Source organism: Elusimicrobiota bacterium (genome assembly GCA_041660925.1).
GTDB lineage: Bacteria > Elusimicrobiota > Elusimicrobia > UBA1565 > UBA1565 > JBAZUV01.
Window position 1 is genome coordinate 56,078 of sequence record JBAZVI010000005.1, and the last position, 114,293, is coordinate 170,370.

Annotated in this window: 96 protein-coding genes and 1 tRNA gene (2 of these 97 running past the window's edge); 49 read left to right on the plus strand and 48 right to left on the minus strand. The window is 70.3% G+C overall.

The features are described 5' to 3' along the window. The 3 genes in view from WC969_08310 to WC969_08320 are tightly spaced (each overlapping or abutting the next) and all read left to right on the plus strand, a layout consistent with a single transcriptional unit that may run on beyond the window. A protein-coding gene (locus tag WC969_08310; protein ID MFA6029841.1) for a type I restriction-modification system subunit M crosses the window boundary here: on the plus strand, positions 1-798 show its 3' portion. The gene continues 771 nt to the left of window position 1, outside the view; the window shows 798 of its 1,569 coding nt (coding positions 772-1,569); its start codon lies beyond the left edge, outside the window; its stop codon occupies positions 796-798. Further along, a complete protein-coding gene (locus WC969_08315) occupies positions 795-2,054 on the plus strand; it encodes a restriction endonuclease subunit S (GenBank protein MFA6029842.1) in 1,260 nt (419 codons plus the stop codon). Before WC969_08310 ends, WC969_08315 begins: the two co-directional genes overlap by 4 nt. Further along, a complete protein-coding gene (locus tag WC969_08320; GenBank protein ID MFA6029843.1) occupies positions 2,051-5,029 on the plus strand; it encodes a type I restriction endonuclease subunit R in 2,979 nt (992 codons plus the stop codon). Before WC969_08315 ends, WC969_08320 begins: the two co-directional genes overlap by 4 nt. 32 nt (positions 5,030-5,061) lie before the next feature. Here WC969_08320 and WC969_08325 read toward each other — a convergent pair whose 3' ends face one another. Then, positions 5,062-5,613: a methyltransferase gene (locus WC969_08325; protein ID MFA6029844.1), complete on the minus strand. Its 552-nt coding sequence runs from the start codon at positions 5,611-5,613 to the stop codon at positions 5,062-5,064. A gap of 408 nt (positions 5,614-6,021) precedes the next feature. Between WC969_08325 and WC969_08330 the strand changes: the two genes are divergently transcribed. The 3 genes from WC969_08330 (at position 6,022) to WC969_08340 (ending at position 9,476) form a co-directional block, all read left to right on the plus strand. Beyond that, the gene (locus WC969_08330) at positions 6,022-7,035 is read left to right on the plus strand and encodes a hypothetical protein (GenBank protein ID MFA6029845.1); all 1,014 of its coding nucleotides are present in this window, start codon (positions 6,022-6,024) and stop codon (positions 7,033-7,035) included. A gap of 21 nt (positions 7,036-7,056) precedes the next feature. Further along, on the plus strand, positions 7,057-8,865 hold the full coding sequence (locus tag WC969_08335) for a hypothetical protein (protein ID MFA6029846.1): 1,809 nt from the start codon (positions 7,057-7,059) through the stop codon (positions 8,863-8,865). 80 nt (positions 8,866-8,945) lie between these two features. After that, on the plus strand, positions 8,946-9,476 hold the full coding sequence (locus tag WC969_08340; GenBank protein MFA6029847.1) for an ORF6N domain-containing protein: 531 nt from the start codon (positions 8,946-8,948) through the stop codon (positions 9,474-9,476). Between the two features lie 130 nt (positions 9,477-9,606). Here the strand turns inward: WC969_08340 and WC969_08345 are convergent, their stop codons facing one another. The 6 genes from WC969_08345 to WC969_08370 all read right to left on the minus strand — a co-directional run bounded on the left by WC969_08345 (position 9,607) and on the right by WC969_08370 (position 19,043). Beyond that, entirely contained in the window at positions 9,607-10,008 is a 402-nt protein-coding gene (locus tag WC969_08345; protein MFA6029848.1) for a rhodanese-like domain-containing protein, read from the minus strand. Beyond that, positions 10,005-11,051, minus strand: coding sequence for a tetratricopeptide repeat protein (locus tag WC969_08350; protein MFA6029849.1), 1,047 nt, complete (start codon positions 11,049-11,051; stop codon positions 10,005-10,007). The genes WC969_08345 and WC969_08350 overlap by 4 nt, the downstream gene beginning before the upstream one ends. Before the next feature lie 294 nt (positions 11,052-11,345). Next, positions 11,346-11,693 (minus strand): hypothetical protein, encoded by a 348-nt coding sequence (locus WC969_08355; protein MFA6029850.1) that lies wholly within the window; start codon positions 11,691-11,693, stop codon positions 11,346-11,348. Beyond that, entirely contained in the window at positions 11,635-11,931 is a 297-nt protein-coding gene (locus WC969_08360; protein ID MFA6029851.1) for a type II toxin-antitoxin system RelE/ParE family toxin, read from the minus strand. Before WC969_08360 ends, WC969_08355 begins: the two co-directional genes overlap by 59 nt. 369 nt (positions 11,932-12,300) lie before the next feature. After that, complete coding sequence (locus tag WC969_08365) at positions 12,301-15,687, minus strand: UvrD-helicase domain-containing protein (protein MFA6029852.1); 3,387 nt, start codon at positions 15,685-15,687, stop codon at positions 12,301-12,303. Continuing rightward, positions 15,684-19,043, minus strand: coding sequence for a PD-(D/E)XK nuclease family protein (locus WC969_08370; protein ID MFA6029853.1), 3,360 nt, complete (start codon positions 19,041-19,043; stop codon positions 15,684-15,686). The genes WC969_08365 and WC969_08370 overlap by 4 nt, the downstream gene beginning before the upstream one ends. A gap of 276 nt (positions 19,044-19,319) precedes the next feature. Between WC969_08370 and WC969_08375 the strand changes: the two genes are divergently transcribed. Next, the gene (locus WC969_08375; GenBank protein ID MFA6029854.1) at positions 19,320-19,844 is read left to right on the plus strand and encodes an ORF6N domain-containing protein; all 525 of its coding nucleotides are present in this window, start codon (positions 19,320-19,322) and stop codon (positions 19,842-19,844) included. Between the two features lie 74 nt (positions 19,845-19,918). Here the strand turns inward: WC969_08375 and WC969_08380 are convergent. The 5 genes from WC969_08380 to WC969_08400 all read right to left on the minus strand — a co-directional run bounded on the left by WC969_08380 (position 19,919) and on the right by WC969_08400 (position 22,912). Beyond that, positions 19,919-20,010, minus strand: a tRNA-Ser gene (locus WC969_08380). 10 nt (positions 20,011-20,020) lie between these two features. After that, the gene (locus tag WC969_08385) at positions 20,021-20,701 is read right to left on the minus strand and encodes a hypothetical protein (GenBank protein ID MFA6029855.1); all 681 of its coding nucleotides are present in this window, start codon (positions 20,699-20,701) and stop codon (positions 20,021-20,023) included. Beyond that, positions 20,698-21,294 carry a hypothetical protein gene (locus WC969_08390; GenBank protein MFA6029856.1) on the minus strand — a complete coding sequence of 199 codons (597 nt, stop codon included), beginning with the start codon at positions 21,292-21,294 and terminating at the stop codon, positions 20,698-20,700. The genes WC969_08385 and WC969_08390 overlap by 4 nt, the downstream gene beginning before the upstream one ends. Before the next feature lie 136 nt (positions 21,295-21,430). Continuing rightward, complete coding sequence (locus tag WC969_08395; protein ID MFA6029857.1) at positions 21,431-22,492, minus strand: HEAT repeat domain-containing protein; 1,062 nt, start codon at positions 22,490-22,492, stop codon at positions 21,431-21,433. A 3-nt stretch (positions 22,493-22,495) separates the two neighbouring features. Continuing rightward, positions 22,496-22,912 (minus strand): hypothetical protein, encoded by a 417-nt coding sequence (locus tag WC969_08400; GenBank protein MFA6029858.1) that lies wholly within the window; start codon positions 22,910-22,912, stop codon positions 22,496-22,498. 103 nt (positions 22,913-23,015) lie between these two features. Here WC969_08400 and WC969_08405 point away from each other — a divergent pair, with 103 nt between their 5' ends. The 8 genes from WC969_08405 to WC969_08440 all read left to right on the plus strand — a co-directional run bounded on the left by WC969_08405 (position 23,016) and on the right by WC969_08440 (position 30,918). Next, positions 23,016-24,584: an ATP-binding protein gene (locus tag WC969_08405; protein ID MFA6029859.1), complete on the plus strand. Its 1,569-nt coding sequence runs from the start codon at positions 23,016-23,018 to the stop codon at positions 24,582-24,584. Continuing rightward, entirely contained in the window at positions 24,581-25,975 is a 1,395-nt protein-coding gene (locus tag WC969_08410; protein ID MFA6029860.1) for a TldD/PmbA family protein, read from the plus strand. Before WC969_08405 ends, WC969_08410 begins: the two co-directional genes overlap by 4 nt. Beyond that, on the plus strand, positions 25,972-26,487 hold the full coding sequence (locus WC969_08415; GenBank protein MFA6029861.1) for a protease complex subunit PrcB family protein: 516 nt from the start codon (positions 25,972-25,974) through the stop codon (positions 26,485-26,487). The genes WC969_08410 and WC969_08415 overlap by 4 nt, the downstream gene beginning before the upstream one ends. Next, a complete protein-coding gene (locus tag WC969_08420) occupies positions 26,487-27,359 on the plus strand; it encodes a hypothetical protein (protein ID MFA6029862.1) in 873 nt (290 codons plus the stop codon). Before WC969_08415 ends, WC969_08420 begins: the two co-directional genes overlap by 1 nt. Next, positions 27,356-28,036: a hypothetical protein gene (locus WC969_08425; protein ID MFA6029863.1), complete on the plus strand. Its 681-nt coding sequence runs from the start codon at positions 27,356-27,358 to the stop codon at positions 28,034-28,036. Before WC969_08420 ends, WC969_08425 begins: the two co-directional genes overlap by 4 nt. Then, a complete protein-coding gene (locus tag WC969_08430; protein ID MFA6029864.1) occupies positions 28,033-29,583 on the plus strand; it encodes a hypothetical protein in 1,551 nt (516 codons plus the stop codon). The genes WC969_08425 and WC969_08430 overlap by 4 nt, the downstream gene beginning before the upstream one ends. Positions 29,584-29,700: 117 nt before the next feature. After that, on the plus strand, positions 29,701-30,339 hold the full coding sequence (locus WC969_08435) for a hypothetical protein (protein MFA6029865.1): 639 nt from the start codon (positions 29,701-29,703) through the stop codon (positions 30,337-30,339). A 426-nt stretch (positions 30,340-30,765) separates the two neighbouring features. Beyond that, a complete protein-coding gene (locus WC969_08440; GenBank protein ID MFA6029866.1) occupies positions 30,766-30,918 on the plus strand; it encodes a hypothetical protein in 153 nt (50 codons plus the stop codon). A gap of 30 nt (positions 30,919-30,948) precedes the next feature. On the opposite strand, the gene WC969_08445 is transcribed toward WC969_08440, so the two are convergent. Both WC969_08445 and WC969_08450 read right to left on the minus strand, forming a co-directional pair. Next, positions 30,949-33,009, minus strand: coding sequence for a patatin-like phospholipase family protein (locus WC969_08445; protein MFA6029867.1), 2,061 nt, complete (start codon positions 33,007-33,009; stop codon positions 30,949-30,951). 46 nt (positions 33,010-33,055) lie between these two features. Next, complete coding sequence (locus tag WC969_08450) at positions 33,056-33,643, minus strand: NUDIX hydrolase (GenBank protein ID MFA6029868.1); 588 nt, start codon at positions 33,641-33,643, stop codon at positions 33,056-33,058. A 42-nt stretch (positions 33,644-33,685) separates the two neighbouring features. Between WC969_08450 and dnaE the strand changes: the two genes are divergently transcribed. The 11 genes from dnaE to dapA are packed head-to-tail and all read left to right on the plus strand — an operon-like array spanning position 33,686 to position 45,983. Beyond that, positions 33,686-37,198, plus strand: coding sequence for a DNA polymerase III subunit alpha (gene dnaE / locus WC969_08455; GenBank protein ID MFA6029869.1), 3,513 nt, complete (start codon positions 33,686-33,688; stop codon positions 37,196-37,198). Next, positions 37,195-37,551, plus strand: coding sequence for a response regulator (locus WC969_08460; GenBank protein ID MFA6029870.1), 357 nt, complete (start codon positions 37,195-37,197; stop codon positions 37,549-37,551). Before dnaE ends, WC969_08460 begins: the two co-directional genes overlap by 4 nt. Before the next feature lie 16 nt (positions 37,552-37,567). Continuing rightward, positions 37,568-38,650: a HEAT repeat domain-containing protein gene (locus tag WC969_08465; GenBank protein ID MFA6029871.1), complete on the plus strand. Its 1,083-nt coding sequence runs from the start codon at positions 37,568-37,570 to the stop codon at positions 38,648-38,650. Then, positions 38,647-39,429, plus strand: a complete 783-nt coding sequence (locus tag WC969_08470) for a hypothetical protein (GenBank protein ID MFA6029872.1) — start codon at positions 38,647-38,649, stop codon at positions 39,427-39,429. Before WC969_08465 ends, WC969_08470 begins: the two co-directional genes overlap by 4 nt. 46 nt (positions 39,430-39,475) lie before the next feature. Next, positions 39,476-40,564, plus strand: a complete 1,089-nt coding sequence (locus WC969_08475; protein MFA6029873.1) for an ATP-dependent 6-phosphofructokinase — start codon at positions 39,476-39,478, stop codon at positions 40,562-40,564. Further along, positions 40,561-41,154, plus strand: coding sequence for a methyl-accepting chemotaxis protein (locus tag WC969_08480; GenBank protein ID MFA6029874.1), 594 nt, complete (start codon positions 40,561-40,563; stop codon positions 41,152-41,154). Before WC969_08475 ends, WC969_08480 begins: the two co-directional genes overlap by 4 nt. A gap of 4 nt (positions 41,155-41,158) precedes the next feature. After that, positions 41,159-42,412, plus strand: a complete 1,254-nt coding sequence (locus tag WC969_08485) for a TolC family protein (GenBank protein ID MFA6029875.1) — start codon at positions 41,159-41,161, stop codon at positions 42,410-42,412. Between the two features lie 4 nt (positions 42,413-42,416). Then, positions 42,417-43,394 carry a patatin-like phospholipase family protein gene (locus WC969_08490; GenBank protein MFA6029876.1) on the plus strand — a complete coding sequence of 326 codons (978 nt, stop codon included), beginning with the start codon at positions 42,417-42,419 and terminating at the stop codon, positions 43,392-43,394. Further along, a complete protein-coding gene (locus WC969_08495; GenBank protein MFA6029877.1) occupies positions 43,391-44,335 on the plus strand; it encodes a tetratricopeptide repeat protein in 945 nt (314 codons plus the stop codon). Before WC969_08490 ends, WC969_08495 begins: the two co-directional genes overlap by 4 nt. Then, positions 44,332-45,114, plus strand: coding sequence for a diaminopimelate epimerase (gene dapF / locus WC969_08500; GenBank protein MFA6029878.1), 783 nt, complete (start codon positions 44,332-44,334; stop codon positions 45,112-45,114). The genes WC969_08495 and dapF overlap by 4 nt, the downstream gene beginning before the upstream one ends. Next, complete coding sequence (dapA, locus tag WC969_08505; protein MFA6029879.1) at positions 45,111-45,983, plus strand: 4-hydroxy-tetrahydrodipicolinate synthase; 873 nt, start codon at positions 45,111-45,113, stop codon at positions 45,981-45,983. Before dapF ends, dapA begins: the two co-directional genes overlap by 4 nt. Before the next feature lie 7 nt (positions 45,984-45,990). Here dapA and WC969_08510 read toward each other — a convergent pair whose 3' ends face one another. Continuing rightward, the gene (locus tag WC969_08510; GenBank protein MFA6029880.1) at positions 45,991-46,152 is read right to left on the minus strand and encodes a hypothetical protein; all 162 of its coding nucleotides are present in this window, start codon (positions 46,150-46,152) and stop codon (positions 45,991-45,993) included. A gap of 92 nt (positions 46,153-46,244) precedes the next feature. On the opposite strand from WC969_08510, the gene WC969_08515 reads away from it, so the two are divergent. Continuing rightward, positions 46,245-46,574, plus strand: a complete 330-nt coding sequence (locus tag WC969_08515) for a hypothetical protein (protein MFA6029881.1) — start codon at positions 46,245-46,247, stop codon at positions 46,572-46,574. A 9-nt stretch (positions 46,575-46,583) separates the two neighbouring features. On the opposite strand, the gene udk is transcribed toward WC969_08515, so the two are convergent. The 6 genes from udk to WC969_08545 are packed head-to-tail and all read right to left on the minus strand — an operon-like array spanning position 46,584 to position 54,018. Beyond that, complete coding sequence (udk, locus tag WC969_08520) at positions 46,584-47,204, minus strand: uridine kinase (protein MFA6029882.1); 621 nt, start codon at positions 47,202-47,204, stop codon at positions 46,584-46,586. Continuing rightward, complete coding sequence (locus tag WC969_08525) at positions 47,201-48,559, minus strand: FAD-dependent oxidoreductase (protein MFA6029883.1); 1,359 nt, start codon at positions 48,557-48,559, stop codon at positions 47,201-47,203. Before WC969_08525 ends, udk begins: the two co-directional genes overlap by 4 nt. Beyond that, the gene (locus tag WC969_08530; protein ID MFA6029884.1) at positions 48,559-49,590 is read right to left on the minus strand and encodes an MraY family glycosyltransferase; all 1,032 of its coding nucleotides are present in this window, start codon (positions 49,588-49,590) and stop codon (positions 48,559-48,561) included. Before WC969_08530 ends, WC969_08525 begins: the two co-directional genes overlap by 1 nt. Then, positions 49,587-51,560 carry a phospholipid carrier-dependent glycosyltransferase gene (locus tag WC969_08535; protein ID MFA6029885.1) on the minus strand — a complete coding sequence of 658 codons (1,974 nt, stop codon included), beginning with the start codon at positions 51,558-51,560 and terminating at the stop codon, positions 49,587-49,589. Before WC969_08535 ends, WC969_08530 begins: the two co-directional genes overlap by 4 nt. After that, positions 51,557-52,309: a glycosyltransferase family 2 protein gene (locus WC969_08540; protein ID MFA6029886.1), complete on the minus strand. Its 753-nt coding sequence runs from the start codon at positions 52,307-52,309 to the stop codon at positions 51,557-51,559. The genes WC969_08535 and WC969_08540 overlap by 4 nt, the downstream gene beginning before the upstream one ends. Further along, complete coding sequence (locus WC969_08545; protein ID MFA6029887.1) at positions 52,306-54,018, minus strand: glycosyltransferase family 39 protein; 1,713 nt, start codon at positions 54,016-54,018, stop codon at positions 52,306-52,308. Before WC969_08545 ends, WC969_08540 begins: the two co-directional genes overlap by 4 nt. Positions 54,019-54,084: 66 nt before the next feature. On the opposite strand from WC969_08545, the gene WC969_08550 reads away from it, so the two are divergent. From WC969_08550 to WC969_08560, 3 genes are read left to right on the plus strand one after another with little or no spacing between them, the layout of a single operon-like run. Continuing rightward, positions 54,085-54,771, plus strand: coding sequence for a glycosyltransferase family 2 protein (locus tag WC969_08550; GenBank protein MFA6029888.1), 687 nt, complete (start codon positions 54,085-54,087; stop codon positions 54,769-54,771). Next, entirely contained in the window at positions 54,738-55,958 is a 1,221-nt protein-coding gene (locus WC969_08555) for a glycosyltransferase family 39 protein (GenBank protein ID MFA6029889.1), read from the plus strand. Before WC969_08550 ends, WC969_08555 begins: the two co-directional genes overlap by 34 nt. Then, the gene (locus WC969_08560; GenBank protein MFA6029890.1) at positions 55,955-56,953 is read left to right on the plus strand and encodes a glycosyltransferase family 2 protein; all 999 of its coding nucleotides are present in this window, start codon (positions 55,955-55,957) and stop codon (positions 56,951-56,953) included. The genes WC969_08555 and WC969_08560 overlap by 4 nt, the downstream gene beginning before the upstream one ends. On the opposite strand, the gene wecB (WC969_08565) is transcribed toward WC969_08560, so the two are convergent. Next, positions 56,950-58,026, minus strand: coding sequence for a UDP-N-acetylglucosamine 2-epimerase (non-hydrolyzing) (wecB, locus tag WC969_08565; protein MFA6029891.1), 1,077 nt, complete (start codon positions 58,024-58,026; stop codon positions 56,950-56,952). The genes WC969_08560 and wecB (WC969_08565) overlap by 4 nt on opposite strands. A 32-nt stretch (positions 58,027-58,058) precedes the next feature. Then, complete coding sequence (locus WC969_08570) at positions 58,059-58,670, minus strand: transposase (protein ID MFA6029892.1); 612 nt, start codon at positions 58,668-58,670, stop codon at positions 58,059-58,061. 120 nt (positions 58,671-58,790) lie between these two features. Here WC969_08570 and WC969_08575 point away from each other — a divergent pair, with 120 nt between their 5' ends. From WC969_08575 to WC969_08605, 7 genes are read left to right on the plus strand one after another with little or no spacing between them, the layout of a single operon-like run. Beyond that, positions 58,791-59,720, plus strand: a complete 930-nt coding sequence (locus WC969_08575) for an NAD-dependent epimerase/dehydratase family protein (protein ID MFA6029893.1) — start codon at positions 58,791-58,793, stop codon at positions 59,718-59,720. 1 nt (position 59,721) lies between these two features. After that, positions 59,722-60,840 carry a glycosyltransferase family 1 protein gene (locus WC969_08580; protein MFA6029894.1) on the plus strand — a complete coding sequence of 373 codons (1,119 nt, stop codon included), beginning with the start codon at positions 59,722-59,724 and terminating at the stop codon, positions 60,838-60,840. Then, complete coding sequence (locus WC969_08585) at positions 60,837-61,568, plus strand: dolichyl-phosphate beta-glucosyltransferase (protein MFA6029895.1); 732 nt, start codon at positions 60,837-60,839, stop codon at positions 61,566-61,568. The genes WC969_08580 and WC969_08585 overlap by 4 nt, the downstream gene beginning before the upstream one ends. After that, positions 61,565-62,446, plus strand: a complete 882-nt coding sequence (locus WC969_08590) for a class I SAM-dependent methyltransferase (protein MFA6029896.1) — start codon at positions 61,565-61,567, stop codon at positions 62,444-62,446. Before WC969_08585 ends, WC969_08590 begins: the two co-directional genes overlap by 4 nt. Continuing rightward, positions 62,443-64,194: a glycosyltransferase family 39 protein gene (locus WC969_08595; protein ID MFA6029897.1), complete on the plus strand. Its 1,752-nt coding sequence runs from the start codon at positions 62,443-62,445 to the stop codon at positions 64,192-64,194. The genes WC969_08590 and WC969_08595 overlap by 4 nt, the downstream gene beginning before the upstream one ends. Beyond that, on the plus strand, positions 64,191-64,964 hold the full coding sequence (locus WC969_08600; GenBank protein MFA6029898.1) for a methyltransferase domain-containing protein: 774 nt from the start codon (positions 64,191-64,193) through the stop codon (positions 64,962-64,964). The genes WC969_08595 and WC969_08600 overlap by 4 nt, the downstream gene beginning before the upstream one ends. Before the next feature lie 23 nt (positions 64,965-64,987). After that, positions 64,988-66,838 (plus strand): hypothetical protein, encoded by a 1,851-nt coding sequence (locus WC969_08605; protein MFA6029899.1) that lies wholly within the window; start codon positions 64,988-64,990, stop codon positions 66,836-66,838. Positions 66,839-66,976: 138 nt separating this feature from the next. Here the strand turns inward: WC969_08605 and WC969_08610 are convergent, their stop codons facing one another. The 10 genes from WC969_08610 to WC969_08655 all read right to left on the minus strand — a co-directional run bounded on the left by WC969_08610 (position 66,977) and on the right by WC969_08655 (position 78,776). Next, positions 66,977-68,632, minus strand: coding sequence for a metallopeptidase TldD-related protein (locus tag WC969_08610; protein ID MFA6029900.1), 1,656 nt, complete (start codon positions 68,630-68,632; stop codon positions 66,977-66,979). Continuing rightward, positions 68,629-70,191 (minus strand): TldD/PmbA family protein, encoded by a 1,563-nt coding sequence (locus WC969_08615; protein ID MFA6029901.1) that lies wholly within the window; start codon positions 70,189-70,191, stop codon positions 68,629-68,631. Before WC969_08615 ends, WC969_08610 begins: the two co-directional genes overlap by 4 nt. A gap of 80 nt (positions 70,192-70,271) precedes the next feature. After that, positions 70,272-70,961 carry a glycosyltransferase family 2 protein gene (locus WC969_08620; protein MFA6029902.1) on the minus strand — a complete coding sequence of 230 codons (690 nt, stop codon included), beginning with the start codon at positions 70,959-70,961 and terminating at the stop codon, positions 70,272-70,274. Next, positions 70,958-71,935, minus strand: a complete 978-nt coding sequence (locus WC969_08625; GenBank protein MFA6029903.1) for an NAD-dependent epimerase/dehydratase family protein — start codon at positions 71,933-71,935, stop codon at positions 70,958-70,960. The genes WC969_08620 and WC969_08625 overlap by 4 nt, the downstream gene beginning before the upstream one ends. Further along, positions 71,932-73,221, minus strand: a complete 1,290-nt coding sequence (locus tag WC969_08630; GenBank protein MFA6029904.1) for a glycosyltransferase family 39 protein — start codon at positions 73,219-73,221, stop codon at positions 71,932-71,934. The genes WC969_08625 and WC969_08630 overlap by 4 nt, the downstream gene beginning before the upstream one ends. Beyond that, complete coding sequence (locus WC969_08635; GenBank protein MFA6029905.1) at positions 73,218-74,453, minus strand: glycosyltransferase family 2 protein; 1,236 nt, start codon at positions 74,451-74,453, stop codon at positions 73,218-73,220. Before WC969_08635 ends, WC969_08630 begins: the two co-directional genes overlap by 4 nt. Next, the gene (locus tag WC969_08640; GenBank protein MFA6029906.1) at positions 74,450-75,472 is read right to left on the minus strand and encodes a GDP-mannose 4,6-dehydratase; all 1,023 of its coding nucleotides are present in this window, start codon (positions 75,470-75,472) and stop codon (positions 74,450-74,452) included. The genes WC969_08635 and WC969_08640 overlap by 4 nt, the downstream gene beginning before the upstream one ends. After that, positions 75,469-76,224 (minus strand): glycosyltransferase family 2 protein, encoded by a 756-nt coding sequence (locus tag WC969_08645; GenBank protein ID MFA6029907.1) that lies wholly within the window; start codon positions 76,222-76,224, stop codon positions 75,469-75,471. Before WC969_08645 ends, WC969_08640 begins: the two co-directional genes overlap by 4 nt. A 44-nt stretch (positions 76,225-76,268) precedes the next feature. After that, positions 76,269-77,198 carry an SDR family oxidoreductase gene (locus WC969_08650; protein ID MFA6029908.1) on the minus strand — a complete coding sequence of 310 codons (930 nt, stop codon included), beginning with the start codon at positions 77,196-77,198 and terminating at the stop codon, positions 76,269-76,271. 12 nt (positions 77,199-77,210) lie between these two features. Continuing rightward, positions 77,211-78,776, minus strand: a complete 1,566-nt coding sequence (locus WC969_08655; GenBank protein ID MFA6029909.1) for an oligosaccharide flippase family protein — start codon at positions 78,774-78,776, stop codon at positions 77,211-77,213. A 27-nt stretch (positions 78,777-78,803) separates the two neighbouring features. Between WC969_08655 and WC969_08660 the strand changes: the two genes are divergently transcribed. The 3 genes from WC969_08660 to wecB (WC969_08670) are packed head-to-tail and all read left to right on the plus strand — an operon-like array spanning position 78,804 to position 81,978. Further along, the gene (locus WC969_08660) at positions 78,804-79,778 is read left to right on the plus strand and encodes a glycosyltransferase family A protein (protein MFA6029910.1); all 975 of its coding nucleotides are present in this window, start codon (positions 78,804-78,806) and stop codon (positions 79,776-79,778) included. Continuing rightward, the gene (locus tag WC969_08665) at positions 79,775-80,752 is read left to right on the plus strand and encodes a class I SAM-dependent methyltransferase (GenBank protein ID MFA6029911.1); all 978 of its coding nucleotides are present in this window, start codon (positions 79,775-79,777) and stop codon (positions 80,750-80,752) included. The genes WC969_08660 and WC969_08665 overlap by 4 nt, the downstream gene beginning before the upstream one ends. Beyond that, positions 80,749-81,978, plus strand: coding sequence for a UDP-N-acetylglucosamine 2-epimerase (non-hydrolyzing) (wecB, locus tag WC969_08670; protein ID MFA6029912.1), 1,230 nt, complete (start codon positions 80,749-80,751; stop codon positions 81,976-81,978). The genes WC969_08665 and wecB (WC969_08670) overlap by 4 nt, the downstream gene beginning before the upstream one ends. Here wecB (WC969_08670) and aat read toward each other — a convergent pair. From aat to pilM, 15 genes are all read right to left on the minus strand, one after another. Further along, entirely contained in the window at positions 81,878-82,585 is a 708-nt protein-coding gene (gene aat, locus WC969_08675; protein MFA6029913.1) for a leucyl/phenylalanyl-tRNA--protein transferase, read from the minus strand. The two genes, wecB (WC969_08670) and aat, sit on opposite strands and share 101 nt — an antisense overlap. Then, a complete protein-coding gene (gene asnB, locus WC969_08680; GenBank protein MFA6029914.1) occupies positions 82,522-84,441 on the minus strand; it encodes an asparagine synthase (glutamine-hydrolyzing) in 1,920 nt (639 codons plus the stop codon). Before asnB ends, aat begins: the two co-directional genes overlap by 64 nt. Before the next feature lie 31 nt (positions 84,442-84,472). Beyond that, positions 84,473-85,624 (minus strand): PorV/PorQ family protein, encoded by a 1,152-nt coding sequence (locus WC969_08685; GenBank protein ID MFA6029915.1) that lies wholly within the window; start codon positions 85,622-85,624, stop codon positions 84,473-84,475. Positions 85,625-85,626: 2 nt separating this feature from the next. Then, entirely contained in the window at positions 85,627-90,339 is a 4,713-nt protein-coding gene (locus tag WC969_08690) for a kelch repeat-containing protein (GenBank protein ID MFA6029916.1), read from the minus strand. A gap of 84 nt (positions 90,340-90,423) precedes the next feature. Further along, the gene (locus WC969_08695; protein ID MFA6029917.1) at positions 90,424-91,548 is read right to left on the minus strand and encodes a glycosyltransferase family 4 protein; all 1,125 of its coding nucleotides are present in this window, start codon (positions 91,546-91,548) and stop codon (positions 90,424-90,426) included. Next, positions 91,545-92,573 carry a methyltransferase domain-containing protein gene (locus tag WC969_08700; protein MFA6029918.1) on the minus strand — a complete coding sequence of 343 codons (1,029 nt, stop codon included), beginning with the start codon at positions 92,571-92,573 and terminating at the stop codon, positions 91,545-91,547. Before WC969_08700 ends, WC969_08695 begins: the two co-directional genes overlap by 4 nt. Beyond that, positions 92,570-93,583: a lysylphosphatidylglycerol synthase transmembrane domain-containing protein gene (locus WC969_08705; GenBank protein ID MFA6029919.1), complete on the minus strand. Its 1,014-nt coding sequence runs from the start codon at positions 93,581-93,583 to the stop codon at positions 92,570-92,572. The genes WC969_08700 and WC969_08705 overlap by 4 nt, the downstream gene beginning before the upstream one ends. After that, positions 93,580-95,388: a hypothetical protein gene (locus WC969_08710; protein MFA6029920.1), complete on the minus strand. Its 1,809-nt coding sequence runs from the start codon at positions 95,386-95,388 to the stop codon at positions 93,580-93,582. Before WC969_08710 ends, WC969_08705 begins: the two co-directional genes overlap by 4 nt. Then, positions 95,385-97,346 carry a hypothetical protein gene (locus tag WC969_08715; protein MFA6029921.1) on the minus strand — a complete coding sequence of 654 codons (1,962 nt, stop codon included), beginning with the start codon at positions 97,344-97,346 and terminating at the stop codon, positions 95,385-95,387. The genes WC969_08710 and WC969_08715 overlap by 4 nt, the downstream gene beginning before the upstream one ends. Further along, a complete protein-coding gene (locus tag WC969_08720; GenBank protein ID MFA6029922.1) occupies positions 97,343-98,539 on the minus strand; it encodes a hypothetical protein in 1,197 nt (398 codons plus the stop codon). Before WC969_08720 ends, WC969_08715 begins: the two co-directional genes overlap by 4 nt. A 7-nt stretch (positions 98,540-98,546) precedes the next feature. Continuing rightward, positions 98,547-100,745 carry a type IV pilus secretin PilQ gene (gene pilQ / locus WC969_08725; protein MFA6029923.1) on the minus strand — a complete coding sequence of 733 codons (2,199 nt, stop codon included), beginning with the start codon at positions 100,743-100,745 and terminating at the stop codon, positions 98,547-98,549. A 16-nt stretch (positions 100,746-100,761) separates the two neighbouring features. After that, positions 100,762-101,277 carry a hypothetical protein gene (locus WC969_08730; GenBank protein ID MFA6029924.1) on the minus strand — a complete coding sequence of 172 codons (516 nt, stop codon included), beginning with the start codon at positions 101,275-101,277 and terminating at the stop codon, positions 100,762-100,764. Beyond that, positions 101,274-101,828, minus strand: a complete 555-nt coding sequence (gene pilO, locus WC969_08735; protein MFA6029925.1) for a type 4a pilus biogenesis protein PilO — start codon at positions 101,826-101,828, stop codon at positions 101,274-101,276. Before pilO ends, WC969_08730 begins: the two co-directional genes overlap by 4 nt. Continuing rightward, positions 101,828-102,388, minus strand: a complete 561-nt coding sequence (locus WC969_08740) for a PilN domain-containing protein (GenBank protein MFA6029926.1) — start codon at positions 102,386-102,388, stop codon at positions 101,828-101,830. The genes pilO and WC969_08740 overlap by 1 nt, the downstream gene beginning before the upstream one ends. Then, on the minus strand, positions 102,385-103,530 hold the full coding sequence (gene pilM / locus WC969_08745; GenBank protein ID MFA6029927.1) for a type IV pilus assembly protein PilM: 1,146 nt from the start codon (positions 103,528-103,530) through the stop codon (positions 102,385-102,387). Before pilM ends, WC969_08740 begins: the two co-directional genes overlap by 4 nt. Before the next feature lie 232 nt (positions 103,531-103,762). Between pilM and WC969_08750 the strand changes: the two genes are divergently transcribed. The 9 genes from WC969_08750 to bamA form a co-directional block, all read left to right on the plus strand. Further along, positions 103,763-104,440, plus strand: a complete 678-nt coding sequence (locus tag WC969_08750) for an HAD family hydrolase (protein ID MFA6029928.1) — start codon at positions 103,763-103,765, stop codon at positions 104,438-104,440. Then, positions 104,425-105,132: an NDP-sugar synthase gene (locus tag WC969_08755; GenBank protein ID MFA6029929.1), complete on the plus strand. Its 708-nt coding sequence runs from the start codon at positions 104,425-104,427 to the stop codon at positions 105,130-105,132. Before WC969_08750 ends, WC969_08755 begins: the two co-directional genes overlap by 16 nt. Beyond that, complete coding sequence (locus tag WC969_08760; protein ID MFA6029930.1) at positions 105,129-106,025, plus strand: hypothetical protein; 897 nt, start codon at positions 105,129-105,131, stop codon at positions 106,023-106,025. The genes WC969_08755 and WC969_08760 overlap by 4 nt, the downstream gene beginning before the upstream one ends. Next, positions 106,022-107,371, plus strand: coding sequence for an aspartate aminotransferase family protein (locus WC969_08765; protein MFA6029931.1), 1,350 nt, complete (start codon positions 106,022-106,024; stop codon positions 107,369-107,371). Before WC969_08760 ends, WC969_08765 begins: the two co-directional genes overlap by 4 nt. A 25-nt stretch (positions 107,372-107,396) precedes the next feature. After that, positions 107,397-108,401, plus strand: a complete 1,005-nt coding sequence (locus WC969_08770) for a Gfo/Idh/MocA family oxidoreductase (GenBank protein ID MFA6029932.1) — start codon at positions 107,397-107,399, stop codon at positions 108,399-108,401. Then, positions 108,398-109,588 carry a CDP-alcohol phosphatidyltransferase family protein gene (locus tag WC969_08775; GenBank protein ID MFA6029933.1) on the plus strand — a complete coding sequence of 397 codons (1,191 nt, stop codon included), beginning with the start codon at positions 108,398-108,400 and terminating at the stop codon, positions 109,586-109,588. The genes WC969_08770 and WC969_08775 overlap by 4 nt, the downstream gene beginning before the upstream one ends. Continuing rightward, positions 109,585-110,994, plus strand: coding sequence for an inositol-3-phosphate synthase (locus tag WC969_08780; protein ID MFA6029934.1), 1,410 nt, complete (start codon positions 109,585-109,587; stop codon positions 110,992-110,994). Before WC969_08775 ends, WC969_08780 begins: the two co-directional genes overlap by 4 nt. Before the next feature lie 2 nt (positions 110,995-110,996). Next, positions 110,997-111,512, plus strand: a complete 516-nt coding sequence (locus WC969_08785; GenBank protein ID MFA6029935.1) for an N-acetyltransferase — start codon at positions 110,997-110,999, stop codon at positions 111,510-111,512. Positions 111,513-111,608: 96 nt separating this feature from the next. Further along, positions 111,609-114,293 carry the 5' portion of an outer membrane protein assembly factor BamA gene (bamA, locus tag WC969_08790; GenBank protein MFA6029936.1) on the plus strand. Its footprint extends 84 nt past the window's final position, so the window shows 2,685 of its 2,769 coding nt (coding positions 1-2,685); the start codon lies at positions 111,609-111,611; its stop codon lies beyond the right edge, outside the window.

Genomic DNA, 114,293 nt, shown 5'->3' on the forward strand with positions numbered 1-114,293 from the left:
GAAGTCAACCTCACCACCTACAACCTCTGCCGCATCAACATGTTCCTGCACGACATCGGCTACGAGAAGTTCGACATCGCCCACGGCGACACGCTGACCGATCCTGCGCACATGGACGACGAGCCTTTCGAGGCCATCGTTTCAAACCCCCCATATTCAATCAAGTGGGCCGGCGACTCCAACCCAATCCTCATCAACGACTCGCGCTTCGCCCCCGCCGGCGTGCTGGCGCCCAAGAGCAGGGCCGACCTTGCCTTCACCATGCACATCTTGAGCTGGCTCGCCACGGATGGCACGGCGGCCATCGTCGAGTTCCCGGGCGTACTCTATCGCGGCGGCGCGGAGCAGAAAATCCGGCAATACCTCATCGACAACAACTACATCGACGCCGTTATCCAGCTCCCGCCCGACCTCTTCTTCGGCACCACTATCGCCACCTGCGTCATCGTGCTCAAGAAATCCAAGCGCGACAGCAAAATTCTTTTCATCGACGCCTCCGCCGAGCTCATCCGCGTCGGCAACAAGAATAAGCTGACCGACAAGAACCGCGAGAAGATCCTGGACGCCTTTATCTCGCGCAAGAATGCCGCCCACTTCGCCAAGCTGGTAAACAACAAGGCCATCGAGGAGAACGACTACAATATCTCTGTCTCTTCATACGTCGAGCAGAAGGACACGCGCGAAGCCGTTGACATCAAGGCGTTGAATGCCAGCATTGTGCACATCGTAAAGCGCCAGACCGAGCTCCGCACACAAATAGACGCCATTGTCGCCGATTTAGAAGGCGGTCGAGTGTGAGCCACATCGGCAAGCTCATCGCCAAGCTCTGCCCGAAGGGCATGAAATTCAAGGCCATCGGAGAGATTGCGGAGTGTTTCGCCGGTGCGACACCGGCATCTGGAGTGCTTACCTACTGGGAAAACGGAACTATCCCCTGGATGAGCTCGGGTGAAGTCAACAAGGGAACAGTTTATGACACCGACAAGAAAATAACTCAGGCCGCCTACGACTCCTGCAGCACAAAGATGGTGCCCCCCAATGCTGTCGTCATCGCCCTGGCGGGGCAAGGCAAGACTCGGGGGATGGTCGCCAGAACTCGCCTCGCGCTCTGCACAAATCAATCGCTATGCTCAATTATCTGCAGCGACTCAATGAGCAGCGATTTCCTTTACCATTACCTGCAGACCCAGTACCAGCAACTGCGCAGCGTGTCGTCTGGCGCTGGCGCACGCGGCGGTTTGAACCTGCAAATGATTCGCGTCTATCGCGTCCCCGTCCCTCCCCTTGAGATCCAGCATGAAATCGTGAGAGCTCTTAATATCTTTACGGAGCTGGAAGCGGAGCTGGAAGCGGAGCTGGAAGCGGAGCTGGAAGCGAGACGGCAGCAGTACAGACACTACCGCGATTCTCTCTTGACCTTCGACGCTATGAGAGAGAGAGAGAGAGAGAGAGAGACCGTAAGATGGGCGACGCTGGGTGAGGTTGGAGAATTCAGGCGAGGGCGACGATTCACGAACAAGGATTTCGTCGAGTCAGGAATTGGATGCATCCATTACGGAGAGATTTACACTCATTACGGCTTGTCTGCCCAGCGAACCAAATCATTTGTGCGCTCCGAATTAGGACCAACTCTTCGTATGGCTAAGACAGGTGATTTAGTGATTGCCGGAACAGGGGAAAACACCACGGACATCGGCAAGGCGGTCGCCTGGCTAGGCAAGAATGATGTCGCTGTTCACGATGATTGCTATATCTTCAGCCATTCGCTGAACCCAAAGTATATGGCTTATTTTTTCCAGTCAACTTCTTTCAGTAAGCAAAAGGTCAAATTTGCTGCGGGCGCGAAAATGATTCGCATCTCTAGCGAGGGGCTACAGAAGATTCACATCCCCGTTCCACCCCTTGCCGAGCAAGCTCGCATCGTGGCCATCCTCGACAAGTTCGACGCGCTCACCAATGACCTGGCCCATGGTCTGCACGCCGAGATCGCTACGCGACGCAAGCAGTACGAGCATTACCGCGACCGCCTGCTAACCTTCGAGGCTGCCGCGTGAGCGAACGAGCTCCCCGCTACAGCCCCATCGCGCTTTCCGATGAGAGCACCGTCGTCGCTGAATTCATCCCCGAATCCCAGGTCCGCGAGAAGGCTTACCAAGGCGAGGCCGCCTTGGAAGAGGATTTTATTGAACGCCTTGCGGCTCAAGGCTACGAATACTTACCCATCAAGAGCGAGAACGATCTGATCGCCAACCTGCGTGAACAGCTTGAGGAGCTCAACGACATCAAGTTCACCAGCAATGAATGGGAACGTTTCTTCAAGGAAAAGATCGCCGGGGCCAACGACGGCATCATCGAGAAGACCGCGCGTATCCAGGAAGACCACGTCCAAATCCTGAAGCGCGACGACAGCAGCGTCAAAAACATCTACCTACTCAACAAGGAACGCATCCACGAAAACCGCCTCCAAGTCATCAACCAGTACGGGGCGGAAGGCAAGCGCAAGAACCGCTACGACGCAACCATCTTGGTCAACGGCCTGCCGCTGGTCCATGTCGAGCTCAAGAGGAGGGGCGTAGATATCCGAGAAGCCTTCAATCAGATAGACCGCTACCAGCGCGACAGCTTCTGGTCGGGCTCCGGCCTCTTCGAGTATGTCCAACTCTTCGTCATCAGCAATGGAACGCTCACCAAGTATTACAGCAACACCGTGCGCGACGGCCACCTGGCAGAACTGCGCCGCTCGCGTTTTCGCAAAAAGACCTCAAACAGCTTCGCCTTCACGAGTTGGTGGGCCGACGCGCGTAACAAGCCGATAACGGAGTTGCCCCACTTCACCAAGACCTTCTTCGCCAAGCACGCCCTGCTCAATATCCTGACCAGGTATTGCGTCTTCGACTCTGAGCGCAAGCTCCTGGTCATGCGCCCCTACCAGATCGCCGCCACCGAGCGCATTTTACAACGCATCGCCATCTCCACAAATCACAAGAAGCTCGGCACGACGGACGCGGGCGGCTATGTGTGGCATACCACGGGCTCGGGCAAGACCTTGACGAGCTTCAAGACGGCGCGTCTTGCCAGCCGCCTGGAGGGCCTCGACAAGGTGCTCTTCGTGGTGGACCGCAAGGACCTGGACTACCAGACCATGAAGGAGTACGACCGTTTCGAGAAGGGCGCGGCCGACTCCAACGCCTCGACGGCTGTCTTACAGCGTCAGCTTGGGGACCCGAACGCCCGGATCATTATCACCACGATCCAGAAACTCAGCCGCTTCGTCTCCGGATATAAGAAACACCCGGTTTACGACGAGCACATAGTCATCATCTTTGACGAGTGCCACCGAAGCCAATTCGGCGACATGCACGCCGAGATCACCAAGGTCTTCAAGCGCTACCACCTCTTCGGGTTCACCGGCACGCCCATCTTTGCCGAGAACGCCCGTTCAGGGGGCAGCCAGCGCCTGCGCACCACCCAGCAGGCCTTCGGCGACGGTCTGCACACCTACACCATCGTCGACGCCATCAACGACAAGAATGTCCTACCCTTCCGCATTGATTTCATCAACACCATCAAGGCCGCCCCAGTCATCAAGGCCAAGAGGGTCCCGGCGATAGACACGGAGACGGCCCTGATCTCGCCCAAACGCGTGGAGCAGGTTGTGGCCTACATCCGCGAGCATTTCGAGCAGAAGACCAAGCGTGGGTTCAACTCTTTGTTTGCCACCGCGTCCATCGAGGCCGCAAAGCGCTACTACGCCGAGTTCAAGAAGCAGCAAGAGGCGTGCCCCAAGGGCCGGCGACTCAAGGTGGGCCTAATCTACAGTTTCGCCGCCAACGAGGAGACCCCCGACGGCCTGCTGGGCGAAGAAGAATTCGAAACTGCCGGCTTGGACAAAAGTTCCCGCGATTTCTTGGACGACGCAATCAAGGATTACAACGCACTGTTTAGCACGAACTTCGACACCGCCGAAAGGTTCCAGAACTACTACAAGGATCTCTCCCAGCGGCTTAAAAACCGCGATCTGGACATTGTCATCGTGGTCAACATGTTCCTGACAGGCTTTGACGCCACCACGCTCAACACCCTTTGGGCGGATAAGAACCTACGCGCGCACGGGTTGATCCAAGCCTACTCGCGCACCAATCGAATCTTAAACTCCGTCAAAACCTACGGTAACATCGTCACCTTCCGCGATTTGGAGCAGTCAACCAACGACGCCTTGGCCTTGTTTGGCAACAAGGACGCCACGGGCATCATTCTTCTTAAGCCCTACGCCGAGTATCACGCTGAATACGCGAAGCTCATCGCCGAGCTCGCCCAAAGCTTCCCCGTCGGCCAAGCCATTCCCGGCGAAACTGCCAAGAAGGACTTCGTCAAGCTCTTCGGCAAAATCCTTCGCGTGCGCAATATCCTCGTGGCCTTCGACGAGTTCGCGGGCGACGCTACGCTTTCCGAACGCGATTTACAGGACTACCAGAGCCTCTACTTGAACATACACGCGGAGCTGCGCGGCGCGGCCCAAGCCGACAAGGAACCCATCAATGACGACCTTGTCTTCGAACTCGAGCTCGTCAAGCAAGTCGAAGTTAACGTCGATTACATCCTAATGCTCGTCGAGAAGTACCTGAAGGCGAAGGGAGAAGACGCTAAGGCAGAAATCCGCGCCAGCATCGGGCGCTCCGTTGACTCAAGCCCCTCCCTGCGCGATAAGAAGGACCTCATCGAGCAGTTCGTGGACTCCGTCACCACGGCCAAGGCCATGGGCAATGCCTGGACCGCATTTATCGCCGCCAAAAGGGAGATGGAACTTGCGCGCATCATCTCTGAGGAAGGCCTGGACGCAAAGAAAACGAAAGCCTTCATCGAGGATGCCTTTCGCGACGGCGCCATCCCGACGACGGGCGTCGCCATCACAAAAATCCTTCCACCCGCTTCCCGCTTCTCACCTGACGACGCCCACGCGACCAAGAAACGAGCGGTTCTAAACCGCCTGCTCGTCTTCTTTACACGTTACTTCGGTCTCGGCACGTAAAGACCTAATAAGGGGCAGCTCGCCGGGAAACCTCAACTCCAGCCCCCCTTCGGAATCCATCGTGGCACCGCACCCTTAAAGGCTCGATAATCATCGCCAAAGCGCGCTTCGAGTCCCTTTTCTTCTATGAGCGGGATGTAGAAAAGGTTCATCACGATGAATGTCACCATCCACCCACCCACCACCCACGACCCCGCAAAAATCGCCTCCGCCAACTGCACCACAAACACGCTGATGATCATCGGATTCCTGACGTACCGATAAGGCCCTCTCACCACAAACTTCTTCGGCGGATCCCACGGCGCCGCCGTCCCTTCCCCAAACTTCACGAAGAGCCCGACGGTCCAGGCGGAGAGCGCCATGCCGAGGAGGGCGATGAGTGCCGCAAGGAAGAAGCGCGGCTCGCCCGGCCTCGCGAAGCTGTACGACCAGAAACTGGTAGCGAGGCCGTCGAGCCCCTCACCCCCCACCCCTCTCCCGACGTGGCGGGAGAGGGGTGAGAAGAGGAGGAGGCCGGGGACCAGGACGAGGACGTTGAAGGGGAGGATGAGGATGGCTAACAACCAACGAAGAATCAGGGGCATGGGCGGATTGTAGCACTCGTGATGGTGTGGGGTATCGGTCGGCCGGTTCGTCACAGGTCGAACACTAATAGTGACGAACCAGCCTCCGGAATACCCGGGCCCACCCACCCTCTGTCGCACCCCGCGCAACGGCGCGGGGCGGAAGCCCTCGCGAGTGAGGGAGTTTGCTCGCTCGGGTGCTCGCCATGGGGGGTTCCCCCCTCTGGCGCCTTCGGGCCGCGGTTCGCGGCCCAGGATGGCTGTCACCCTCCGCTAAGGTGCGGCGGGCCATGCCGCCGCAGACTTATAGTTACGGGAACCGGCGGCGGCTGAGGTTGCGGCTCCCAGAGGGGATAACAGCTGGGGGGGCCGTTGACAGGGCGGATTTTCGGGTCAATAATTCAATTTATGGGAGCGATAAACCTCGTTTTGGCGCTAGCGGTAGCGGCCTCGGCGCAGGGACCGACGGCCGATGAAGCGAAGAACATCCAGACCCAGGCGAAGGTGCGCACCGCGCTGATCGCCTGCATGAAAGTGGGCTCGATCCCGGAGGGGCGCAAGGACTGCGCGCGCACCCTCGAAGCGGTCAAGGCGCTGGCCAAGACCCGGGACCTGAGCGAGCAGGCGGCGGCACTCAAGAAGGTGAGCGGCTTCATCGCCTCCCTGAAGGATCCCCCCGAAGAGAAGGGCGCGGCCGAGCGCGAGAAGGCGTTCGACGCGCTCGCCGAGCTCCTGCCGGTGAAGGGCCTCAAGAGCGCGTACGCGAAGTACTTCCCCCCGCCGTCGGCCCCCGCCGGGAAGGACGGAGCCGCGGGCGCCGGCGCGTCCGCCGCGGCCGGCCCGCTGGGCCCTGAGAAGTCGAAGGCCATCGGCGAGAGGATGAACGCGATGGGCAAGGCGCTCTCTCCGGAGAGGAAGGACGAGGTCCTGCCCGGCGCGGCGCCGGCGTGGGCGGCGGCCGCGCGCGACATGCACAAGATCTGGACGGCGCGCAACCCGAAGACGGCGGACCCGGAGCTCAGCGCGTTCGCGGCCAAGAACCTCCACGAACACGGCATCCCCTGGCGGCTCGCGCTGGCCAACTGGGACTATGCGTCGAGCCTCAAGCCGTGGATGAAGCTCACGGTCGGCGACATGACGGCCGAGGGCCTCACTGACGCGAACTGGGGCTTCTGCCGTGACCATCCGGAGGCGGTGCGCGCGCTGCTCGGCCGCGAGCCCAAGCGCTCGGACATGATGAACCCGCGCGCGAGCATCCTCTGGTGGATCGCCGAGTACGAGGTCGAGAAGCGCAAGCTCGGCGGCGACGCCGACCCGTGGACCATCGTGGGCTCCATCTTCCTGCCCTCCGATCCGCACGGCAAGCGCGTCGCGCAGGAGCAGCGGCGCTGGAAGAAGGTCGCCGACCAGCACGCGCGCATCGTCCCCCCCGAAGGCTCCTAGCATGAACGCGGGCGGGCGGGCGTGACGCTCCGACTGACGCTCGCGTTCCTCATGCTCCTGCTCCCTCCGCTCACGCGCGGTGCGGGCGGGCTCGACGGTTACTCGGACGATCAGCTCCACGACCTGCTCAACGAGAACGCCGACCTCATCAGCCAGAACCGGGACATGCCGAAAGCGGAGCGCGAGAGCCGGCTCGCCCGGGTGAAGGACTGCCTGGCCGAACTCAAGGCCCGCGCGGGCGAGGAGGACGGCGGCGGCGAGACGCCCCCGGGCAAGCCGCCCGCGCATCCCGGCGAGGCGGCGAAAGTCGCGACGCTCTTCCCGGACTCGGTCGAAGCGCAGGTGACGGCGGCCCAGGAGGCGGCGCACTCCCAGGACCCGCAGTCCGCGGCACCCTACATCCAGCGCGCCCTGGCGCTCGACCCTAACAACCCTCAGGCCAACAAGCTGGCCGCCCAGAAGGCGCTGGCCGAAGGCGACAACGCGGCCGCGGCCAAGCACGCGAACGCGGCGCTCAAGTCCGACCCGAACGACGCGAAGGCGCTCTCGCTGAGCGCGCTGGCGAAGAACGCGGCCGGCGACAAAGCGGGCGCGCTCGCCGACGCGAAGCGGGCCCTCGGGGCCGACCCGAAGGACAAGACGGCCCTCGCGCTGGCGAACCTGCTCGACCCCCGGGGCGTCGCCAAGGGCGTTGGGAACATCAAAGCCCCGGACTTCGGCCGGACGCGGGAGCCGGGCGCGCTGCCCGGCGGCGCGGCGGAGCGGGGACGGCCGCCAGGCGCGAAGCCGTCGCCGGAGCGCGGACCGGCGGCCCCGCCTCCCCGCGAAGCGGTCCCCGCCCGCGACCCGGGACCGCCCATCGGACGCAGCGCCCCCGAGAAGGCGGCCTTCTTCCTCAACGACGCGCTCACGCGCCTGGGCATGAAGGACTACGCGGGCGCGGCGAGCGCGGCGGGCATGGCCATCGAGAACGGCGCGCCGGGAGCGGGGCCCTACGTCCTGCGCGGCAAGGCGAACGAGGCGATGGGCAAACACGAGGAGGCGGTCAAGGACGAGACCGCCGCGCTCGAGAAGGAGCTCGACGCCTCGCTCGAGGCGCTCGTCCAGCGCGCCTGGGCGCAGATCGGCCGCGAGGAGACGGGCGAGGCGCAGAAGGACGCCGCTTCCGCGCTCAAGATGAACCCGGGCTCGGAGCGGGCGCGGGCCGTGCAGGAGCGCGCGAACGCCACGCCGGGCCGGGGAGCCCCGGCGGACGCGAGCGCGACCGACCTGCCCGCGCTGCCCGCCTACACCGGAGGGATCGGGGCGGACTCGATCGCGTTCACGCGACGGGCCCAGGCGAAGCTCGCCGTGGGCGACGCCTCGGCCGCGCTCAAGCTCGCCGACCTCGCCCTGCAGGCCGACCAGAAGAACTACCTCGCCTACATCGTGCGCGCCGCCGCCCACCGGCTCGACGGACGCTTCGACCTGGCGGTGAAGGACTCGACGCGGGCGCTGTGGCTCCAGCCGCTGGCCACCGAGGCCCTGCTCACCCGCTCGCTCGCGCATCTCCAGCTCAAGGAGTGGAAGCAGGCGGAGGAGGACGCCTCCGCGGCCATCCGGCTCGACCCGAACCGGGCGGAGGCGTACAAGCAGCGCGCGCTCGCGCGCCGCGAGCTGGGCGACCTCAACGGGATGAAGGAGGATTTCGCCAGGGCCGCCGAGCTCGAGAAGGGCCCTCCCCCCGAGCGCTCGCTCTGGGGTTCGCGGCTCCTGCGCGTCGCGCTGGGCTTCGGCGGCGCCCTGCTCGCCTTCGGCGTGCTGAGCCTGCTGCTCAAGCTGAAGACCTAATCAAGGCGCGTGGCATATCCCGTGCCTGCGCATGGAACTTCCAGCGCCCACGACCCGTAATCCATGGTGAGGGGGGCGCCATGAACAAGGATATCGAAGCCGTCGAGCTCGGGCAGAAGATCTATCTCATCCGCGGGCAGAAGGTCATGTTGGACTATGACCTGGCCGAACTCTATGGTGTCAGCACATGGAATCTGACCCGGGCCGTGCAGCGCAACCCTCAGCGCTTCCCGGAGGACTTCTCATTTCAATTGAGGGCCGCTGAAACCCTGAACTTGACCCGCCAATTTGGCGGGTCAAGTTCCAAGTCTAGCGGCGGCTGGGGTGGACGACGGCGTCCCCCCTACGCCTTCACCGAGCAAGGCGTCGCCATGCTCTCCAGCGTGCTTCGCAGCGAGCGGGCAGTCTTGGTCAATGTCTCCATCATGAGGGCTTTCGTGCGTCTGCGCGACATTCTCTCGCTCCACAAGGAATTGGCCGCGCAGCTGCGCGAGCTCGAGCGCAAGGTCGTCGGGCACGACGCGCGCATCATGGAGATCTTCGCCGTCATCAAGCGGCTCATGGCGGAGCCCAGGAAGGCTGCGCCGAAGATAGGCTTCAAGCCGAATTGATGGTGTGGGGTCTGGCGGCAGCAGGTTCAGCTCAGGTTGAAGGCCAATAGAGCTGAACCTGCTGCCCAGCTCCACCACCCCCCCGCCCACCAGTGACGCAACCCGGTAGCCGCAGCGGTCCCGACTCCGACTACTTCGCTTTTACTACGGGATACCCTGCATCGGACCAGGCGCGGAGGCCGCCTCTGAGGTTGGAGACGTTCGTCCAGCCGGAGCGCTGGAGCAGCATGCTCGCGCTGGCGGAGCGGCCGCCGGAGGCGCAGTAGACGAGGAGCGGCGCGTCCTTCTTGTCGCCGAGCTGGCCGAGGCGGTTCTCGAGCTCGGGCAGGGGGATGAGCTTGGCGCCCTGGATGTAGCCATCGGCGAACTCGCCGGGGTTGCGCACGTCGAGGATGAGCGCGCCGGGGGTCTCGATGAGCTTCATGGCCGCGGCGGGGTCGACTTCCTTGAAGCCGCCGCTCTGGCGGAGGAAGATGAAGGCGGTGGCGGCGAGGAGGAGGACGACGGCGAGGATGTTGAGCTTGGCGTTCATCGTCTCTCCGCCAGCTCTTGCTCGACTTCGAACTCGAGGATCTTCTTGCGCACGGTCTCGGCGTCGGGCGAGTCGAGCGCGGCGGCGAGGTAGAGCTTGAGGCTCGCGATGGCGCCGGCGTAGTCACCGGTCTTGCCGAGCGCGAGGCCGAGGTTGAAGTAGCTGTCGGCCCACCAGGGCGCGAGCAGGATCGACGCGTTGAGCTCCGCGACGACAAGCTCGTAATCGCGGAACTCCTGGGCTTTCTTGAGGAAGATGAGGGCGCGGTCGAAGTGCCTGCGGGCCTCCTCGGAGAGCGCGGGCGCGGCGGGCAGGGTCCGGACGTAGGCGATGAGCGCGGCTTTGAGGTCGTAGTCCTTCCCCGTGCCGAGCGGACAGGTGGCGAGCGCGACGGAGTACTGCTTCAGGACCTCGTCGCTCTTGCCGGCGGCCTTGGCCTCGTCGGCGGCCTTGAGCGCGGCCTCGATGGCGGGCAGGCGGGCGGCGACGGCGGCCTCGGCCTCTCGCTGGGCGCGCTTGCGCTGCCAGCGGGCCTTGCGAAGCTCGGGCGGGACCTTGCCGGCCCGCTCGATGAGCTCCATGGTCGAGGCGTGTCCCCCCTGCTTGGCCCATCGCTCGGCGCTCCAGATCTTCTCCCCGTAGCCGAAGGTGCGGGTCACATCGAGACCGTGATCGATGAAGAGCTCGAGCACCTTGCGGTTGTCGACGTCCGCCGCGGAACCCGTCAGCGCCCCCCTCAGCACGTAGCCGCTATAGGGGTCGAAACCGGCGTCCAGCAGGGCCTCGAGGGTCTCCGCGATCGGGCAGTTCGCGCGCCGGAGGGCTTGGTCGACGTTGCCGTACCAGCTCGCCCAGAAGCCGCCGCACTCCCCGTTGTTGGGGTCCGCGCCCTGGGCGAGGAGCGCGCGGGTCTTCGCCGCGTTGCAGTTCCCGACGGCCGAACAAAGCGAGCTGTTGAGCGAGGCCTTGCTGGGCGCTCGCTGCTGGGCGGCGCAGGGGAGGGCGAGGGCGAGGGTCAGGGCGGCGCGGAAGAGGGTGGGCATGGGCGGATTGTAACACGATTGGAGGCGTGGGGTCTGGAACTTGGAGGTATGCGCGACGCGAGGCGCATACCTCCAAGTGGCGCCTCGACCCACCCGCCCACCATCTGTCGCACCCCGCGCAACGGCGCGGGGCTGAAGCCCTCGCGAGAGAGGGAGTTTGCTCGCTCGGGTCCTCCCCAAGGGGGCTGGCGCGGACCCCACCCGAGAGGCCACAGCACCGCAGTGGGAGGGGCCGCCGGCCCCTCCCCTACCCCTATGGCGCCGTCGGGACGCTCGCGCGTCCCAGGACGGCTGTTACCCCTTCGCGGCGACTTCGTGCGTGAGCAGGCGCATGAAGGCGGCGAGGGTGCGCAGGGACGGCGCGCTCGAGGAACGGAGCATCTTGTGGACGGCCTGGCGCGAGACGTGGAGCGTCTGCGCGGCTCGCGAGCGGTTGAGCACGCGCAGGTGGGCGCGATAGACGTCCAGGACGGCCTCGAGGTCCCCCTCGCGCAGGGCCTGGAGGATGGCCTTCTGGACGAAGGCGGGGTCGCTCAGGGTGCGGGCGGGGTCGTAGGGACGCGAGCGCGCCCCGGCCCCCAGCTTACGGAGCTTCCCGTTCGAGGATCCGGCGCGCGTGTGAGATGTCCCTGTCCTGTCCATTCTTACTGCCTCCCAGCAGCATGAGGGCCGCGGCCTCGTCGCCGCCATCGACCAGAGCGAAGTAGACCCTTCGTCCGTTGCGCCAGCGCAATTCGAGGAGGTCGTCCCCGAGCCGCTTCATGTCGCCGAAGTGGTCGGAGCTCTGGAGCCGGTCCAGCCGATCGTCCACCTGGGCCCGCTCGCGGGCATTCAGACCGTCGAGCCAGTCCTCGAATTCCGGCGTTATGCGGATATCCATAGTGTAAACTATAGTTTACATACTGTCAAGAGGCAGCGCGCGACTCGATCGGCCAAGCGAGGGCCTTGAATGGGTTACGGGCGGAGGGGGATGAAAGTTCCCTGGCGCGGTGCACTAGCAACCTGAGGTTCCAAATTGGCACCTCAAGTTCATGGCGTGGGGTCTGGAACTTGGAGGTATGCGCGAACGGATGCGCATACCTCCAAGTGGCGCCTCGACCCACCCGCCCACCTGTTACGGCAACCGGTAGCCGCTCAGGTACTGGAGATTGGCGGCGACGACGGGCGATTTCATGTTCGAACTGACCCGGCTGGAATCCCAAGGTTTGATGTTGCAATCTGCAACATCAAAAGCGGGCCGCGGCGGCTGCTAGTGGAACGGAAGCTCTACCACCTGGCCGGAGCGGAGGAAGACGAGTTCGACGGAGGGGAGCTCGCCGAGGGCTTGGTGGACGGCGGAGGCGTAGGCGCGGGCCTGGGGTTTGTAGCGCTCGGCATGCGCCGCGAGGGCCCCCCTGGACCCCGCGGCACTGGCCGAGCGGTGCACGTCCGCGGCCTGCGCTTTGTCGGCCGTGCCGGTCTTGTAGTCGGCGACGCGGAGCTTGCCGTCCTTGCGGTAGAGCAGGTCGATGCTGCCGCGCAGGACGGAGCCCTCGTGCGCCGCCACGAAGGGCAGCTCGCGCGCGAGGATCTCGACCTTTGCCAGCTCCTTGGCGAAAGCCGACGCCAGGAACTTCTCCAGAAGGGGTCGGCATTCGTCCGCCAGGGCTTTGGGGTCGGCGGCGGGATGGCGGGCGAGGATGAGCCGGACGGCCTCGGCCAGGGAGGGCTCGAGCTTCCCCCCTCCTTTATAATCCCAACCCTCGAGGAACTTGTGGCAGATGTCGCCCACCAGGGCGGCCTGGGCGCGTACGGCGCTCAGTTCGCGCTCCTCGGAGGCGGGCCGCTTGGGAAGCTCCTTTAATGCGTCCGTCGGCGTGATAAAAAGCTTCTTTGCGGAAAGCGCCCCGCATTCCTCGGCGCGCAGGGACCAGGCCTTCGCCAGGGCTTTGCCGTCGGGCTGGCGCTTCTTCCCCTCGGGGAGGGCGGGCTCTTCGGTGGACTTGTAGGCGGCCGTGAGATACTGGGGCTCGAGCTTGACCCCGTCCACCCCGAGCACGAGCGGCTGTTCCCCCTTGGCCGGCCAGAAGCCGGCCTCGCGCAGGATGCCGGCGAAGCTGCGGGTCTGTTTGGCCTGGGCGACGCCCATGAGCACGAGGTGCTCCTTCGCGCGGGTCATGGCGACGTAGAGCAGGCGCAGGGCCTCGCGCTCCTCGCGCTCCCGGCGGGAGGCGTCGATGCGGTGCCAGGCGAGGTCGGTGCGGCGGCCGAGCGCGAGGCCGACGGTGCCCTCGTACCAGTCGGACTGGCACTCGCTCTCGTCGCCGCCGCCGGAGGGCGGGTTGCGCGAGAGCTCGGGCAGGAGCACGACGGGGAATTCGAGGCCCTTGGCGCGGTGGATGGTGAGCACGCGCACGGCGTCGAGCCCGTCGTCGGCGAGCGGGCTCTCGCCCTCGCGGGCCGCGTCGCGCATCGAGCGTGCGACCGCGCCGATGAACTCGCGCAGGGTGAGACCCGAGTCCTCGCTGGCCTCGGCGGCCATGCGGCGGAACTTGAGGAGATTGGCGAGCGTCTGCTCGCGATGGTAGACGGCCGAGAGCGCTTCGAGCAGGAAGCTGCGCTCGAGTACGAGGCCGACGAAGTCGCCCAAGGGCTCGCGGCCGGCGCGCTCGCGCAGCTCGCGCAGGACCTTGAAGAAGGAGGCGAGCCGGCGCTTGGTCTGATTCGGGATCTCCGCCTTCACGGGGTCCTTGTCGTAGCGGAGTTCGCGGGCGCGGCTCAGGGCCAACAGTTCGTCGTCGTCGATGGCGGCGAGCGGCGAGCGCAGCAGGCCGGCGAGCGCGACGCGGTCCTCGGGGTCGTCTAAGACCCGCAGGAGGTTCACGAAGTCGACGACCTCCTGGGTGCCGAAGAAGTAGCCGTCGGCCTCGACGACGAAGGGGATACCGGCGTTCTTGAACGCGTCGAGGTAGGCGCCCATGGGCCGGGTCGTGCGCAGGAGCAGCGCGACATCGCGGAGATGGAACTTCCCCTCGTTCTTCCCGATGATGCAGTTCCTGAGGATCCAGTCGGCGCACCAGCGCGCCTGCGCCCAGCTCGCGGGCTCGGTCTTGGCCTCGTCCTTGCCCTCCTCGGGCAGGACGAGCGCCAGCTCGAGGCCGGGGGCGCGCGGCTCGTCGCCCGCGGGCCGCTCGTAGATCTCCTTGTAGGGCGGCTGGAGCCCGGGCTCGGCGACCAGCACGCGCGAGAACACCGCGTTGACCGGCGCGATGATGCCCTTGTGGCTGCGGAAGTTGGTCTGCAGGTCGCAGCGCTCGGCGCCCTGGTTGATGAGCGCGGCCGTGAAGCCCTCATAGGCGCGGATGTCGGCGCCGCGGAAGCGGTAGATGCTCTGCTTGGGGTCGCCGACCACGAAGAGCCGGCCGGGGCCGAAGTGGATGTGCCCCCAGTCTTTGGCGTGATGCTTCGGCTCCTCGCCGAGGAAGAGCAGGAGCTCGCCCTGGAGCGGGTCGGTGTCCTGGAACTCGTCGATGAGCAGGGCCGCGAAGCGCTCTTTTAAGGCCTCGCGCACCTCGCGATGGTCGCGCACGAGGTCGCGGGCCTTCACCAGCAGGCCGTCGTAGCCGATGTACCCGCGGCGCAGGTAGCCCTTGCGGAACTCGTCGGCGAAGGGCAGGACGAGCTCGAGGCCCTTTTTGACGAGCAGTTCGGCCTCGGGCGAGGCGTTCTCCGCGAGCGCCCAGCCCTCGGCATAGACCTTCTCGGCCTCGGGGTCCTCCCAGTTCGACGGCCACTTGCCGTGCTTGAAGGCGCGGTAGACGGGCAGGTCGGGGAGCTTCTCGTCTTTCTCGAGGCGATGAGCGAAGTCCTCGAGGAAGGCGGCGATGGGCGGCAGGTTTTCGCGGATGGCGCCGCGCGGCTTGGGCCGCTTGAGCTTGGGATCGTCCAGGTGTTTGAAGTCGTGGGCGAGCTTCCTCAAGCTCTCGCGCATGGCGGGCGTCGTGGAGAGCCCGGCCTGGCGCATGCCCTCGGAGGACAGCACGCGGGCGAGGGCGGCGAGCTCTTCTAAGCTCGCGTGGGCGAGGACCTCGAGCCAGAGCGCCTTGCGCGAGGGATGCTCGCCCAACTCGCGGTCGAGCCAGCGCGCCCACTCGGCCTCGAAGAGCTCGTCGAAGGTCCCTCCCTCGTCGACCTCGAAAGACGGGTCGACCCCGGCCTCGAGCGGGTAGCGGCGCAGAAGCTGGGCGGCGAAATGGTGGATGGTGCCGATGTTGGCCCGGTCCATCTCGCGCAGGGCGGCCTCGGCCATGGCGCGCACGCGCTTCTCATCGGCGTTGAAGGCGGTCTTGGCGTCCTTGAGCCAGAGCTCGGCGACCTTCCGGCGCGCGGGCGGCAGCTCGCGGCCCTCGAGGTGGGCGAGCGTGTCGAGCAGGCGCGTGAAGAGCCGGTCCTTGATCTCGCCGGCCGCCTTCTCGGTGAAGGTGAGGGCGACGATGCGGGTGAGCTCGACGCCTTCGCCCTTCCCGCCGCCGGCGAGCAGGGTGAAGAGGAACCGGTCCGAGAGCAGGGTCGTCTTTCCGGTGCCTGCCCCGGCCTCGACGACCGTGTTGGCCCCGAGGTTCAGGCGCGCGCGCTTGCGGGCTTCCGCGTCTTTCACGCGTGCGCCTCCTCTTCGGTTCTTTTCACTTTTCGGCCGGCGATCTCATCCTTGTCGTAGACCCGCGCGAGCCGCTCGGCGCGGCGGCGGCTGGCGGGGTGCGCCTTGCGGCAGAGCGCGCCGAAGGGGCAGTACTCGCAGTGCCCGAAGCGGCCCTCGGCGGGGCTGATGAAGAACTCGCCGCGGGCCATGCGCTGGGCCATAGCCGCGAGCTCGACGAGGAGGTCGGCGCGGGCGCGCGCGTAGTCCTCGGCGCTGAAGCGCTGGATCCAGTCGATGCCGACGCGGTCCAAGCCGCCCTCGATGATGAGGAGCTCGGCGCCGTAGTGCGCGCCCTCGCCCTTGGGCGCCCAGGCGGACTGCGCGAGGAGCTCCTGGTAGATCGCGGGCTGGAGGTTCTCGAGCTTCACGACCTTGTTGTAGAGCTTCTCGGTCGAGCGGGGCCAGCGGGTCTTGTAGTCGACGATGCGGGAGTGCCCGCCGCCCAGGTCGACGCGGTCGGCCCGGCCGTGCAGGCGCAGAGCGCCGCCGCGGCCCTCGAGCTCGACCTCGAAGCGGGCGGGGTGCAGGCCGAGCTCGCCTAAGAGCTCGAGGTCGCGCTTCACGAAGTCCTTGAGCCAGACGCTCATGCGGCGCCGGGCGGACTCCCAGAGCAGCGGATAGACGCCGAGCGTGCGCCAGTCGTGCTCCTTGAAGGCCGCGTCGATGGTCTCATCGAGCGTCTTCTCCCAGCCGCGCAACGCACCCTCTCCCCGCCCCTCCCCCTCTCGAGGGGGAGGGTGGTGTTCCCAGAACCTCTCATCGAGCAGGCGCTTGTAGAAGCGCTCGAGCACCTCGTGGTAGAGCTTGCCGCGCGCCTGGGGCGTGAGCTGGCCGCGGTCGGAGGGCTCGTCGCCGGGGTCGAGGCCGAGCACGCGGTCGGCGAAGAACTTGAAGGGGCAGGTCGCGAACTCCTCGAGCGCGCTCGGCGAGAAGCCGCACTCGCCGCAGCTCTCGTTGAACTCGGGGCTCACGACGCCGACGGCGTCCATGCGGCCGGGCTTGCCCTCGCCCTTGAGCGCGAAGGCGTGCTCGTGGGCGGCGACGCAGAGCTCCTCTTCCAGGCCCAGCGCGGCGTAGAGCGGCCGGGTCTTCTCGCCGCCGCGCTCGGCCAGGACGAGCGCCTCCTTGGGCGTGAGCGCGGCGGGCGGCATGGACTCGAGCTTGGCGGGCAGGGGCCGGGGCGTGCGCTCGAGCTCGGCCTTCTCGAGCTCGAGCCCGCAGGCCTCGAGCAGCTCGCGCAGGTACGGCGAAGGGACCTGCGCCTTGCCGGCGTCGTCCGAGCGGGCGTAGACGCAGTAGAGCTTCTCGCGCGCGGAGCCGACGAGCAGGGTGAAGAGCAGGCGCTCCTCTTCATAGCCCTCGGCGAGCTTGCCGTGCAGCCAGAAGCCGGCGGTCTGGCGCAGGGCGGAGCGCACGTCGTCGGGGAGCAGGGGATCCTCGCGCGCCTGACGCGGGAACATGCCCTCCTCGAGCCCGAGGAGGAAGAGCGCGCGGAAGCTCTCGCCGCGCGCGTCCATCGCGTTGAGGAGGCGCACCCCGGCGTTGGGAGGGGCCGGGTCGAGGGAGGCGCGGCGGAGCTTCTCCTCGAGCGTGTCGAGGAAGTCCTCCCAGAGGCGGGGCGAATCGGGACCCTTCGCGCCCGGCCCCCCCGCCCCGCCTCCCCTCACCCCCAGCCCCTCTCCCTCGTGGAGGGAGAGGGGTGTGAGGGTGTCGAGGGCGTCGTAGGCGGTGAGCTCGTCTAAAGCGGTGAGGACGGCCTCGTAGGCGGGCCGGCCGGGGTCGTCGGCGGGCACCGCGAGGTGGCGCTCGAGCAGCATCCGCGCGAAGGCGGCGCGCTCGGTCCAGCGGTCGAGCTTGTGGGCTTTGTCGAAGTCGTCGCGCAGGCCGGCGACGAGCTTCCAGAGCGCCGCGTTGTCGGCGGCAGGGAGCAAACGAGCTCCCTGCCGTTGTTCTTCGGAATCCAGAGGAAAATCGCGATTCGCCCAATGTGCGAGCTTGCCCTCCCACTGCAGCCAGCCCGAGTGCACGCCGAGCCGGGCGATGAGCCGCTTCCAGCTCCAGAGCAGCGCGCGGCCCTCGTGCTCGCCCTCGTGCGCGTCGAGGCGGAAGTAGGGCGACTCGAGGAGATCGAGGACGGCGGAGGCGGGGTAGTCGCGCTTCTCGAGGGTGAGGAGCACGAGCGCGAGCCGCGCGGCGGGGTGGCGCAGGACGGGGCCGCCCTCGGGCGTCCAATAGGGGACGGCGTGCTCGGCGAAGACCTCCTCGGCGAGCGCGCGGAAGGGCTCGAGCGTGCGGGCGGCGACGCCCATGTCGGCGAAGGGCACGCCCTCCTCGTCATGGAGGCGGCGCAGCTCCTTGGCCGCGCGCCAGAGCTGGTCGCGCGCGCCCGAGACGCTGTAGAGCTTGAGCGCGGGCTTCGCCGCGCGGCGCAGTCCGTGCTCCTCTCGCCCGTCCTCGAACCTTTCAGCGCCGTGAGGTTCGAGGAGCGGCTCGCCGCGGCGCTCGGGCGAGAAGAGCCGGCCGAGCCCGGTCCCGAGCGCGCTGTCCGCGTCCTCGGGGAGGTACTCGGGCGCGGACTCGGCGCCGTGGAGGTAGGTCTCGACGAAGGGGCGGCAGAAGGCGTAGGCGGGGTGGTCCTTGAGGTACGGGTAGAAGACGGTGACGGGGTGGCTCGCCGCGACCGCGGCGAAGAAGTCGGCCTGCACGCCGGTGAGGTCGTAGAAGCCGTAGTAGAGCAGCTCCCCGTAGCGCGAGAGCGCGCCGGCCCGTCCGTCCTTGACGAGCTCGGCGGCGGCGCGCGGCAGGCCGGAGCCGGGGAGCGCGCCCATCTTCGCGAGCGCGGCGCGGTAGTCGCCGAGCAGCTTGAGGAGGTAGGCGAGCGCGGTCTTGCGCTCGGGGTCGCGGGCGAGGAGGTCGAGCTCGGCGGAGGCCTCGGTCTCGACGCCGGCGTCCGAGAGGTCGCGGATGCTCGCGCGGAAGGCGGCGCCGAGGCCGCGGCTCATCGCGTAGCGCTTCGCCTTGCGCAGGAGCCCGTCGACGAGGCGGTCGTGGAAGAGCGGGTCGCCCACGACGGCGGCGCCGGCCCCGCCGGAAGCCTCGACGAGCTCGGAGGCGAGCGAGAAGAAAGTGTGGAAACGCACGCCCAACAGCGAGAGGCCGTGCTCGACGCAGAGCAGGCGCTCGAGGCGGTCGGCGAGACGGCGGGAGGGCGCCACGACGGCGATCGGGTTCTGCGCGGAGGGCTTGAGCTCGCGCACGCGCGCCAGGAAGGCGCGTTCGAGCCCGGGCTGGAACGGGCCGCAGACGACCTTCACGCGGATGCTCGGCGGGCGGGATTCATGTCGGAGCTGCCTTCGATGGGATTATAGGCTATTGGGATTACGCTAGTTACAGTTCCCTATCTCCCCTTCCTGCGGGAGGGGGCAGGGGGAGGGGGAGCTGCTCTCTCAACTTGAAATGCCAAATTGGCATATCAAGTCAGCGCACCAATCATCGGAGCGGCCGGCCTCATGACGGATAGAACGGCTCGGGTACGGGAATGTTGCATGGAACTTTCGTCGGCTCCGGCGCGTACCCCTATGGGGGGCTCCATGGACAAAGATATCGAAGCCGTCGATCTCGGGCAGAAGATCTATCTCATCCGCGGGCAGAAAGTCATGCTGGACCACGACCTCGCCGCGCTCTACGGCGTCCCCACGAAACGCCTCAACGAACAGGTCCGCCGCAACCGGGAACGGTTCCCTGAGGACTTCATGTTCCAGCTTACGATCGAAGAAGCACGCATTTGGACCGTTTCAAGGTCGCAAAATGCGACCTTGAAGCGGGGAAAGAACATCAAGCACTTCCCGTATGCCTTCACCGAACACGGCGCCGTCATGCTGGCGAGCGTCCTCAGCAGCCCGATCGCCGTACGAGCGAGCATCCAGGTCGTCCGCGCCTTCGTGCGCCTGCGAGACACCCTCTCGCTGCACAAGGAGCTCGCGGCGCAGCTGCGCGAACTCGAGCGCAAGGTCGTCGGCCACGACGCGCGCATCGCGGAGATCTTCGCCGTCATCAAGCGGCTCATGGCGGAGCCCAGGAAGGCTGCGCCCAGAATCGGATTCAAACCGGATTGATGGTGTGGGGTCTGGCGGCGGTTGCTCAGGTTAAGACAAAACAAAGCCCCCGCCGGACGGCGCGGGGGCTGAACTGGCGGAGGGGGTGGGATTCGAACCCACGGAACGGTTTGACCCGTTCACCGGTTTTCAAGACCGGCCGTTTCAACCACTCACGCACCCCTCCAGATCGGATGCTAACGAACGGCGTTGACCGCGGGAAGCTTCGCGCGGCGCAGCGGGACGTCGTACGTGAAATTGAAGAAGCCGACGGGCTTGGGAAGCTCGGCGAAGGTGAGCGCGCCGCTCATGCGCTGGCCCTCGCGCTCGGGCAGGGCGTCGGAGACGAGCTCGCCCTGCGCGACCTCCTTCGCGTCGAAGCGGCAGCCGCGGCTCTTGAGCTCGAGGGAGTCGAGCGAGCGGTCGCGCCACGCGCGGCAGGGTTTGCCCTTGGGCGAGAGCAGCCAGGCGGTGGCGAGATAGCGCTGGAGCCCCTGGCCCTCGCCGGCGTCGTAGAGGTGGAGCTCGAGGCGGCGCGGCGCGATGCGCACGGCGCCGGCGGTCACGACGTAGATGCGCCGGCCGCTCGCGCGGGACTCGTAGAGCCGGGCCGTGGGCCGCGGATCGTCCTTCGTGCAGGTGTAGGGCTGAAAAGGGTTGGAGGAGGGCTTGAGCTCGTAGCAGAAGTAGTTGCCCGCGCTGCGCTCGTCGCGGAGGTTGAAGCTGAGCTCGATGGCGGGCTTCGCGGGCTTGACCGGCCTCGTGTTCACCGCGATGGGGATGCTCTGCACGGCGGCGGCGGTGGAGACGCTCGGCGGCGTCTGTGCGAGCGCGGGCCGCGCGAAGACGAACAGGGCGGCGGCGAGGAGCGCGTTCACGAAGGATCTCCCCCCGGGCGGGAGGAGGGCCGGCGCGTGATGTAGTCGTCCGCCTCCTCGTCCTCGGGCGTGAAGGTCTCGAACTCGTCGATGGCGAAGACGGGCTTGCCCTGCACGCAGCCGACGAAGACGGCATAGATGAGCGCGCGGTCGCCGACGACGAGGTCGGCCTGCATGGGCTCGATGAGGCCCTCGGGCACGGGCAGCCAGAGCGGACGCTTGCCCTCCGAGAGCGAGATCTCCTTCTTGTAGCGCGGGGCGGCGTCGGGGTCGCCGATCTGCTTCGTCCAGCGCTTCATGAGCTCGTAGCGCGCGGGAGGCGTGTCGCGCAGACTCCCCTGATAGACGAGCTCGGCCGAGAAGAGCCGGTCCTTGATGAGCGGCTTGGCCTTGGGGTTCGGCGGGCAGGGCTCCATGCTCACGGCCTTGGCGATGCTCATGAGCGGGTACTGCGTCCTGTCGAAGGGCTCGTCCTCGGCCTTCTGGCCCTCGGGGTTGGGGTCCTGGCTGGGCGGCGGCGCGACGGCCGGCGGCTTGGGCTTCTCGGGCGCCGTCGACTTCGCGGACGCGGCGGGGCAAAGCAGGGCGAGCACGAGGAGGGCGAGCAGGAACGGAAGTTCTACCCTCCCCGCCCCTCGGCGGCACCCCGGCACCAATAGTGCCGCGATCGCGCCATGAGGAAGCCAAGAGCGCGAACTCTCGAGGAGGGAGGGAGAATGAAACGGACCGTTATGGCGTTTCATATTCTCCGAGACCTGCCAGCTCATAGCGCGCGACCTCGCCGACCTCCCTGATCGGGTCGTCCTGCAGGAGCTTGAGCGCGACGACCGCGCGCTCGCCGCCGAGGCGGCCGAGGGCCTGCGCGACGAGGATGCGGCCCTCGCGAGTCTCCTTCTCGAGCCGCGCGCTCAAGAGCGGGACCGCGCGCGGGTCGCCGGCCTTGCCGAGCGCTTCGAGCGCGCGCAGCCGCAGCGGCGACGCGTCATTCTCCACGATTCGCAGGAGATAGTCCAGCGCGTCCTTCCCCCCCCTGGGGCCCAGGCGCAGGAGGTAGTAGGCGGCGAGGATGCCGGTCTCGGTGGGCTCCTTCTCCTCAAGGAGCCAGCCCTCGAGCTTGAGACGGCCGAGGTCCCGGCGTCGGCGCGCGAGGCCGTAGGCGGCGGCGGGCTGGACCTGGGCCGGCGCCTTCTCGAGCGCGGCGCGCAGCGCGGCCTCGGCGCGCGGCCCCCCGTACTCGCCGAGCGCCTCGAGCGCGGCCTGCGCGAGGCCGGGCTTGGGGCTCTCGGCGCAGCGCAGCAGCCAGTCCTGCGAGCCCTTGTCCTTGAGCGCGGCGACGCCGGCGACCGCGCGCTCGACGACGACCTCGTCGTCGTCGAGGAGCCCGCGGCGCAGCGCGGGGAGCGCGGCGGGGTCCCTCGTCTCGGCGAGCGCGTCGAGGATGCGCTCGCGCAGGACCGTGAGCTGGGGCGGCAGGCCGGCGGCCTTGAACTTGGCGCTCTCGAGGTAGTCCCAGGCGCGCAGCAGGGCCTTCATCGGCTCCCTGCCGCCGTGCCGGGAGAGCGAGAGGGCGATGGCGGCGCTCTCCTCGGGGGAGGCGTTGGGGACGTCGAAGAGGCGGATGAGCGCGACCCGGGCCTTCGGGTCGCCGCCGACGCCGAGCGCGCGCAGGACGAGGAGGCGCTCGGAGCCCTGCGCCGTGTCGAGCGCGGAGAGCAGCGCGCGGGAGCTCCCGGCGCTCAGGGGGAGCGCGAGCGAAAGGAGCGTCAGGATGAGGAGCGGCCGCGCGGGCATCGCTCAGCCCTGGTTGGGGAGGATGGCGACGGGGCTCCAGGTGAAGAAGCCCTTGCGGCGGAAGAGGGCCTGACCCTCGATGGCGATCTCGGCGCCGTCGCGGAACTCGGAGCCCTTGGCCGCCATCTGCCCGACGACGGCCATGCGCCGCACGAGCTCCTCGCGCTGCTCGGGGGTGAGGGCGCCGAGCGTCTCGCCCTGGGCGAGCTTGATCTTCGCCTGGAACCAGCAGTGGTAGCCCGTGGACTTGGGCCCGGCGAACTTGAAGCCGGGGGTGCCCTTGAACTCGACGACCTGCGCGGCGGGGCCGAGGAAGAGCTCGAGGGCCTGGCGCGACTCGGAGGTCCGCGGCGCCGGGACGCAGCCTGAGAGCGCCGCGCAGAGGGCGGCGACGGTCAGGACGGCGGCGGGGGTCTTCATAAGGGCTCTCCTTGCGGCGCTCCGTCGAGTATAGACGCCGGCGGCCCGCCTTGTCAACGCGCGCGGGCGCGCGCGTTTTATTTTATTAGCTACAATCCTCCTCATGCCTCGGAACGAAGGCGAGAGCCTCGACCTCCTGCTGGAAGCGGGTAATCTGCTCTCCTCCAAGCTGGACCTCCGCGAGCTGCTCCCCATCGTCATGGAGCTGGCCTCCCGCGTCGTCGACGCGGAGACGGCCTCGCTGCTCCTGCTGGACGCGAAGACCGAGGAGCTCTACTTCGACGTGGCGCTCGGGCTCGACCCCGAGGTGGCGAAGATCCGGCTCAAGAAGGGCCAGGGCATCGCCGGCGCCTGCGCGGCCGACGGGAAGCCGGTCATCGTCAACGACGTGGCCCACGACCCGCGCTGGGCCAAGGTCATCGACCAGAGCTCGGGCTTCAAGACCCAGTCGGTGCTCTGCGCGCCGATCATCCTCAAGGGGAAGCTCCTGGGCGTCGTCGAGGCCATCAACTCGAACACGGGCACGTTCACCGACACCGACGTCCGCATCTTCAACGCCTTCGCCTCGCAGACGGCCGTCGCCATCGAGAACGCGCGGCTCTTCGCCGCCCTGAGCGAGGAGAAGGCCAAGCTCGACACCCTCCTCGACGAGATCGCCGACGCCGCGGTGCTCAGCGACCGCGCGGGCCGCATCCTGCTGGCCAACGCGGCGGCGAAGAAGCTCTTCTCGGGCGAGAAGGGCTCCGCCCCGGCCGACGTGTTCGCGGCGACCCGGGGGATGTCGGCCTGCCCGCCGCTCGGCAACCTCCTCGAGGGAGAGAGCCAGGCGGTGCCCTTTGAGATCGTCCGCAAGGACCCGCAGCTCCTCATCCTCGCCGGCACGGTCTCGGCCATCCAAACGGAAGGCCCCGACGGCGAGAAGCGCGAGTGCCGCGTCTTCGTCTTCCGCGACGTCACCGAGCTCCGGCGCGAGGAGGGGCTCAAGCGGAACTTCCTCTCGCTCATCTCGCACAAGCTCAAGACCCCGCTGGTCACGGTCGTGGGCTACGGCTCGCTCCTGGCCGACGAGCTCAAGGACAAGGTCCCGGCCGACTCCCTCAAGGCCCTCCACACGATCCGCCAGCAGGGCAGCAAGCTCGCCAACCTCGTCGAGAAGCTCCTCAACTACACGACGCTCGAGGACCTCGACACCCGCATGCTCGACGCCGAGCCCTTCCCGGTCGACGAAGTCCTCACCGCCGCGGTCAAGGACCTCGACGTCTGGCTCAAGGACAACGACGGGGCCGCCCTCGTCGAGGCCGGCTCGGGCCTCCAGGCGATGGGCGACTCGCTGCTCATCAAGGACGCGGTCAAGAACCTCGTCGAGAACGGCGTGAAGTTCGCGCCCCGGGAGAAGCGCAAGGTCGCGCTCTGGGCCGTGCAGGGCAAGGACCGGACCATCGAGCTCAACGTGCGCGACACGGGCCCGGGCATCCCGCCCGAGGAGCGCGAGAAGGTCTTCCGCCGCTTCTACCAGATCGAGAGCTCCTTCACCGGCCAGGTCGACGGCTGGGGCCTGGGCCTCTCGTTCGTCAAGAAGGTCGTCGAGAAGCACGGCGGCGAGGTCCGCATCGACTCCCGGCCGGGCGCGGGCACCACGATGACCCTCGTGCTCCCGCAGGCCGAGTCATGATCGACGCGGCCACCCTGAAGTTCTCGGACTGGGCGCCGGCGCTCACGGGCGGCGAGCACGCCGAGGCCTTCCTCGAGGACAGCGTCGGCAACTCGCTCCACTACGAGGACGGCCGCCTCCAGGAGGTCGCCTCGGGCTCCGACCGGGGCGTGGGCCTGCGCTACCTGCGCGCGCTCGGCGACGACCGTTTCGAGACCCTCCACGGCTCGCTCAACGAGCTCGAGCCGGGTTCGGCGCGCGCGCTGGCCGACCGCCTCCTCGAAGGCATGCCGCGCCGCGAGGCGCCGCCCGGCAAGCGCATCGAGTCCTTCCCGCACCGCGTGCGCCGCCACCCCTTCGACGTGCCCATGGAGGAGAAGGTCGCCCTGCTCGCGCGCGCCGACCGCGCCGTGCGCGAGGACTTCCCGCACGTGCGCCAGGTCAGCCTCATCTACGCCGAGCGCATGCGCCGCTTCGCCATCCTCGATTCCGAGAGCGGCTTCCGCATGGGCGAGCGGGCGGTCTCCCTCTACGCGGTGACCGTCACCGCCGAGAAGGACGGCCTCCTGCAGAGCGGCTACGAGGTCGTCGGCGGGCTCAAGGGCTACGAGCTCTTCGACGACTACTCCCCCTTCGCGGCCGCGCGCACGGCCGCCGCGCGGGCGGTGGCGAAGCTCTCGGCGCCGACCGCGCCGGCCGGCGAGATGCCGGTCGTGCTCGCCTCCTCGGCGGGAGGGACCTTCATCCACGAGGCCATCGGCCACTCGCTGGAGGCCGACCACATCCAGGAAGGGACCTCCCCCCACTACGCGGGCCTGCGCGGCAAGCAGGTCGCCGCCGAATTCATCACCATCATCGACGACCCGACGCTGCCCTACGCGCGCGGCTCCTACGCCTTCGACGACGAGGGGGTCCCGGCGGCCCCGACGACGGTCATCGAGAACGGCGTGCTCAAGGACTACCTCTACGACCGGCTCACGGCGCTCAAGGACGGCCGGCGCTCCAACGGGCACGGCCGGCGCGAGAGCTTCCGCCACCGCCCCATCCCGCGCATGTCGAACCTCTACATCGCGCCCGGGAAGGACAATCCGAAGGCCATCCTGCGCTCCATCGAACGCGGCCTGCTCGTCACGAAGATGGGCGGCGGGCAGGTGAACACGGCGACGGGCGAGTTCCTCTTCGGCGTCGACGAGGGCTACCTCGTGGAAGGCGGGAAGGTGAAGCATCTGGTCCGCGACGCGAACCTGCTCGGCGCGGGGCCGGACGTCCTGCGGTCCATCGACATGCTCGGCTGGGACATCGGCTGGGGCATCGGGACCTGCGGGAAGGAAGGGCAGGGGGTGCCGGTCTCGGACGGGCAGCCGACCCTGCGCATCCCCAAAGTCGTCGTCGGCGGAAGGGAGGAAGCATGAAGCGATTGATCCTGAGCGCCCTGGCGCTGTCCCTGGCGGGCGGCGCGTTCGCGATGGGACGCACGCCGCCCCGCGAGGGGGCTGCGCCGACGAAGAAGGACGAGCCGGCGAAGAAGGAGGCCCCGATGGAGAAGAGCACCGACATCACCGCGACGGCGTCGCCGTCGGTCTGGAAGGGCCCGCACAGCGGCATCAACGACCTGACCGCCTTCGTCATCGAGGACCCGTCCAACTGGGAGAAAGTCTGGAAGGACTACATGAAGCGCGAGGTCCCGAAGGTGGACTTCACGAAGCACTTCGCGGCCTGCGTGTTCCTCGGCCTGCGCCCGACCGGCGGCTTCGGGGTGGACTTCCTCTCGCCGCTGATGGACGCGGGCACCGTCACGATCCGCTACCGCATCCATGCGCCGGGGGGCGGCTCGTTCGTGACCCAGGCGTTCACGACGCCCTTCGCGGTCCAGCTCTACAAGAAGACCGGCCGCGCGGTGAAGCTCGTGGAAGAGAAGAAATAGTGCCCGCGGGAGCGCCGCTCGTCCTGGCGCTCCTGCTCGCCCCCTCGCCGCTCTCGGCGCAGGAGGGCCGCGCGGTCGTCCGCGACCTGCCGGCACGCGCGTCGGCGGCCGCCCCCGCGCCGACGGCCCCTCCCGCCGCGAAGCCCGCCCCGAGAGAGCGCAGCGAATCGAGGGGCCCGTCCAAGCCGAAGTCCAGGTCGAAGCTCCCGAAGCCGCGCACGAGCCCGGCCGCGCCCAGGGAGGCGCTCTGGAAGCCGGTGGGCTCCTCCCTGCTCTTCTACGCCGACGGCGCGCCGACCGTCGAGCTCGGCAACGGGGTCTGGGACGAGGAGAAGGACGGGACGATCGACCGGCGCACGGCGCGCGGCGGCGTCTCGAAGGACCGGCGCTTCGCCTGGCACTGGGTGAAGCTCGAGAAGATCCGCAAGGGCCGCGTCGACGAGACCCTCAACTGGGCGAGCACGCTCAGCTACTACGGCTCCTCCGGGAAGTCCCTCTGGGACGACGAGGGAGCCGAGGCGCCGCCGGGACGCGAGCCGCTGCTGATGAGCGACGACGGCGAGACGGCGGTGGTCTTCGGCCGCCGGGGCCCGAAGTGGCGCATGACCGGCTACAGCTTCACCGGCAACCCGCTGCTCATGGCCGAGCTCGGCGACCGCATCGAGGACGCGCGCATCACGCCCCGGGGGCGCTACGCGCTCGTCGCCTGGGGCCCGATGGACCGGCCGCTCATCTGCTCCTTCTTCAACCTGCAGACGCGCGCCCAGCGCGACGTGGCCGCCGCGACCCTGCCCCCGCTCGAGCAGCTCGCCCTCGGCGACGACGGCGTGCTGAGCTACCACGGGAAGATCGTGCTCCGGCTCAAGCCGTGAACCTCCTCCTCGCGCTGTTCCTCCCCCTCGCCGCCGCAGCCGCGGAGCCGCAGTGGAAACTGGCGGGCTCCTCGCTGCTCCTCGTCGCCGACGGCGCGCCGGCCGTCGAGTTCGGGCTCGGGACCTGGGAGGAGGAGAAGGGCGCGCTCGTGGAGCGGCGCTCCGTGCGCGGCGGCCTCTCGAAGGACGGGCGCTTCGCCTGGCACTGGACGCGCGTCGAGAGCATCCAGCGCCGCCGCGAGGACACGGTGCTCTCCTCATCGAACACCCTGAGCTACTACGGGCGCGAGGGACGCGCGCTCTGGAGCGCGGAGGACGCCGACGCGCCCGCGGGCCGCGCCCCCCTGCTCATGGGCGACGACGGCGAGTTCGCCGTGGTCTTCTCCCGCCGCGACGGCAAGTGGCGCATGAGCGCCTACAGCTTCGCCGGGCGTCCGCTCGTCTCCGCCGAGCTCGACGAACGCCTCGCCGAGACCCGCATGACGCCGAGCGGCCGCTTCGTGCTCGCGGCCTGGAGCCCCCGCGAGAAGCCGCTGATGCTCACCCTGCTCGACCTGCGGACGCGTTCGAAGTGCCAGACCCCGGCGGCCTCCCTGCCCCCGCTCACGCAGCTCGTCCTTACCGAGGACGGCGAGCTCAAGAGCGGAGAGCGCGTCGCCTACCGGTTCAAGCGATGATCCCCCTCGCGCTCCTGCTCCTCCTCGCCTCCCCGGCCCGCGCGGCCGACGCGCCCGACGTGCGCGGCGGCGTCGTGAGCACCGCGGACAGCGAGCTCGCGCGCAAGATGAAGGACATGCTCAAGGAAGACCCCTCGGTCGCCGACGCGCTGGCGCAGCGCCTGCTCAAGTCGAGCCTCGGCGCTCAGATGTCGCAGAAGAAGGACTACGGCTCCGCGCTCGAGGAAGTGCGGGCCTGGATCGTCGAGAACCCGGCCGACGCGGCCTTCCTCGCCGTGGGCTTCTCGCGCGACGACGCCGCCCGCAACCACGAGTTCGAAGACTCGCTCTACAACCGCGTCAGCCGCTTCTTCGCGCTCAACCCGGAGAGCGACAAGGGCATCATCGGGCGCCTCAAGGCCGCGGGCCGCGAGAGCCAGTTCCTCTCCAAGCAGAAGGACATGGATGACGACGAGCGCCGCGAGCTCCTCCAGAAGATGTTCGAGGGGAACTCGGGAGCGCAGGGCCGCGTGAAGTCGAAGGGCGAGGGCAAGGAGGGCGGCGGCAAGCCCGAGGACCCGCCGCACGGGACCTCCTACGCCGGCGACGCGCTCTACGACCGCCTCCACGCGGGAAACCCGACCGGCTACTCGCCGCAGGTCCAGGCCCTCCAGAGCGAGCTCAACCGCCTGGCCGTGCCGGGCGCGCCGAAGCTCATCGAGACGGGCAAGCTCGACGCGGCGACGCTGCGCCACCCCTACTACGCGCTGGCCCGCGACGCGGGGACGCTCGACGCGACCTGGCGCGCCCAGCGCGCCTGGTGGAACGCGAAGGCGCTCGGCGAGGAGAAGCGCTGGAGCCCCGCGCAGCTGCAGGACCCGAAGGTGCAGGACGCGCTCGCGCGCCGCGCCGCCGGCCGCGCGGTCCCCGACTCCTTCGAGCGCCGCCGGCGGGCGCTCGAGCGCCTCAACGCCTCGATCGCCGCCTTCGAGAAGGCCGCGCAGAGGGCCGCTTCGCCGCGCGCCATCACGAAGGGCCTGCTCGAGGAGCTCTCCGAGCTGCGCCGCGACGCCGCGCGCTGGGTGAGCATCACCGCCCTCGAGGAGGACGCGGCGCGCTACGAGCAGCTCAAGGACTTCTACTCCCCGGCGCTCGTCGCCGCCGTGCGCCGCTGCCCGCAGCCCGCCGAGCAGAAGGACCGCTTCCTGACCCGCGGCGTCGAGCTGCAGGGGAAGCTCGACGCGACGATGAACCTCGCGCGCCAGGCCGGCGACCTGCTCCGCCGCGACACCGACCCCTCGACGCTCGCGGCCGCCGCCGCGCTGGTCAAGGCCGAGCGGGCCAGCGGCCGCGCGCTGGGCGAGTGCGTGACCCGCTACACCGACGTGCCGCAGATGTGCGCCGCGGCCCAGGGCGCCGGCTCCGGCCTGCGCGCGCGCCTGGAGGCCCTCGCGGCCCGCTTCCTCCCCAACACCGGCTTCGGCCGCCGCCTGCGCGAGCGCGTGCGCGCCCGGCGCGAGCTCGACGGCGCCTTCCAGCGCATCGTCGTCACCGGGTTCCCCGATTAGGGGTCCCTCTCACAGGGGAACCTTAACTCCCCCTCCGGCCTCCCCCCGAGGGGGGAGGAGATAAGGAATAACGTCCCCCATAGGGAACTTTTCCGGCGGCTCGCGCGTAACCCGGGGGTGAGCGTCCTTCTCGCCTTCGCCGCCGCGCTGGCGGCCCTGCCATGCGCGGCCTACTGGGTGCCGGCGCCGCCCCCTCCGGGCGCGCTGGTCAAGGAGTACGACGCGGAGAAGGTGAAGCGCATCGACCTGCGCGCGGACGCCGGACTCGTGCGCCTGGAGCCGGTCACGGGGCCGCTCCTGACGGCGATCGTCGTGCGTCGCGACGCGGGGACCTGCCGGGTCGAAGCCTTCTTTCGGGAGGGCCGGCTGACCCTCTCCGTCGTCGAGAAAGCCCCCGCCTCCCCGCTCGGCGGCGCCGGACGCTGCCCGGCGGAGCTCACCCTGCGCCTGCCCCGCGCCGTCGAACTGAGCGCGGCGACCGGCTCGGCCCCCATAGAAGGAGAGGCGCTCAAGGGCCCCGTCCGCCTGCGCACGGGCAGCGGGAGCGTGCGCCTGCTCTGGGAGACGGCACCCCGCGGTCTCGTCGAGGTCGAGACCGGCTCCGGCCGCGTCGAGCTCGTCTTCCCCTCCGGTACGCGGGCCGACGCTTCGCTCGCCTCCGGCTCGGGCGCGGTCTTCGACGAGCTGACGCCCGACCGCCGGGCGAAGCTGCGCGTTCGGGTGCGCAGCGGGTCGGGCGACGTGGTCATGAGGTAGGAACTCCCCACATCAGGAACACGCCAGCTATAGTTCATTACTGCGTCCCCCCTCGGGGGGACCTCAGGGGGGAGAATCCTTGAACGACGACTCTCCCCCCTCCCTGCCCTCCCCCGTGGGGGGAGGCAATAGGGAAGAACATCCCCCATAGCATGGAACTTTTCGGGCCCCTCGCGCGTATACCGGATATGGAAACCTGGGTGATCTTCGACCGGAAGACGGACTACCGCAGCCTCGCCGCCCTGCTCATCCGGCGTTCGTCCGAACTCTCGGGGGCGGAGCTTCCGCATGACCCGGCGCCATGGCGAGCGGAAAGGAACTGAGGGCCCCATCCGGCCCCGGACCCGGGATCGGCCCGCGCGCGGGCCGCCGCGGACGGCCGGGCGCGGAAGCGGGGGAGACCCGTGAGCCGAGGAGGTGGACGCGATGACCGACAGTGAACTGAGGGGACGGGCCGCCGAACTCATCGTCCGGGCCTGGCGGCTCGCGCGGAGGGCCCGGCCGGACGGGAGCGGCGGGGAAGCCGGGCGCGAGGGCTTCCCTATGCGCAGCGGGGGGCGGCTGGCCGAAGGGGACTGAGGTCCGCGAACGGCGCGGAGGGGCTATGCGCTACGGCTGCAGAGGGCGGGGACGCAGGCGCACGCGGCAGTGGTCGGAGAAGACCGGCAGCATGGACTTGATCTTGGGCATCACGTTCTCGGCGACGCGCTCGCCCGCGTCGATGAGGCGCTTGGCCTGGTGCATCTCCGTCCAGGAGAAGCCCGACAGGTCCGGGTGTATGGTGACGTGCGCGAGCTGGTCGCGCGAGCGGGCGATCTCGTACTCCATCGTGTAGATCATCTGGAAGAAGATCTGGCGCAGGTTCGGGCCCTTGAGGGCGTCGGGCAGCGCGCCCTTGAGCTTCTCGAGCTCGAGAGCGAGGTCGGAGCGGGCGTGGCGCTGCTCGCGCAGGCCGGTCTTGCGCTCCCCGGCCGGCATCGTGAGGTTCACCGCGACGAGCACGTCGGCCCCCATCTGGCTGAGGACGCCGACGGGCACGGGGTCCACGAGACCGCCGTCGACGAGGAAGCGGCCGCGATAGTGGTAGGGCTGGTAGACGAGCGGGATGCCGCAGGAGGAGCGGATGGCCTCCGCGATGCGGCCGTCGCGGAAGACCACGCCCTCGCCGGTCTCGATGTCGGTGGCCACGCAGGCGAAGGGGAGCTCGAGCTCGTGGAACTCCCGGGCGCCGAAGTAGGAGCGCAGGAAGCGCATGAGCGTGGCGCCGGCGAAGAGGCCGGCGCGCGGGACGGTGAGGTCCCAGAAGAGGTTCTCGTAGACCCAGGCCTTGTCGATGCGGGTGGCGATGCCCTCGATCTCCTCGGGCTCGAGCCCGAGCGCGTAGAGCCCGCCGATGAGCGAGCCCATCGAGGTCCCCGAGAGGATGTCGATGGGGATGTGCTCGCGCTTGAAGGCCTTGAGGATGCCGATCAGCGAGAGCCCGAGCGCGGCGCCGGTGCCGAGCGCGAGCCCGACGCGCAGGCGCCCGAGCCGGCGCGCGAGGCGCTCGACGGAAGCCAGCGACCTGGGGGAGCGCATGAGGGCCGTGAAGGGCGCCTCGCCGCCGCGGAAGGCGTCGGCGGCCGCGCCCGTCCAGGGCACGCGCGTGAAGTCGCGGCCGGGCGCGAGGAGGACGTCGGGCGGAGGCTCGGCGCCGAGCCAGAGCGAGTGGATGGCGCGCGGCTCGGGCTGGAAGGCCCGGAGCCGTGCTTCGACGTCCTCGAAGAGCCCCTTGCGCCCGGCGCAGCCGACGCTGAGCCAGGTGTCGGCCTCGTAGAGCACCGAGCGCTCGACGTCTCCGAAGGAGGGTTCGAGCGCGATGACGACGAAGTCGTAGGCGCCGCGCAGCATGTTGACGAGGAGGAAGATGCTGCGGTGCAGGCGCCCGCCGAGCGTCGCCGGCTCCAGGCTCAGCACCGAGAGCCCGGAGGGATGGGCCTGCGCGATCCGCTCGACCAGCGTGGGGTGGTGGAGGTCCTCCTCGCGGAGCATGGCCTCCGTGACGAGCAGCGGCGTCTGCCCCAGCGCGCGCGCGAGGGTCCCGGCGTCGCCGCGCAGGTCCACGAGCAGCACGCGCCGGCGCGTCTGCTCGGCGAGGGCGTGCCCGAGCGCGAGGGTGAAGAGGGTGCGGTCGGCGGCCTCGAGCGCGTCGACGAGGCAGAGCACCTGCGGCTGGAGCTCGGCGGCGCCGGGCTCCCGCTCGCGCGTCTGCTCGAGGAAGCGCGCTGAGAGCGTGCGCGCCATCTGCACGAGCAGCGAGGGCGTCTCGCGCACCATCGCGGCGAAGTCGGCCTGGGCGAGGACGAGGAACTCGGTGGTGGTGTCGAGCTCGGCGGAGAAGCCGCTGGGCTCGCCGGTCAGCAGCTGGGTCTCGCCGAGCGCCTCCCCGGCCCCGACGTAGGCGAGGATCCGCCGGCGGCCCTGCGCCTCGATGCTCAGGCGCACGCGGCCGGAGGTGACGAGGTAGAAGGCCTCGGTCTTGTCGCCCTGGCGGAAGAGGGCCGCGCCGCGGGGCAGGGAGAGGGGCTTCAGGAGCGCGGCGAACTTCGCGAGGTCCTCCGCGGAGAGGTCGCGGAAGAGGGGCACGCGCTTGAGGAACGGGGTCCAGTCCTGCTTCTCGTCCGGCGTCATCCGGCCCCTCGGGATCGATGTAGTATAATCGCCTTCGTCCTACGCGTTACGCGCGCGCGGCCCGTTTTCCTTTCGCGCCGTCCCGCGGGGCGCGCGCGAGACCCTTCACGGCGCAGGCCATGAGCGCGATGACGGTCTTCGAGTCCTTGATCTTCCCGTTCTGGGCCCAGCGCAGGGCCGTCTTGAAAGGGACCTTCCTCGCCTCGATGAACTCATCCTCGTCCGGGGACATGCGCCCGGGCTTCAGGCGGTCGGCGACGTAGATGTGGATGACCTCGTTGGAGAAGGCGGGCGTCGGCCAGTAGGCGATGAGAGGGCGGACGCGGCCGGCGGTGTAGCCGGTCTCCTCGCGCAGCTCGCGCTCGAGACAGGAGAGCAGCTTCTCCCCCTTGTCGAGCTTGCCGGCGGGGAGCTCCCAGGTGGTCTCGCCGACGGGGTAGCGGAACTGGCGCACGAGGACGACGGTCTTCGGGTCCAGGAAGGGGACGACGGCGACGGCGCCCCAGTGGTCCAGGAACTCGCGGGTGGCGTGCTTGCCGTCGGGCATGCGGACGGTGTCCACCCGGAAGGCGACGGCTCGTCCCTGGTGGACGAGCTTCTTGCGCACGCGGCGTTCGACGAAGGATTTCGTCATGCCCCGGATTATATATAGTTCGACAGGATACGCGTCCCCGATATGAGCCCGCAGAACCTCGATTTCGTCCACCTGCACAACCACACCGAGTACTCGCTGATGGACGGGGTCACCCCCATCAGCAAGGATAAGGGCCCCTCCGACCTCCTCCTCGAGCTGGCCAAGCAGGGCGCCAAGGGCCTGGCCATCACCGACCACGGAAACCTCTACGGCGCCGTCGAGTTCTACCTGCGCTGCCGCAAGGCGGGGATCAAGCCCATCGTCGGCTGCGAGTTCTATCTCGCCAAGGGCAAGCGCACCGACCGCGCCGGCTCCCAGCGCGAGGTCAACCGCCACATCACGGTGCTCGCGCGCAGCTACGAGGGCTACGAGAACCTCATGGCCCTCTCGACGAAGGCCTTCCTCGAGGGCTTCTATTACGATCCGCGCATCGACAAGGAGCTGCTCGCCGCGCACGCGAAGGGGCTCATCGTGCTCTCGGGCTGCCTCAAGGGCGAACTCGCGCAGACCCTGCTCACCGGCGACGTCCCCGCGGCGACCCGCCTGGCCGGCGAGATGCGCGACCTCCTCGAGAAGGACGCCTTCTACCTCGAGATCATGGACCACGGGCTCAAGGACCAGAAGCAGGTCCTCAAGGGCATCCTCGAGGTCCAGGCCAAGACCGGGCTCCCCCTCGTGGCCACCAACGACTGCCACTACCCGATGAAGGGCGACGCGGCCGCGCACGACGCGCGCGTCTGCATCTCGACCGGGCGCCAGATCGCCGACGTCAACCGCCTCCGCTTCGAGAGCCACGAGTTCTACTACAAGTCGGTGCAGGAGATGGCGAAGACCTTCCACTTCGCCCCCGAGTCGCTGATGAACACCGTGCGCATCGCCGAGATGTGCGCGCTGCAGATCCCGATGGACAAGATGCACCTGCCGGACTTCCCGGTCCCGCAGGGGCACACGCAGGACTCCTACCTCGACAAGCTCTGCCGCGAGGGTCTGCAGCGCCTGGGCCGCGCCTCCGACGCCGAGTACCTCAAGCGCCTCGAGTTCGAGCTCGGGGTCATCAAGAAGATGGGGTTCTCGGGCTACTTCCTCATCGTCTGGGACTTCATCCGCTACGCGAAGAACAACGGCGTCCCCGTCGGGCCCGGCCGCGGCTCCGGCGCGGGCTCGCTGGTCTCCTACTCCCTCGACATCACGACCGTCGACCCCATCTTCCACCGCCTCCTCTTCGAACGGTTCCTCAACCCCGACCGCAAGTCGATGCCCGACCTGGACATCGACTTCTCCGACCTCGGGCGCGACAAGGTCATCGAGTACGTGCGCGGCAAGTACGGCGCCAACAACGTCGCGCAGATCATCACCTTCGGCTCCATGAAGGCGAAGCTCGTCATCCGCGACGTCGGCCGCGTCCTCGGCATGCCCATCCCCGAGGTGGACCGCATCGCGAAGATGATCCCGACCGGGCCCAAGATCACCATCAGCGGCGCGCTGGACTCGAACCCCGAGATGCGCAAGGCCCTCGAGGAGCCGGCGACGCGCAAGCTCATCGACCTCGCGAAGAAGCTCGAGGGGCTCAAGCGCCACACCGGCGTGCACGCGGCCGGCATCGTCATCACGAAGGACGTCGTCTGGAAGTACGCCCCCCTTTCCCGCGGCGCGGGAGACTCCATCACGACGCAGTACGACGGCGACATCCTCCCCCAGCTCGGCCTGCTGAAGATGGACTTCCTCGGCCTGCGCAACCTCTCCATCATCGACAAGGCCGTCGAGCTCGTCCGCGCGCGCCACGACCCGTCCTTCGACGTGGCGAAGGTCCCGATGGACGACAAGAAGAGCTACGAGCTCCTCGCCTCCGGCCGCGCGCTGGGCGTCTTCCAGCTCGACTCCGAGGGCATGCGCGAGCTGCTGCGGCGCCTGAAGCCCACCACCTTCGAGGACATCTCGGCCTGCATCGCGCTCTACCGCCCCGGCCCGATGCAGAGCGGCATGCTCGACCTCTTCGTCGAGCGCAAGCACGGCTCGAAGGTCGCCTACGAGCACGAGAAGCTCGAGCCCGTGCTCAAGGACACCTACGGCTGCATCGTGTACCAGGAACAGGTCATGGAGATCTCCAAGTCCCTGGCCGGCTTCACGGCGGGGGAGGCCGACGGCCTGCGCAAGGCCATGGGGAAGAAGATCCACGAGGAGATCGAGAAGCTGCGCGGGAAGTTCGTCGAGGGCTGCAAGGCCAACAAGATCCCCGAGAAGCTCGCCAACAAGATCTACGACCAGATCGACAAGTTCGGCGGCTACGGCTTCAACAAATCCCACACGGTGGCCTACGGCACGGTCTCCTACCAGACCGCTTACCTGAAGTCGAACTACCCTCTCGAGTACTTCACGGCGCTGCTCACCTCGGAGATCGGGCACAACGCCATCGACGTCGAGGGCAAGGAGAACAAGCTCGTCACCTACATGGAGGACGCCCAGGACTTCGGCATCGAGGTCCTCGGCCCCGACGTCCAGCGCTCGGAGGGCCCCTTCTCCATCGAGGAGAAGGCCATCCGCTTCGGCCTGCTCGCGGTCAAGAACGTGGGCGCCGGCGCCGCCGAGGGCATCATCGCCGCGCGCAAGGACGGACCCTTCAAGTCCCTCGACGACCTCTGCCGCCGCATCGACCTGCGCGCGGCCAACCGCAAGACGCTCGAATCCCTCGTCAAGGCCGGCGCGATGGACGGCTTCATGAAGGGCGTGCGCATCGGCGACGCCCGCGCCCGGCTCATGGCCTCCCTCGACGAGACGATGGGGCGCCAGTCGCGCATCAAGGACGACCTGGCCCGCGGCCAGGGGCTGCTCTTCGGCTCCGAGCCCGCCCCGCCGCCGGCCGCCCACTCCAAGGACGTCCCCGGCGTGGAGCCCTGGCACGAGCACGAGGTCCTGCAGAACGAGAAGGAGGTCCTCGGTTTCTACCTCTCGGGCCACCCGCTCGTGCGCTACAAGGACTTCCTCCCGTGCGCGGCCACCCACCGCATCGAGGACCTGAACGCGGACATCCACCAGCCCGTGCGCCTGGCCGGCCTCATCGGCTCGGTGCGCAAGCTCATGACCAAGAAGAACGAGCCCATGGCCCGGGCGGTCCTCGAGGACCTCACGGGGGAGATCCCCCTCATCGTCTTCCCCCGCACCCTCGCCGCCGTCGGGAACCTCCTGCGCGCCAACGAGATCGTGGTCGTCGGCGGGAAGCTCTCCTACCGCGGGGATTTCAAGAACGAGGACGACCCTCCCCGCCCGGAACTCCTCGTGGAGGACATCCAGCCCATCGAGATGGCGGTCACGCGCTACGCCAAGCGCCTGCTCCTGCGCTTCTCCACGGCAGGATTAGAGGAGAATTTCCTCTCAGAATTGCGTAGAATCCTACGCAAATACCCTGGCCGCATCCCGGTGCACCTGCGGCTCGAGACGCCTACCCACGGCGAGATGCATGTGGAGACCGAGGAGTCCGTCGCGCTCACCGCGCAGCTCTTCGAAGCGCTCGAGCGGGTGCTGGGAGAGAGAGCATGGAAAATAGAAAGCGGATCATGATCGCGGACGACGACCCTGATCTGCTCGAGCTGTTGAAGATGGACCTGTCCTATCAGGGCTACGACGTCTCCGCGGCCTCCGACGGCCGGGAGGCGCTCGCGCTCGCCACCAAGGAGCGCTTCGACCTCGTCCTGCTCGACGTGATGATGCCCTACATCGACGGCTACCACGTCGCCTACGAGCTTTCCAGCAAGCTGGGGCCCAACGCTCCCAAGATCGTCATCATGACGAGCCGAGACACGGTGCGCGAGAAGGGCATCGCGATGATGAGCGGCGCCATGACGGTGATCCAGAAGCCCTTCGGCATGGCCGAGCTGCACACGCGCCTGACCGAGATCCTGTCCAAACCCTGACGAGAGGTCCCGACCCATGACCCGATTCCCCCTCCTCCTCGGCGCGCTCCTCGCCCTGCTCCCCGCGCCCTCGCGCGCGCAGACCGCCCAGGACCCGCTCCCCGCCGCCGTCGAGCGCCTCAAGGCCCAGGACCCCCTGGCCCGGCGTCAGGCCGTCGAGGAGCTCGTCCGCCTGCGCCGCCCCGAGGCGGTCAAGCCCCTCCTGAACGTCCTCTCCGACAAGGACGAGTACGTCCGCGCCGCCGCCCTCGACGCGCTCGGCATCATGCGCGTGCGCGAGGCCGTGCCGAAGATGATCGACCTCCTCTCCAAGGACGGCTCCGCGCAGGTGCGCCAGCAGGCCGCCATCTCGCTGGCCTACCTCGTCGACGCCAGCGCCGAGGTCCCCCTCGTCGCGGCGCTCAAGGACGCGGCCCCCGGAGTCCGCTTCGCCGCCGCGCGCTCGCTCGGCGCGATGCGCTCGGGGAAGGCCGTCGAGCCCCTGACCGCCATGCTCAAGGACGCGGACCCGCAGATGCGCCGCACCGCCGCCGGCACCCTCGGGCAGATCGGCTCGGCCTCCGCGGCCCCGGCCCTGACCGGGACCTTCAAGGGCGATCCCGACGCGAACGTCCGCCGCGAGGCCTTCAAGGCCCTCGCGCAGCTCCCCGCCGCCGCGGACAAGGCCTTCTTCGCGGCGGCCCTCAAGGACGCCGACCCGATGATCCGCCTCAGCGCGGCCGCGACGCTCGGCCGGCTCGGCGACGCCTCCGGCGAGGCCGCCGCCGTCGAGCTGCTCCGCCACGCCGAGGACCCGGTCCGCATGCAGGCCGCCAACACCCTCGGGATGATCGGCGGCAAGGAGAAGGCGCTCCCCGCGCTCGAGGCCGCCGAAGCCGCCGAGAAGAACCCCGGGGTCAAACAAGGCCTCTCCTTCGGCAAGGCCCAGCTCAAGGCGCGGCTCGGCATCGTCGACGCGGTCGCGGCCGCCGCGCAGCCCGTGAAGAAGCCGGCCGTGAAGAAGACCCCCGTCAAGGCGCCGGCCTCCACGCCGGCCGCGAACGCCCCCGCCAAGGCCCCGGCGAAGAAGGCCGCGGCTCCGGTCAAGAAGACTCCATGAGAAAGCTCCTCCTCCTCGCCGCCGCCCTGCTGCTGGCCTCGAGCCCCGTCCTCGCGAAGCCGCGCAAGCCCGCCCGCAGCGAGAAAGCCGGCGATTCCGCGGCGAAGGAGTCCGATTCCCTCGTCGAGCCCGACACCTCGCTGATCGACGTCCCCTCCGCGGGGATCCTCGACGTGGGCGGCTTCGCCACGCAGACCCGCTTCTTCTCGCAGGGCGGCGTCATGGAGTGGCTGAACTTCGGCGTCGTCCACCGCGTCAACCTCGGCGCCTCGATGAACGTGGACAAGCTCATCGGCACCTCCTCGCCGGTGCAGCTCACGCGGCCCGACCTGCAGCTCAAGTACCGCTTCTACGACGGAGAGAAGATCATCCCGGCCCTCGCGCTCGGCTTCGACGGCCAGGGCTACCTCTACAACCGGCCCGACAAGCGCTACAACCAGCGCCAGCGCGGGCTCTACCTGGCCGGTTCCCAGGAGATCGGCCTGCCCGGGCTCATGGGGCACGCCGGCGTCAACATCTCCGACTTCGACACCAACGCGGTCTTCGGCTTCCTGGCGGCGAACCTGAACGTGCAGGACAAGGTCACCTTCATGGCGGAGTGGGACAACATCAGCAACTACTCCGACAGCCGCATCAACCTCGGCTTCAAGGTCTACGTCACCCCGAACGCGCACATCGGCTTCGCGGCGCGCGGCGTCGGGCAGGGCGGCGAGTACAGCAACGGCGTCTCGCGCGGCCCGGAACGGGTCTTTCAGTTCAAGTACTCCGCGAACTTCTGAGCCCCGCCCGGGCCGGGAGCGCGCGACGCAAGGAGAGTCCATCACCATGGCGAAGAAGCGCATCGGCATCCTCACCGGCGGCGGAGACTGCCCCGGCCTGAACCCCGCCATCCGCGGAGCGGTCCTGCACGCGCACGCGCACGGCGCCGAGTGCATCGGCATCCGCAACGGCTGGAAGGGCATCCTCGAGGCGGACGCGTTCACCCTCAAGCTCGCCGACGTCGACGACATCATCCTCAAGGGCGGCACCATCCTCGGCACCTCCCGCACCAACCCCTACAAGAAAGAGGGCGGCCCCGCGAAGGCGATGGCGGCCTTCAAGAAGCTCAAGCTCGACGCCCTCATCGCGATGGGCGGCGAGGACACCCTCGGCGTCGCGACGCGCCTCTTCGCCGACTTCAAGGCGCCGGTCGTCGGCGTCCCGAAGACGATGGACAACGACCTCGAGGCGACCGACTACACCTTCGGCTTCGACACCGCGACGACCGTCGCGGTGGACGCCGCCGAGCGCCTGCGCGACACCGGCAAGAGCCACTCGCGCATCATGGTGCTCGAGGTCATGGGCCGCCACGCCGGCTGGGTCGCGCTCTTCACCGGCATCGCCGCGGCCGCCGACTACGTCTGCCTGCCCGAGCGGCCGGTCGACGTCAAGGACATGGCGACGAAGCTCAAGGCCGCCTTCGCGCGCAAGGGCACCGCGCTCGTCGTGGCCTCCGAGGCGATCACCTTCCCCGGGACCAACGACCAGCACAAGGAGATCGACGAGTTCGGCCATGAGATCCTCAAGGAGCGCGGAGTCGCCGAGCGCCTCAGCGAGATCATCGGGAAGGAGACCGGCATCGAGACCCGCTCGGCCGTCATCGGCCACATCCAGCGCGGCGGCTCGCCGACGCTCTTCGACCGCATCCTCGGTACGCGCGTCGGCGTGAAGGCCTCCGAGCTCGCCCTGACGGGCCAGTTCGGCTACATGGTCGCGCTCAAGGGCGACAGGATCGTGCCCGTCTCCCTGAAGGAGGCCACGGCGGAGCTCAAGACCGTGACCCTCGAGTGGCTCGACCTGCTCGACATCCTCACCGAGGCCCTCGCCGGCCAGGCCAAGCGCAAAGCCGAGAAGCGCGAGAAGGCGGCCGCGTGAGCGCCCTCCCCCCGACGGCGACGCAGACCCAGCGCTTCCAACGGCGCACGGTGCTGGTCAAGCGTCACCTGCAGCTCAAGTACGCCGCCATCGTGTTCGCCTCCGTCCTCTTCACGGCCCTCATCGTGGGCGGAGACGTCGCCTACACGATGGTCCGCTTCATCAGCCGGGAGAACCCCTCGCTGATGCCCGACGCCCTCGACCTGCTCCGCTTCGGCGTCGTGAAGCTGGCGCTGTTCATGGGGATCATGTTCGTCCTCTCGCTGTTCGTCTCGCACCGCATCGCGGGGCCGATCTACCGCTTCGAGCGCTCCACCCAGACCATCGCGACCGGCGACCTCACCCACCGGGTGTCCCTGCGCACGGGCGACGACCTCATGGAGCTCCAGGACGAGATGAACGCGATGGTCTCGGCGCTGCAGCGCCTCGTCCAGAAGGACCGCACGCTCGCCGAGCACCTGCTCTCGCGCGTCGAAGCCCTGACCGCGCGCCTGCCCGAGCACGGCAGCGCCGACGGCGGGCCGGTGCGCGAGGAGCTCAAGGCGCTGTGCGCGGAGCTCAAGCACCTGACCCAGGGGTTCAAAGTCTGAAGAGATGAAGCTCCTCCTCTCCCTCCTCCTGCTCGTCCCCGCGCTCCCCGCCGCCGCCGCCGAGGTCGATCCCGACGTCTACACCCTCGAGGACTGCACGCGGCTGGCCCTGCGCAACAACGGAGAGCTGCAGGCGGCCGACCAGAACATCATCATCTCCCGCCAGCGCGTGAAGGAGGCCGCCCTCCTCTTCGCGCCGGACATGGGCGTCCAGGCGCTGGCCGCACGCTACGCGGCGCGCTACCCCTTCGCGCTGAGCCAGAACTTCCGCTCCGTCATGCTCTTCCCCTCCGACAAGGAGAACATCTTCTCGGGCCAGGGCTACATGAGCGTCTCCCTCTACGAGGGCATGCGCCACGTCAACACCCTGCGCATGGCCCGCACGGCGCTCAAGCAGGCGCAGACCCGCTACGACGCCGTGAAGATGGACCTGCTCTACTCCGTCCAGCACGCCTTCTTCGGACTCATCCTCGCCCAGGAGAGCGCCGCCGCCGCCGAGGAGGCCGCCGCCCGCGCCGGAGAGAGCGCGAAGGCCGCGGCCGGGCGCTGGGAGCGGCTCGAGGCCGAAGGCCTCGCCGCCGAACTGCGCGCCGCCGCCGCCGAGGCCCGCCACGAGCTGGCGCTCGCGCGCCTCGACTTCCTGAAGGGCCTCAACAAGGAGTTCGACGCGCCGGTGCGCGTCAGCGGCCGGCTGGAGACGAAGCCGGTCCACGCCGACCTCGCGCGCGCCCTGCTCTGGGCCGCCGAACTGCGCCCCGAACTGCGCGCCCAGACCTACCGCTCGCAGATGGACGCCATCGCGGTGAACCTGGCCCTCGGCCGCCGCTACCCCACGGTCACCCTCGGCGTGGACTACGAGCTCACCGGCCAGGAGTTCCCCCTCCGGCAGAACAACTGGGACGCGACGGTCGGCGTCCGGCTCCCCTTCTCCCTCGACTACTTCACGCAGCACACCCAGAAGGTCGCCGAACAGCGCCAGGGCGAGATCGCCAGCGCCGAGCTCCAGGACCAGGTCCAGCTCGAAGTCCGCCGGGCCTGGGAAGACCTCCAGTACTGGCAGGCCGAGTGGCCGCGCCGCGAGGAGGAGCTCAAGCGCCTCAAGGACCTCTCCGGGGACCTGCGCGGGGACGCCGTCCAGGGATTGCGCGCCGAGGTCCGCCTCCTCAAAGCCCGCCGCGACTGGCTCCGCTCGGTCACCGAGCACATCCTCGCCCGCGCCCGCCTCGAGCGGGCCGTCGGCCGTCCCCTCACGGAGTGACGCGGTGCGCCCGTCCGCCGCGCTCTCCCTCTTCGCCCTCCTCCTGACGCTCGCCGCCCCGCTCCCGCTCCGGGCCGCCGCGGGCGCCTCCGCGGACGACGACCTCCTGCGCGATCACCTGTGGACGCAGGTCCGCGCGCTGCCCAAGGGGGAGCGGCCCGCCGTCGGCCTCGCGCTCTCGGCCGGGGCCGTTCGCGGCTCCGCCCACATCGGCGTCATCCAGGTCCTCGAGGAGGCCGGCTTCCCCATCGACGTCGTGAGCGGCACTTCGATGGGCGCCATCGTCGGCGCGGTCTACGCCGCGGGACAGCCCCTCGACAAGCTCGCGGGCTTCTCGCGCGCCCTCGCCGCCGAAGCGACCACGCTGCTGAGCCGCGCGCGCATCCTCAGCCTGATGCTCACCGACTCCCTCATCTCCTCGAAAGGGATCGTCTCCCTCCTCCACGAGCAGATCGGCGACCGCCGCTTCGACGAACTCACCAAGCCCTTCGCCTGCGTCGCCATGGACCTGCGCACCGGCGAGAAGATCGTCTTCCGCGACGGCCCGCTGGCGCCCGCCGTGCAGGCGAGCATGGGGATGCCCGGCATCTTCAAGCCGGTCCTCTACCGTCACCGCTACCTCGTCGACGGCGGAGTCGTCGACTACGTCCCGGTGGACCTCGCGCGCTCGCTGGGCGCCGACTGGGTCCTCGCCAGCGTCACGGAAAACGACTACATGCGGGCCAACCCGACCTCGTCGCTCCTCGCGCTCGAGCAGGTCATCGACATCCGCGGCGCGCTCCTCTCCAACCAGCAGCGCCGGGAGGCCGACGCGGCCATCGACGTCGAGTTCGGGGACGTGGGCTTCCTCGACTTCAGCCGCGCCGAGGAGATGGTCGAGCGGGGCGTGAAGGCGGCCAAGTCCCAGCTCCCGCAGGCCCAGGAGTCGCTCATCCTCTCGACGCTGCCGCGCCTCATGGAACGCTGGGGAGGACGCCGATGAAGTCCCTGCTCCTGGCGGTCCTCCTGCTCCTCCCCGCGGCCCCGCGCGCCTCCGCCTTCGAGTTCTTCGGCGAGCCGAAGGCGGCGCGCGAGCTCTCGCGGATCTACGACGGCGGCGACTACGCGGAGATCGTCAAGCGCCTCTCCGGAGACGGAGTCCTCAAGCTCCCGCGCCGCGCCCGCGCCCGCGGCTACCACCTGCTCGGCGCCAGCTACGAACGCCTCGGCCGCGCGAAGGACGCCATCGCCGTCTACCGGCTGGCGGAGGGGCTCTACCCGAAGGACCTCGGCATCCTCACGGCCCTGGCCGACCTCCTCCACGCCAACGACCTCGACGACCAGGCCCGCCCGCTCTACCAGCGCGTCCTCGCCATCCACCCCAACAACGCGGCCTCGAACCTGGGGATGGCCGAGATCTGCCGACACCAGGGCTTCACCGTCCGCGCCCAGGCGCACTACGAGCGGGCGCTCAAGGAATGGAACCAGGCACCCCGCATCTGGCGCGGCTACGCCGAGACCCTGGGGCAGCGTCGGGACTTCAAAGCCGCCGTGTCGGCCATCCGCCGCGCGCTCGAGCTCTCGGACGACGCCGACTCCCTGCTCACCCTCGCGCGCTTCCAGCGCTCCGCGGGAGAGGTCGACGCCTACGACACCCTCCGGCGCGCCCTCGCGAAGGCCCCGCACCGGGAGACCCGGCTGCGGCTCGCGCTCTGGCTGCTGGAGGACGAGCGTCTGGACGAAGCCCTCGCGGAAACGGCCGCGCTCCTGCGCGAGGAGCCCGAGGCGCCGCTCGCGCTCTGGATCCGGGCCTCGGTCAACCTGCGCCGCGGCCGGACCGCGGACGCTCGGAGAGACCTCCTGAGCGTCGCGCGCACGGAGCAGCGCGTCCCCTTCCTCGTCCGGACCGCCAAGGAGATGCTCGCGCGCATGGGGGACCGTTGAAGCTTCCGTTCTGGAAGCTCGCGGGCGCCGGCAACGATTTCATCCTCCTCGAAGCCTCCCGCCTCGGAGGACGGAGCCGGCCGGCGCTGGCCCGGCGCCTCTGCGAGCGCCGCCGCTCGATAGGCGCCGACGGCCTCCTCGTCGTGTCGCGCCGTCCGGCCGGCTTCGACCACTACAACGCCGACGGCTCGCGCGCCTTCTGCGGCAACGGCGCGCGCTGCGCGGCCGTCTGGATGAGGACCGCGGGCTGGATCGGCCGGCGCGCACGGCTCGGGAGTCCCGCCGGCACCGTCGAGGCGGAGCTCCTCGGCCCGCGGCGGGCCCGCGTGCGCATGCCCGCCGCGCGCCGGCTGCGCTCCCTCGAGTTCCGCGTCCTCGGCCGGACGCTGCGCGCCGTCCTCTACGACACGGGCGTCCCCCACGCGGTCGTGCGGGTCCGCGGCCTCTCGCGCTGGCCGGTCTACGAGATCGGCCGCCTGCTGCGCGGCCATCCCGCCTTCGGCCGCGGGGGAGCCAACGTCGATTTCATCGAGACGCGCGGCGGGACGGTCTTCGTGCGCACCTATGAGCGCGGCGTCGAGGACGAGACCCTCGCCTGCGGCACGGGAGCCGTCGCCGCGGCGCTCGAGGCGCGCGAACCGGGACGGCGGTCCCCGGTCCGCGTCGCCATGCCGGGAGGACGTCTGAGCGTCGCGTTCGCGGGCCCGGGTCCGCGCTGGGAGGACGTACGCCTCGAAGGTCCGGCGGAGATCGTCTTCAAAGGAGAGGTCCAGCCATGAGGTTCGAAGGGGTCTACACCGCGCTCATCACGCCTTTCACCGGCCGCCGCGTCGACGAAGAGGCCCTGCGCCGGCTCGTCGCCTTCCAGCTCAAGGGCGGCGTCGCCGGGCTCGTGCCCTGCGGCTCCACCGGCGAGGCGGCGACGCTGAGCTCCGAGGAGAAGGAACTCGTCGTGAAGACCGTGCGCGAAGCCGCGCGCGGGAAGGTCCCGCTCGTCGTCGGCGTCGGGAGCAACGACACCGCGAAGACCGTGAAGGCCGCCGTCGAGGCCGAGCGCTGGGGCGCCGACGCCCTGCTCGTGCTCGCCCCCTACTACAACAAGCCCACGCAAGGCGGTCTCTACCTGCACTTCAAGGCGGTCGCCGACGCCGTGCGCGTCCCGATCGTCGTCTACAACATCCCCGGCCGCACGGGCGTCAACATCTCGCCCGCCACCCTCGCCCGCATCGCCGCCGATTGCCCCAACGTCGCGGCGGTGAAGGAGGCGTCGGGCTCGCTCGACCAGGCCAGCGAGGTCCTCGCGACGGCGAAGGGACTGACGGTGCTCTCGGGGGACGATTCGCTGACCGTGCCGATGATGTCGGTGGGCGCGGCGGGGGTCGTCAGCGTGATCTCCAACATCCTGCCGAGACGGACCGTCGCGATGGTGCGCGCCGCGCGCGCGGGCGACTACGCGAAGGCGGCGAAGCTGCACCTCGAGCTCTTCGGCCTGGTGAAAGCGCTCTTCCTCGAGACGAACCCCATCCCCGTGAAGGCGGCCGCGCACCACCTGCGGCTCTGCGCCAACGAGCTGCGCCTCCCGCTGACGCCGATCATGCCGGAGAACTTCCTCAAGCTCCTCAAGGAGCTCGTGAAGTTCGACGCGTAGAGACCCTCTACCAGAGGGCCGTATGGCCGCAGGGCTCCTTGCAGACCCGGTACGCCGCGATCCCGAGGACGACGAGGCCCGCCGCCAGAAGGAGGAGGGCGAAGGCATCGCGGGCGTCGAAGCCGCCCAAGGAGTTGTGGCTCGCGAGGCCGACGAGCACGATGTTCATGCCCATACGATAGCCCCCCCATGTTAACGATTCTTTGCCGAAACGACGCCTTCTTTGCCCTGCGGCGTCCGGACATTTTGTAGCATCCGGCCATGCAGTGTCCGGCCTGCGGCTTTGCGGCTCCCGGGAACGCTCCGGCCTGTCCGGACTGCGGCCGGCCGTTCGCCCCCTCCCTCGCGGCCCCGCCCAGCGCCGCGCCCCGCCTCCTCACGCCGCTGACCGTCCGGGCGCTCGTCTACGGCGTCCTCCTCGCCGGGCTCCTCGGCTACGCGAAGGCCCAGGCGGCCGCGCTCATCGACGCGCGGGCCGCCCAGGCGGAATCCCAGCTGGCGCAGCAGCTCCTCGCGCACCGCCTGCAGCTGCAGCAGGCGGGCGAAACGGAAGCGCCGGCTCCGCAGGAAGCCGGGGACGCGGCGCGCTGAAGCGGGCGGTCAGTCCAGTCTTTTTCGGATGAGGTCGAGCAGGCGCTTGCGGAAGCCGTCGTCCTTCAGCTGAGGCCAGACGAAGTCGGCCCCCTTCGCCGAAGCGCCCACGAACTTCTCGTGCATCGGCCGCACGCAGTGCTCGTAGAGCCGCAGGGTCTCCTCGAGCCCCACGCCCCGCTCCTCGACGTCGCGCCGGATGCGCCGGACCAGACGGATGTCCGCCGGCACGTCGATGTAGACCGAGATGTCCAGGCGCGCGCGGACCCGCGGCTCGCAGAGCGCGAAGAGCCCGTCGATGATGAGCACCGGCGCCGGGTCCACGAGCCGGTTCTCGCCGGTGCGGCTGTGGGAGGCGTAGTGGTAGGTCGGCGCGTGCACCGGCTGCCCGGAGCAGAGGAGGTCGAGATGGCGGAGCAGCAGCGGGGTCTCGATGGCCAGGGGATGGTCGAAGTTGACGCGCTTCATCTGCTCGTCGCTCAAGCCCGCGCGGTCCCGGTAGTACCAGTCCATGCAGAGCACGCTCGCGCGCGCTCCCAACCGCCTCTTCAAGTACTTCGAGAGGCGCGATTTGCCGGAGGCGGAGCCGCCGGTGACGCCGACGATGATGGGACCGTTCTTGCGCTTCATCGGATAGGGATGAGCTCCTTGTGCGGGGACGGCTCCGTCGCCCCCCCGCGCGCGCGTCCCCGCAGGCGCTCGGCGCAGCGCATGCCGTCGAGGACGGCCTCCTCCATGAACGAGTACTTCCAGCCGCCCCAGCGGCCGATGCTCTCGACGCCGCGCCCGCCGAGCCAGGACATGATCGTGCGCACCGCCGGCGTGCGCGAGCGGTCGTAGACGACGTAGGCGCAGTCGATGGGGTTCCACTGGCGCGCGACGAGGCGGTCGGAGCGCCCGAGCAGCCCGCTGGCGCGAAGCCCCTCCAGCGTCGCGCGCTCCAGACGCGGGAGGTCGACGCGCTCCTCGGGACGCCGGGAGATCTCGATGTACATCGAGCTCGTGCCCTTCGGGGCCATGTGCGCAGAGAAGTTGCTGGAGAAGCCGGCGCGGTAGAAGACGAAGCGTCCCTCCGGGAAGTAGACCCAATGCTTGCCGCTCAGGCGCGGCCGCGCGACGCCGATGTTGAGGTTGTACACGGTCCGCCAGCGCAGGCGCCGACGCGCCTCCTTCACGGAGGAGCTCAGGCCGTCGGCGCGGTCGAGGAAGTACGCGAGCGGGCTCGTGTTGACGAGGCGCCGGTAGCGCACCTCGCCGAGCCCCCGCACGCGCGCGACGCGCTCGCGCAGGTCCACGCGTTCGAGCTCGGCGCCCAGGTGCACGCCCTCGAGACCGGCGGCGAAGGCGTCGGGCAGGGCCTGGATCCCTCCCCGCAGGGGATAGCGGAATGAGGCGTTGTAGCCGAAGAACTTCTTCTGGTCCCGCAGGGCGCCGTAGAGGACCTCCTCGGCGGACGGCCGGGGAAGGAAGCGTCCCTGCCACTCGGTGGTCATGCGCTCGAGCGGGGTCCTCCAGAGCTTCTCGTTGTAGGGGAACATGAAGCGCCGGCAGATCCCCTCGCCGAAGGCCGCGAGCGCCCAGTCGCGGAAGGAGGGCTCCCGCGGGATCCGGTCTCCGCGCAGCCGGCTCTTCAGGAACAGCGCCACGCACTCCGACACGGTCCCCGGCGGGAGGCCGTAGGTGTTGGCCTGGAACGGGTAGCGCGTATCGACGCCCTGCGAGTGTATCCAGGAGGAGCGCTCGAGGGAATGGACGTTCTTCCCGAGCAGGCCCAGGATGAGACGCGAGGCCTTCGGGTCATGCAGGTGGAGCAGGTGCCCGGTGTGGTCGAAGAGGAAGCCCTCGTGCTCGACGGTGCCGGCGCGCCCCCCCACCTTGTCGTCCCTCTCGACGACGAGCGTCCGCAGACCGGAGCCGCGCAGAGCGCGGGCGGTCGAGAGCCCGGCGAGGCCGGCGCCGACGACGAGGACGTCGACCTCGAGCATCAGCGGACTTCCACCTGCGAGATGTGGCGCGCGACGACGAAGATCCAGAGCCCGACGACGAGGTAGATGAAGAGCGCCCAGGGGATGCTCACGAGGGTGATGAGGAAGGCGAAGAGCGAGAGGATCCCCGAGCAGAGAGCGCTCAGCGCGACGATCTGGTGGCGGTGAAGGCCGAGGGCCTCGAGTCGGAGCGCGTAATGGTCCCTGGAGCCCCGGAAGGGCGAGAGCCCCTTGCGGATGCGCATGACCATGACGTACGCGACGTCGAAGGCGGGGACGAGGAGGATGAAGACCGGCGCGTAGACGCCGAGCGGGTTGATGCGCGAGTAATCGGTGCCGAGCGCCATGGCCGCGAGCACGAAGCCGACGAAGAGCGCTCCGCCGTCCCCCATGAAGATCTTCTTCTCCTTCGAGAGGTTCCAGGGCAGGAAGCCGAGCGTGGACCCCAGAAGGGCCGCGGCGGCGAAGTTCACGTAGACCTCCTCGGAGGGCAGGGCGATGAGGAGGAAGGCGAAGGCCGCCGTCGCGGCCTGGCTCGCGGTGAGGCCGTCCATGATGTCGATGATGTTGAAGGCGTTCGTGATGCCCACCACCCAGACCGCCGTCAGGAGCACGGCGAGGTACGCGGGCTCGATGAAGCGCAGGCGGATGCCGAAGTGGACGAGCAGCGCCGCGGCGAGGAACTGGACGAGGAACTTCACGCGATAGTCGAGCCCGTGCGGCTTGCGCAGGTCGTCGACGAGGCCGAGGAGGAAGACGAGCCCGCCGCCGAGCAGGATGACGCGCAGGCGGTAGAGGGTGCCGGTCGGGAACTTGGTGAGGAAGCGCAGGGCCGTGAGGGTGAGGGCGAAGGCGGTCCAGATGGCCACCCCTCCGAGCACGGGGGTCGCGACCTTGTGCGTCTTGACCGCGGTCGTCGGCTCGTCGAGCCAGTGCATGCGCATCGAGAGGGCGCGGACCAGCGGGGTCAGCAGAGTCGAGAGGACGGCCGAGCCGGCGACGGCCGCGAAGTAGAGCTCGAGCCGCGTCATGGGATGCGCGCCACCGAGCAGCGCCCCGGCTCCTCGTAGACGGTCTCGAGCCGCGCGCGCAGGCCCTCCCAGTTGGCGGCGCCCCGCGCGCTGAAGGAGAAGACGCCGTAGCCCTCGCCCAGGCGCCGGGCCTCGCGCGGCACCTCGAGGATCCAGCGGTAGCCGCGCTCCTCGCGCAGACGGCCCGCGAGGTCGGCGGGATCCCGCGCCTCGTCGGCGTCGCGCACGAAGAGGTTGGGGGTCATCACCGAGGTCGCCGTGTGCGGCTGGACGACGTAGTATCCGCGCTGTTCACCCAGGAGGAGGATTCTATCACTTTGAGGCAGACGCTCCGCCGCGAAGCGCGCGCAGGGGTAGTAGTCGAGCCGGCGGGAGAGGAATTCGCGGCGCCCCTCGAGTCCCGCGAGCACCGGGAAGCTGCCGAAGAGGGCGTGGAGGTAGAGGAAGAGGCCGAGGTTCACCAGCGCGAGCAGGAACCCGGCCGTCCCCAGGAGCCAGCGGCCGCCGCGGCCCGCGGAGCTCCAGACCCCGTGGAGTCCCGCGGCCGCCGGGAGCGCGAAGAGCGGCACCAGCGGCACGAGGAAGCGCAGGACGACCCGCGTCGAGAACCAGGCGGCCCAGTGCGCGAGCGAATAGAGGCCGAGGGCGCGCAGCCAGCCGTTGCGCCGCGCGGCCCAGACCGCGACGGGGACGGCGAGCAGGAGCGGCGCCCACCCCAGCGTGCCGACGACGTCGGCGCCGCCGCCGTAGCGCGGCGAGCCCGTCGCCGCGCGCAGGAAGAAGCCGACCAGCTCGCCGAGCCAGCCCTCGCCGCGGCCGTACTCGGCGAGCATGTCGAAGTAGCGCTCCGCCGCGGCGGCCCCGCCCTCCACCCCGTGCGCCGGCAGCCAGCGGTAGAAGAACGGGAAGAAGGGGTTGCCGACCGCGCGCAGGTTCTTGACCAGCCAGGGCGCGCCGGCGCAGACGGCCGTGCAGGCGAAGGCCGCGAGGTCCAGACCCCTCGCGCGCTCGCGCGTGCGCAGCCAGCGCGCGAGCAGCCAGAACCCCAGGAGGAGCGGCGTGAGAGCCGCGCTGTACTTCGTCCCGACGCCGAGGCCGGCGAAGACCCCGCTCAGGGCGAGCCAGCCCCGCCCGCCGTCCCCCTCGGCGCTCTCGCGCCAGCGCAAGAACGAGAAGACGGACGCGGCCGTCCAGAGCATGACGACGCACTCGACGTAGGCCGAAGAGGCCAGCAGGAGCACGGCGGTGTGGCCGGAGACGAGGAGGCAGGCGAGAAGCACCACGGAGAGCGGCTGCTCGCGCTTGCCCATCTCGAAGACCCACCAGACGCTCAGCAGCGCGGTCAGCCAGGTGAAGAGCTGTGCGAGGGTGTCGGAACCGAGCAGCAGCGCGAGCGCGTAGAGCATCTCGGCGTTCTGCGGGAAGTGGGTGTAGACGAGGTGCGGGACCTGGACGATGGCCCCCTCGCGGGCGTAGGCCGCGGCCAGCGGCAGATGGTAGACCAGCGCGTCGTACTGATGCGGCGGGACGAAGCAGGCCCAGAACGCGGCGGCCAGCGGCAGGAGCACGGCCGCGGCCGCGGCGGGGCGCTCGACGAGGAGCCGGCGGTTGGCGCCGAGCGAGCGGAAGAGGTCCCCCAGCTCCGTGAAGCCGACGACCCAGAGCGCGCCGAGGAGCGCGACCGCCGCCCAGGGACGCAGCAGCGCCGCCGCGCCGAGCAGGAAGACGAGCTGGCTCAGCGCGCCGAGGCCCAGGGTCGCCCCGACGAGGGTCTTCTCGGACTCGCTGAGGCCGGAGGCGCCGAAGACGCGCAGGAGGACGCGGCCGCTGCCGGCCGCGGCGACGAAGACGACGAGGAGCAGCGCGGCCGAGAGGGCCGCCGGCGCGAGCGCGGCCCCGAAGAACCGCGCGGCGAGGACCGCCGCGCAAAACGCCAGGGCCGCCGCGTAGAGCGCCGGGAGACGGCTCACTTCGCCGGCTTCGCGGGCATGAAGAGCGGGCTCTTCCAGAGGCCGAGCCGGTGCAGCAGCACCTGGAGCATCACCCAGAGCGTCGAGAAGCCGTAGACGCAGCTGCGGCGGAAGTTGATGGAGGACGCCTCCTCGAAATAGCGGGCGGCGACGGGGATGTCGCCCATGCGCAGGCCGAGGACGGCCGCCTGATGGAGGAACTGCTGGTCGAAGACGAAGTCGTCGGAGTTCAGCTCCCAGGGCACCGTCTCGAGCGCCTTGCGGGAGTAGGCGCGCAGGCCGGAGTGCCACTCGCCGAGGTTCTGTCCCGTCCAGGAGTTCTCGAGGACGGTGAGCATGCGGTTGAAGAAGTACTTCCAGACCGGCATCCCTCCGTCGAGCGCCTCCCGGCGCGTCCGGATGCGGTTGCCCAGCATGAAGTCGCAGACGTCGCTGGCGATGAGCCCGACGAGATGCGGGGTCAGGCGGGCGTCGTACTGGTAGTCGGGGTGGATCATCACGACGATGTCGGCCCCGCGTCGGAGCGCCTCGCGGTAGCAGGTCTTCTGGTTGCCGCCGTAGCCGAGGTTCTTCTCGTGGACGAGGACCGTGAGGCCGAGCTTGCGGCCGAGCGCGACGGTGCCGTCCTTCGAACAGTCGTCGACGAGGAGGATCTCGTCGACGGTCCCGGGCGGGATGTCGCGCACCGTGCGCTCGAGGGTCTTCTCGGCGTTGTAGGCCGGCAGGACGGCGATGACCTTGGGCTTCATCTCTTTCTCCTTCGGATGTCGAGGATGCGGATCACGGGCCCGCGGCGCTCTCCCGGCGCGGGCATGAAGACGGCGAGGGGGCGGCCCTCCTGCTCGAGAGCGGCGAAAAAGGCGGCGAGCTCGGGGGAGCGCGCGGGGTCCGCGCCCGAGGAGCTCAGGGCGACGACCTCGACGCCGGCGGCGCGCGCGGCGGAGAGACCCTCGCGCACGTCGAGCACGGCGCGTCCGCGGGCCGACCACCCGGCGTGCCAGGTCCCGGAGCGCAGGTCGGCGCCGCTGCGCAGGATGCGCAGCACGCGCCGTCCGCCGCCGGGGTGCGAGCGCAGCATGAGCTCGTAGTAGCGCGCGCGGGGATGGCCCTCGGCGCGGGTCCGCTCGAGGAGCTCGGCGACCTGCTCGCGCGACATGCGCAGGGGAGGAGAGGCGTGTTCCTGGTCGGTGAGGACCGCCGCGCCGGGCCGCTCGCGCTCGAGCCAGTCCGCGGCGAGGCTCCGCGTGTCGGGCAGGACGAGCTCGCGGTCGAACGCACGGCACTGCGCGGCGCCCGGGAGGGCGAGCGCGAGCAGCGCGAGCGGGAAGAGCGGGGCGCGGGCGGGCAGCGCCGCGAGGACGCGCTCGACGAAGAACGCGGCCGCGAGCGCATAGGCCGGAAAGACCGAGAGCTGGTAGCGCTGCCAGCCGCCCTCCGGCGAGAGCGCGAGCGGGACGAGCAGGACGACGCAGGGCCCGAGCAGCAGGAGGGCCTTGGCGCGCTCGCGCAGAAGAAGGAGCAGCGCCCCGCCCGCCAGCAGGGGCCCGCCGACGGCCCAGGGACCGGCGAAAGCCGCGGCGTTGCCGAGCACCGCCCAGCCGACCGGCCCGCCGGCGCCGACCACCGTGCCCTGGTCGCGCACGTCGCGCAGGAAAGCCCGCCCATCGAGCGCGATGAAAGGCGAGCCGCCGAGGAAGCCGAGGAACCAGCAGCCCAGCGCCTTCGCCGAGAGCGTGACCGCGGCGCGCAGGGCGTTCGCCTCGCGCGCAGGGCGCGGGGAGCCGCCGTCCAGCGCGCGGGCGAAGGCGGCCGCGGGGACGAGGGCCGCGAGCGGGGCCGCCGTGTACTGCGTCGAGGCGGCGAGGCCGGCGAAGACCCCGCAGAGCATGAGCGGCGCCTCCCCCCCGTCGTCGTAGTGGCGCACCGCGCAGAGCCAGGCCGCCGCGGAGAGCAGGAACATGAGCGAGTCGGGCTTGGCGGCATGCGCCGAGACGACGAGCGCGGGCGAGACCGCCAGCAGCGCCGCGGCCAGGAGGCCGCCGCGCCGCCCCAGGAGGCGCTCCCCGGACCGCAGGACGAGCCCGAGTCCGGCGAGCGAGCAGGCCGCCGCGAGGAGGCGGCCGAGCAGATAGAAGCCCTCGGGATGCCAGACGAAGAGCCCTCCGAAGTCGGCGGCCGAGCGCAGGAGCCCGAACCCCGACCAGAGAGCGAAAGAGACCCCGTAGGCGGCGAAGAGGACGTACATCCAGAGGGTCGGATACTTGAAGACGCCGGGGTTCAGCGAGCCGCGCGCGAAGGAGACGGCGACGTTGACGTGATGGGGCTCGTCGGCATTGAAGACCGCCGGCAGCCCGAAGGAGGCGCCGTCGAGGCGCAGGAAAGCGGCGAGCAGGAGGATCGCCAGGAGCCCGGCCCATGCGCCCGCGCGCGCGCGCGCGTCTACAGGAACGCCCGTCATGGGATGCGAGTATAGCAAAACGCTCCGGGGCGGCCGGAGGACGGCGGAAATAGGTAGAATGGCGGCGTGAACTCGCTGAGCATCGTCGTGCCCGCCTTCAACGAGGCCCGCACGATCCGCGGGGTCGTCGAGCGTCTGCTCGCGCTCAAGCTCCCGGTGCGCCTGGAGCTCCTCGTCGTCGACGACGGCTCCACCGACGGCACGGCCGACGCCCTCTCCGTCCTGCGCGACGCTCGCCTGAAGGTCCTGCGCCATCCGAAGAACCGCGGGAAGGGCGCGGCGGTGCGCACGGCCCTCGAGCAGGCCACCGGAGACTATCTCCTGGTCCAGGACGCCGACCTCGAGTACGACCCCGAGGACATCCCCCGCCTCCTCGAGCTCGCGGCGGCGGGCGCCCCGGCGGTCTACGGTTCGCGCATCCTCCGCACCGAGAACCCGGCCTCCTACCGGCGCTATTACTGGGGCGGGCGCTTCATCTCGCTGTGGACGAGCCTCCTCTTCCTGACCCGCATCACCGACGAGCCGACCTGCTACAAGCTCGTGCGCACCGAGCTGCTGCGCTCGCTCGACCTCCAGTGCACGGGCTTCGAGTTCTGCCCGGAGGTGACCGCCAAGCTGCTCAAGCGCGGGCACCTCATCGTCGAGACCCCCATCCGCTACCGGCCCCGCTCCATCGAGGAAGGCAAGAAGATCCGATGGAAGGACGGGGTCATCGCCCTGTGGACGCTGCTCAAGATCCGACTCGTCGGCTGATCGCGGCCGTCCCCGCCCGCGCTTGGTGGCTGGGGACCTTCCTCTGCGCGCTGGCCGTGCGCCTGGCCTGGCTCTGGGTCTGGCAGAGCCGCGGCTTCACCGACCGCTTCGGCTACGACCCCTACTTCACGATCGCCAACTTCTGGCACGGCTGGGGGCCGCCGTGGCTCGACGTGACGCACCCGCCGGCCTTCCCCTTCTGGATCTACCTGCTCCTCGGAGTCCTCGGCCGGCCGAGCCTCCTCGCGGTGCAGCTCGCCAACGTCCTGCTCTCGAGCGCGAGTCCTCTGCTGCTCGGGCTCTGGACGCGGCGCGCCTTCGGCGAGACCCCCGCCCGGCTCGCCGGCCTCTGGGCCGCCTTCGACCCGCTCCTCGTCTTCTTCGCCGTCCAGCCGCAGTCGGAGCCCTTCTTCGTCTTCGTCGAGCTCTGCTTCTTCCTCGCGCTGCAGGCCGCGCTCGCCTCGCCCTCGGCCCTGGGGGCCCTCGGCACGGGACTCCTCGGCGGACTGGCCTCGCTGACGCGCAGCGTCTTCGGCCCCTTCGCGCCGTTCCTCGCCGCGGCGCTGCTCTGGCCGCGCCGGCGCGAGCCGCGCGCCTGGGCGCTCGCCGGACTCCTCGCGCTGGGCTGGGCGGCCGGCCCCTCGCTCTGGGGCATGCGGAACCTGCGCATCCACGGCCGCTTCATCCCGCTCGCCGTCAACGGCGGCTGGAACCTCTGGGAGGGCTTCACGCTCGACCGCGAGGAGGTGCGCCGGCGGCCCTACGCGATGACGGAGGAGGCCGTGGCCGCCGGGCTCGACCCGCGCGACGCCGCGGCGACCGGCGAATACTTCGCGCGCAAGACGAAGACGTTCATGCGCGAGCACCCCGGAGCGGCCGCGCGCATCGTCGCCGGGAAGTTCTTCCTCTACTGGCGACCTTGGCCCTACGACCCGCACGACCCCCGCGTGCGCGCCGTGCTGGCCGCCTATTTCAGCGTCCTCTTCCTCCTCGCCGCGCTCGGGGCCTGGGCCGTGCGCCGCTCGGCGGCCGCGGCGCCGGTCTTCGCGCTCTTCGTCACCCTTTCACTGCTCCACTCCGTCTTCTTCACCTCGCTGCGCTACCGCACGCCGCTGGAGCCCTTCCTCGTCGTGTTCGCCGCGGCGGGAGCCCTGCGCCTGCTGGGCCGACGGCCGGAGGACGCATGAGCGCCCCGTTCTTCTCGGTCATCGTGCCTTCCTACAACCGCGCGCGCATGCTGCGCAGCGCGCTCGAGACCGTGCGCTGGCAGGACTGCCCCGACTGGGAGTGCTTCGTCGTCGACGACGGCTCCACCGACGACACCGCCGCCGTCCTCGACGCCTGCGCCGGCGACGCGCGTTTCCGCGTCATCCGCTCGCCGAAGAACGAGGGGATGAACGCTTCGCGCAACAAGGCCCTGCGCGAGGCGCGCGGGCGCTTCGTCACCTTCCTCGACTCCGACGACCTCTGGCTCCCGGGAAGGCTCGCCGCCTTCCGCACGCGCGCCGAGCAGGGACCCGAGGCCGGCTTCCTCTTCTCCAACGCATGGCTGCTGCGCTTCGACCGGGTCGTCGGCCTCCTCTTCGACCCCGCGCGCGAGGTCCCGGAAGGGCCCGTCCCGGGCCACTACGCGATCGGGGAAGGACGCCTGCCCTACGTGACCACCAACGTGGCCATCCGCCGCGACGCCTTCGAGCGCTGGGGTCTCTTCCGCACGGAGATGAAGACGCTCGACACGGAGCTCTTCGCCCGCTTCCTGCGCGAGGGCCTGCCGGTCGCCGTGCTGCGCGAGCCGCTCTCCGTGCGCCGCATGCACGAGGGACAGTTGACCGTGCGCTGGGAGGAGAACTTCCAGGAGGCCATGACGGCGCTCACGGCCTCCGGGGCCGACGAGGCCGAGACACGGCGGCTGCGCGCCCAGATCGCCTGCGAGATGGCCGGCTACCTGCTCAAAGGCGGACGCCCCGACGAGGTCCGTCCGTTCCTGCGCCGGGAGCTCGGCGCCGGCGCCGCCTCCCGCCCCGAATGGTGGTTCAGCTACGCGCCTGCCGCGCTCCTGCGTGCGCTCAAGTCCGCGCGGGCCCTCTGGCTGAAGACGCGCTTCCACCCGGCGTTCGCGCCGATATCGTACGGGGACGTCCTGTCGAAGGTGGAGCCGCTGCTGAGGAAGGAAGTCGACTAGCGGCCGGACTGCCAGCGGGCGACGGCCTCGGCGATGCGCTCGGAGGCCCGCCCGTCCCAGAGCGGAGGCACCTCGCCCTTCTTGCCCCGCCCCTCGAGGATGCGCCCGAGCTCCCGCTCGAGCTTCTCCATGTCCTGGCCGACGAGGAGGTTGGTCCCGGTCTCGATGGTGACCGGCCGCTCGGTGTTCTCGCGCACGGTGAGGCAGGGCACGCCGAGGAAGGTCGTCTCCTCCTGCACGCCGCCCGAGTCGGTGACGACGGCGAGCGCCGTCTTCTGAAGCGCGAGGAACTCGAGATAGCCGAGCGGCTCGAGAAGGTGGAAGGCCTCGCTCGAGGGCTTCAGGCCGAGCCCCTCCATGCGCCGGCGCGTGCGCGGGTGCACCGGGAAGACGACCGGCGCCTTGCGCGCGGCGGCGTCGAGGGTCTTGAAGATGCGGGCGAAGGTCGTCGGATCGTCGACGTTCGAGGGCCGGTGCAGGGTGACCAGCACGCTGCGCTCCGGCAGTCCCGGGAGGTCGGGCCGGCATGCCTGGGGGAGGAGCCCGACCAGGGTGTCGATCATCACGTTGCCGACCCGGCGGATCTTGGTCGCGGCGACGCCCTCGCGCCGCAGATTCTCATCGGCGTCGGCGGAGGGGGTGAAGAGCAGGTCGGCCACCTGGTCGGTGACGATGCGGTTGACCTCCTCGGGCATCGCGCGGTCGAAGGAGCGCAGCCCCGCCTCGACGTGCCCCACGGGCAGCGGCATCTTCGCGCAGAGCAGAGCGGCGGCGACCGTCGAGTTCACGTCGCCGTAGACGAGCACGAGCTCGGGGCGGCGCTCGAGGAGGACGGGCTCGAGACGCTCCATGACCTGCGCGGTCTGGGCGCCGTGGGAGCCCGAGCCCACCTCGAGGTTGACGTCGGGCGCCGGCAGGCCGAGCTGCCGGAAGAAGAGCTCCGACATGTTGGCGTCGTAGTGCTGACCGGTGTGCACGAGCAGCTGCTCGTGGCCGCGGGCCGCGAGCGCCTTGAGCACCGGGGCGGCCTTCATGAAATTCGGCCGCGCGCCGACGACGTGGAGGATCCTCACGGGCATATGATAGCTCTTTGCCGTCGACATTTTCAGGCGGTCCCCATCCAGGGAGCCCTCAGGCCGGGAGCATAGATCCGCTCCTCCTCGCGCGGCCGCGCCATCCCGCTGAGGACGAAGCGCCGCAGTTCCGCCCGCGCCCGCTCAGTCTCCGTGCCGAAGATCCCGAGCACGAACGCCTCATCGATGAGCGGGTCCGGCACCCCCTCCGCCAAAGCCGCCCAGCTGGACCACCGCCAATCCCCAGGCATCCCCGCCAACCCCGCCCGCACGGGGTTCAAGTGGATATACCGCACCATCTCCATGAACTGCTCATCCCGCTCGCATAACACCGGATAGTAATTGTCTTCGAACAGATGCCCACGAACACCGCGCCGCCGATTGAAGGCTTTTGCATAGCGCATGAGAACCGAATGCATCACCTTCCAGACGGGGTTTTGCAAGACCCTCAAGAGCAAATGAAGGTGGTTCGGCATCAGGCAATATGCGAACAAATCGAATCCGAACTTATGCTTCGACTTCTCCAGCCCGCGCATAAAGATCTCGACATCCGCATCATCCTCGAAAACCGTCTTCCCGCCGTTCCCACGGGTAGTAACATGAAGAATCGCTCCCTCGAAATGCCCGCCATCCCACTTCGCCATACAGAGACTACGCGCGACCAGGTGAAATAGTTCCACACCTGGTTTCCTCACACCAGGTGTCCGGACACCTGGTGTGAGGAAACCAGGTGTCATGACAATAGGTATAATCGCGGGCGCGATATGAAACAGGTACTTGTGACGGGCGGGGCGGGGGCGATCGGGCGCAACCTCGTGGACGCGCTGCTGCGCGAGCGGGGCACGGCGGTGACGGTGCTCGACGACGGCAGCTCGGGGCGGCTCGACCTCGTCCCGAAGCGCGCACGGCTCGTGCGCGGCGACGTGGCCGACGAGCGCCTGCTGGCGCGGGTCCTGCGCACGCCCTTTCAGGAGATCTACCACCTGGCCGCCTTCTTCGCCAACCAGAACTCCGTCGACCATCCCGTGCGCGACTTCCGCACCAACGCCCTCGGGACCGTGCTGCTGCTCGACGCCGCATCGCGCCTGCGCGGGCTCCGGGCCCTGGCCTTCGCCTCCACCTCCTCGCTCACGGGCGACCTGGAGGAGGGGCTCGTCGACGGCTTCAGCACCCCTTACATGGCCTCGAAGTACGCCGGAGAGCTCTGCGGCCGCTGGTACCGCGCCGCGCGCGGCGTGCCGCTGCGGGTCCTGCGCTACTACAACTGCTACGGGCCGGGGGAGTTCCCCGGCCGCTACCGCAACGTCGTCATCAACTTCATCGACCTCGCGCTGCGCGGCCTGCCCCTGCCGGTGACCGGCACGGGACGGGAGACCCGCGACTTCACCTTCGTCGACGACATCGTGCGCGGGACGCTGCTCGTCGCGCGCTCGCGCCGCGTCGACCCGCGCCGCGTCTACGCCCTCGGCACCGGGAAGGAGACGGCCATCGTCGACCTGGCCCGGACGATCAACCGCCTCGTCGGCAGCACCGTCCCGCTCGAGCGCAAGCCCCAGCGCGGCTGGGACCGCACGCGGCGGCGGCGCGCCGACTGGTCGCTCGCCCGCCGCCACGCGGGCTACCGCCCCAGGGTGGACCTCGAGACGGGCCTGGAGCGCACGATCGCCTGGTACTGCCGGGAGACGGGAAGGTAGCGTGCGCATCGGCCTGGAGATCACCGGGGCGCTCGCCGGCGGCGGCTACCGCCGCTACAACGAGTGCCTCCTCCAGGCGCTCGCCGAGGTCGGTCCCCAGCACGAGTACGTCGTCTTCGGCGCCTACTGGCGCGGCTTCCCCGAGCGCGGCGACGCGCTGCGCATCCCGAAGCTCCCCAACTTCCGCACCGAGTTCCGCCGCCTGCCGCAGTGCCTGCTCTACCCCGCCGAGGAGTACCTCGGACTGCGCTGGCATGAGAACTTCCTCGAAAGGCTCGGCGTGCAGGTCGTCCACGGCCTGGGCACGCGGACCCCGCCGCTCGAACGCATCCCCTCGACGATCACCCTGCACTTCTCGGGCCTCTGGGACTTCAAGGGCGTCTGGAACAAGTTCTACTTCGAGAAGCTCACCGAGCGCTCGGTGCGCCAGTCGGCGAAGATCATCTCCATCTCCGAACACTGCGCGCGCGAGTGCACGAAGGCCTGGGGGACGCCGAACGAGAAGTTCGCCATCATCCCCTATGGCGGTCCCGAGCCGCACTTCGCGCCCTCGGGCCGCCCGCCGAAGGACCCTCCCTACTTCCTGTTCGTCGGCATGACCCGCCCGCAGAAGCGGCCGCGCCTCCTCGTCGAGGCCTTCTGCCGCATGAAGGCACGCCGCCCCGACCTGCGCCACCGCCTCGTCTTCGCGGGAGCGCCGGGCGAAGACCAGGCCTGGCTCGAGCACCGACTCGAGCAGACGGGCATGCGGATGCACGCCGACTTCCTCGGCCTCGTCCCGCAGGACCGCGTGCACACGCTCTTCCAGGACGCCTACGCCTGCGTCTGCCCCTCCACCGAGGAGGGCTTCGCGCTCCCCGCGGCCGAGGCGATGGCCTGCGGGACCCCGGTCATCGGCGTCAACGCCGGGGCGCTGCCCGAGACCATCGGCGAGGCCGGCCTGCTCCCGGCGCCCGACCCCGATGCGCTCGCCGATGCCATGGAACGCGTCGCGATGGACCCCGCCCTGCGCGCGCGCCTCGCCGAGAGGGGCCTGGAGCGCGTGAAGCTCTTCTCCTGGCAGGAAGCCGCGCGCCGCACCCTCGCCGTCTACGAGGAGCTGCTCGCGGGGGCTCGATGATCGACCTCTCCGTCGTCATCCCGACCTACAACGAGGAGAAGCGGCTGGGTCCGGCCCTCGCCGAGACCCTCGACTACCTGCGCCGCGCGCCGGAGAGCTGGGAGGTCGTCATCGCCGACGACGGCAGCGTCGACGGCACCCGGGCCTACGTCGAGGAGCAGGCGCGCCGCGAGCCGCGCATCCGCCTCGTGCGGCTGCCGGAGAACCGCGGCAAGGGCGCGGCCGTGCGCCTCGGCATGCTCGAGGCCAAGGGACGCTGGCGCCTCTTCCGCGACGCGGACCGCTCGACCGCGATGGCCGAGTTCGACCGCTTCCGCCCGCTCCTGGCCGCCGGGGCCGACGTCGTCATCGCCTCCCGCCGGCTCCCCGGAGCGAACCTCGCCCGCCCGCAGTTCCTCCCGCGCCGCCTGCTCGGCATGGGATTCACGCGCCTGTGCCGCTGGGCCCTCGTCGAGGACGTCGTCGACTTCACCTGCGGCTTCAAATGCTTCACCGACCGGGCGAGCGCCGCCGTGTTCCCCCTTCAGCTCCTCGAGCGCTGGGGCTTCGACGGCGAGATCCTCTTTTTGGCGAAGCGCGCGGGCCTGCGCATCGAGCAGGTCCCGGTGACCTGGAACGACGAGGCGGGCTCGAAGGTCCGCGTCCTCATCGACGTGCCGCGCTCCTTCTGGGAGCTCGTCCTCATCCGCTGGAACGCCCTGCGCGGGATGTACCGCGCGAAGCCATGAGGACGAGCCGCTGCCCGCTCTGCGGCGGCGAGCGCCGCTTCCACATCGAGAAGTTCGGCCGGCGCATCGACGCCTGCGCCGCCTGCGGGACGGCCGGCGTCGAGCCGCTGCCCTCCGACGCCGAGATCCGCGCCATCTACACCCTCCCCTACTTCCAGGGCGACCGCTCGCGCTACGGCTACACCGACTACGCGGCCGAGTCCGCCCAGCACGCACGGAGCTTCGCCCTGCGCGCCGCCCTGCTCGAAGAGCTGCTCCCGCGCCGCGGCGGCCCCCGCAGGGTCCTCGACATCGGCTGCGCGAACGGCTCCTTCCTCGCGGCGCTGGGCCCGGGCTGGGAGAAGCACGGCATCGAGGTCTCCGAGGACTTCCTGCGCGCGAGCCCGCCGCCGCCCGAGATCCGGATGTTCGTCGGCGACGCGCTCGACTTCCCCGAGGACCGCGGGCCCTTCGACGCCGTCACCCTCTTCGACGTGCTCGACCACGTGCCGCGCCCGCTCGCGATGCTCGACAAGGCCGTGCGCCTGCTGCGCCCCGGCGGGGTCCTCGTCGTCCAGCAGGGCGACCGCATGAGCCTCTTCGCCCGCCTCCTCGGCCGGCGCTGGCACATCTACATCCCCCCCACGCACCTCTGGTACTTCACCCATAGCGGCCTGCACCGCTTCCTCCGCGAGCGGGGTCTGCGCGTCGCGCGCGACGTCTTCGAGCCCCGCTGGGCCTCCCTCTCGCTCTGCCTCTTCCGCCTCAGCTACATCCTCCCCTCCGGGCTCGTCGACCCCTTCCGCCGCCTCCTCGACGACACCGCCCTCGGCCGGCTCTCCGTGCGCTTCAACTTCCGCGACGTGGTCACCGTCTACGCGCGCAAGGCGGACGCTTGAGGTTCTGGAACCGTCCCCTCGCGCAGGCCGCGCTCGTGAGCGCCGCGGTCCTCTCTCTCGGCCTCTGGGGCATCGGCTGGCTCCTCCCCTCTCGCGCGCACCTGGCCTGGACCCTGCCGCCGGGCCTCGACACGCCCTCCTTCCACGCCGAGCTCCAAGAGAGCTGGAAGCGCATGCACGCGGCCCTCGGCGAGAACCTCATGCTGGCCTCGCAGGAGGCCACGAGCTTCCAGGGCCTGCAGAGCGCGCCGGGCGGCTGGACGAAGCCGCCGGCGATCCTCCTGAACCCCATCCGCTCCTTCTACCTGCGCTCCGCCCACGACGACGAGCAGACCTTCCTCCTCCTCTTCGCGAAGATGAAGCCCCGGCAGCTCGACTTCCGGCCGCGCATGTACCTCTACGGCGGAGGCTACCTCTATCCGCTCGGCGCCTGGATGGGCGGCTCGACGCTGCTCGGCCTGGGCCGGCTCTCGCGCGACCTCACCGACTACTTCGCGCGCCCCGAGGGGCTCGCGGGACTCTATCTCTCCGGCCGGCTCTTCTCGCTGGCGATGATGCTCTTCGGAGCCCTCTACCTCATGGCGCTGGCCCGGCGGCTCGGGCTCACCGGCTCCGCTCCGCTGCTCGCGGGGCTCGTCTACGCGCTCTCGCCGGGGGTCCTCGTCCAGGCGCACGTCATGAAGCAGCACACGCTCTGGCCGCTCGGCCTCCTCGCCTGCTTCCACGCCTGCCTGCTCCTCCTCGAGGAAGGCCGGATGCGGCGCTGGGCCGCGGCGGGCGCCGCGGCGGGCCTCGCGGCGGGGACCTTCTCGGTGGCCGTCTACGCCGGGCTCCTCCCCGCGGCCGCCGCCGTCCTGCGCCTGCGCCGGGGAGAGCGGTGGAGCGGCGAACTCAAGGGCCTCCTCCTGGCGGCCGGCGCGGCCGCCGCCGCCTTCTTCGCCGTGAACCCCTACTGGCTCGCCGACCTCCCCGGGGTGCGCGCAGAACTCGCGGTGCAGGCGGGCTACTCCACGCTCTCTCCCGCCGCGCTCGCGCGCTTCCTCGCGGTCCCCATGCGCCTGGCGCTCACCTGGCCCTTCGAGCTCGCCGCCTTCGCGGGCGCGTGGCTCGCCCTGCGCGCGGCCGACGACCGCCGCCGCCTGCTCGGCGCGGCCTTCCTGCTCTCCCTGCTCCCCGCCCTCTACACCGCCGCGTCCGTGCAGAGCCGCGGCATCCGCTACGTCCTCGCCTCCGTCGCCTTCGGCGCGCTCCTCTGCGCGCTCTCATGGGAGCGTCTGCGTGCCGCGCGCGCGCAGACCGCGCGCGTCCTGGCCGGCGCCGCGCTCCTGCACCTCGCGCTGAGCGCGGCCAACGTCTGCGCGAACTTCGCCGCGGCCGACGGGCCCGCCTCGACGCATCGTCGCGCGGGACTCTGGCTCGAGGAGCACGTGCGGCCCGGGGAGAGCGTAGGTCTCTGGGAGCTGCCGCGGCCGGCGAACTCCCCCTACTTCCGGCTCGACCGCTTCCCCCTCGTCTTCCTCGACTACCGCGACGCGGAGAAGCTCCCGCCCTCCGCCCTGCCCGACTGGATCGTCGTGCCGCAGATGCAGGTCTTCCGCCGACCCGAGGCGCTCGCCGTCCTGAAGTCCTATGGGAAGGCGGCGGACTTCGAGCCCGCGCCCCTGCTGCCCTGGCTGGGCATCCATCCGACCGCGACGACGGCGAACCCTTCCTTCACGGTCTACCGCCGACAGGGGAGGGCGTCATGAGCGCCGAACCGCACCTGCTTCCGGCTGGACACCTCGCGCAGCTCGACCGTCTGGCGCGCACCTACTGGTGGCACGTCCACCGCGCGCGCACGACGCTCATGCTCGCCCGCCGCTTCGGCGCGCCCTCGCGCGGGCGCTACGTCGATCTGGGCTGCGGCCCGGGCGCGAGCACCGCGGTGCTCGCGCAGGGCCTCCTCGCGGCGGGGCTGCGCGGACCCGAGGCGCCCGTGGGCGTGGACGTCGACGCGCGCCTCGCCGAACCGTGCCGCCGCAACGGCGTCGACTTCATCCGCGGGGACCTCGAGCGCGGCGAGATCCCGGGCTGCCCGCAGGGGATCGGCGTCTTCACCCTGCTCGACGTCCTCGAGCATCTGCGCGAGCCGGAGAACGTCCTGCTCGGCCTGCGCCCCCACCTCGCCCCCGGCGCGCTGGGGCTCATCACCGTGCCGGCGTATCCCGGGCTCTACTCGGCCTGGGACGAGCGCCTCGGACACCTGCGGCGCTACACGCGCCCGGAGCTGGCGGAGCTCTTCGACGGCGCCGGCTACCAGACGCTGTGGACGAGCCACCTTTTCTCCTTCGCTCTGCCGCCGGCCTGGGTCTCGCGCCGCCTGCTCGGCGGCGGGGGCGCCGGCGCGGAGTTCCCCGAGGTCCCGGGCTGGCTCGACGGGACGCTCAAGAGCCTCGGGGCGCTCGAGCGGGCCTGGCTGGGCATCCTGCCCGCGCCCTTCGGGACGTCGATCGCGGCCGTCGTCCGCGTGACGGGATGACGGGCACGACAGAGGTTCGAAGAATGGCACACGAAGAGACGCCGTCGCGCTGGCCGCTGATCCTCGTCCTGGCGGGGACCTTCCTCTCCTTCCTGCTCGCGCCGCTCTACATGAGCCACCTGCGCGCGAAAGCCGCGCGCGAGCTGCCCGCGCGATGGGAGAGCGTCGGGAACAACGGGAGCTTCGCCTACGCCTCGCCGCTGCTCATCACCGCGAAGAACATCGAGGAGGGCATCTACGCGATCAAGGTGGCCGAGCTCCTGCGCCGCGGCCTTCCCTACGACCCCTACCTCGGGGACCGCTCGCTGAAGTCCTGGCTCTTCGACTGCCTGATGTTCTTCCCGCTCGCGCCCTTCGTTCTGCTCGCCGGAGGGAGCCTCCATTGGGGCTGGGTCCTCGCGGCGGCCTCCTTCGCGACGCTCTGGGTACTGCTCTTCCAGCAGGTCCTGCGCCGCTGGAGCGGAGACGCGCGACTCGCCCTGTTGGGCGCGGTCGGATTGTTCTTCTTCATCGACTCCGTCGTCCACCTCTTCCTCGTCGTCCACTTCCCCTTGCGCGCGCTCCCCAACTGGGCCTTCCTCTTCCTCGCATACGCGACGGGCCAGGTGCAGTGGATGCGCCTGCCGACCCCGGGCATGACCGCACTGATGCTCGCGCTCGCGCTGGCGGGACTCTTCGCGCTCGCGGCTTCAGGGAAGCGCCGCCCGCTCTCCGCCCTGCTCTGCGGCCTCCTCCTTTCCCTGCTCGCGCTGGCCCACCCCTTCGAGTGGGTCTACGGAGTCGGCACGGGCGCGCTCTTCCTCGCCGCCGCCTGGGGCCTCGGAGCCGCGCCCGCGACCCTCTTCAACCTCGCCTTGGCCAACGCGGTCTCCCTCCCGCTCTCGGGCGCTTATTACGCGCTGGCCGGCCGCCTGACCCGCGACGTCGTGGGCGACGTCATCCTGCGCTGCGGGATCTACGAGCGGGAGTTCAAGTGGCCCGCCCTCTTCTTCCTGCTCTGGGCCGCGCTGTTCTGGCGCAAGGCCCTCAAGGCGGACGGCACGCGCCGCCTGGCCTGGGGCTTCTGGGCGTCGGGAGCGTGTCTCGTCTTCTTCTCGGGAGGGATCTCTCTGCTGACGGGCTATGAGCTCCAGTTCTACGGACACCTCGCGCGCATCGGCGCCGTCGCGCTCGCGCTGGCGTCTCTGTGCTGGGCGCTCGAGCGGCCCGAACGGCTCGCCTGGGCGCGCCGGCACGCGCTCGTCCTCGTCGCCGTCGTCTTCGCCTGGGTGTTCCTGCGCGAGAAAGCCTGGTCGGACACGCACTACCGCATATTCGGCACCCCGCGCCATATGGAGGAAGGTCTCCGCTGGGCGAAGGAAAAGCTCCCGGCCGAGGCGCACCTCCTCTCGATCTCCGGCCCGACGACCCAGCAGATCGCCCTCAACGTCGGCGCCCGCGCGCTGGTCAGCGACGGGGCGACGTCCTACAGCATGCCGCTCTCGACCGAGCGCATCCTGCGCGGCTTCGCGCGCACGCTGAAGACCGCGGGCGCCGACCCGGAGCGCATCCTCGCGGACCGCTACGACGACTTCGTCCGCAAGGACGACCTCAAGCAGCAGACGGCCTACTTCAACCGCGACGTCTCGCTGGAACGGGCCGAGGAGGCCACCTGGCCGGTCTTCCTGCTCGCCTATGAGGGCATCCGCGAGGCGAGGCGCCTGCTCCATCGCGACGAGATCCTGCGCTACTACCGCGAGGAAAAGCCGCTGCCGCCTCCCTACTGGCTCTGGGTGGGGAAGCTCGACGAGCCCTACCTGAGCGTGAAGCCCGAGAAGCGCGGCGGCCGCCTCGTCTTCGAGAACCCGGGGGTACGGATCTATCAGTTCAAGTAACGTCCAGTAAGAACGTCCTTTCCTTACTCCCCTCCCCCACGGGGAGGGACATGGAAGGGGGCATAAACTCCGTCCCACAGGCATTCCCCCACCCCTGCCCCGCCCCGTAGGGGAGGGCAATGGGGAAAAGAAACCTTCTTAGAACCCGGGTGCAGGCAGGACCGGCGGCCGCTCGGGCTTCGCGCTCGAGCTCTGCAGTTCCGCTTCCGAGAGGAGCAGCGAGGGCGTGACGACGCTCATCGGCAGGCGCCCCGAATCCCGGTCCAGTTCGGAATCCACGACCTCGTAGTCGTCGCCGGCCTCGGCGACGCGTTCGATGAGGGCGAGCGGGGTCCCCACCAGGTCCAGGTCCCGCACGAGGGTCCGCGCGCCGCTCGCGGCGTCCACCAGATAGACGCGCGTGGGAACGAGACGGAAGGACTGACGGCCCGAGGTCCCCGAACGCTGGGTCCAGGAGTTGCGGCGCTGGATCCAGAGCCCGTAGGGCAGCCCCCTGGCGCGGCAGAGAGCGCGCAGGCGCGCGAGCAGGGCGTCGCGGGAGAGCGTCCGGGCCGGGCGCAGGAAGAGGTTCGATGCGCGCCCCTTGGGCAGACGGCCCGACGCCGCGCGCCCATGCCCGTTGGAGCGCAGGGCGCCGGAGAGCGGGTAGCGCGAGAGCAGGTAGTTCCTGAGCCGCCCTTTCTCGATGAGCGTCACCGCCCGTGCCGGCACCCCCTCGTCGTCGGCCCGGTAGCCGCCCAGCAGCGCGCGGCCGCGATATTCCGAGAGGGTCGGGTCGTCGACGAGCGTGAGGAAGGCCGGCGCCACGCGGGCGCCGAGCTTGCCGCCGAAGGTCTGCGCCCCCGCGGGGTCGCGCTGCTCCTCTCCCGAGAGCCGCGCCGAGAAAGCCTCCAGCACCGCCGCGGCGACGCTGGGGTCGAGGAGCGCCGGGGCGTTGAAGGGCGCGGTCGACGGCGCCGCGCGCAGGGCGTCGATGTCTTCGAGGAGGCCCGCGGCCTCGGCCCGCAGGCGCTGCGCGGAAGGCAGGCGGTCCGCGTCGGGGGCGAGGAAGCTGCGATTGAGCGTGAGCTCGGTCCCCTCGCGGCTGAGCGCGCGGGCGTAGAGCGTCAGCGCGGCGTGACCCTCATCGAGGAGGAGCCGGGTGCCTTCGCTCGTCCACAGGCGCCGGCGGCCGCGCTCCTCCGAAAGGATGACCTCGGAGCTGGTGAGCTGGGGGCGGCGCATCCCGGCGCTGAGGGTCCGGCAGAGCGCCTCCCCCCCCTGCGCGGGGATGCGCGGGGCGGCGGGGGCCGGTTCGACGAGGACATGCGGCGGCTCGGGCGCGAGGTCGTCGCACTCATAGTCGGCCTTGCCCTTGCGCACGCGCTGCGCCTTGCGGCCGAGCCAGCCGGAGAGCGCTCCTCGGTAGTCTCGGTCGAACTGGACCCAGAGCATGTGGCGCAGAGCCTTCACGTCGCCGTCGCGCGGGAGCTGGCGTCCGCGGTCGGCGACCCACGGACCGGCGGGGTGGTTGTCGAGCTGAGGGGAACCGACGCGCAGGTCGACGGTGAGTTCGCGCTCCGCGCTCTGCACGCGGGAGCCGAGGCCGCCGAGGACGCAGCGCAGCGTGGAGCGCTCCGCGTCCGCGACCCGAGCGGCGATGAAATACGGGGCGGGGTTGTCGTCGACGCGCAGCGTCGAGGTGGCGCGCGCGATCTCGGTGCGCACCGCGACATCCAACGCCTCCTCGTCGGCCGAGGTCTCCGCGGCGCGCAGCGGCAGGGCGAGCAGGAGCAGCGGGAAAAGGATCTTCATCGCTCGAGGGGCGAGGGCAGCACGGGGAGACGCGCGCGCTCCTCGGGAAGCCGCTGGAACTCGGCCTCCGAGATGAGGAGGCTCGGCGCGGCCTGGCCGACGGAGACCATCCCGGATTCGGCTCCGCAATGGTGGGTGTTGAGCGGAGCCGTGTCGTCGCCCGCGGCGACGATGCGGTTGAGGAGGGTCAGCGGAGTGCCGACGAGCTTCACCCCTCGCACCGGGGTCTCCTTCCCCGTGCGCGCGTCCACCCGCAGCACGCGCCGCGGCCGCACCTCGAGGGTCTGCGCCAGGGCGCGGGAGACGTCGTTCTGGCCGGAATACGCGCCCACGAGGAGGAAGCCGTAGGACTTGCCGCTCTCGCGGCATAGACGCATGAGGCGGCGCTTGAGCTCGGCGACCGGCGTCCGGACATGGGCCTCGACGACGAGCACCGCCATCCGGGCGACGGGATGCCGGGACGGCTCGGCGCGGCCGTGCCCGTTCGAAGCCGGAAAGCCCTTCGCGGGCCAGCGCGACATCAGGAAGCCCTTCAGCACGCCGTGGTCGACGAGCGTCGCGCGCCGTGCCGCGACCCCCTCGTCGTCGTAGCGGTAGCCGCCGTGCGACGGCTTCCCCCCGAGCTCCTCGAGCGTCGGGTCGTCGTAGAGGCTGATGAACTCGGGCAGGATGCGCTGGCCGACCCGGTCGCGGAAGAGTCCGCTCTGCGCGGGGTCGCGCTGACGCTGGCCCTCGAGCTTGTGGCCCAGCGCCTCATGGAAGAGCACGGAGGAGAAATCCGGGTCGGCGAGCGCGGGCGCCGCGACGGGCTCCTGTAGCGGCGCGGCGCGGTCGGCCATGAGCTCGTCGAGCATCTTCACGAGGCCCGCGCGGGCCACCTCGAGGGAGGGTAGTCCATCGGCCGTTCGGGAGACCCAGCTCCGCTGGGCCTCGAGCTCCATCCCGTCCTCCGCGCGCGTGCGCGCGAAGGCGACCAGACGCGCCGGCGCCTGTTCCGCCGGGGAGGCGATGCGGGTCCCCTCGGTGGTCATCAGCCAGCGCCGCGTCCACGGAAGGTCGACGTAGGCGTGTCCGTCGAGGAGATGCGGGCGGCCCCGGAAGACCGTCGAGAGGGCGCGCACGCGCTCCGGCCAGTCTCCCGGCTCGGAGACGGGCGAAGGCTCCTCGTCGCGCGCGGGGGTCTCAACGGAGAAGTCGGGGAGCCCGTCGGGGTCCGGCTCCACGGCGCGGCGGGCCTTCTTCTCGAGCCAGCCGGCGAGCGCGCTCTTGTACGCCGCGTCCGTGAGCCGCCAGAGCTGATGGCGCAGGGTCTCGCCCCCGCCGGTGGCCTGGGAGCTGACGCCGTTGTAGCCCGGCCCCGTGTTGTCGAGCTTCGGGGAGCCGACGCGGGCTTCCACGTAGAGCGTGCGCTCCTCGCGCTCGGAGCGGCCGAGCGGCGCCCCGAGGGAAGCCGACCAGCTGCGGGTCCGCCGCTCGGTGAGCCGGTAGAGGAGGAAGTAGGGCGGCCCCTCGCCTTCGAGGGAGAGCCCCTTCATCGAGCGCGCGAGCTCCGCCTCCATGGCGGAAAAGACCTCGTCGTCGGGTCCCGCCCCGGCCCCGGCGGCGGGAGCGAGCAGCAGGAGAGCGAGGAGCTGCGCCCTCAGAAGCGCCGCCCCAGCAGGAGCTCCTTCCAGAGCTGCTTGAGGAAGACGATCCCCACGGGCAGGGATTCCGCCGTGCTCTCGCCGCCGGCGCGCTGGTTCTCGCGGGTGGGGATCTCGACGACGCGCAGGCCGAGCTTCATGGCGCGGATGGACATCTGGTATTCGATGACGAAGCCCGGGGCGTCGGCCTTCATGCGCTCGAAGGCCGTCTTGCGCAGACCGCGGAAGCCGTTGATGGTGTCCGTGACGTAGGGCCCGCCGTTCCAGAGCAGGTTCGCGATGAGCGTGAAGGTCTGGTTCACCCACTTGCGCAGGCGCAGGAGCTGGACGTCCTCCTCGTTGACCGCGCCCTCCATCATCCGCGAAGCGATGGCCATGTCGGCGCCCTTCTCGAGCTCGGCGAAGAGCCGGGGGATGTCGGCCGGCTCCTCGTTGCCGTCGAGGCTGAAGAAGACGACGTTCTCTCCCCGGGCTTCGCGCATGCCGAGCTGGAAGGCGACGCCGCGGCCGCGTCGCTCCTGCACGACGACGCGCAGACCCTTCGACTTGAGGAAATCGATCGTCCCGTCCTTCGAACCGCCGTCCACGGCGAAGACCTCGTCGGCCGCCGCGAGCGGCACCGTCGGCAGGACCTTCGGCGCGGCCTCGATCTCGTTGAACGTCAGTAGGACCAGGCTCCGCCTCACTTCCCCTCCCTGCGGCGATACCAGTCGATCGTGCGGCCGAGCCCCTCGCGCAGCGTCACCGAGGCCGCGAAGCCGGCCTTCTCGTGCGCCTTGCGGACGTCGCAGTTCCGCCGCGGCTGGCCGGCGGGCTTGCTCGGGTCGAACTCGACGCGCGCCTTCGAGCCGCAGAGTTCGAGCACCAGAGCCACGAGGTCCCGGATCGGGACCTCCTCGTCGGTGCCGAGGTTGAGCGCGTCGCACTCGGCGTAGCGCTCGGCGGCCATGAGCATGCCGCGCGCCGTGTCCGTGACGTAGAGGAAGGCCCGCGTCTGCGCCCCGTCCCCCCAGACCCGCACCGGGTCCTCTCCCGAAAGGACGCGCCGCACCAGCGCGGGGACGACGTGGGAGACCTCGGGGTCGAAGTGGTCGCGGGGACCGTAGGTGTTGTAGGGCCGCGCGAGAGCGACGCGCAGGCCGAACTCCTTATGGCAGGCGAGAGCCTCGAACTCCGCCATGCGCTTGGCCCAGCCGTAGCCTTCGTTCGTGTCCTCGGGCCAGTCGCGGAAGCCCTCGCTCTCCGGCGTGGGGACCGTGCAGTGGCGCGGGTAGACGCAGGCCGAGCTGGTCATCAGCACGCGCTCGGCGCCCGCGGCGACCGCGGCCTCGAGGACGGCGCTGTTCATGCGCAGGTTGTCCCGGAACATGAGCGCCGGATGGCGCACGTTGTAGCCCACCCCGCCGACCTTCGCGGCGAGGTGCAGGACGACGTCGTGTCCGCGCGCGACGCGCGCGGCCGCGGCGGGGTCCCGGAGGTCGACGCGCTCGAAGCGGTAGCGCCCCTCGACGACGGCGAGGTTCTCGAGGGCTCCGTTGGAGAGGTCGTCGGCGACCGTGACGTCGGCCTTGCCGGCCGCCAGGAGCAGTTCGACGAGGTGGCTGCCGATGAAGCCGGCGCCCCCCGTCACGAGCACGCGTCGTCCGTCCCAGAAGCTCATGCGTCCTCCTGCGTCCAAAGTCTCAGCGCGGAGCCGACGCGCTCGAGCGCGCAGGCGGCGAAAGGGAAGACGAGCGGCATCAGCGGCACGCGGTAGCGGATCACCGCCCAGAACACCATGTAGGTGAAGGTCACCGCCCCGAGGACGGACGCCGGCACCCAGCAGGCGGGGCGGCGCGCGCAGCCGAGGAGTAGGCCGATGAGCGCGAGCGGCAGGATCCAGCCGTCGGAGAGCAGGCTCGCCCACTGGATGAGGCGGTAGGAGGTCCCGTAGTCGCGGGGGTAGGGATAGAGCCGCCAGAGCTTGAGGAAGCTCCCGCCGAGACGCTTCGCGAAGCCCGCGGGATGGGCGCGGATCCAGTCCAGGGCCGCGCGGTAGAAGAGCGCGTCCTTGTCTTCCTCGCTGAGCTTCACCGCGGCCTGCGCCGTGGCGTCGGCCCGAAGGTATGCCTGCTCCCCCGGCGTCCCGGCGGCGTCGTCGGGGACGATGAAGCCGATGTAGATGTGGTTGCCGCCGCCGTTGATGCCGGGGATGAAGCGGTGGAAGACGCTCGCGTTGCGCAGCGGCCAGAGCGCGAAGAGCGCGACGTAGGCCGCGAGGAAGAGTCCGGCCCCGCGCCGCAGGTCCAGCGAGCGCGAGCGCCCGACGAGGACGGCGGCCGCGGCGGCCGCGAGGCCCGCGGGCAGGAAGGCGGAGTTCGTCAGGGGATTGAGCGCCCAGATTGCGCCGGCCAGCAGCCAGCGCGGCGCGCCGGCCGTTCTCCACCCGCGCCGTCCCTTCGGCGCTCCGGGGCGCTGAAGGGGCCAGAGGTCCTTGAAGTCCAGCGCATCGAGCAGCAGCCAGACGCTCCACGCCAGCAGGAACGCCTGGAAGGTCTCCCGCCGCGGCAGCGCCGTGTAATAAAGCAGCTGCGGATGGAACGCGGCCATGAGCGCGGCGAGCCAGGCGCAGCGCGGCCCGAAGAGGCGCAGGCCGAGCAGCCAGACCAGCCAGACCGTGAGGACGCCCAGCAGGCAGTGAAGCGCGAGGACCGCGCGGTAGCGCGGCCCGCTCACGGCGTAGAGCCCGGCGAGCACGAGCGGGTAGCCCGGCTCGCGCATGGCGGTGAGGCGGCCCTCGAGGTCCCGCAGGGTCCCGTCCTGGAGGAGGGTCCCGGCCAGGTGATGGTACATGTCGAGGTTCGGGACGCCGCCGTCGGGCAGGCCCTGGGGGAAGAGGACGCAGAAGAGGACGCGTGCGGCGAGCGCGGCGGCCAGCAGGAGCAGCAGCCAGCGCCGGGTGCTCATGCGTCCGGGCGGTCCGCGCGCCGCGCGCGATGCGCTTCGCGGTCCCAGAGAAGGCGCGCGATGGCGGCGACCGCGGAGAAGCCGAGCAGCTCGATGCCGATGAGCGTGAACATCGCTCCGACGACGGCGAAGACCCAGAACTCCTGCCCCGTCCCGGGCACGGGGATGTCCCCCGTCGCGAGGTAGGAGGAGAGCGGGCGCCGGTTCAGCCACAGAGCGAAGAAGAGGCTGGCCACGCCGAAGACCGGGAAGCGCCGCAGCAGCGCCCCTCGCCAGCCGCCGGCGCGGAACGGGTCCTCGCCGCGATGGATGAGCTCGGTGAGCGCCTGGGCGACGAGTCCGAGCGCGAGCAGGAACACCGCCGCGCCGAGGAGGACGGTCACCAGGACGATGCGGAAGATCATCCAGTCCTCGAGCCGCGCGTTCGCGAGGTAGAAGCCGACAGGCGCAGAGGGGCCGCCGAGGCGCAGGAACAGGAAGGGCAGCGAGGTCCCGGCGAGGAGGAGGGCCGAGAAGCCGAAGAACGTCGTCGGGCGGTAGGTCGCCGCCGTCTGCAGGATGATGGTCAGGAAACGCCAGCCGTCGCGCAGAACGCTGAGCTTCGAGCGGCCGGTGCGTTCGGCGTAGGGCATCGGGCTCTCGGCGATATGCAGGCGCGGGTCGAGCACCGCCCGCACGCTCATCGCGGGCGTGAAGTCGAGGCCGTCGGGGAGCGGGGCGAGGCGCTCGAGCGCCGGTCGGCGGAGCACGCGCATCCCGCTGGCGGTGTCGGTGACGCCGCCCCCGGCGATGAGGTTGAGCAGTGTCCGGAAGAGCCAGTTGCCCAGGCGCCGGACGGCGGGCATGCGGCTGCCGGGGTGCATGCGCGAGCCGAGCGCGACGTCGGCACCGTCCTGGGCCAGGCGCAGCAGCTCGGCGAAGAACTCGGGGTCGCAGGTGCCGTCGGCGTCGAGGAAGCCCAGCCAGTCGCCGCGCGCGGCCTCGAAGCCGGTCTTGATGGCGGCCCCGTAGCCGCGGTTGTCGGGGTAGGCGATGACCTTCACGCCCGTCACCGCGCGCGCGAGCTCTTCGGTGCGGTCGCTGGAGCCGTCGCTGACGAGGAGGACCTCGACCTCCTCGAGCCCCCGGGCCTCCTTCAGGCGCGGGACGGCCGCGAGCGAGCGGCGCAGGATGTCGACGACGGCCTGCTCCTCGTTGTAGGCGGGGATGACGATCGAGAAGACGCGGTTCACCGGTCGCCCTCGAGCCAGGTCCAGAGTCGCTCGAGCCCCTCGGAGACGGTGGTCCGCGGCGCCCAGCCGAGCTCGCGGCGGACGCGGCGGACGTCGGAGACGTAGACGCGCTGGTCGCCCGGCCGCCAGCCGCGGCGCGCGACGCGCAGGGAGCGGCCCTGGCGGCGCTCGATCCACGCGATGAGCTGGAGCAGGGAAAGGGTGTTGCGCGGCCCGCCGCCCACGTTGAAGACGCGGCCCGCGGTGCGGCCGCGGCGGCGCCAGCAGAGCTCGAAGAGGTCGACGAGGTCGTCGACGTGGAGCGCATCGCGCACCTGGCGTCCGTCGCCGAAGAGCGTCACGCCCCGGCCGGCCTGCGCGGCCTTCATGAAGTGCGCGAGCCAGCCCTGGTCCTCGTTGCCCTGCTGGTGCTGGCCATAGATGCAGGACTGGCGAAGGACCACGGTGGGCAGGCCGTAGATGCGGTGGTAGTCGCGGAAGTACTGGTCGGCGGCGCCCTTCGAGCAGCCGTAGGGCGAGTGGAAGTCGAGGAGCTCCGTCTCGTCGACTCCGTGGGGGCGCCCGACGTAGCGCCAGCGTCCGTCGGCGCCGAGGACCGTGCGCACGGCCTCCATCTCGCCGTAGACCTTGTTCGTCGAGGTGTAGAGCGCGAAGGGCGGGCGGCGCAGGCCGCGCAGGGCCTCGAGGACGTTGAAGGCCCCGAGCGCGTTGCGTTCGAAGTCGGAGCGCGGGTCGGTCACGGAGGTCGTGACGGCGACCTGCGCGGCGAGGTGGAGGACCAGCTCGAGACGGTCGGCGCGGCGCGCGAAGAAGCGCCGCACGGCTCCCGCGTCGCGGACGTCGATGCGCGCGAAGTCGAGGGGGCCCTGGCGGCGCAGCCAGGCGAGGTTGCGGTCCACCCCGCGGCGCGAGAGGTCGTCGAGGACCGAGACCCGCCAGCCGCGCGCGAGGAAGCGCGCCGCCGCGTTGACTCCGATGAAGCCGGCTCCGCCGGTGACGATGACGCGCGGGGCGCTCATGCTCCCCTCCGTTCGAAGTAGAAGATGCGGAACAGCGACAGATAGGAGCGCAGGTTGCGGGGGATGTTCATCGCGCTCTTCCCCTTCTTGAGGCCGTAATCGTAGACGAAGGGCACCTCGCGCACTTCGCGGACGAACGCCCGCAGCCGCAGGAGCATCTCCGCGTTGCAGGCGAAGCCGCCCGCGCTCGTGAAGCGCTCGCCGAACGCCCCGAGGGCGCGGGCGAGCGGTCCGGCGCGATAGGCGCGGTAGAAGATGGTGTAGTCGCGCACGCCGGGGACGCGACAGAGCACGGAGAGCAGGGCGTTGGCCCCGCGGCTGAGGAGCAGGCGCTTGGGCGGGAAGTTCCGGTAGGCGCCGCCCGGAGCATAGCGCGAGGCGATGACGAGGTCGCAGGGCGGCGTCAGGGCGTCGAGCATGGCGCTCAGGGCCGCGGGGTCGCTGGTCCCGTCGCCCTCGAGCATGACGATCGGGTCGTCCTCCGCGGCTCCCGCGACGGCGGCGCGCAGGCCGGTCAGGAAGGCGGCGGCGATCCCGCGGTTGCCCTCGTGGAAGAGCGGCGTCAAGGGGTGCCGGAGGGCGAGCTCGCGCAGAAGGGCGGCGGTGCCGTCGCGGCTGCCGTCGTCGACGATGAACAGCCGGTAGGGCCGGCCGAGCGCCGCGAAGGCCTCGCGCAGGGTCTCGCAGAGGCGCGGGAGGTTCTTCTCCTCGTTGTAGGCGGGGATGACGCAGCGGACTTCGCGCGCGGGCATGCGCGTATATTAACAGATGGGCGGGAGAGGGAGCTACCGGAGGACTACAGGGCCCAGGGCTTCGGAAGGGGAAGGCCCCGGGCGTACGCTTCCCAATCCGCGCGGCCGTCCTTCATCGCGCGCAGGCCTTCGCGCAGACCGGCCAGCGGCCGTCCCAGCCGGCGCGCGAGCCGGGAAGAGTCGAGCGAGCTGTCCGCGGGACGCGGCGTCCCCCCCGCCGGGCACAGCTCGGAGAGCGGCACGCTCTCGACGCGGGAGCCGTCGAACCCGAAGACCTCGGCGACGGCGCGCGCGAGCTCGAGGCGCGAGACCTTTTCGGAGCCGGCCGCGTGGAAGAGGCCGGAGGCGCCCGCCGCGGCGAGCTCGGCGACGGCGGCGGCGAGGGCCGGAGCCCAGGTCGGGTTGTAGCGCTGGTCGCGGGCGCAGCGCAGCGGGGTCCCGGCGGCGAGCGAACGCAGGACCTGGAGCACGAAGTTCCGCGGCCCGAGCTCCCAGCCGTAGATGGCCGAGGTGCGCACGACGAGGGCCGAGGGATCGGCCCGCGCGAGCTCGCGCTCGACTTCGAGCTTCTGGCGGCCGTACTCGTTGAGCGGGGACGGGGGATCGTCCTCGCAGTAGCCGCCCCGCGCTCCGTCGAAGACGTAGTCCGACGAGAAGAAGACGAAGCGGGCCCCGGCGGCGCGGGAGGCGCGCGCGGCGGCGAGCGTCGCCTCCACGTTGAGCCGGCGGGTCTCGGCGGGGTTGCGCTCGCAGTAGTCCACGAAGGGGTTCGAGGCGGGGAAGAAGACGACCTCGGGGCGGACGCGCTCCAGGACGTGCGAGAACGCCCCCTCGGTCCGGACGTCGAGGGACACGAGGTCCGGCAGCGGGAGGTCGTAGGTCGTGCCCGCGGCCTCCCAGCCCGGGCGGCCGCGCAGATGCCTCCAGAAGGCGTGTCCGAGCAGGCCGGTGGCGCCGACGATGAGCGCTCTCATCGGTGGATTATATTATTTCGCGCGGGCGAGCCGGGCGCGCAGCCACTCGAGCGCCGCATGCCGCGAGGACTCGTCGATGAGCTTCCAGCCGATGCCGTAGTAGAACGCCGTCCCCGCCGCGCCGACGACGACGAGGGAGAACCAGCCGGAGACGAGGGGCCGGACGAGGACGACGGCCGCGAGCAGGGCGGCGGCCGCGAGGAAGGGCCGCAGACAGGCTTCGCGGAGGTAGCGGCCCCAGCGGAGGTCGAGCAGGCTGCGGTGGACGTGCCGCATGAAGAGCGGGGTGACGAGCCACTCCGCGGCGAGGAGGCCGAAGGCCGCTCCCGCGATGCCCCAGCGCGGGATGAGGAGCGGCCAGAGCCCGACGAGGAGCAGGGCCTTGGCGCCCTGCATCGCGCCGGAGAGCTCGGGCGCCCCGGCGGCGAGCGCGACGTAGTGCGGCAGCTCCGTGGCGAGGTAGGCGAGGTTCGCGAGGAGGAGGAGGCGGAAGGGCCAGGTCCCGCGCAGACCGAAGTCGGCCCCGAGCCAGAGGGTCAGGAACTGCGGGATGAGCATGAAGAGCAGGACGGTCAGCGGGAGGATGACGAAGAGCGAGAGCTCCGTCGACTTCACGTAGAGGCGCCGCAGGCGCGCGCGCTCGCCGCGGCCCTCGAGCTCGGCCATCATGGGGAGGACCGTGTCGGCGACGACGCAGCAGAGGATGTTGAAGCGCCGCGCGAGCGCGGAGGCGGCGGAGTAGAAGCCGAGCTCGGCCAGCGGGAGCATCCCGCCGATGAGCAGGCGGTCTCCCTGATACATGAGCAGCCAGAAGACCTGGGCGAAGACGCTCTTGCCGGCGAAGCCGAGGAAGGCGCGGCGCTCGCCGCTCGCGTAGGGGCCTGCGCCGCCGGAGAGCTCGCGGCGCAGCAGCGCGAGCGCCAGGACGGCAAGCGCGGCCATGACGGCGGCGAAGGCCGCCGCGACCCGCGGCAGCCCCCCGCCGAGCGCGAGCACGGCCGCCGCGGCCGCCAGCGGCAGGCCGGCCTCGAGGGCCTTGAGGGCGTTGTAGGCGCGGAAGCGCTGGAGCCCGTAGAGGGCGTTGAGCGCGCACTGCAGGAGGAAGTAGAAGGGTGCCGCGACCGCGGTCCAGAGCAGGACCCCCGCGGCGCTCTCGACGACGGAGACCCGGGCCGAGACGATCCAGTCGGCCGCGCCATGGCGCCAGAAGAGCAGGGCGGCCCCCCCGACGAGCGCGGCGAGGAGGTGCAGGAGGACGGAGAAGCGCAGCATCGCGCCGAGGAGTCCCCGCTCCCCGCGGCCGCCGTAGAGGGCCCCGTAGCGCTGCGTCGCAAAGCCGGCGCCGCAGGTCAGCATCATCAGGTAGCCGAGGAAGGTCCCGATGAGCGTGTAGAGCGCATAGCCGTCGGGACCGAGCCCGCGCACGACGAGCGGGGTGAGGAGGAGGGCGGCGGCGAGGGCGGCGAGCTGGCCGGCGAGGTTGATGGCGGCGCCGCTGAGCACGCGCGGCGCGAGCGGACCGGACCCCGGGGAGTCCTCCGACGGTTGCGGCGCCTGCGCGTCCTCCGGTCCGCTCATGACGGCCATATCTTATAATACCGGCGCATGGAGATATCGGCCGTCCTGACGAACTTCGACTGCGCGCGCTTCCTCCCGGAGGCGCTGGCCTCCGTCTTCGCCCAGGACGCGGCGCCCTTCGAGACGGTCGTCGTCGACGACGGCTCCCGCGACGGCTCGCGCGAGGCCGCGCGTCCCTGGGAGGACCGCGTGCGCTGGGTGGACGTCCCCCATGGGGGACAGGCTTCGGCCCTCAACGCCGCGCTGCCGCTCTGCCGCGGGGAGTGGGTGGCCTTCCTCGAGACCGACGACGTCTGGGCGCCGGAGAAGCTCCGCGCCGTCGCCGACGCCGTGCGCGCGGAGCCGGACCTCGTCGCCGTCCAGCACGGGCTGCGCCAGGCCGACGAGCGCCTGCGCCCGAAGCCCACGGCCCTTCCCGCGCGGCCGCTGCGCTGGACGCTCGAGGACTTCCTCGCCGGGCGCACCCTGCTCACGGGGATGAGCGGGCTCGCGGTCCGGCGCGCCGCGCTCGAAGCGCTGCTCCCGCTGCCCGCCGAGCTCATCACCTGCGTCGACGAGTACCTCCAGCCGCGCCTGCTCGACCTCGGCCCGATGCGCCACCTCCCGGGCTCGCTCGGCCTGCGCCGCGTCCACGGCGCCAACCACTACGCGGGCGTGCGCGTGGACGCGCGGCGCCTCGAGGCGTACCTCCGCCTCAAGGACGCGAACAAGCGCCTGCGCGAGGACTTCCTGAGCTCCCGCGGCCTGACCCTCGACGCCGCGCGGCGGCTGCACGAGCGCCGCGAGCGCGCCGAGTTGGAGCTCTTCCGACACCGCCTGGGCGGGCGCTGGAGCGGGGCGTGGGCGTCCCTGCGCGAAGCCGCCGCGAGCTGCGGAAGCTCGCTGCACGCGCTCTTCAAGGCCTCGACGCTCCTCATCGCGCTGGCCTCCCCGAGCGCCTACCTCCTCCTCCAGTCCGCCTACGAGCGCGTCCGCATCGCGCTCTCCCGGGAACGGCTGTGAGCTGCCCCGGCTGCCTGGAGCCCGCCGAGGGACGTCTCCTCGGGGAGCACCGCGACCCCGTCGCGGGCGGCCGCTACCGGCTGCTCCGCTGCCCCGCCTGCGCGCTCGTCTACGCCGACCCGCGCGTCTCGCCGGGCGCCGACTTCTACCGCCGCGTGCACTCGGGCGAGACCCGCGCCTGGGGAGAGGATTGGCGCCACCGCGTCTTCTTCGACGCCGGCCTCCCGCCGGGAAGGCTCTTCGACGTCGGCTGCGGCGATGGCCGCTTCCTCCTCGAGGCCCGCGCGCGGGGCTGGACGGTCTCCGGCGTCGACTTCAACGGGGACTACGTCGCGGCCGCCCGCGCGTCGGGACTCGAGGACGTCGAGCTCGGGGACGTCTTCGACGCCCTCGCCCGCCGGCGCGGCTGCGCCGCGATCACGCTCTTCGACGCGCTCGAGCACATGAGCGAGCCGGCGCGCCTGCTCGAGGCGCTGCGGGACGCCCTCTCCCCGGGCGGGCATCTCGCGCTGGCCGTTCCCGACGCCGCGCGGCCCCTGCTGAGCGAGGCGAACCGGGAGCGCTACGACTTCCCCCCCTACCACTTCACCCGCTGGACCGAGGACAGCCTCCGCCGGGCCCTCGCCCGCGCCGGCTTCGAGCCCGTGCTGTTCCTGCACTCGCCGCTGCACCTCGGCTTCTTCGCCGGACAGCTCTACTACCGCGCGCTCTACGCCCTCTTCCCCCTGTTCAAACGGCTCCTCACCGGGGCGAAGAAGGGCGAGGAAGGGCGCACCTTCAGCGAGCTCCTCGCAAAGGACGGCGGCCGCATGGGGGCCCTCGCCGACCCGGACCGGCGTCAGCGCATCGTCGACGCCGGCTACCTCGCCGCCCGCGTCCTCCTCTTCCCGCTCGACGCGCCGCTCGTCCTCGCCTTCCGCCTCCTCGCTCCCCATCGCGGCCGGACGCTCTTCGCGCTGGCGAAAAAGCGTTGACGCCGCGCATCCTCGCCGTCTTCGGCACGCGCCCAGAGCTCGTCAAGCTCGCCCCGCTCTTCGCGGAGCTCCGGCGCGCCGGCCTCGCCCCGCGCCTCGTCTCGACGGCCCAGCACCGCGGCCTCCTCGACGACGCCCTCGCCGCCTTCGGCGTCCGCCCCCACCTGGACCTCGACCTCATGCGCGAGGGCCAGCGCCCCGCCGAGGTGCTCGCGCGCCTGCGCCGGCGCCTGCCGGACGTCCTGCGCCGCGAGCGGCCCGACCTCGTGCTCGTGCAGGGCGACACCGCGAGCGCCTGCGCCGCGGCCCTCTGCGCCCGGGAGCTCGGCATCCCCGTCGCGCACGTCGAGGCCGGCCTGCGCAGCGGCGACCTCCGAAACCCCTGGCCCGAGGAGGGCCAGCGCATCCGCATCGACCGCGCGGCGTCCATGCTCTTCGCCCCGACGCGCAGGGCGAAGCGCAACCTCCTGCGGGAGCGGCTGAAGGGAGAGGTCTTCGTGACGGGGAACACCGGCGTCGACGCGCTCAAGGCGCGGCTGCGACGGCCCCTGCCGGGAAGCGCCCTGCTGCGCCGCCTGCCGCGCGGAGCGCGGCTCCTGCTCGCGACGCTGCACCGGCGCGAGAGCTTCGGGCGGCCGCTGGCGGGGATGCTGCGGGCCCTGGTCGGTCTCGCCGAACGGCGCGCCGACCTGCACGTCGTCTTCCCGGTGCACCCGAACCCCGCGGTGCGCGCCGCGGCCCGCGCGCTCCGCCATCCGCGCGTGCACGCGACCCCGCCGCTGCCCTACCCGGAGTTCCTCGCGCTCCTGCGCCGAAGCGACCTGCTGCTGACGGATTCCGGAGGCCTCCAAGAGGAGGCGCCGGTCCTGCGCGTGCCGACGCTGGTCGCGCGCAAGGTCACCGAGCGGCCCGAGCTGCTCGAATCGGGCGGCGGGCTCCTCGTGGGCACCGACCCGGCCCGCATCGCGCGGGCGGTCGGGCGCATCCTCGACGACGACGCCCTGCGCCGCCGCATGCGCCGCGCCGGCTCCCCCTTCGGCGACGGCCGCGCCGCGCGGCGCATCGCGCGCTTCCTGCGCTGGCGCTTCGGGCTGGGCTCCCGTCCGGCCGAATGGACCGGCGGAGTTAGAACAGCTTGCGGCCGGAGGAGAGCTCGCGCTCCCAGCGCGCGAGAAACTCCTCGCGCGCGAGCTCGCGCGCCCCGAGGCGCTCGAGGTGCGGGGTGAGCTGCTGGATGTCGATCCACTCGAGCCCGCGCGCCGACAGTCGCTCGAGCAGGTGCAGCAGGGCGAGCTTGGAGGCGTCGGGGCGCCGGTGGAACATGCTCTCTCCCGAGAAGGCGCCGCCCGCGTCCACGCCGTAGACACCCCCGACGAGCTCCCCGCCCTCCCAGGCCTCCACGCTGTGCGCCCCTCCGAGACGGTGGAGCCGGCAGTAGGCCGCGACCATGTCCGGCGTGATCCAGGTCCCGCGCTGTCCGGGTCGCGGCGAGAGCGCGCAGGCCTCGATGACGGCGCGGAAGGCCCGGTCGACGGTATAGGCGAACGGCTTCTTCCTCGCGGCGCGCAGGCTGCGCGGGAGGTGGAGCCGCGCGCGCTCGAGCACGGCGCGCCTCGGCGGACAGAACCAGAGCAGGGGCAGGCCCTCGTGCGGCCAGGGGAAGATGCCGCGGCGATAGGCGGCGCGCAGAGTCTCCGGCCGGAGGTCGCCGCCGACGGCGACGACGCCCTCGGGGGTGGATTCGCGGGGATCGGGGAAGACGGGGACCGTCAGAACCCCTTGAAGTCCGGCTCGTACTGGCGGTGCCAGAGCTCGAGCATGAGCAGCGCCCACATGCGGTAGCCGTGGTCGCGGCGCCCGCTCTGGTGCTCGTTCCAGACGGCCTCGAGCGCGGAGCGCTCGAAGTAGCCGCGGCCGAGCGCCGCGGAGGAGAGGACGTGGTCGCGCCAGTAGTCCTTGAGGCGGCCGCGGAACCAGGGCCCGAGCGGGATGCCGAAGCCCATCTTCCCGCGCCGGTGGATGGAGGCCGGGAGCTCCTTCGCGAAGGCCTTCTTGAGGATCCACTTGTGGCCCCTGAGACCCTTGAGCTTCCAATCGCCGGGCAGGCCGTAGACGAGCTCGACGAACTCGTGGTCGAGGAAGGGCGAGCGCGCCTCCAGCGAGACGGCCATGGAGGCGATGTCCATCTTCGTCATGAGGCATTCCGGCAGATAGGTCTGGAAGTCGGCGTAGAGGAGGCGGTTGACGAAGTCCTCGCCCTTCGCGCGGGCGAAGGCGAGGTCGAGGTAGCGGGCCGCGTCGGCGCGCTCGTGCCCGCCGTCGATGCCCATCGCGCGCTTCATCGACTCCGTGTAGAGGCCCTTCTTGTCCTCCTCGGAGAAGTAGCAGACCATCTTGAGGTGGCGCGCGGCGAGGTCGGTGAACACGGCCGAGCGCATGAAGCGCTTGAGCCGCCAGAAGAAGGAGAAGGGCGCCTGCGCCTCGGGGAGCAGCTCGGTGCCGCCCTGCATGACCTTGCGCAGCGGCGCGGGCACGGCGTCGAAATAGCGCGCGGCCTTCATCGCGAAGTAGCGGATGTAGCCGGCGAAGTTCTCGTCGCCGCCGTCGCCGTTGAGGGCCACGGTCACGAAGCGGCGGGTCTCGCGGGAGACGTAGTACGAAGGGAGGGCGCTCGCGTCGGCGTAGGGCTCGCCGTAGTGCCAGGCGAGCTTGGGGAGGATGTCCGCCATGTCGGCGGTGACGATGAACTCGGTGTGGTCGGTGCCGCAGGCGTTGGCGACCTGGCGGGCGTAGGGCAGCTCGGAGAACTCCTTCTCCTCGAAGCCGATGGAGAAGGTCTTCACCGGCCGCTCCGAGAGCCCGCTCATGAGGGCCACGATGATGGAGGAGTCCACCCCGCCCGAGAGGAAGGCGCCGAGCGGCACATCCGAGATCATGCGCAGGCGCACCGACTCGCGCAGCTTCTCGCGGATGAGCTCACAGGCCTCCTCCGGGTCCGTCGTGGCAGGCTTGCCCCCCAGCGGCAGGTCCCAGTAGCGCTCGATGCGCACTACGCCCTTCTCGAAGGTGAGGTGATGGGCCGGCGGCAGCTTATGGACGCTCTTGTAGATGGTGTGCGGACTCGGGATGTACTGCAGGGAGAGGAAGTAGTCGATCGACTTCGCGTTGAGCTCGCGCTCGATCCCGGGCCAGACGAGGAGCGTGCGCAGCTCGGAGCCGAAAGCGAGGAAGCCGTGTCCGAGCGCGTAGAAGAGCGGCTTCTTGCCGATGCGGTCGCGGGCGATGAAGAGGCTGCGGCGGCGGCTGTCCCAGACGGCGAAGGCGAACATGCCGCGCAGGCGCTTGACGCAGGCGGCTCCCTCCTTCTCGTAGAGCGCGAGGATGACCTCGGTGTCGCTCTTCGTGCGGAAAGGGTAGCCGGCCGCCTCGAGCGGGGCGCGCAGCTCCTGGAAGTTGTAGATCTCGCCGTTGAAGACGATGGTCAGCGCGCCGTCGCGGCTCGACATCGGCTGATGCCCGGTCGAGAGGTCGATGATGGAGAGCCGGCGCATCGCCAGCCCCGCGTACTCGTCGCAATAGAGGCCCTCGTCGTCGGGACCGCGGTGCGTGATGGAGTCGTTCGCCTTCTTGAGGAGGGCGCGGTCGACCTTGCCGGGCGCGCTATGGACGATGCCGGTGATGCCGCACATGAAGCCCGATTATAACAGTTGGGAGGGACGGCTACTCGGAGATGTCGCCGTTGGAAGGACGGGCGGACGGCGTCGGCTTCGACGCGGCCGGCTTGGGCGCGGGCGCCTCGGCGGGAACGGCGGGAGCGGGCACGACCGGCAAGGCCTTGAGTTCCGGGACCGGTCTGGGCGCCGGAGACGCAAGCGGCTTGGACGCGGGAGGGGCAGCGGGCGCGACGGCGGCCGCCCGTTCGACCGGCCGACGCCGCGGCTCCGGCGCGGCGGCGTAACTCTTGAGCTCGCCGTTCCCCCAGCGCAAGGTCAGGCTCATGCGATGGGTGTTCCCGAGGTCGCCGAAAGGAACGAACGCGTAGTCGAACCCGAAACCCTTCTTCCCCACCCCGAACCCCACGCTCACCCCGGGGCCCGCCTCGTTGCGCGTCGCGTAGCCCAAGCGCAGCGCGAAGAGCTCCACCGGCCGCATCTCCGCACCGATGTTCACCAGAAGGCCCTCGCTGCGCTCCTTCGTCATGTCCAGCGCGAGAACGACCGGGCGCTCCCGCACCGCGAAGTCGAAGGCCCCGCCGAAGCGCAGGTTCAAGGGCAGGTTCTCGTCGTTCCTCTCGAACTTCACGCTCGGGCCGAGGTTCTGCAGCGCCGCGCCGAGCTTCAGCCCCTGCAGCTCGGCCGAGCGGTAGAGCACGCCGAAGTCCGCCGCGTAGCCCTGCGCGTTCGTCCCGTCGATGCTCCCCCGGATGAGCTTGAGCGCACCGCCGACGCCGAAGTCCTCGGCGAAGCGGCGACCGTAGCCGCCGCCCAGGGCCAGGTCCGAGGCCCCGAAGTCGCCCGAGCCGTCCGGGTTCGAGATGGTCGTCCGGGTCAGGCTGCCGTAGTCCACGTAGTTGAGCAGGGCCCCGAAGCCCGAGCGGGAGGCGAAGCCGAGGTATTCCTGGGTGATCCCCTCGAAGTGCTGGTTGTGCATGAAGGTCGCTTCATGGCCGTCCACCCAGGCCAGCCCGCCCGGATTATACAGGAGGGCGTTCGCGTCCCCCGCCAGAGCGGTGTAGGCCCCGCCCATCGCCACCGCCCGCGCGTTGCCGTCCAGGAACAGGAAATTAAAGGGCTCCGCGCCGGCCGCCCGGGCGTGCCGGGCCGTCCCCGCGAGGAGCAGGGAGACCGACAAGGCCGACAGGAGACGCTTCATGCTCATCGGATGATCGCGATCTTCCGCACCACTTCCTTCTGCCCCGGCGCGCTCACGACCGCCAGGTACACGCCGCTGGCGACCTGCCCGCCCTCGTCGTTGCTCGCGTCCCACTGGACCTTCCCGGAGGTCCCCGCGTCGAAGTGCGCGACGAGCTGACCCGTCACCGTGTAGACTCGGATCTTCGAGCTGTTCGGCAGATTCTCGAAGATGATCCCGGAGTTCGCGTTCGAAGGATCGTAGGGAACCCCGTCATCCGTGCTGTCGTTGTTGGGCCGGAAGGGCGAGGGGTAGATGCGCAGGGCGCTGAGGTCCGACGAGGTCGGAACGACCAGCGCGAAGAAGCTGAAGTGCGGCGTGGGAGCGCTCACCGTCTTCGCCGTCCGATCGACGCTCGCGGCTCCCTCCTTGCGCCACTCCCCGCCCGCCGTGTCGTGAGCATAGACCACCAGGCGGTCGGCCCGGCAGCTCGTCCCATCCACGATCCCGTCGTCATTGTCATCCTTATACGAGAGCGTCACCGTCGCCGTCTTGCCGCTCGAAAGCTGACTCTGTCCGTTCGAGAGCGTGATCTCGACCGAGGCCCCGGCCGATTCGATGCCTGTGGGGAGGATCGGCAGCGCCGAGGGGTTGTTCGTCACCGCCACGGCGACCGTCGAGGCCGACAGCGCGTCGGCAGGGATGAGCACCTTCGTCGTCTGCGCCGAGCCCTCGTCGGCCGCCTGCACGGTGTTCGCCACCGACTGGTAGACCACCTGCTCCTTCTTCACCTTCCCGCCGCCCTGGCTCGTCTCGCTGATGTCGAAGTCGACGGGGGCGTTGGTGACCGAGATCGTGATGATGGCGGGGGCGGCGTCAACGGCACTGTAGACGTCGGTGGCTTGCGCACGCAGTTCGTAGTCGCCGGCCGCCAGCCCCGTGACGTCCCAGTGCACGAAGTAGGGCGCTTCGAGGTCGGGGTTGGGGTGGTTCGCGTTGGCCGCGACGATGTCCGTCCACGCGACGCCTCCCGCCGCACGATACTGGAACAGGACCTGCTTCGTCTGCCCTTCCGAGCCCAGCGTCAGCTCCGCCATCACCGTCACGCGGTTGCCCTTGATGCGCTTGCCGCTCTGCGGCACCTTGATGGCCGCCTTGACGCCGGTGAGACTCTCCATCGCAACGGCCTGGGCCGCGACACGGGTGTTGGAATCCTCGAGAGCGCAGCGGTTGTAGGCGCGCAGACCGAAGCGGTAGACCGTGCCGTCGACGAGCGCGCCCGTCGTGAAGCTCGTCACCGTGGAGCTCAGGACCGCGAAGGGCGAGCCGTAATCGACCGTCCCGGTGCCATTATCCCAATAGAGTCGGTATTCGACGGCATCCCCCGAGGAGGCGGGCTCCCAGAGCAGCCCGATGCGGCGGCCCGAGAGGCTCTCGGCGCTCAAGCTCCCGGGAGCCAGCGGCGTGGAGCCCGCGGTGACGAACTGGAGGGCGTCAGTGGCCGTCGCCTCCCCCGCGATGTTCCGGTAGCGGACCCGGTACTGGTAGGTCGAGCACGCCTGCAGGCCCGTGTCCAGATGCGTGGTCGCCGCGGCACTCAGGCGTTCCGAGTAGACGGCGCTGTCGGTCGAGCGCTCCAGCTGCGCGAGCGTCCAGGCGGGATTCGAGTTCCAAGACCAGTGCAGCGCGGCGCTCGTGATGAAGAGCGTCGCAGCGATCCCCGTCGGCGGAGCCGCCAGCGTCCACGCCGTCGCCGAAGGAGAGAGCGGCCCTGCGCCGCTGACGTTGCATCCGCGCAGAACGAAGCCGTAGGTCGCGTTCGGCAGCAGCCCCTGCTGGATGTACGGCGGCGCCGCGACGTTCGCGAGGAGGATACCCGAACTCGCCTGGAAGACCTCGTAGCCGGTCGCGCCTGGCAGCAGCGACCAGGTCCAACTGATGGAGGAGATCCCGAGCACTGCCGCGGTCGGCGTGCCGGCCTGCGAAGGCGGCACGGGCAGGGTGCACGTCGAGCCCAAGGGAGCATAGGGCCCTCCCGCCGTGAGGGCGAGCCGCGCATAATAGGTCGTCTGCGACTGAAGTCCCGCGAACGAGACGCGCGAATCGTAGGAGCCGGTGGAGGCCTGTAGAGCCCCGAAGTCGGCCGCGGTGGAGAGCTGGACAAGGAACTCGGTGCCGGAGCGTACGGTCGCGCCCCAGCGCACGACGAGGCTCCCGCTCGAGACGTCGGTGAAGCCCGCCGCAGCGACCGTGCCGCCGGAGAAATCCACTGCAGGCAGGCGCACGAGCTTCGCGTCCGAGAGGAAGGCCCCCGCGTGCACGCGCAGCTGGTAGTAGCCGGGCGGGACGCCGGCGGGGATGCGGAAGCTCAGGTCGCCGGAGGACCAGCTCGCCTCGAAGACGGTGCTGCTCAGGTCGACGACGCGCGGGGAGGCGAGCGTGGCGCCCCAGTCTCCGGCCTGCATGGCCCGCAGGGTGACCCGCGGCGGCTCGACGCCCTGCCAGGACCGCCCCGTGAAGGTGCTCCCATAGACCGTGTTGCGTCCCGTCGTGGAGACGACCACGGGATAGGAGGAGCTGCCGTTGACGGAGGCGATGACGGGCCGGAAGGCGGGGACGAGGCGCTGGTCGTACTCGGAGAAGAAGGCCTTCTCGGCGCTCGCGAGCGGACCGACGAAATCCGAGCCCCCGACGAGGAGGACTCCCCCGTCGGGCAGCGCGACCATCGACTGCCCGTTGCGCGCGGCGAGCAGGGTCGGACCGACCGCCCAGGCGTTCTTCACGGGGTCATAGACCGCGGAGGTCGGGTGGGTCTGTCCGGCGTTGTAGCCGCCCGAGACGAGGACTTTCCCGCTCGGCAGCAGGGCCGCGGTATGCGCGATGCGGGTGACGCCCAGCGCGGCCGCGGCGGACCAGGTCCCCGCGGCGGGGTCGTAGAGCTCCGCGCTCTGCAGGTAGGTCGCCGGCGTCTGATAGCCGCCGGTCACGAGCACCTTGCCGTTGAAGAGGAGCGTCGCGGTGTGGTCGTAGCGCGGCGTCGCCATGGAGCCCGTCACGGTCCAGGTCCCGGTGACCGGGTCGTAGAGCTCGCAGGAGGAGAGCGAGGCGGTGTTCCGTCCGCCGACGGCAAGGACCTTGCCGTCGGGGAGGATGGTCAGGCTGTGGCGATAGCGCTTGACGCTCATGCCGCCGGTCGGCGACCAGGTCCCCGCGGCGGGATCGTAGAGCTCCGATGCGCTGAACGAGTCTGTGATGTTCGCGCCTCCCGCCGCCAGGACCTTGTCGTTGGGGAGCAGGACCATCGGGAAGTTGTAGCGGGCGGCCCCCATGTCCCCGGTCGGCGTCCAGTTCCCGGAGACCGGGTCGTAGATCTCGGACTTGCTCGTCACGGTGTCGGGACCGGTCTGGTCCTGACCGGCGGCCATAAGAACGCGCCCGTCGGAGAGCAGCGCGCTGCCCGGCGACATGCGCGGGGTCGCCATCGGGTTGGCGAGCGACCAGCTGTTGAGGGCCGGGTCGTAGAGCTCCGCGACGTCCTTGACGACCGCGCCCGACTGCCCGCCGACCGCGAGGACCTTCCCGTTCGGAAGGGGCACGGTCGTGACGGCGGTGCGGACGCCCGACATCGCGCCGGCGCTCGTCCAGACGCCGACGTTGGGGTCGAAGAGGTCCAGACTCGCGGAGTAGGCGGGGGCGAGGCTCGCTCCCCCCGCCACGAGCACCTTCCCGTTGAGGAGGACCACCATCTCCTGGGCGAGGCGGCCCGAGGACATCGAGCCGCCGGAGCTCCAGGTGCCGGAGGAGGGGTTGAAGATCTCGGCGCTCGCATGCGCGGTGCCGGCGTTGTAGCCGCCGTTGACGAGCACGCGGCCGTCGGGCAGGAGGACGCCGGCGAAAAGCATGCGGGTCGTCGTCAGGGAGCCCGTCGTCGTCCAGACCCCGGTGGAGGGGTCGTAGATCTCGGCGGAGCTCAGATAGAGCGAGCCGGTGCTGTAGCCGCCCGCGGTGAGGACCTTGCCGCTCGCCATGAGGACGGCGACATGCTCGTAGCGTCCGACATTGAGAGAGCCGGTCAGCGTCCAGCTGTTGAGCGCCGGGTCGTAGAGCTCGCAGGTCGCCGTCGAGGAGGAGGTCGTGCTGCCGCCGGCGACGAGCACCTTGCCGCTGGGGAGCAGAGCGGCGGCGTGGACCTGCCGGGCGTAGACCATGCTCCCGGCCGAGGACCAGCCGTTGCTGCCCGGGTCGAAGAGCTCGGCGCTCATGAGCGCGGTCCCCGCCCCGTTCAAGCCGCCGCTGATGAGGACGCGGCCGTCGGGAAGCACGGTCGCCCGGTGGAGCTGGCGCGCGGTCGCGAGCGGGGGCCCCGCCGACCAGAGTCCGGTCGCCGGGTCGTAGAGCTCGACGCTGGCGACCGGCACGTCCCCCGTCGTCGCGCCGCCGGCGACGAGGACGCGCCCGTCGCGCAGGAGGGTGGCCGTATGGCGCCAGCGGCCCGTCGTCAGGGCGCCGGCGCTCGTGACCGTGTTGCGGACCGGGTCGTAGATCTCCGTGCTGGAGACCGTCCCGGCGTTCTTGCCGCCCGTGAGGAGGACCCGGCCATCGGGCAGCATCGCCGCGGCGAAGGTCTCGCGGGCCTCGGCCATCGAGGGAGCGGTCGTCCAGCTGGCGGCAGACGCGGGGAGGGCCTCAGCGAGGAGGCAGGCGATGAGGACGGCGAAGAGCGGGATTCGGCGCATGGGACGGGTGCCCCCATTTTATAGCGCCTAAAAGCAATGCTGTCAATACATTCAAAATCAGCACTTATAAACAGCGTTTATATATCAATAGAGCGCCAGGCAGCGCTCGGCGACGGCGTCCATGGAGAAGCGCTCCTCGGCCGTGCGCCGCGCCTCGGCGCCGAGCTTCGCGGCCAAGGCGGGGTCGCGCAGGAGCCGCTCGATCTGGGCGCGCTCCTCGGCGGAGCGCATGGGGTCGAAGAGCAGGCCGGAGCGGCCCTCCTCGACGGCCTCGCGGGTCCCCCCCACCCGGCTGGCGAGCACCGCGAGAGCGCAGGACATGGCCTCAAGGAGGGCGTTGGAGAGCCCCTCGGAGACCGAGGGGAGGATGAAGACGTCGGCCGCGCGCAGAAAATGGGCGATCTCGTCGCTCGGACCGGCCACGCGCAGGCAATCCTCGAGGTGGAGCCGGGCGGCCTCGGCGTGGATGCGGTGCTCCTCGGGCCCGGCGCCGACCAGGACGACGAGGGCCTCCCCCCCGACGGCCGCACGGGCCGCGGCGAAGGAGGCGAGGAACTCGGGCAGGCGCTTCTCCACCGACAGGCGGCCCGTATAAAGGAAGACGAGCCCCTTCCAGCCCAGGACGCGGCGCAGAGCCTCCTTCTCGGCCGGAGGGGCGGGCGCGTAGGCCCGCAAATCCACGCCGTTGGGGACCTGGAGGGCGTCGGCGCCGAGGCCGTACTCGCGGAGCTCCGCGCGCAGGTCTTCGGCGACGCAGACGAAGGTCGGATGCAGGGCCCCGAGCAGGGCCAGCTTGAGGCGGCCGGCGGGGGTCCGGGAGGAGACGGCGACCTCGCCGATGCCGCGTCCTCCGCCCACCTTCACGACGACTTTCTTGCCGAGCAGGCGGGCCGCGAGCGCGGCGGCGACGGCCGGGGAGCCGGCGAGATGGACGTGGACGGCGTCGTAGCTCCGGGCGTGGATGACGAGCCAGAGGAAGACGCCGACGAGGAAGAGCGCGGAATCGACGAGCCCGCCGCCGAAGGCGGGCAGGCGGCGCACGGGGATGCCGCGCACGGAGCCCTCGGCCGCGAGGCCCGGGCGGCGGCGCGTGAGCACGCGGACCTTCGCGCCGCGCGCCGCGAGGGCGCAGGAGAGCTCGAGAGCCTGCTTCTCGGCCCCCCCGAGGTGCGGATAGAAGTTCGGCGTGACCATCACGACGCGCTTCATCGGGCCGCCTTCTTCCTGCCCAGGAGGCCGGGCTTGGGCACGACGCCGTGCGCGAGCCGCGAGAGCGGCGTGAAGCCGCCGTCCGCGAACCAGCGCTCGAGCTCCTCCTTGGTGTGCTTGCTCTGGTAAGGCGGCGCGAGCCAGTCGAAGTTCTCCTGGAGACGCACCGCGTAGTCGCGATGCACCGAGAAGGTCAGGTACTTGAGCAGCGGCAGGGCCCCGAGCGCCGCGAGCGGATGGCAGAGGAGGTAGAGCAGCGGCGTCGGGAGCAGGGTCGTGACGAGACGCAGGGCGTCGCTGAGCAGCATGCGCGCCCAGACCGTGAGCCAGACGAGCGGAAGCACCCGCTTGAGCCAGGCGCGCGCGCCGCGCAGGGGGTTCGTCGAGAAGCTCCCCCAGGAGCCGGGGCGGCCGTAGACCCAGATCGTCATGAGCCCCTCGGGCTTCACGAGCTTCCCGAGCGCGCGGCAGGCCCCCTCGGCGCTGGGGGTGTGATGGATGACTCCCACGCTGTAGACGGCGTCGAAGACTCCCGGCTTGAAAGGGGGATGCAGGATGTCTCCCTGCACGACATGAAGGCCCGGGTCGGCGGCGGCCTCCTCGACGAGGCGCAGGAGCCCGTCGGAGAGGTCGAAGGCCACCGTCTCGGCGCCGAGGGAGCGCGCGACCCGCGCGTAGCGCCCCATGCCGCAGCCCGCGTCCAGGACGCGCCGGCCGGCCCAGGCCTCGGGCGCGAGCTGGGTCTCCTCGAGGAAGACCGCGCGGTCCTCGGGGAGCGCTCCGGGGTAGCGCAGCCATTCCCAGGCGAAGCTCTCGCGCGTGCGCAGGTTCGCCCGGTCGAGGCCCTCGGGAGGCAGCAGGCGCGGGACGCCGTCGAGGATCGGGTATTCCCGCGCGCAGCGCTCGCAGGCGAGCGCGCCCTCGGGCAGGTCGACGTCGCCGTGCGGCATGTGTTCGAGGCGCGCGAAGCGCAGGCCCCCGGCGCAGGCCGGACAGGCCAGGAGGGGCAGCAGGGAGAGCTTCATGGCACGGGCTCCTTTTCCGCCTCGCTCTTCGCGGCGCCCAGCGAGCGCCCCAGCCCGCTCAGCGAGTAGCCGAAGCGGTGGAGGAAGAAGAGGCCGAGCGAGGTGACGAGAACGTAGCCGACCGCATGGACGAGGGTCGCATAGACCACCGCGAGGTCCGCGCCGTAGCCGTGATGGACGAGCATGGCCTTCACGCCCGCCTCGAAGTTGCCGAAGGCGCCCGGCAGGGAGGGCAGCGCCGAGGCGGCCGCCGCGGAGGCGAGCACGACGACGCTCGAGAGCATCTGGAGCGGAGGGTCGAAGCCGAGAGCGCGCGCGACGACGCAGAAGCTCGCGGCGTCGCTGAGCCAGAGTCCGTAGCTCAGGGCCGCGACCGCGAGCGCGCGCGGCAGCGAGCGCAGCGACCGGGTGCCGACGATGAGCTCGCGGATGAGCAGGTGCAGACGGGGATGGCTGCCCTCCAGGCGCCGCCACCATTCGAAGCGCTCGAGGATATGCTCCACCGTGCTCACACCGAAGAGCAGGAGGATGGCGGCGGCGGCGATGCCGACCGCGCCGAACACCAGGACCGCTGGGAGCGGCGCCGGCGACCAGCGCGAGACGAGGGCGAAGAGCGTGAAGAGCGCCAGGACGTCGGTGAGACGCTCGACGAGGATCGTGGCCATGACGCTCCAGAGCGGGACCTTCAGCGTCTTCGAGGTGAAGTAGCCGCGCGCGAACTCGCCCAGGCGCAGGAGCAGGAGGTTGTTGAGCCCCAGACCGACGCACTCGAGCCGGAAGAGCGCCCAGAACGGCGCAGGGGAGACCGGCGCGAGCAGGAGGACCCAGCGCAGGGTGCGCAGGCAGAGGTCGAGGAGCATGAACAGCACCGCGGGGATCAGCCAGACCGTCCGCGTCCCGCGCAGGATGCGCAGGAACTCGGAGACGTCCACGTTTCGGAAGGCGAACCAGAGCAGGGCGCCGCTGACGGCGACCGCGGCCGCGCCGGAAAGCCAGCGTTTGGCGTTCATGCGAGGGACCTGCGCGCCGCCGCGAGCCAGAGGGCGGCCGCGGCCGCGGAGACGCACGCGAAGAGGGGGAAGAGGGTCGAGCGGAATCGGAAATCCGCCGTCCAGGGCCCCGCCGGCACCTGGACGGACTGGAAGAGGCCCTCGGAGAGCCCGATCGGCGCGGGCTTCCCGTCGACGAAAGCTCTCCAGCCCGGATACGCGGGCATGGCGAAGACGAGCGTCCCGGCCGCGGGCGTCTCGCCGTGCAGACGCCAGCGCTCGGGAGAGAGCATCCAGGTCACGGCGGGGGTCCCTCCGGAGCGGCCCAGCGGCATGGCCCCCGGCATCCCCGAGAGCCCGGTCGGATCGAGCCGCCAGATGACGCTCAAGCGGCGCCACGGGAGGGCCTCCGGCCGGACGGCGAGGACGCGGCTGGCGTCGAGCGAGCTCCCCTCCCCGCCGCGCCCGAGGTAGTCGGAGTAGCGGCGCAGGTAGAAGGCGTCGTAGCCGCTCGCGTTCATGGCGCGGTAGAAGACCGCCTTGTTGGGATTGGCCACCTCGGGAGTGCTCGCGAAGCGCCAGGGCCGCCCGCCGAGCTTCGCGGTGAACTCCGGGCGCGGCCCCATCCAGCCCCAGGCGTCCTCCGCGCGCAGGAAGCGCGCGGAGAGCGGGACGAGCTCGACGAGCACCAGCAGCACGATGCCCGCGCGCAGGACGCGGGGGAGCCAGCGGCGCCGGCGCAGCAGGGCCCAGCCCGCCGCGGAGGCGAGCAGCAGTCCCCAGAAGACGAGCAGCACGAAGCGGGCGGGGACCCGCAGCAGTCCGAGCAGGGGCAGACCGGAGAGCGGGAGGAGCGGGTTCTTCCCCCCCAGGGCGAAGAAGACGCCGACGGGGAGCAGCAGCCACGGCGCGGCGCCGAACGGCGCGCGCCGGACCGCGAGGCCCGCGAGCGCCAGCAGGACCAGCGCGGGACCGGCGACCGCGGCGTGGAACTCGAAGAACTCCGAGGGCCAGCCGGCGAAGCTGCCGTCGAGCGGGGTCCCCGCGAGGGAGGGCAGCGCCAGCGAGGCGAGCGCCGAGGGCGGCAGGGAGTAGGCGCCCGCCGAGCCGGAGGCCCAGCCGACCCGGTTGGAGGCGGAGAGGAACTCCGCCGTCGGGAAGAGCTGGACGAGCGCCAGCGGGAGGGCGACCGCGGCCCCCGCGGCGAAGGTCCGCAGGCGCGGCGGGTCCAGCAGCGCGTAGAGCAGGAGCCCGACCGCGTTGACGAGCCCGTACTGGGGATGTCCGGCCAGGAACTGCAGGGCCCAGGCGCCGCCGAGCAGCCAGGGCCGGCCGGCGCGCAGACCGAGCCAGCACCAGGGCGTCCAGGCGAGCACGGCCAGCTGGGTCGGGATCCCCTGAGGGATGCGATAGAGGAGCATCGGCGAGAACGCGAAGGCCGCCGCCAGGAGCGCGGCCCCGGCGCCGTCGGAACCCGCGCGCCGCATGAGGAGCTGCATGCCGAAGGCGGCGAGCGCGAGATGGAAGAGCGCGTTCAGCGTGAACGCCCACGAGACCGGAAGCACCTGGAAGAGCGCCGAGGGAGGATAGAAGAGGCACGCCTGCGGATTGGCGAGCAGCGGAAGACCCGAGAAGACATAGGGGTTCCACGCCGGCAGCCCCCCTTCCTGGAGCCGGGCGGCGACGAGATGGCGCAGCGGCCAGTGGTAGGAGTAGAGGTCCCCGAAGTTCGCCAGGGAGAGCGAAGGGTGCAGCAAGGCGGGCGCGAGGAGCGCGCAGAGCGCGGCGACGAGCAATGCGAAGAGCCGGAGGTCCTTGATCCTCATGCGCGCGGCGGGCCGGAGAAGGACCGCGCGCGATTATACCAATACGCCGCCAGTACCATCAGGACGAGCAGGGTGAGCGCGCGGCCCGCACGCCAGGACGCCGGGTCGTAGCGGAAGAGGACCTCGGAGCGGCCCGCGGCCGCCCGCAGCTTCCGGAAGGCGGTCATCGCCGGCTCGGCCTCCAGCGCTCCTCCGGGCCCGCGGGCCGTCCAGCCGGGACCCAGGGGCTCGGCGAGGTAGAGCCAGCCGGGACTCTCCGTCTCCCAGCGCACCCGCAAGCGGTTCTCTCCCTCGCGGGAGAACGGCAGGGGCCTCCCGCGGCGATAGTCGGGCGCCGGGCTCTCCGCCGAGGCGGGGATGGCGGCGCCCGAGGCCTCGTCGAACCAGAGAGCGCGCTGGGACTCCGGCGCCCGGTAGAGCTGCCAGACGCTGTCTCCGAGATAGCTCAGCTCGCCGGACGGCAGGCGCTCGCGCGTCAGGACGACCCGCGCGTCCGCCCAGGGCAGCAGGCGCGCGAGCGCCGCGAGCCCCGGCTGCCGATAGAGGAGGTCCATGAACGCGTACTGCGGCGCCGGGACGAGCGGCTCCCCGAAGTTCCCGACCGACTCAAGCCGGAAGGGGACGTTCGTCAACCCGTAGAGGCGGTGCTTGAGGTCGTAGAAGGCCCCCTCCGCCGCGACGCCGCTTCCCCGCTGCCACTGGAGCGCACGGGGGGACGGCAGATAGCGGTGTCCGTCGAGCTCGACGCGCAGGACCTCGACGAGCGGACCCGGGTCCGCGAAATAACCGCGCGGCACGACGGGCTGCGAGCGCACGGCGTAGACGAGGAGCTCGAGCGCGAGCGCGGCGGACCAGAGCCAGGCTCCCCGCCGCCGGTTCAGGCCGCGCGCGGCCAGCAGGGCCGCCAGGGGGATGAGCAGGTACGCCGTGTTGCCGGGATAGCGGATGTAGCGCAGCGGCGGCAGCCAGGTCCAGAGCGCCCGTGAGAGGGGGTTCGAACCGCCCAGCATGAGCAGGAGCGTCCCTCCCGCGTACGCGCCCGCGAAGAGCGCGGAAGAACCGAGCGCGAAGACGCCCGCGAGGACCGCCGCCCACGCCCCGAAGCCCAGGTAGGCGGTCTTCCACCAGTTGAGCGGCGCCGAGAGCTCGCCGGCGGGGATGAGCGGGGGCGGCAGGAGCTGGACGAGGTCGCGCGGAGCGAAGCTCCAGGAAAGCGTCTCCGCCAGCTCCATCCCCCCCCCGCGCCGCGAAGCGGAGGAGAGCGCGAGCCCCGGCAGGAGCAGGAGCGCCGAAAGGCCGGCGGCGAGGAAGGCCGCGCCCAGCCAGCGCCGCGCGCAGGCCGCGAGCCCGCTGCGTCCGCCGGCCCAGGCCTCGAAGAGGAAGGCCGCGAACGCCGCGCCCGCGGCCATCGGGGGGTAGCCGCCGAGGAAGGCGCAGGCGAGCGCGAGGCCGAGCGGCGCCGTGCTGCCCGCGAAGAGGCCGAGCGCGGGGAGCAGAGCCAGCGTCGAGAGGTGGTTGAGGAAGGGCAGCCGGCTCGCCAGGCCGCCGCAGAGCATGAGCAGGGCGGCCCCGCCGGCGGCGGCGGCGGGCGCTGCGCGCAGGCGGCGCAGCCAGAGGAAGGCGAAGAAGGCCGCGAGCGCCAGGTGGAGCGCCTGGAAGACGCCCAGGGCGGTCGGGAATGCGAAGAGCCCGAAGGGGACGCTGAGCGGATACCACGCCGCGCACTGCATCTCGCCCGCCAGAGGCATCCCGAGATACGCGAAGCGGTTCCAGAGCGGGAGCTCCCCGCGCGCGAGCGACTGCGCGACGAGGACCCGCCAGGGATGGTGCAGGTACGTGAGGTCCCCCCAGAAGTGCGCGCGGCCGGAAAGGTAGACGGGACCCAGCAGCGCCAGGAGCAGGAGCGCGAGCGCGGCGAGGAGGATCCTCCCGTCGAGCCGAAGCCGCGGCGCGTTCACCGGGCGTCCCTCTCGAGCAGGGAGGACCAGGTCGGGACGCCGCCGGTCCAGGCGAGCTTCTCGAGGCGCTCGGCGCGCGCGCGCAGGAGCGCGCCGGGAGCGGCGAGCAGCAGCCCGAAGACCGCGGCGGCGACCACGAGCGCGGGCCTCAGCCGCCACGGCACGTTCACTCCCTCCGAGGTCTCCGGGATGGAGGAGGCCGCGAGGTAGGAGAAGAGCCAGAGGTTCGACGGTACGGAGAAGACGGGGTCCCAGAGCGACTGCAGGAGCACGGCCAGAGCCGCGAAGCGCTTGGGCGAAGGCCCGCCGCGCAGACAGTGCCAGAGCCCCGCGAACCAGAGGAGGGCGGCGGGCAGCCCCCACTCCGCCGCCGCCTGCAGCGGATGCAGGCGCGCGTCCGCGGCCGCGGGCGCCCCCGGCGCATAGCGGGCGAGCAGGGCGCCGAAGGCTCCGGGGCCGACCCCGAGCAGCGGACGGTCGGCGACCATCGCCGCGGCGCCGCGCCAGACCCGCGCGCGCTCGAACAGCTCGGGACTGCCGAGACGGTTGTACACGACGATGAGACAGACGACGGCGGCGGCGGCGGCCGCCCGGCCCCAGAAGGGGGCCCGCCACCCGCGCGTGAGCCAGAGGGCGGCCGCGAGTCCCCACCACGCGCCGAGGCCGCCGGCGACGAGCCCGCAGAAAGCCAGCACGCACAGCAGCAGGCGGTCGCCGCGCTCGTAGGCCGGCGCGGCGAGCATCACGAGGGCCGCGCACCAGACCTCGGGGGCGTCGAAGGGCCCCGCCGCGGCGGGGCGGTCCAGCGCGAAGCGCTGGTAGAGCGCCAGAGCCGCGCACAGCCACCCGGCGACGCGAAGAGCCTGATCGACGAGCGCGCGCTCGTCCTTGGAGATCTCCGCGAGCGCGGGGAAGAGCGCCAGCGCGAGCAGCAGGGAGGCGAGACCGGGAAGGGACCGCGCGCCGGCGGGGCTCGAGAACGCGGCGGCCGCGCCCGCGGTCGCGAGCGCGGCCGCCCAGATCAGGAGACGGCGGGAGGGCAGCGGCAGATGTCCCAGGAGGACGCGTGCGGAGAGCCAGACGGCGAGCCCGACGGTGAACGTCGACTGCAGCGCGGCGAGGGCGCGGACGCCTTCGGCGCCCCGCAGCAGCGGACCGGCGGCGAGCGGCAGGGCCAGCAGCGCCGCCAGCACGATGCCTCTACGAGGGCATGACGTGCGGCGTGACGAAGATCAGGAGCTCGACGCGGGAGCGCTCGACGATCTTCTTCTTGAAGAGCCAGCCGAGGATCGGGATGTCGCCGAGCAGCGGGACCTTGGCGACCGTGTTCACGACCGAATCGGTGATGAGTCCGCCGATGACGACGGTCTCCCCGTCCTGCACGAGCACGGTCGTGTCGGCCGTCCGCGTGTCCACCGCCGGGACCCCGACCACGGCGGAGGCCGTCGTACCCGAGGGCTGGCTCACCGTCGGCTTGATCTGGATGGTGATGCGTCCGTCGGCGTTGATGGTGGGCGTCACGTCCAACTGGATGCCCGTCACGATGTTGCCGACCGACTGCGAGGTCACGCCCGTCGAGGCGACGTTCGAGGTCGCGTAAGGGATGTTCGTCGTGATGTTGATGCTCGCCTTCTTGCCGTTGAGGGTGGCGATCTTCGGGTCGGAGAGCACCTTCACCTTGCCGGCCGAGGCGGCCGCGGTCAGCGTCGCGGAGAGGAAGTAGTTGTTGGTGATGCGTCCCACGGTCAGCGCGCCGAACACCTTCGACGCCGGCAGGAACACGCCGGTGCCGCGGCCTCCCGCGCCGACGCCGAGCGCCGCGCTCGAGTTCTGGTCGAGGGGCTTGGCCAAGGTGGCGTCGTTCGGGTTCGTCAGCGTGCCGATCGTCGTCTGTCCCTGCTTGCCGGCGAACTTCCCGCTGTCGACGCCCGCGTAATCCCACTGGATGCCGAAGTTCAGGTCCTTGGTGAGCTTGACCTCGACGAGCTTGGCCTCGATCATGACCTGCTGGGGCCGCACGTCGAGCTTGGAGAGCAGGCGCTCGACGCTCGCGATGCCGTCGAGAGTGTCGGTGACGATCAGGGAGTTGGTGGCCTCGTCGCTGTTGAGCTTGCCGGCGCGGCCCTCCGCCTGGCGCACCGCATCGATGGCGCCCTTGATGTCGGCGGCCTTGCTGTATTTGAGGCGGATGATCCGCGTCTGGTTGACCGCGACCGTGCGCTCCTTCTGGAGCGTGGTCGGAGTCATGATGCGCAGGATGTTCTCTCCCGCCTGGTCGGCCACGAGGCCCTGCATCTGCAGGATCGTCATGAAGGCCTCGCTGAAAGGCACGTCGGTCAGGTGCAGGGTCAGGGAGCCCGCGACGTCGGGTCCATAGATGATGTTGATGCGCGCCTTCGACGCGAGCAGCTTGATCACGTCGCGGACGTCGGTGCCCTCGTAGTCCAGAGAGATGAGTTCGTTGGAGAGGGAGCCGAGGATGTCGCGGCGCGTGCGGCGGTCGAATCCTCCGCCGACACCGGAGGAGGAGGCGGCGGCGGACTCCGCGGCCTCGCCCTCCCCGTCCCGGACCTTGTCAGCGACGCCGGTGGCGGCCATGTCGCCGAGCTCGGGGGAGAAGCCCTTGGGGAGCTCCGGCGCCTTCTTCGCCGCGGCTTTCTCGACTTTAGGCGCTGCGGCCTTCACCGGGACCGCGGCAGGAACGGGCATTGCGGACTCGGCGGTCGCCTTGGGCGCCTCGATGCTCTTGGGGGCCGCGGGCTTCGCGACGGGAACGGGAACCTCGGCCGGCTTCGCGGCGACTTTCGGCGCTTCGACCGGCTTGGCGGCGGGCTTCGCCGTCTCCACAGGCTTCGCGGCTTCGGCCGGCTTCGCGGCGGGCTTCGCCGTCTCCGCAGGCTTCGCGGCGGGCTTCGCCGCGACGACGGGGACGGCCTTGCCTTCCTCCGCCTTCACGACCGGCGCGGGAACCGCTGCCTTCGCGGCGGCCTCGTCGGCGGCAGCCGACTGGAGGCGGACGACGAGGCTGCGGCCTTCCCAGCCCGCCTGATAGCCGACGAGCCGCACGAGGTCGAGCACGATGCGCGAGATCATGGTCGGCTCTTTCTGGAACTGTCCGGCGCGGACCTTCTTAAGGAAGTTCCCCTGCCCCTTCTGGACCTTCGAGCCCGACTGGAACTCGGTGTTCAGGAGCTCGACGACGAGGCGGGGCGGGTCGGCGGTGACGAAGGTGTTGTACTTGGCCTGCTCGCTGAGGTGGAGCGTGACCTGGTCCGGGCCGACCTCGATGCCGTCAAGGGTCGCGGCGGACGCCGCCTGTTCCGCCGCCGACAGAGGGATCCCTCCGGGGCCGAGCAGCAGCGAGAGCGTCGTCGTCAGGGCGATCAGGCGCTTCAACATGGGTCCTCCGAAAGGGTCACTGGGCCTTCTCCGCAGCAGCATCCTCTTCCTCGCCGAGCCGCAGCGTCTGGACGTCCTTGTCCGGGGTCATGAGGATGACGGATTTCTGCTTCTGCTGGATCACGCCGGTGACGCCGGCGACGCGGTGGTTCTTGTAATCGAAGAGGCGCCCGCTCTTGAGCAGGTAGCCGGAGCCGGTGCGCGGATCGACGAGCAGCGCGGAAGCTCCGGTCTGGTCCTTCAGGATGCCCTTGAGGTTGAGAGAATGGATGGAGAACTCCAGCGTCTCCCCGCCGCCCTCCCCCTCTTTCGCGATGACGGCGGGGCCGGAGCCGGCCGAAGGGAGGCGGAAAGGGTCGCGATAGCGGCCGCCGCCGTAGATGTCGCCGACCGTGAGCGCCTTGACCGTGTCGCTGGAGGAGGAAGCCGCTTTGCCCTGGGCGGGCGCGCCCGACTTGGCCGGGACGGCCGCGGGCTCCAGCGCGAGCGCGGAGGATGCGAGAACGGCGAGGAAGCCGAGGAAGTTCATCATCCTTTATATTGGTACGCGATGAGCGTGAATCCGACCGAGACCTTTCCGGTCTCGTCGGGGGCGCCGTAGGTCACCGCGCGGACGTTGTAGATGCGCTGCTCGAGGGCGATCGCGGCGAAGAAGCGGCCGATGTCGTGGAAGGTCCCGCGCACCGAAAGCGTGTAGGGGACCTCGATGAAATAGTCTCGGACGGTCTGCGATCCCGGCGCGAAGTTCACCAGCGTGACGCCGTTCTTGCGTGAGAGGGAGCCCATGGCGACGATCACCGCGGGGAGGTCCTTGCTCTTGGGCAGGCGCTTCTCGGCCTCGATGGCCTGCTCGTTGAGGATCTCGATCTCCTTCTGGATCTTGGGCAGGCGCACGGCCTGGCTCTTGGCCTTGTCGATCTTCGCCTCGGTCTCCTTGATCAGCTTCGCGGTCTCCTCGATGCGCGTCGAGGTCGGAAGCCAGAAGTAGCGGACGTAGGCGTAGCCGCCGCCGCCGAGGAAGAGCACGGCCGCGACGAGGAACTGCTGCTGCTCCTTCGTGAGCTGGATGTTGATCTTGGCCATCAGCTCTTCTCCGGCTGCGGAGCGTATTTCACCGTCATGCTGAACGAGCTCTCTCCGCCGAGACCCGAGATGGAGATGCCGCCCGTGAGGACGGGTTCCTTGAAGCGGTCGGATCCCTCGAAGGCGCGCAGGATGGCCGCGACGTCGTCGCTGGAGAGCGATCTGCAGGTCATCGTGACCATGAGCCCCTTCTGGTCGCCGACCGTCGACAGGCCCGTCAGAGTGACCCCGGACGGAAGCGTCTTGACGAGGTCCTCCATGAAGCGCGGATAGAGGGTGCGGTATTTCATGAGGTCGACGATGACGTTCAGGCGCGCGCGGACCTGAGCGGCGGTGCGCTCGAGCTCCTCGACCTGGGCGACGATCTTCTGGAGCCGGTCGAGCTCGGCCTTGTCGATCTTGTACTGACTCTCGAGCGAGACGGCGCGCCAGAAGTGGAGGACGGAGACGGCGGCCAGGATGACCGCGAGCACGGCGCCCAGCACGGCCGCCTGCTTCGTCCGGAGCTGGGCGACCTCCCTGTCCAGGATCTCCTGCGGGACGAGGTTGACTCGGATCATGCCCAGTCCCTGTTGCGCCGCAGTCCCAGGCCGACGGCGACGCCGAAGGTCGGGAGCAGGTCGGGGGGGATGTCCGCCGGCTGCCCCAGCGAGGCGAACGGATCGAGCAGCGAGACCGGGACCTTGAGCTCCGCGGTCAGATACTTGGAGAGGTTCTTCATGCGGGCGGTCCCGCCGGAGAGCACGATGCGCGAGACGGAGCGCTCGGGGCCCTGCGAGAGATAGAAGTCGACCGACCGGTGAACCTCGGCGACGAGGTCCTTCATCGTCGCGGCCACCGCCTGGGAGACGGCCAGCGCGTCCTTGTTCCCCTCGGCGAGGGCCTTCTCCTTCTCTTCCTGTTCGAGGAGCAGGCCATGCGACTTCTTGGCCTCCTCGGCCTTCGCGAGGTCGCACTGGAGCGCCTTCACGACCGCCTTGGTGAAGGTGGAGCCCGAGATGAAGATGTCGCGCACGACGCGGGTGACGTTGCCCTCGATGATCGAGAGGTTCGTGACCGTGTGCCCGATATTGAGGTAAAGGGTGGAGCCGCCGGCCGCGTGCTCGCCCCGCTCGTGGACGTTCTCGAGGGCGAAGGAGTCGACGTCGATGATCGCCGGGCGCAGGCCGACCGCCTCCAGGACCTCGACGCGCGCCTGCACCGCGTCCTTCTTCGCGGCGACCAGGACGGTCTCCATGCGCTTCTGCCCTTCCTCCATGACCTCGCTGAGGATGTGGAAGCTGAGCTGGACGTCCTTGATGTCGAAAGGGATGAAGGGCTCGGCCTCGGTGGCGAGCGTGGCCTTGAGCTCGTTCTTCGTCAACAGGGGGAACTTGACGTAGCGGACGATGACCGAGTTGCCGCTGATGGCCGTGGCCGCGTGATGGACGGGCAGGCCCTTCTGGATGAGGAACGCGCGCAGGGTGTTGACCGTCTGCTGCTTGCGGTCGTCGGGAGACGCATCGGGCTTGGTCTCGATGGGGAGGTGTCCCCAGGCCTTGAGGCGGTACGCGCCGCCCTCGTTCTTGAGGTAGACGACCTTGATCGAATAACTGCCGATATCGACGCCGAGGATCTCCTGCGGCCCCATGAACAGGGAGCCCAGCTTGTCCTTGAGCTTCTTAAGGTCGATGCCTTTCAGTTTGTCCTGTATCCCGGCCATCCTCTCTCCGGACGGATACGGCGACGCGGGCGCGCCGCGCCTGCGCGGCGCGGCGCCCACCCTGATACAGAAAAAGCGCCGTCACTCCATGGTCCGCAACGGAGTGCGCTCGGCGCTTTTTCTGCGTGAAACCGTACGCGACCAGCAATTTGTAACAGGATTCCCCGGGTTTGTCAAGACTTTTCTTCTCCGCCGGGTTCCCCCTCATCCCTATATGTAGTAACATCTGAGGATGTTGAAGGCCGTGCTCTTTGACTATGGCGGCACCCTGGATTCGGACGGGGTCCCCTGGCTCGAGCGCTTCCTCCCCCTCTACAAGGAGGCGGGACTCGAGACCCCTGAGGAGGAGCTCCGTCGGGCCTTCTACGACTCCGACGACCACCTTCCTGAGCGCTTCGACCTCAAGGGCCTCGACCTCGAGGCGACCGTCTCGCGTCAGGTCGGCTGGGTCGTCGGGCGTCTGGCCCCGGGGCGCAGCGACATCGAACGGTCGGTGGTCCGGGGCTTCGTGGACTCCTCGCGGAAGGCCTTTCGCCGCAACCGCCCCCTGCTCGAGCGCCTCGGGCGCCGCTACCGGCTGGGGATCGTCTCGAACTTCTACGGAAACCTCGAGGGTATCCTGCGCGCCGAGGGTCTCGGCGACCTCTTCGGCGTCGTCTCGGACTCGGGGGTCGTGGGCTGCATCAAGCCCGAGGGGGGGATCTTCCTGCACGCGACGAAGGCGCTCGGGGTGCGTCCCGAGGAGGCCCTGATGGTCGGGGACTCCGCCAAGCGCGACATGCGCGGCGCCGAGAACGCCGGTCTGCCCCACGCCTGGATCGCCGGAGACCGCCCGGACCGCACGCCCTGCTGCCCCGAGGCCCGCGTCCTGAACTCCGTCCTGGACCTCGAAGCATGGCTGCTGAACTGAAGCCCCTCGCGGGCGGCATCATCGCCGCGGGCGACGGGACCCGGCTCGCCGAGCGCTATCCGGGACTGCCCAAGCCGCTCGTCCCCGTCGGAGGACGGCCGCTGATCGCCTGGGCGGTCGGCTCGCTGAAGGCGGCGGGCGCGACGCGCCTGACGGTGCTCTTCAACACGCGCGGCGACGCGGCGCGCGACTGGCTCAAGCGCAACCCCCAGGGGCTGCGGATCGATTTCCTCCGCCGGGACACCGCCTCCTCGTGGGAGAGCTTCCGCCTCGTCAGCCGGACGCTCGCCCGGGACGCGGAGCGGTTCCTGGTGAGCACGACGGACACCGTGATGTCCCCGCGCGACGCGGAGCGCTTCGCGCGGGAGGCCTTCCGGGACGGGGCCGACGCGGCCCTGGCGCTGACGCGCTTCGTCGACGACGAGAAGCCGCTCTGGGTGGACGCGGTCCGCGGACGCGTGCGGGCCGTCGGGGCGGACGCGGTCCGCCGCGACGCGGTGACGTGCGGCGTCTACGCGCTCACGGCGCGGACGGCTGGGGCGATGCCCGCGGCCGCCGCGCACGCGAAGCTGCGGGATTTCTGGACGGAGCTCGTACGCTCCGGAGCGAAGGTGCGCGGCGTACTGCTCGCCGACACCGTGGACGTCGACCGGCCCGAGGACGTAGCGGTCGCGGAGAAGATGATCACATGAGAGCCCTTGGCATTCTTCGTGAAGTGCAGAACTCCCCCAACCGGGAGAGCGACGATGCGCTCATCCTGGAGGCGGTGCTGCAGCAGCTGACCTGGCTCGGCGTGCGCGCCGAGAAGGCCACCCCCGAGGAGGCGGACCGCCTCGACCTCTCGCGCTACGCCCTCGTCATCCCGATGTGCGAGTCCTATCCCCGCATCAAGCGCCTGCTGGGCGCGTCGGAAGGCTCGCGCGCGCTCTGGGCCAATCCGCCGCAATCGGTGCTCAACTGCTACCGCCTGCGCACGCTCGAGCTCCTCGGCGCGCACCCCGACATCCTTTTCCCGCGCTCGGAAGTCCGCCGCGTCGGCCGCCCCGGAGCCGAACCCTTCCGCTCCCCGGCGGGCTACTGGCTCAAGCGCGGCGACGTACACAACACCTGCGACCACGACGTCGTCTACGCGAAGACCTGGGCCGACGCCGGCCGCATCCTCGAGGACTTCGCGGCGCGCGAGATCACCCACTACGTCGTCCAGCCCCATATCGAGGGCGACATCATCAAGTTCTACGGCGTCGGCCCCGGGCGCTGGTTCACCTGGTTCCACCACGACCCGACCCGCGCGCGCCGCCACCCCTTCTCCGTCGACGAACTCGCCCGGACCGCCGCCGAGGGCGCCCGCTCCCTCGACCTCACGATCTACGGCGGCGACGCCATCGTCTCCCCCGATGGAACCGTGACGCTCCTCGACTTGAACTCCTGGCCCAGCTTCGCGCGGGTCCGCCAGGAGGCCGCGATCCAGATCGCCTGGCATCTGCAGACCCGCCTCGCCGCCGCCCCCGCGCCGCGCCGCGAGAAGACGCCCGCGGGAAGAACGCTCTCGAGCGGACGCAGCTCCGCTCCCCGGAGGAACAAATGAAGACCGTTGTGGAACAGCCGACGACGCCCTGGCAGGCCGGACCGATCTCCCGCAAGCTCCATGCGGAGGAGCAGACCTACATGACCCCGGGGCTGCAGCAGATCGCGACCTTCTCGCAGCTCGTCCTCGAGCGCGGCGAACGGGCCACGCTCTACGACGCCGACGGCCGCAGCTACCTCGACTTCGTCGCCGGGGTCTGCGTCGCCTCCATCGGCCACGGCCACCCGGTCTTCGCCAAGATGCTCTCCGAGCAGGCCGAGCGCCTCTCGGTCGGCAGCTTCACGACGAAGAACCGCGTCGAGTTCCTGCGCCGCGTGGTCCAGCACACCCCGAAGGGGCTCGACCGCGTCCAGCTCTACTCGAGCGGCGCCGAAGCCGTCGAGGCCGCCGTCCGCCTGGCCAAGAGCCACACCAAGAACTTCGAGGTCCTCTCGTTCTGGGGCGGCTTCCACGGCAAGACCGGGGGCATCCTGGGTCTGATGGGCAGCGACTTCAAGCACTACCTCGGACCGATCTCCCCCGGCCTCTACCTGACCCCCTATCCGAACCCCTACCGCAACGTCTTCGGCATCCACGACCCCGAAGAGCTTGCGGCGCGCTGCCTCGAGTTCATGCGCGAGAAGATCAAGATGGAGACCTCCAACCGCCTTGCGGCGATCATCCTCGAGCCCGTGCAGGGGACGGCGGGCAACATCCTGCCGCCGCCCGGCTTCCTCAAGGCCGTGCGCGACATCGCGCACGAGCACGGCGCGCTCCTCATCGCCGACGAGATGATCACCGGCTTCGGCCGGACCGGCCACTGGTTCGGCGTCGACCACGACGGGGTCGTGCCGGACATCATGACGGTCGGCAAGGGCGTCGCCGGAGGCTTCCCGGTCAGCGGCATCATCACGACCGCCGAGATCGCGCAGGCCAAGCCCTTCGCGAACCCGAGCGGCTCCTCCTCGAGCTACGGCGGCAACCCGCTGGCCTCCGCGGCCTGCAACGCGTCGCTGAAGATCCTCGAGGACGAGAGGCTCGTCGAGAACTCCAGGAAGGTCGGCGCCGCGATGCTCAGCCGCCTCAAGAAGACCATGGACCGCTTCCCCTTCATCGGGGACGTCCGCGGCCGCGGGCTCATGCTCGGCGTCGAGTTCGTCGAGGACCGCAAGACCCGCAAGCCCCTGCGCAAGGAAGCCTGCCGGGCCATCTTCGACGAGTGCCTCAAGCGCGGCCTCATCACGATGTCCTACTCGCCGGCCCTGCGCATCAACCCGCCGCTGAACATCCGCGAGGACGAGGCGATGCGCGGCATCGACATCCTCGAAGAGTCGCTCGAGGTCGTCCAGAAGAGGTTCAGCCTCTGAGCCCGCGGGCCCGGAGCAGGAGAACATGAAAGGCGCGATCATCGGGTTCGGCCAGGTCGCCGAAGACGCACACGCCCCGGCGCTGCTGCGCGGCGAGGGGCTCGAGATCGCGGCGGTGGTGGACGCCAGCGCCAAACGCCGCGAGGCCGCCCAGAAGGCCCTCCCCGGCGCGCGCGTCTACGCGGACACGGCGGCGCTCTACGCGGCGGAGAAGCTCGACTTCGTCGACATCGCCACGCCGCCCTACCTGCACTTCGAACAGTGCCGGGAGGCGCTCAAGCGGAAGCTCCATGTCCTCTGCGAGAAGCCGCTCGTGTTCACGCGCAGGGAGTTCGAGACCCTGCGCGCGGATTCGCTCAAGCACAAGCGCGCGCTCTTCCCGATGCACAACTGGAAGTACGCGCCGATCTACCGCAAGTGGCACGAGCTGCTGCGCGCGGAAGCGGTCGGCCCCATCCGCCATATCGAGCTCCACGTGCTCCGCAAGAAACCCGCGGCCGTCGCCGGAAAGGACGGCTCCAACTGGCGCCTCCAGCGCAGCCAGGCGGGCGGCGGGATCCTCGTCGACCACGGCTGGCACAACCTCTACCTCCTCGTCTGGCTCATGGGCGCCGCGCCGGAGAGGATGGACGCGGTCCTGCAGACCCCCGCGGGAGGCGACGCGGACGACGAGGCGACCGGGCTGCTGCGCTTTCCCGGCGCCAGCGCCCTGATGCACCTGAGCTGGCGGGCCCCCGTCCGGGCCCAATGGGGCACGGCCTACGGCCGCGAGGGCTCCATCGAGATGCTCGACGACCGCCTCGTGCTCCGGAGCCGGGACGGCGCGGAGCGGACGATCCGCTTCCCCGAGAAGCTCTCCGCCGGCTCGGCGCATCCGGAGTGGCTGCGCGCCATGCTGCCCGACTTCACGGCCGCCTGCGCGCGCTTCGACCCTGCGGAGCCCACCCTCGCCGAGGCCGGACACTGCGCGGCCCTCATCGAATCCGCCTACCGGCGGACCCCGTGCGACGCGGAGGCTGCGGCCGCTTGACCGAGCCCCTGGACGTCATCCTCCTCGTCAACCACCCCGGGATGCTGCACGAGCGGCTCGCGGGGATGACGCTTCTGGAGCGGCAGCTCTTCACCCTGCGCAACGCGGGGGTGCGCCGGGTCCTGCTCAGCGCGCACACCCCGGGCACGGCGGCGCTCGCCTCGCTGCGGCGCCCCGCGGGCCTCGAGATCATCCTCCAGGACGAGCTCAAAACCCCCTGGACCCCGCCCTACGCCTCGGTCTCCGCGGACCATCTCCTGAGGTCCGACGCCGTCGCGAGCCTGCTGAAGCGCCCGCACGCGCAGCCGACCGCCTATCATGACGAGGCGGGCCGCAGCGTCGTTCAGTTCACTCCCTTCTCCGACGAGAACGCCCCGACCTGCGAGCGCGCGCTGATGCCGGCGGGCTCCTGCCTCGCCCTGGAGAACCCGCTCGACGGCGAGCCCACGATGGCCTGGCTGTTCCGGGACGCGGGGAAAAGCCACGACAGCTTCATGGCCCGCCACTTCGACCGCCGGCTCTCGACGGCCCTCTCGCGCCGCCTGCTCGATACGCGCATCACCCCGAACGCGATGACCGTCTTCAGCACGCTGGTCGGCGTCTTCGGCGCCGCGCTCATGGCGTACGGCGGCTACGCGGCGACGCTCGCCGGCACGCTCGTCGTCTGGGCGCACACGGTGTTCGACGGCTGCGACGGCGAGCTCGCGCGCCTGCGCTTCCAGCAGAGCGCGCTCGGAGGCTTCCTCGACTTCTGGGGCGACAACGTCGTCCACGCCTGCCTCTTCTTCGGGCTGGGCGTGGGCCTCATGCGCTCGATGGGCGGCATCCACTTCCTCCTCATCGGCGCCGCCGCGGCCGTCGGAGCGCTGCTCACCGCTTGGGACGTCTATCGGCACCGCGCCGCGCACGCGGAACCCGGCCGCCCGCTCTTCGACGGCCTCGGGGAGCAGCTCGCTTCCGAGTCCTCCGCCGCCTCGCCCGCGCTGCGGCGCCTGGCCGCCCTCGAGGACGCCCTGGCCCGGCGCGACTTCGTCTATCTGCTCATCCTCCTCGCCTGGATCGACTACCCGGAGGCCTTCCTCTGGGCGGCCGGGATCGGGACCCCGCTCTTCCTCTGGGCCCTGATCTACCTGCGCCACGCCGGCGAGGGCCGAACGCTTTCCGCACCCCTCAGGAGGACGTCATGAACGATCCGAAGAACATCAAACCCTGCCGCGGCCGCCTCGGCGTGCTCATGCCCGGCATGGGCGCGATCACCAGCACCTTCCTCGCGGGCCTCATGCTCCACCGAAAGAAGCTCGGCCAACTGACCGGCTCGCTGACCCAGCTGCAGACCATCCGTCTGGGCAAGCGCTACGAGAACCGCCGCCCGCTCATCAAGGATTTCGTCCCCCTCGCGAAGATCGACGACCTCGTCTTCGGCGGCTGGGACATCTTCACCGACACCATGTACGAGGCCGCGCTCAACGCTTCGGTCCTCCCCGAGGTGCGCCTGCGCCCCGTCCGCGAGGAGCTCGAAGCCATCCGCCCGATGAGCGCCGTCTTCGACCGCAGCTTCATCAGGAACCTCGACGGTCCCAACGTGAAGAAGGGCAAGACGAAGTGGGACCTCGCGCAGCAGCTCATCGAGGACATCCAGGACTTCAAGTCCCGCAACCGCTGCGAGCGGCTCGTGATGGTCTGGTGCGGCTCCACCGAGATCCTCCCCGAACACGGCCGCGCGCACCTGTCGACCGAGGAGTTCGAGAAGGGCCTCAAAAAGAACTCTCCATCGATCCCGCCGTCGATGATCTATGCCTACGCGGCGGCGAAGCTCGGCATCCCCTACGCCAACGGCGCGCCCAACCTCTCGATGGACGTCCCCGCCCTGCTCGAACTCGCCGATCACACGGGAACGCCCGTCATGGGGAAGGATTACAAGACCGGGCAGACGTTCATGAAGACGCTCATCGCCCCCGGCATCCAGGCGCGCATGCTCGGCCTCATCGGCTGGTACTCCACGAACATCCTCGGCAACCGCGACGGCGAGGTGCTCGACGACCCGGGCTCCTTCAAGACCAAGGAGAAGAGCAAGATGTCCGTGCTCGACTCCATCCTCGAGCCCAACATCTACCCCGAGCTCTACGGGAAGTACGCGCACAAGGTCCGCATCGACTACTACCCTCCCCGCGGGGACAACAAGGAGGGCTGGGACAACATCGACATCGCCGGCTGGATGGGCATGCCGATGCAGATCAAGATCAACTTCCTCTGCCGCGACTCGATCCTCGCGGCGCCGATGGTGCTCGACCTCGCGCTCTTCCTCGACTTCTCGAAGCGCGCGGGACTCAAGGGCATCCAGGAGTGGCTCTCGTTCTACTTCAAGTCCCCGATGTGCCGCGCGGACCTCACGCCCGAGCACAACCTGTTCCTCCAGCACCTCAAGCTGAAGAACACGCTGCGCATCCTCATGGGCGAGGAAGTCCTCGACCATTCGGGTCTCGACTACTACGACCCGGTGAAGGGCACTCCGACGCCGGCGGCGCCTCCGCGCACCGGCCGGAAGGCCGCGAAGCCGGCCGTCGCGGCGAAGCCGGTGGTCGCCGACTTCTAAGGATGCTCATCGTACGACCGGAGAAGAGCGAAGAGTCTCCTCTCGTCGAGGAGATCATCCGCCGCGCCTACGGGCGGGAGGATGAGATTCGCATGCTCGCCGCCCTGCGGGGGACGCCGGACTTCATCCCGCAGCTCTCCCTGGTCGCCGACGAGGAAGGCTCCCTGCGCGGCTACGCCCTCTTCATGAAGGCCGCGGTGGAAGCCGCCTCCTCCGTCCACTCCGCCGCGTCGCTGATGATGCTCGCCGTCCACCCGGAGCACCGGAAGCAGGGGGTCGGCGAGCGCCTCATCCGCCACGGGGGAGAGCGCTGCCGGAGCCTCGGGCGCGAGATCATCTTCGTCTTCGGAGACTTCGGCTACTTCTCACGCGTCGGCTTCAAGCTGGCCCAGGACCTGAACCTGACCTCCGACATCGTCCATCCCCAGATGCCGCTGCTGACGCTGGACCTCGCCGGCCGGCTCGCCGCCGCCGGATCCGGAACCGTCCACTACCCCCAGATCCTCCGCCGGATGTAGCCGGATTCTGCTTGTTTTTCAAGCAGAATCCAATCCATTATATATATACGCACACACACGCCCGCGCGCGTACGGATTTTGCTATACTCACCCGTCGTGGCCCGACGCGCAGTCGTCCTCACCGCCCTTCTCGTCACGGCGTTCGTCCTGGGGTCCCAAGCCCAGGAAAAAGCCCCTGAGAACGCGGCCTCCGTCAGCTCCCCCCCCGTCGGGGCGAGCAGCGCCTCCGCGTCCGTCCCGCTTCCCTCAGGAGAACCCGCCGCCTCCACCGCACCGGTCTCCGTCCCCGTCGTCTCCACCGCGGCGGCCTCGGCCCCCGCCGTCTCCACCGCGGCGGTCTCCGTCGCCGCTGACCCCGTCCTGGCGCAGATCCAGGTCCGCGGGGTCGCACCGGGAGAGGAAGCGGCCGTCCTCGCCCTGCTGCAGGCGAAGGAGATGTCGGAGTACAGCTCCGCGCAGGAAGAGCGCGACCGACAGGCCCTTCTCGCCACCGGACGCTTCTCGAGCGTCCGCCTCCAGCGCATCCCCCTCTCCCCGACCCACTTCCGCCTCGACGTCGAGCTGGCCCCGGCCGCCGCGAAGGCTCCCGAGCCCGCGCAGCCCGGCGTCCCCAAGGCCCCCTGGGTCATCGGCGAACTCGCGCTGAGCGGGAACAAGCGGGTGAAGTTCAACGTCGTGCGCACCCAGGTCAAGGCCCGTACCGGAGACCTCTACGAGCGCTTCGACCTCGACAAGGACATCCAGGCCATCCTCGGCCTCGGGCAGTTCGAGCGCGTGGCCGCCGACATCGTCCCCATGCCGGAGAAGCCGGTCCCGGCCCACCTGCTGGGCGTCGCGGGCTCCACGGTCGCGATCAAGCTGACCTTCATGGTCGAGGAGAAGGCGCTGGTCAAGAAGATCCGCGTCGAAGGCCAGAAGGGCCTCTCGAAGGGACGCCTCCTCGACGAGACGACCCTCAAGCAGAAGGACCCTTTCGACCGCGTGAAGCTCCGCACCGACGAGGACAAGATCCTCGAGTTCTACCGCAAGAAGGGCTACCTCCAGGCGGTGGTCCGCTCGACCTGGACGATGGACGAGGCTCAGAAGCAGGTCGAGATCCTCTACACCATGGTCGAGGGCCCGAAGTCGCGCATCGAAGAAGTCCGCATCACCGGCGCGACGGCCTTCAAGCCGAAGAAGCTGGCGAAGAAGATGGAGAACCGGCGCAAGAAGGTCTACGACGAGAAGAAGTTCCCCGAGGACCTCAAGAAGATCGAGACCCTCTACAAGAACGAGGGCTATCTCGACTTCAAGATCCTCTCCTCCTCGGTCTCCTTCTCCCCCGACGGCGCGAAGATCTTCATCGACCTCGCGCTCGAAGAGGGCCGCCAGTACCGCTACGGCGACACGACCTTCTCCGGCCACTACGTCTACAAGTCCACGGACCTGGCCAAAGCGCTCGAATACCGCAAGGGAAAGCTCTTCAGCCAGGAGCGCTTCGAGAGCTCGATCCGCAACCTCCAGGAGCTCTACGCCGAGAAGGGCCGGCTGCGCACGAAAGTGACGCCGGTGAAGACCTACAACTCCTCCTCCACCTTCATGGACGTGCGCTTCGACATCGAGGAAGGCAACATCGTCTACGTCGACCACATCGACATCGAGGGCAACAAGACCACGAAGACCTACGTCTTCCGCCGCGAACTGACCATCCGGGAAGGGCAGCCCTTCTGCGTCTCCAAGGTCCGCAAGAGCCAGGAGAAGATCATGAACCTCGGGTTCATCGACGATGTCCAGATGGACATCCAGAGCCCGATCGACCCGGACAAGGCCGACCTCACCTTCGAGGTGGCCGAAGGCAAGCCGGGCATGCTCACCGCCGGCGCCGGCTTCTCCTCCCTCGACGGGCTCGTCGGACAGCTCTCGCTGCAGCACCTCAACCTCTTCGGCCGCGCCCAGCGCGCCTCGGTGCAGTGGTCCTTCGGCTCCCGCGTGCAGGACTACAGCGTGTCCTGGACCACCCCCTGGGTCGCCGACCGCCCGGTCAGCCTCGGCCTCGACGCCTTCAACACGCGCCGCATCTCCCCCTACGAGAGCACCTCCAACGCCTACACGAACAAGCGCATCGGCGGCGGCGTGCGCGTGGGCCCCCGCTTCCAGGACGACAAGTACCAGCTCAGCTTCAACTACACCTTCCAGGAGATCTCCATCACGAACGTGCAGGACCAGTTCCGCGGAACGATCACGGAGGGGACGAGCATCCAATCCACCTTCGGCGTCGAGCTCGCCCGCGACACCCGCGACAACATCTGGGACCCGGCGCGCGGCTCGCGCAACGGACTCGGCGCGCAGCTGACGGGCGGACCGTTCATGGGCGACATCCACTTCTTCAAGCCCTACCTCTTCGACTCCGCCCACTTCACCCTCTTCACCGTCAACGAATGGCCCTTCGTGCTCTCGTTCAACAACCGCGCCGGCTACGTGACGCAGTTCAGCGAGACCCGGCTCGTGCCGGTCTACGAGCGCTACTTCATCGGAGGCCAGGATTCCCTGCGCGGCTACAGCTACGCCGGCGAAGCCGGCTGGCCCGACGGCGGCAAGGTCTACGACGTCGCCAACATCGAGTTCGGCTTCCCGCTCGCGCGCGAACGGCGCAAGAGCATCGTGAAGTTCATCGCTTTCTTCGACGCCGGCGGAGCCTGGGACAACATGCGCTCGGCGCGCCTGTCCATCGGCCCGGGCCCGCACGACATCAAGACGGACGTCGGCTTCGGCATCCGCTTCGTGACGCCGGCGTTCCCCATC

What these genes read in the sequence shown, in the direction of transcription:
- WC969_08325 (MFA6029844.1), bottom strand. Translation starts at nt 5,613, where the DNA reads ATGCCCCTGATTCTTCGTTGGTTGTTAGCCATCCTCATCCTCCCCTTC.
- WC969_08340 (MFA6029847.1), top strand. Translation starts at nt 8,946, where the DNA reads ATGAACAAGGATATCGAAGCCGTCGAGCTCGGGCAGAAGATCTATCTC.
- WC969_08345 (MFA6029848.1), bottom strand. Translation starts at nt 10,008, where the DNA reads ATGAACGCCAAGCTCAACATCCTCGCCGTCGTCCTCCTCCTCGCCGCC.
- WC969_08350 (MFA6029849.1), bottom strand. Translation starts at nt 11,051, where the DNA reads ATGCCCACCCTCTTCCGCGCCGCCCTGACCCTCGCCCTCGCCCTCCCC.
- WC969_08355 (MFA6029850.1), bottom strand. Translation starts at nt 11,693, where the DNA reads ATGGACAGGACAGGGACATCTCACACGCGCGCCGGATCCTCGAACGGG.
- WC969_08360 (MFA6029851.1), bottom strand. Translation starts at nt 11,931, where the DNA reads ATGGATATCCGCATAACGCCGGAATTCGAGGACTGGCTCGACGGTCTG.
- WC969_08375 (MFA6029854.1), top strand. Translation starts at nt 19,320, where the DNA reads ATGGACAAAGATATCGAAGCCGTCGATCTCGGGCAGAAGATCTATCTC.
- WC969_08395 (MFA6029857.1), bottom strand. Translation starts at nt 22,492, where the DNA reads ATGCCCGCGCGGCCGCTCCTCATCCTGACGCTCCTTTCGCTCGCGCTC.
- WC969_08400 (MFA6029858.1), bottom strand. Translation starts at nt 22,912, where the DNA reads ATGAAGACCCCCGCCGCCGTCCTGACCGTCGCCGCCCTCTGCGCGGCG.
- WC969_08405 (MFA6029859.1), top strand. Translation starts at nt 23,016, where the DNA reads ATGCCTCGGAACGAAGGCGAGAGCCTCGACCTCCTGCTGGAAGCGGGT.
- WC969_08410 (MFA6029860.1), top strand. Translation starts at nt 24,581, where the DNA reads ATGATCGACGCGGCCACCCTGAAGTTCTCGGACTGGGCGCCGGCGCTC.
- WC969_08415 (MFA6029861.1), top strand. Translation starts at nt 25,972, where the DNA reads ATGAAGCGATTGATCCTGAGCGCCCTGGCGCTGTCCCTGGCGGGCGGC.
- WC969_08430 (MFA6029864.1), top strand. Translation starts at nt 28,033, where the DNA reads ATGATCCCCCTCGCGCTCCTGCTCCTCCTCGCCTCCCCGGCCCGCGCG.
- WC969_08440 (MFA6029866.1), top strand. Translation starts at nt 30,766, where the DNA reads ATGACCGACAGTGAACTGAGGGGACGGGCCGCCGAACTCATCGTCCGG.
- WC969_08445 (MFA6029867.1), bottom strand. Translation starts at nt 33,009, where the DNA reads ATGACGCCGGACGAGAAGCAGGACTGGACCCCGTTCCTCAAGCGCGTG.
- WC969_08450 (MFA6029868.1), bottom strand. Translation starts at nt 33,643, where the DNA reads ATGACGAAATCCTTCGTCGAACGCCGCGTGCGCAAGAAGCTCGTCCAC.
- dnaE (MFA6029869.1), top strand. Translation starts at nt 33,686, where the DNA reads ATGAGCCCGCAGAACCTCGATTTCGTCCACCTGCACAACCACACCGAG.
- WC969_08460 (MFA6029870.1), top strand. Translation starts at nt 37,195, where the DNA reads ATGATCGCGGACGACGACCCTGATCTGCTCGAGCTGTTGAAGATGGAC.
- WC969_08465 (MFA6029871.1), top strand. Translation starts at nt 37,568, where the DNA reads ATGACCCGATTCCCCCTCCTCCTCGGCGCGCTCCTCGCCCTGCTCCCC.
- WC969_08470 (MFA6029872.1), top strand. Translation starts at nt 38,647, where the DNA reads ATGAGAAAGCTCCTCCTCCTCGCCGCCGCCCTGCTGCTGGCCTCGAGC.
- WC969_08475 (MFA6029873.1), top strand. Translation starts at nt 39,476, where the DNA reads ATGGCGAAGAAGCGCATCGGCATCCTCACCGGCGGCGGAGACTGCCCC.
- WC969_08485 (MFA6029875.1), top strand. Translation starts at nt 41,159, where the DNA reads ATGAAGCTCCTCCTCTCCCTCCTCCTGCTCGTCCCCGCGCTCCCCGCC.
- WC969_08495 (MFA6029877.1), top strand. Translation starts at nt 43,391, where the DNA reads ATGAAGTCCCTGCTCCTGGCGGTCCTCCTGCTCCTCCCCGCGGCCCCG.
- dapA (MFA6029879.1), top strand. Translation starts at nt 45,111, where the DNA reads ATGAGGTTCGAAGGGGTCTACACCGCGCTCATCACGCCTTTCACCGGC.
- WC969_08510 (MFA6029880.1), bottom strand. Translation starts at nt 46,152, where the DNA reads ATGAACATCGTGCTCGTCGGCCTCGCGAGCCACAACTCCTTGGGCGGC.
- WC969_08515 (MFA6029881.1), top strand. Translation starts at nt 46,245, where the DNA reads ATGCAGTGTCCGGCCTGCGGCTTTGCGGCTCCCGGGAACGCTCCGGCC.
- udk (MFA6029882.1), bottom strand. Translation starts at nt 47,204, where the DNA reads ATGAAGCGCAAGAACGGTCCCATCATCGTCGGCGTCACCGGCGGCTCC.
- WC969_08525 (MFA6029883.1), bottom strand. Translation starts at nt 48,559, where the DNA reads ATGCTCGAGGTCGACGTCCTCGTCGTCGGCGCCGGCCTCGCCGGGCTC.
- WC969_08530 (MFA6029884.1), bottom strand. Translation starts at nt 49,590, where the DNA reads ATGACGCGGCTCGAGCTCTACTTCGCGGCCGTCGCCGGCTCGGCCGTC.
- WC969_08540 (MFA6029886.1), bottom strand. Translation starts at nt 52,309, where the DNA reads ATGAAGCCCAAGGTCATCGCCGTCCTGCCGGCCTACAACGCCGAGAAG.
- WC969_08545 (MFA6029887.1), bottom strand. Translation starts at nt 54,018, where the DNA reads ATGACGGGCGTTCCTGTAGACGCGCGCGCGCGCGCGGGCGCATGGGCC.
- WC969_08560 (MFA6029890.1), top strand. Translation starts at nt 55,955, where the DNA reads ATGAGCGCCCCGTTCTTCTCGGTCATCGTGCCTTCCTACAACCGCGCG.
- WC969_08570 (MFA6029892.1), bottom strand. Translation starts at nt 58,670, where the DNA reads ATGGCGAAGTGGGATGGCGGGCATTTCGAGGGAGCGATTCTTCATGTT.
- WC969_08575 (MFA6029893.1), top strand. Translation starts at nt 58,791, where the DNA reads ATGAAACAGGTACTTGTGACGGGCGGGGCGGGGGCGATCGGGCGCAAC.
- WC969_08585 (MFA6029895.1), top strand. Translation starts at nt 60,837, where the DNA reads ATGATCGACCTCTCCGTCGTCATCCCGACCTACAACGAGGAGAAGCGG.
- WC969_08590 (MFA6029896.1), top strand. Translation starts at nt 61,565, where the DNA reads ATGAGGACGAGCCGCTGCCCGCTCTGCGGCGGCGAGCGCCGCTTCCAC.
- WC969_08600 (MFA6029898.1), top strand. Translation starts at nt 64,191, where the DNA reads ATGAGCGCCGAACCGCACCTGCTTCCGGCTGGACACCTCGCGCAGCTC.
- WC969_08605 (MFA6029899.1), top strand. Translation starts at nt 64,988, where the DNA reads ATGGCACACGAAGAGACGCCGTCGCGCTGGCCGCTGATCCTCGTCCTG.
- WC969_08610 (MFA6029900.1), bottom strand. Translation starts at nt 68,632, where the DNA reads ATGAAGATCCTTTTCCCGCTGCTCCTGCTCGCCCTGCCGCTGCGCGCC.
- WC969_08615 (MFA6029901.1), bottom strand. Translation starts at nt 70,191, where the DNA reads ATGGAGGCGGAGCTCGCGCGCTCGATGAAGGGGCTCTCCCTCGAAGGC.
- WC969_08625 (MFA6029903.1), bottom strand. Translation starts at nt 71,935, where the DNA reads ATGAGCTTCTGGGACGGACGACGCGTGCTCGTGACGGGGGGCGCCGGC.
- WC969_08630 (MFA6029904.1), bottom strand. Translation starts at nt 73,221, where the DNA reads ATGAGCACCCGGCGCTGGCTGCTGCTCCTGCTGGCCGCCGCGCTCGCC.
- WC969_08640 (MFA6029906.1), bottom strand. Translation starts at nt 75,472, where the DNA reads ATGAGCGCCCCGCGCGTCATCGTCACCGGCGGAGCCGGCTTCATCGGA.
- WC969_08645 (MFA6029907.1), bottom strand. Translation starts at nt 76,224, where the DNA reads ATGCCCGCGCGCGAAGTCCGCTGCGTCATCCCCGCCTACAACGAGGAG.
- WC969_08650 (MFA6029908.1), bottom strand. Translation starts at nt 77,198, where the DNA reads ATGAGAGCGCTCATCGTCGGCGCCACCGGCCTGCTCGGACACGCCTTC.
- WC969_08655 (MFA6029909.1), bottom strand. Translation starts at nt 78,776, where the DNA reads ATGAGCGGACCGGAGGACGCGCAGGCGCCGCAACCGTCGGAGGACTCC.
- WC969_08660 (MFA6029910.1), top strand. Translation starts at nt 78,804, where the DNA reads ATGGAGATATCGGCCGTCCTGACGAACTTCGACTGCGCGCGCTTCCTC.
- asnB (MFA6029914.1), bottom strand. Translation starts at nt 84,441, where the DNA reads ATGTGCGGCATCACCGGCATCGTCCATAGCGCGCCCGGCAAGGTCGAC.
- WC969_08685 (MFA6029915.1), bottom strand. Translation starts at nt 85,624, where the DNA reads ATGAAGCGTCTCCTGTCGGCCTTGTCGGTCTCCCTGCTCCTCGCGGGG.
- WC969_08690 (MFA6029916.1), bottom strand. Translation starts at nt 90,339, where the DNA reads ATGCGCCGAATCCCGCTCTTCGCCGTCCTCATCGCCTGCCTCCTCGCT.
- WC969_08695 (MFA6029917.1), bottom strand. Translation starts at nt 91,548, where the DNA reads ATGAAGCGCGTCGTGATGGTCACGCCGAACTTCTATCCGCACCTCGGG.
- WC969_08700 (MFA6029918.1), bottom strand. Translation starts at nt 92,573, where the DNA reads ATGAAGCTCTCCCTGCTGCCCCTCCTGGCCTGTCCGGCCTGCGCCGGG.
- WC969_08705 (MFA6029919.1), bottom strand. Translation starts at nt 93,583, where the DNA reads ATGAACGCCAAACGCTGGCTTTCCGGCGCGGCCGCGGTCGCCGTCAGC.
- WC969_08710 (MFA6029920.1), bottom strand. Translation starts at nt 95,388, where the DNA reads ATGAGGATCAAGGACCTCCGGCTCTTCGCATTGCTCGTCGCCGCGCTC.
- pilQ (MFA6029923.1), bottom strand. Translation starts at nt 100,745, where the DNA reads ATGTTGAAGCGCCTGATCGCCCTGACGACGACGCTCTCGCTGCTGCTC.
- WC969_08730 (MFA6029924.1), bottom strand. Translation starts at nt 101,277, where the DNA reads ATGATGAACTTCCTCGGCTTCCTCGCCGTTCTCGCATCCTCCGCGCTC.
- pilO (MFA6029925.1), bottom strand. Translation starts at nt 101,828, where the DNA reads ATGGCCAAGATCAACATCCAGCTCACGAAGGAGCAGCAGCAGTTCCTC.
- WC969_08740 (MFA6029926.1), bottom strand. Translation starts at nt 102,388, where the DNA reads ATGATCCGAGTCAACCTCGTCCCGCAGGAGATCCTGGACAGGGAGGTC.
- pilM (MFA6029927.1), bottom strand. Translation starts at nt 103,530, where the DNA reads ATGGCCGGGATACAGGACAAACTGAAAGGCATCGACCTTAAGAAGCTC.
- WC969_08750 (MFA6029928.1), top strand. Translation starts at nt 103,763, where the DNA reads ATGTTGAAGGCCGTGCTCTTTGACTATGGCGGCACCCTGGATTCGGAC.
- WC969_08755 (MFA6029929.1), top strand. Translation starts at nt 104,425, where the DNA reads ATGGCTGCTGAACTGAAGCCCCTCGCGGGCGGCATCATCGCCGCGGGC.
- WC969_08760 (MFA6029930.1), top strand. Translation starts at nt 105,129, where the DNA reads ATGAGAGCCCTTGGCATTCTTCGTGAAGTGCAGAACTCCCCCAACCGG.
- WC969_08765 (MFA6029931.1), top strand. Translation starts at nt 106,022, where the DNA reads ATGAAGACCGTTGTGGAACAGCCGACGACGCCCTGGCAGGCCGGACCG.
- WC969_08770 (MFA6029932.1), top strand. Translation starts at nt 107,397, where the DNA reads ATGAAAGGCGCGATCATCGGGTTCGGCCAGGTCGCCGAAGACGCACAC.
- WC969_08780 (MFA6029934.1), top strand. Translation starts at nt 109,585, where the DNA reads ATGAACGATCCGAAGAACATCAAACCCTGCCGCGGCCGCCTCGGCGTG.
- WC969_08785 (MFA6029935.1), top strand. Translation starts at nt 110,997, where the DNA reads ATGCTCATCGTACGACCGGAGAAGAGCGAAGAGTCTCCTCTCGTCGAG.